Annotated in this window: 81 protein-coding genes (2 of these 81 running past the window's edge); 21 read left to right on the forward strand and 60 right to left on the reverse strand. The window is 49.6% G+C overall.

Translation table 11 applies throughout. The features are described 5' to 3' along the window. Together mqnE and HHL17_RS24925 are read left to right on the forward strand one after the other, a co-directional pair. A protein-coding gene (gene mqnE / locus HHL17_RS24920; RefSeq protein ID WP_169227562.1) for an aminofutalosine synthase MqnE crosses the window boundary here: on the forward strand, positions 1-535 show its 3' end. Its footprint begins 650 nt before the window's first position; 535 of the gene's 1185 nt are visible here — the last part of the coding sequence; its start codon lies beyond the left edge, outside the window; the stop codon is at positions 533-535. A 7-nt stretch (positions 536-542) separates the two neighbouring features. Next, positions 543-1085, forward strand: coding sequence for a DUF192 domain-containing protein (locus HHL17_RS24925; protein WP_169227563.1), 543 nt, complete (start codon positions 543-545; stop codon positions 1083-1085). Between the two features lie 84 nt (positions 1086-1169). Here the strand turns inward: HHL17_RS24925 and HHL17_RS24930 are convergent, their stop codons facing one another. From HHL17_RS24930 to HHL17_RS24940, 3 genes are all read right to left on the reverse strand, one after another. Further along, positions 1170-1535, reverse strand: coding sequence for a GreA/GreB family elongation factor (locus tag HHL17_RS24930; protein WP_169227564.1), 366 nt, complete (start codon positions 1533-1535; stop codon positions 1170-1172). A 20-nt stretch (positions 1536-1555) separates the two neighbouring features. Continuing rightward, the gene (locus tag HHL17_RS24935; RefSeq protein ID WP_169227565.1) at positions 1556-3118 is read right to left on the reverse strand and encodes an FMN-binding glutamate synthase family protein; all 1563 of its coding nucleotides are present in this window, start codon (positions 3116-3118) and stop codon (positions 1556-1558) included. Between the two features lie 269 nt (positions 3119-3387). Beyond that, a complete protein-coding gene (locus tag HHL17_RS24940) occupies positions 3388-5676 on the reverse strand; it encodes a DUF7133 domain-containing protein (RefSeq protein ID WP_240975962.1) in 2289 nt (762 codons plus the stop codon). Between the two features lie 310 nt (positions 5677-5986). Between HHL17_RS24940 and HHL17_RS24945 the strand changes: the two genes are divergently transcribed. Beyond that, positions 5987-7252, forward strand: a complete 1266-nt coding sequence (locus tag HHL17_RS24945) for a NupC/NupG family nucleoside CNT transporter (RefSeq protein WP_169227566.1) — start codon at positions 5987-5989, stop codon at positions 7250-7252. Positions 7253-7506: 254 nt separating this feature from the next. Here HHL17_RS24945 and HHL17_RS24950 read toward each other — a convergent pair whose 3' ends face one another. Together HHL17_RS24950 and smc are read right to left on the reverse strand one after the other, a co-directional pair. After that, positions 7507-7905: a DUF4259 domain-containing protein gene (locus HHL17_RS24950; RefSeq protein ID WP_169227567.1), complete on the reverse strand. Its 399-nt coding sequence runs from the start codon at positions 7903-7905 to the stop codon at positions 7507-7509. A gap of 85 nt (positions 7906-7990) precedes the next feature. Next, complete coding sequence (smc, locus tag HHL17_RS24955; RefSeq protein ID WP_169227568.1) at positions 7991-11521, reverse strand: chromosome segregation protein SMC; 3531 nt, start codon at positions 11519-11521, stop codon at positions 7991-7993. 365 nt (positions 11522-11886) lie between these two features. Here smc and HHL17_RS24960 point away from each other — a divergent pair, with 365 nt between their 5' ends. Beyond that, positions 11887-14286: an outer membrane beta-barrel family protein gene (locus tag HHL17_RS24960; RefSeq protein ID WP_169227569.1), complete on the forward strand. Its 2400-nt coding sequence runs from the start codon at positions 11887-11889 to the stop codon at positions 14284-14286. A gap of 63 nt (positions 14287-14349) precedes the next feature. After that, a complete protein-coding gene (locus tag HHL17_RS24965) occupies positions 14350-16572 on the forward strand; it encodes an FUSC family protein (RefSeq protein ID WP_169227570.1) in 2223 nt (740 codons plus the stop codon). Between the two features lie 109 nt (positions 16573-16681). On the opposite strand, the gene bshC is transcribed toward HHL17_RS24965, so the two are convergent. Further along, positions 16682-18262 (reverse strand): bacillithiol biosynthesis cysteine-adding enzyme BshC, encoded by a 1581-nt coding sequence (gene bshC, locus HHL17_RS24970; protein WP_169227571.1) that lies wholly within the window; start codon positions 18260-18262, stop codon positions 16682-16684. 181 nt (positions 18263-18443) lie between these two features. Here bshC and HHL17_RS24975 point away from each other — a divergent pair, with 181 nt between their 5' ends. Continuing rightward, positions 18444-19445 carry a glycosyltransferase family 4 protein gene (locus tag HHL17_RS24975; protein WP_169227572.1) on the forward strand — a complete coding sequence of 334 codons (1002 nt, stop codon included), beginning with the start codon at positions 18444-18446 and terminating at the stop codon, positions 19443-19445. Between the two features lie 5 nt (positions 19446-19450). Here the strand turns inward: HHL17_RS24975 and HHL17_RS24980 are convergent, their stop codons facing one another. Genes HHL17_RS24980 through HHL17_RS24990 form a run of 3 tightly spaced genes read right to left on the reverse strand, consistent with a single transcriptional unit; the run spans position 19451 to position 23676 of the window. After that, the gene (locus tag HHL17_RS24980; protein ID WP_169227573.1) at positions 19451-20920 is read right to left on the reverse strand and encodes a glycoside hydrolase family 130 protein; all 1470 of its coding nucleotides are present in this window, start codon (positions 20918-20920) and stop codon (positions 19451-19453) included. Between the two features lie 13 nt (positions 20921-20933). Continuing rightward, positions 20934-22205 (reverse strand): glucose-1-phosphate adenylyltransferase, encoded by a 1272-nt coding sequence (locus HHL17_RS24985; RefSeq protein ID WP_169227574.1) that lies wholly within the window; start codon positions 22203-22205, stop codon positions 20934-20936. A 52-nt stretch (positions 22206-22257) separates the two neighbouring features. Further along, positions 22258-23676 carry a glycogen synthase gene (locus HHL17_RS24990; protein ID WP_169227575.1) on the reverse strand — a complete coding sequence of 473 codons (1419 nt, stop codon included), beginning with the start codon at positions 23674-23676 and terminating at the stop codon, positions 22258-22260. 181 nt (positions 23677-23857) lie between these two features. Between HHL17_RS24990 and HHL17_RS24995 the strand changes: the two genes are divergently transcribed. Both HHL17_RS24995 and HHL17_RS25000 read left to right on the forward strand, forming a co-directional pair. Next, entirely contained in the window at positions 23858-24757 is a 900-nt protein-coding gene (locus tag HHL17_RS24995; protein WP_169227576.1) for a DUF72 domain-containing protein, read from the forward strand. Between the two features lie 84 nt (positions 24758-24841). After that, the gene (locus HHL17_RS25000) at positions 24842-27766 is read left to right on the forward strand and encodes an FAD-binding and (Fe-S)-binding domain-containing protein (protein ID WP_240975963.1); all 2925 of its coding nucleotides are present in this window, start codon (positions 24842-24844) and stop codon (positions 27764-27766) included. 336 nt (positions 27767-28102) lie between these two features. Here HHL17_RS25000 and HHL17_RS25005 read toward each other — a convergent pair whose 3' ends face one another. The 4 genes from HHL17_RS25005 to HHL17_RS25020 are packed head-to-tail and all read right to left on the reverse strand — an operon-like array spanning position 28103 to position 34531. Next, positions 28103-28861 (reverse strand): class I SAM-dependent methyltransferase, encoded by a 759-nt coding sequence (locus HHL17_RS25005; protein WP_169227577.1) that lies wholly within the window; start codon positions 28859-28861, stop codon positions 28103-28105. Between the two features lie 14 nt (positions 28862-28875). After that, positions 28876-32049 carry an efflux RND transporter permease subunit gene (locus HHL17_RS25010; RefSeq protein ID WP_169227578.1) on the reverse strand — a complete coding sequence of 1058 codons (3174 nt, stop codon included), beginning with the start codon at positions 32047-32049 and terminating at the stop codon, positions 28876-28878. A 22-nt stretch (positions 32050-32071) separates the two neighbouring features. Beyond that, positions 32072-33214: an efflux RND transporter periplasmic adaptor subunit gene (locus tag HHL17_RS25015; RefSeq protein WP_169227579.1), complete on the reverse strand. Its 1143-nt coding sequence runs from the start codon at positions 33212-33214 to the stop codon at positions 32072-32074. 39 nt (positions 33215-33253) lie between these two features. Next, complete coding sequence (locus HHL17_RS25020; RefSeq protein WP_169227580.1) at positions 33254-34531, reverse strand: TolC family protein; 1278 nt, start codon at positions 34529-34531, stop codon at positions 33254-33256. A gap of 303 nt (positions 34532-34834) precedes the next feature. Between HHL17_RS25020 and HHL17_RS25025 the strand changes: the two genes are divergently transcribed. Continuing rightward, entirely contained in the window at positions 34835-35545 is a 711-nt protein-coding gene (locus HHL17_RS25025; protein ID WP_169227581.1) for a TMEM175 family protein, read from the forward strand. Between the two features lie 2 nt (positions 35546-35547). Then, complete coding sequence (locus HHL17_RS25030; protein ID WP_169227582.1) at positions 35548-36591, forward strand: hypothetical protein; 1044 nt, start codon at positions 35548-35550, stop codon at positions 36589-36591. A 35-nt stretch (positions 36592-36626) separates the two neighbouring features. On the opposite strand, the gene HHL17_RS25035 is transcribed toward HHL17_RS25030, so the two are convergent. After that, positions 36627-37601: a terpene synthase family protein gene (locus HHL17_RS25035; RefSeq protein ID WP_169227583.1), complete on the reverse strand. Its 975-nt coding sequence runs from the start codon at positions 37599-37601 to the stop codon at positions 36627-36629. Between the two features lie 173 nt (positions 37602-37774). Continuing rightward, positions 37775-38314, reverse strand: coding sequence for an isopentenyl-diphosphate Delta-isomerase (gene idi, locus HHL17_RS25040; RefSeq protein ID WP_169227584.1), 540 nt, complete (start codon positions 38312-38314; stop codon positions 37775-37777). Between the two features lie 296 nt (positions 38315-38610). Between idi and HHL17_RS25045 the strand changes: the two genes are divergently transcribed. Both HHL17_RS25045 and HHL17_RS25050 read left to right on the forward strand, forming a co-directional pair. Beyond that, complete coding sequence (locus HHL17_RS25045) at positions 38611-39084, forward strand: GAF domain-containing protein (protein WP_169227585.1); 474 nt, start codon at positions 38611-38613, stop codon at positions 39082-39084. 64 nt (positions 39085-39148) lie between these two features. Further along, entirely contained in the window at positions 39149-39901 is a 753-nt protein-coding gene (locus HHL17_RS25050) for a tyrosine-protein phosphatase (RefSeq protein WP_169227586.1), read from the forward strand. A gap of 15 nt (positions 39902-39916) precedes the next feature. On the opposite strand, the gene HHL17_RS25055 is transcribed toward HHL17_RS25050, so the two are convergent. The 24 genes from HHL17_RS25055 to HHL17_RS25170 all read right to left on the reverse strand — a co-directional run bounded on the left by HHL17_RS25055 (position 39917) and on the right by HHL17_RS25170 (position 71306). Further along, entirely contained in the window at positions 39917-41494 is a 1578-nt protein-coding gene (locus HHL17_RS25055; protein ID WP_169227587.1) for a T9SS type B sorting domain-containing protein, read from the reverse strand. An 82-nt stretch (positions 41495-41576) separates the two neighbouring features. Then, entirely contained in the window at positions 41577-42734 is a 1158-nt protein-coding gene (locus HHL17_RS25060; RefSeq protein WP_169227588.1) for an aminotransferase class I/II-fold pyridoxal phosphate-dependent enzyme, read from the reverse strand. A 91-nt stretch (positions 42735-42825) separates the two neighbouring features. Continuing rightward, positions 42826-43446: a sugar transferase gene (locus HHL17_RS25065; RefSeq protein WP_169227589.1), complete on the reverse strand. Its 621-nt coding sequence runs from the start codon at positions 43444-43446 to the stop codon at positions 42826-42828. Further along, positions 43421-44698, reverse strand: coding sequence for a glycosyltransferase family 4 protein (locus tag HHL17_RS25070; RefSeq protein ID WP_169227590.1), 1278 nt, complete (start codon positions 44696-44698; stop codon positions 43421-43423). The genes HHL17_RS25065 and HHL17_RS25070 overlap by 26 nt, the downstream gene beginning before the upstream one ends. A gap of 2 nt (positions 44699-44700) precedes the next feature. Next, positions 44701-46596: a heparinase II/III domain-containing protein gene (locus tag HHL17_RS25075; RefSeq protein ID WP_169227591.1), complete on the reverse strand. Its 1896-nt coding sequence runs from the start codon at positions 46594-46596 to the stop codon at positions 44701-44703. After that, positions 46593-47711: a non-hydrolyzing UDP-N-acetylglucosamine 2-epimerase gene (gene wecB / locus HHL17_RS25080; protein WP_169227592.1), complete on the reverse strand. Its 1119-nt coding sequence runs from the start codon at positions 47709-47711 to the stop codon at positions 46593-46595. The genes HHL17_RS25075 and wecB overlap by 4 nt, the downstream gene beginning before the upstream one ends. Before the next feature lie 87 nt (positions 47712-47798). Further along, complete coding sequence (locus HHL17_RS25085; protein WP_169227593.1) at positions 47799-48770, reverse strand: glycosyltransferase family protein; 972 nt, start codon at positions 48768-48770, stop codon at positions 47799-47801. A 6-nt stretch (positions 48771-48776) separates the two neighbouring features. After that, complete coding sequence (locus HHL17_RS25090; RefSeq protein ID WP_169227594.1) at positions 48777-50813, reverse strand: glycoside hydrolase domain-containing protein; 2037 nt, start codon at positions 50811-50813, stop codon at positions 48777-48779. A gap of 15 nt (positions 50814-50828) precedes the next feature. Next, positions 50829-52199: a hypothetical protein gene (locus HHL17_RS25095; protein WP_169227595.1), complete on the reverse strand. Its 1371-nt coding sequence runs from the start codon at positions 52197-52199 to the stop codon at positions 50829-50831. Continuing rightward, entirely contained in the window at positions 52199-53347 is a 1149-nt protein-coding gene (locus tag HHL17_RS25100) for a glycosyltransferase family 4 protein (protein WP_169227596.1), read from the reverse strand. The genes HHL17_RS25095 and HHL17_RS25100 overlap by 1 nt, the downstream gene beginning before the upstream one ends. Further along, positions 53344-53895, reverse strand: coding sequence for a serine acetyltransferase (locus HHL17_RS25105; RefSeq protein ID WP_169227597.1), 552 nt, complete (start codon positions 53893-53895; stop codon positions 53344-53346). Before HHL17_RS25105 ends, HHL17_RS25100 begins: the two co-directional genes overlap by 4 nt. Further along, on the reverse strand, positions 53867-55000 hold the full coding sequence (locus HHL17_RS25110; RefSeq protein WP_169227598.1) for a polysaccharide pyruvyl transferase family protein: 1134 nt from the start codon (positions 54998-55000) through the stop codon (positions 53867-53869). The genes HHL17_RS25105 and HHL17_RS25110 overlap by 29 nt, the downstream gene beginning before the upstream one ends. Continuing rightward, complete coding sequence (locus HHL17_RS25115; RefSeq protein ID WP_169227599.1) at positions 54997-56520, reverse strand: oligosaccharide flippase family protein; 1524 nt, start codon at positions 56518-56520, stop codon at positions 54997-54999. The genes HHL17_RS25110 and HHL17_RS25115 overlap by 4 nt, the downstream gene beginning before the upstream one ends. A 47-nt stretch (positions 56521-56567) precedes the next feature. After that, on the reverse strand, positions 56568-57881 hold the full coding sequence (locus HHL17_RS25120; protein WP_169227600.1) for a nucleotide sugar dehydrogenase: 1314 nt from the start codon (positions 57879-57881) through the stop codon (positions 56568-56570). A 96-nt stretch (positions 57882-57977) separates the two neighbouring features. Beyond that, positions 57978-60317 carry a GumC family protein gene (locus tag HHL17_RS25125; protein WP_169227601.1) on the reverse strand — a complete coding sequence of 780 codons (2340 nt, stop codon included), beginning with the start codon at positions 60315-60317 and terminating at the stop codon, positions 57978-57980. Between the two features lie 77 nt (positions 60318-60394). Next, entirely contained in the window at positions 60395-61201 is an 807-nt protein-coding gene (locus HHL17_RS25130; protein WP_169227602.1) for a polysaccharide biosynthesis/export family protein, read from the reverse strand. 23 nt (positions 61202-61224) lie between these two features. Continuing rightward, a complete protein-coding gene (locus HHL17_RS25135) occupies positions 61225-63162 on the reverse strand; it encodes a polysaccharide biosynthesis protein (protein ID WP_169227603.1) in 1938 nt (645 codons plus the stop codon). 695 nt (positions 63163-63857) lie between these two features. After that, the gene (locus HHL17_RS25140) at positions 63858-64424 is read right to left on the reverse strand and encodes a LutC/YkgG family protein (RefSeq protein ID WP_169227604.1); all 567 of its coding nucleotides are present in this window, start codon (positions 64422-64424) and stop codon (positions 63858-63860) included. 23 nt (positions 64425-64447) lie between these two features. Then, entirely contained in the window at positions 64448-65830 is a 1383-nt protein-coding gene (locus HHL17_RS25145; protein ID WP_169227605.1) for a lactate utilization protein B, read from the reverse strand. After that, positions 65811-66590 carry a (Fe-S)-binding protein gene (locus HHL17_RS25150; RefSeq protein WP_206156168.1) on the reverse strand — a complete coding sequence of 260 codons (780 nt, stop codon included), beginning with the start codon at positions 66588-66590 and terminating at the stop codon, positions 65811-65813. The genes HHL17_RS25145 and HHL17_RS25150 overlap by 20 nt, the downstream gene beginning before the upstream one ends. Positions 66591-66732: 142 nt before the next feature. Then, entirely contained in the window at positions 66733-67314 is a 582-nt protein-coding gene (locus HHL17_RS25155; protein ID WP_169227606.1) for a hypothetical protein, read from the reverse strand. Between the two features lie 121 nt (positions 67315-67435). Then, positions 67436-68437 (reverse strand): LLM class flavin-dependent oxidoreductase, encoded by a 1002-nt coding sequence (locus HHL17_RS25160; protein WP_169227607.1) that lies wholly within the window; start codon positions 68435-68437, stop codon positions 67436-67438. A gap of 11 nt (positions 68438-68448) precedes the next feature. Continuing rightward, on the reverse strand, positions 68449-70683 hold the full coding sequence (locus HHL17_RS25165; RefSeq protein ID WP_169227608.1) for a helix-turn-helix domain-containing protein: 2235 nt from the start codon (positions 70681-70683) through the stop codon (positions 68449-68451). Between the two features lie 431 nt (positions 70684-71114). Further along, positions 71115-71306, reverse strand: a complete 192-nt coding sequence (locus HHL17_RS25170; protein ID WP_078668260.1) for a cold-shock protein — start codon at positions 71304-71306, stop codon at positions 71115-71117. Positions 71307-71541: 235 nt separating this feature from the next. Here HHL17_RS25170 and HHL17_RS25175 point away from each other — a divergent pair, with 235 nt between their 5' ends. After that, positions 71542-72840: an MFS transporter gene (locus tag HHL17_RS25175; RefSeq protein WP_169227609.1), complete on the forward strand. Its 1299-nt coding sequence runs from the start codon at positions 71542-71544 to the stop codon at positions 72838-72840. Here HHL17_RS25175 and rpiA read toward each other — a convergent pair. The 8 genes from rpiA to HHL17_RS25215 form a co-directional block, all read right to left on the reverse strand. Then, complete coding sequence (gene rpiA, locus HHL17_RS25180; RefSeq protein ID WP_169227610.1) at positions 72804-73484, reverse strand: ribose-5-phosphate isomerase RpiA; 681 nt, start codon at positions 73482-73484, stop codon at positions 72804-72806. The genes HHL17_RS25175 and rpiA overlap by 37 nt on opposite strands. A gap of 17 nt (positions 73485-73501) precedes the next feature. Continuing rightward, positions 73502-75805, reverse strand: a complete 2304-nt coding sequence (locus HHL17_RS25185; protein ID WP_169227611.1) for an aminotransferase class III-fold pyridoxal phosphate-dependent enzyme — start codon at positions 75803-75805, stop codon at positions 73502-73504. 10 nt (positions 75806-75815) lie between these two features. Continuing rightward, positions 75816-77762 carry an MGH1-like glycoside hydrolase domain-containing protein gene (locus HHL17_RS25190; protein ID WP_169227612.1) on the reverse strand — a complete coding sequence of 649 codons (1947 nt, stop codon included), beginning with the start codon at positions 77760-77762 and terminating at the stop codon, positions 75816-75818. Next, the gene (locus HHL17_RS25195) at positions 77755-80865 is read right to left on the reverse strand and encodes a glycoside hydrolase family 2 TIM barrel-domain containing protein (RefSeq protein ID WP_169227613.1); all 3111 of its coding nucleotides are present in this window, start codon (positions 80863-80865) and stop codon (positions 77755-77757) included. Before HHL17_RS25195 ends, HHL17_RS25190 begins: the two co-directional genes overlap by 8 nt. 75 nt (positions 80866-80940) lie before the next feature. Further along, a complete protein-coding gene (locus HHL17_RS25200; RefSeq protein WP_169227614.1) occupies positions 80941-82464 on the reverse strand; it encodes a RagB/SusD family nutrient uptake outer membrane protein in 1524 nt (507 codons plus the stop codon). A gap of 10 nt (positions 82465-82474) precedes the next feature. Beyond that, complete coding sequence (locus tag HHL17_RS25205; protein ID WP_169227615.1) at positions 82475-85771, reverse strand: SusC/RagA family TonB-linked outer membrane protein; 3297 nt, start codon at positions 85769-85771, stop codon at positions 82475-82477. Positions 85772-85890: 119 nt separating this feature from the next. Further along, the gene (locus HHL17_RS25210) at positions 85891-86901 is read right to left on the reverse strand and encodes a FecR family protein (protein WP_169227616.1); all 1011 of its coding nucleotides are present in this window, start codon (positions 86899-86901) and stop codon (positions 85891-85893) included. 53 nt (positions 86902-86954) lie between these two features. Next, positions 86955-87596 (reverse strand): RNA polymerase sigma factor, encoded by a 642-nt coding sequence (locus HHL17_RS25215; protein WP_169227617.1) that lies wholly within the window; start codon positions 87594-87596, stop codon positions 86955-86957. A 190-nt stretch (positions 87597-87786) separates the two neighbouring features. On the opposite strand from HHL17_RS25215, the gene HHL17_RS25220 reads away from it, so the two are divergent. Then, positions 87787-89406, forward strand: a complete 1620-nt coding sequence (locus tag HHL17_RS25220) for a M28 family metallopeptidase (protein WP_240975964.1) — start codon at positions 87787-87789, stop codon at positions 89404-89406. Between the two features lie 18 nt (positions 89407-89424). After that, positions 89425-90213: a M90 family metallopeptidase gene (locus HHL17_RS25225; protein WP_169227618.1), complete on the forward strand. Its 789-nt coding sequence runs from the start codon at positions 89425-89427 to the stop codon at positions 90211-90213. Here HHL17_RS25225 and HHL17_RS25230 read toward each other — a convergent pair whose 3' ends face one another. The 4 genes from HHL17_RS25230 to HHL17_RS25245 are packed head-to-tail and all read right to left on the reverse strand — an operon-like array spanning position 90214 to position 94027. Continuing rightward, positions 90214-90921 carry a hypothetical protein gene (locus HHL17_RS25230; RefSeq protein ID WP_169227619.1) on the reverse strand — a complete coding sequence of 236 codons (708 nt, stop codon included), beginning with the start codon at positions 90919-90921 and terminating at the stop codon, positions 90214-90216. It abuts the gene before it with no gap. A 45-nt stretch (positions 90922-90966) separates the two neighbouring features. Beyond that, entirely contained in the window at positions 90967-92529 is a 1563-nt protein-coding gene (locus HHL17_RS25235) for a hypothetical protein (protein ID WP_169227620.1), read from the reverse strand. After that, positions 92468-93466 (reverse strand): FecR domain-containing protein, encoded by a 999-nt coding sequence (locus tag HHL17_RS25240; protein WP_169227621.1) that lies wholly within the window; start codon positions 93464-93466, stop codon positions 92468-92470. The genes HHL17_RS25235 and HHL17_RS25240 overlap by 62 nt, the downstream gene beginning before the upstream one ends. Before the next feature lie 18 nt (positions 93467-93484). Next, entirely contained in the window at positions 93485-94027 is a 543-nt protein-coding gene (locus tag HHL17_RS25245) for an RNA polymerase sigma-70 factor (protein WP_169227622.1), read from the reverse strand. Positions 94028-94161: 134 nt separating this feature from the next. Here HHL17_RS25245 and HHL17_RS25250 point away from each other — a divergent pair, with 134 nt between their 5' ends. Continuing rightward, on the forward strand, positions 94162-95364 hold the full coding sequence (locus HHL17_RS25250; RefSeq protein WP_169227623.1) for a cytochrome-c peroxidase: 1203 nt from the start codon (positions 94162-94164) through the stop codon (positions 95362-95364). Between the two features lie 98 nt (positions 95365-95462). On the opposite strand, the gene HHL17_RS25255 is transcribed toward HHL17_RS25250, so the two are convergent. From HHL17_RS25255 to HHL17_RS25285, 7 genes are all read right to left on the reverse strand, one after another. Next, positions 95463-95939 (reverse strand): MEKHLA domain-containing protein, encoded by a 477-nt coding sequence (locus HHL17_RS25255; RefSeq protein WP_206156169.1) that lies wholly within the window; start codon positions 95937-95939, stop codon positions 95463-95465. A 7-nt stretch (positions 95940-95946) separates the two neighbouring features. After that, positions 95947-97686: a thiamine pyrophosphate-dependent enzyme gene (locus HHL17_RS25260; RefSeq protein ID WP_169227624.1), complete on the reverse strand. Its 1740-nt coding sequence runs from the start codon at positions 97684-97686 to the stop codon at positions 95947-95949. A 319-nt stretch (positions 97687-98005) separates the two neighbouring features. Continuing rightward, entirely contained in the window at positions 98006-98698 is a 693-nt protein-coding gene (locus HHL17_RS25265) for a hypothetical protein (RefSeq protein ID WP_169227625.1), read from the reverse strand. A gap of 176 nt (positions 98699-98874) precedes the next feature. Next, entirely contained in the window at positions 98875-102246 is a 3372-nt protein-coding gene (locus HHL17_RS25270; protein ID WP_169227626.1) for a family 16 glycoside hydrolase, read from the reverse strand. A gap of 64 nt (positions 102247-102310) precedes the next feature. After that, complete coding sequence (locus HHL17_RS25275) at positions 102311-103582, reverse strand: Gfo/Idh/MocA family oxidoreductase (protein ID WP_169227627.1); 1272 nt, start codon at positions 103580-103582, stop codon at positions 102311-102313. Positions 103583-104084: 502 nt separating this feature from the next. Beyond that, complete coding sequence (locus HHL17_RS25280; protein WP_169227628.1) at positions 104085-104951, reverse strand: ROK family protein; 867 nt, start codon at positions 104949-104951, stop codon at positions 104085-104087. Positions 104952-105386: 435 nt separating this feature from the next. After that, complete coding sequence (locus HHL17_RS25285) at positions 105387-107786, reverse strand: ABC transporter permease (RefSeq protein ID WP_169227629.1); 2400 nt, start codon at positions 107784-107786, stop codon at positions 105387-105389. Between the two features lie 702 nt (positions 107787-108488). Between HHL17_RS25285 and HHL17_RS25290 the strand changes: the two genes are divergently transcribed. Further along, positions 108489-110426 (forward strand): SPFH domain-containing protein, encoded by a 1938-nt coding sequence (locus tag HHL17_RS25290; RefSeq protein ID WP_169227630.1) that lies wholly within the window; start codon positions 108489-108491, stop codon positions 110424-110426. A 215-nt stretch (positions 110427-110641) separates the two neighbouring features. Here the strand turns inward: HHL17_RS25290 and HHL17_RS25295 are convergent, their stop codons facing one another. Next, a complete protein-coding gene (locus HHL17_RS25295) occupies positions 110642-111028 on the reverse strand; it encodes a DoxX family protein (protein WP_169227631.1) in 387 nt (128 codons plus the stop codon). A gap of 136 nt (positions 111029-111164) precedes the next feature. Here HHL17_RS25295 and HHL17_RS25300 point away from each other — a divergent pair, with 136 nt between their 5' ends. Next, entirely contained in the window at positions 111165-111548 is a 384-nt protein-coding gene (locus tag HHL17_RS25300; protein ID WP_169227632.1) for a winged helix-turn-helix transcriptional regulator, read from the forward strand. Here the strand turns inward: HHL17_RS25300 and HHL17_RS25305 are convergent. Next, entirely contained in the window at positions 111545-112432 is an 888-nt protein-coding gene (locus HHL17_RS25305) for an NAD(P)-dependent oxidoreductase (protein ID WP_169227633.1), read from the reverse strand. The two genes, HHL17_RS25300 and HHL17_RS25305, sit on opposite strands and share 4 nt — an antisense overlap. A gap of 75 nt (positions 112433-112507) precedes the next feature. On the opposite strand from HHL17_RS25305, the gene HHL17_RS25310 reads away from it, so the two are divergent. From HHL17_RS25310 to HHL17_RS25320, 3 genes are all read left to right on the forward strand, one after another. After that, positions 112508-112870 (forward strand): TonB-dependent receptor plug domain-containing protein, encoded by a 363-nt coding sequence (locus tag HHL17_RS25310; protein WP_169227634.1) that lies wholly within the window; start codon positions 112508-112510, stop codon positions 112868-112870. 225 nt (positions 112871-113095) lie between these two features. Continuing rightward, positions 113096-113557, forward strand: a complete 462-nt coding sequence (locus HHL17_RS25315; RefSeq protein ID WP_169227635.1) for an Mpo1 family 2-hydroxy fatty acid dioxygenase — start codon at positions 113096-113098, stop codon at positions 113555-113557. 52 nt (positions 113558-113609) lie between these two features. Next, positions 113610-115343, forward strand: partial view of a TonB-dependent receptor gene (locus HHL17_RS25320; RefSeq protein ID WP_169227636.1) — the 5' portion only. 1128 nt of this gene lie beyond the right edge of the window; only the first 1734 of its 2862 coding nucleotides appear in the window; its start codon is at positions 113610-113612; the stop codon falls past the right edge of the window.

Genomic DNA, 115343 nt, shown 5'->3' on the forward strand with positions numbered 1-115343 from the left:
CGCTATCCACCGCGCCGCGCACAACCGCGGCATGGTGACCAACGCCACCATGCTGTACGGCCATATCGAATCCTATGAGCACCGTATCGATCATATGGAACGCTTACGTCAGCTGCAGGATGAAACACATGGCTTCAATACCTTTATCCCGCTGAAGTTCAGAAATAAAGGCAACGATATGTCCGATATCCCGGAATCATCTATCGTGGAAGACCTGAAGCTGTATGCAGTGGCCCGTTTGTATATGGACAACTTCTCCCACATCAAGGCTTACTGGCCCATGCTGGGAAGAAATACCGCACAACTGACCCTCTCCTTCGGTGTAAATGACCTGGATGGCACGATCGATGATACCACCAAGATCTACAGCATGGCCGGCGCGGAAGAACAAAACCCTTCCATGAACACCGCCCAGCTGGCCCACCTGATCAAACAAGCCGGCAGAAGGCCCGTTGAACGCGATACCGTGTACAATGAAATCAAAGATTATACAGACGTTGTTTTCTCCGATGAGGAACTACTACTGACTAAATAATATCCTTATGCAGCTACCGTTCAAATACCTGTTGATAGCCGCCCTGTATGTATCCGGCTGTAACAACAATTCCGGCAAAAACAACAGTGCCGCCACCACAGATACCGGTACCGCCACCACCGCCGGCACGGAATCTCCCACACAGGTCACTTCCAACGGCAGCGAATTTAAAAAAGAAGCGTCCCTGGCATTCCTGTCTAAAAACAAGGCAGACACCATCCGCAAAATAGATATCCAGCTGGCACAAACCGATCAGCAACGGGAAGACGGGCTGATGTACCGTAAATCCATGACCGATGATCAGGGTATGCTGTTTATCTTCCCGGATATGGAAGAACGCTCTTTCTGGATGAAAAACACCTACATCTCCCTCGATATCATCTACCTGGATGATAAACTGGAGATCGTGTCTATCCAGAAATATGCCACCCCACTGTCAGAACAGAGCCTGCCTTCCTTCAAGAAAGCACAGTACGTGCTGGAAGTCAACGGTGGTTTCTGCGACAAATACCACGTCAATTATGGCGACCACGTTGTTTATCACAAATAAACATATAAAAGAGAAGCCCCGGCAGACGCCGGGGCTTTTTTTGCTTGATACATATTTGATCGCTAACATTATAGCCTTTAAAGACTATCCTTCATTTGCCACCCGCAGAATGTGCAGCTGGGTTTTACCAGCAGGCACCTCCCAGTCGATGGTGTCGCCGGTACTGTAGCCCAGCAGGGCTGTACCTATAGGCGAAAGGATAGAAAGTTTCCCCAGTTGAATATTGCTGGCAGCAGGCAATACCAGCTGTACTTCCCGTACAGCACCGCTGCGTTCATCTCTGAATTGCAGCGTGGAATTTACCTGTACCACATCACCGGGTACTTTTGTTTTCCGGATAACCGCCCTGTCCAGCTCCTCTTTCAGCTTAGCTGTACCGGGAGCGTGGTAACAAAGTGTTTTCAGAATGTCGTAATCATGTTGGGACACTATAATCTGTTTCTTTTTCATAAAAACAGGTTTTTAATCAATTAATTAACTGACTGCCCCGGAATAAGTGCCGCTCCGGCAGAACGGCCGTTGTCCGGCGCGTAAATTTCTTCATATGATCGTATATCCGTTCTCGTTACTCTTCTGTAAAGTGCAGCAGGGTTTACCTGTTCAGGCGTTGCGAAACCGCAGGCGCCCATCAGTTCAGCCAGTGCATATATGGTGTTGCGGTGGAAATTGGCCACACGCTCTTTTTTATCGGTCACATTTACGCCCCGGTACAGGGTTGGGTCTTGCGTAGCCACGCCTACCGGGCAGCTGCCGCTATCGCATTGAAGCGCCTGTATGCAACCCAGTGCCAGCATCATGCCTCTGGCGCTGTAGCATGCGTCTGCACCTAATGCCAACACTTTCATAATGTCGAAACCGGTGATGATCTTGCCACTGGCCATAATGCTGATATGCTGTTTCAGGTCGTACTTCTTCAGCATGTTCACCACAAAAGCCAGTGCATCGTACAAAGGCATACCGATACTGTCCGTGAATTCCAGCGGAGCCGCACCAGTACCCCCTTCTGCACCATCTACCGTAATAAAGTCGGGGTAGATACCAGTGTTGGTCATGGCTATACAGATACGCTCAAACTCATCCTTGCGGCCTACGCACAATTTGAAACCTACCGGCTTGCCACCGGAGAGGGTACGCAACTGTTGCACAAACGACAGCATCTCATACTCGTTGCCGAAGGCAGTATGCGCTGCCGGCGACAGCACGCTGACACCCGGTTTTACCTTACGGATAGCGGCAATTTCCGGCGTATTTTTCGCTGCCGGCAGTACCCCGCCCTTACCAGGTTTGGCGCCCTGGCTCAATTTCAGTTCCACCATCTTTACAGCTGGTTCTGCAACCGTTCCGGCATATACCTCCGGAGAGAAATAACCTTTCTCATCGCGGCAGCCGAAGTAACCGGTACCGATCTGCCAGATCAGGTCACCGCCATGTTGCAGGTGATACGGACTAACGCCACCTTCCCCGGTGTTATGGGCAAATCCGCCCACCTGTGCGCCACCATTGAGGGAAAGGATAGCTGTTTTACTCAGCGCACCGTAACTCATTGCGCTGATGTTCAGTAAGCTTGCATTGTAAGGCTGACTGCATTGTTTGTTGCCGATCGTTACTCTCAGCGCATCCGGTTTTACTTTCGTCGGAAACGCTGTATGTGCGGCCCATTCGTAACCCGGCTCGTACATGTCGGCCAGGGCGCCGAAAGCAACGGTCTGTTTTACGTCTTTCGCACGCTGGTACACTACCGCACGTTGGCGACGGCTGAATGGCCGCCCGTCTGTGTCAGACTCGAAGAAATACTGCCGCATTTCCGGCCTGATGTGTTCCAGCAGATAACGCAGTCTCCCCAACAGAGGATAGTTGCGCAGCAGGGCATGTTTGCCCTGGAAACGATCAATCAATGTCAGCAAAGTGACACCTACGGCCACCGGTAATAAAATCCATCCTGTTAAATAACCGCGATAAAGGCTTGCAGCCACGCTCACATCCAGCAACAGGCATAAAAGATAAACTGCCCATCGTGCTATCCGATGATTCATAAAACTTATTTTATAAGATTGTTTTGGAAATTGCTAAATGGATTATAGTACCAATACAAGCGTAGAGGTATCATCCCCCCGGGTACAACTGTTACGATGCTAGAAGTTGCCCGGGCTTAATTGTTGAAGTCTTTTGGACAGGATAAAAACGGCAACAGGAACCCGCCCGTACAAATACGGTGTTGGCTACAGCAGGTCAATATGTAAGTTGCCTTGTTCACTTATAATGAATGAACAGCAAAGATAGGCCTTTTATTGATATCCGCGCACTATTTGGTTAATTCCGCTGCGGTAAATGCTTTCTGGCGACCATTAAATTGTTTGCGGACACCCTTGATATCATCTGTGGACACCTTACCGGCATTGTTGTTCCACGCACTGCGTAAGAACGTAAGCAGTTCAGCGATATCACTGTCACTGAATTCATCACTGCCGCCAATACCCGGCATATCTCCATTGATTTCAGGTGCTTTATACAGTTTGCCATGTACTTCCACCGGACCAGTAAGGCCATACAACACGATAGCGGCAAACTTGCTTTTGTCGCCGTTCACCCAGTTGCTTTCATTCAGCGGTGGCGCCATAGACGCAATACCATTGCCGTTTTTACCGTGACAGGTCTGGCAAACGGTGTTAAATATTTTATATCCTCTGGGATACTTCACGGCCAATGCGTCCATTTTTTTGGCGTTGGCGGCATTGTCCATATTCTTTAGCACGGCGTGCAGCTGTTTATTCAACGCCAGTGTGGTATCCGGATTGAATGCCTCCAGTTGCTTCAGCAGCGCAGCTTCCCGGTTAACGGCATTATTGACAAGCGCCGCTGATGTATAACTGTCACGCGCATACGCTTTCATCAGTTTTCCTTCGAGACGGCTGGCCGCAGCTTTATCTGCCTTGCCCAGCGCGGGCAACAAATACGCTACATACGGCGCAAAGAAAGGTTTATCTGCCAGCGTGTCCAGCTTCGCCACCGCAGCTTTCGCGGTCTTACCATCCAGTACGGAAGGCAGTGCGGCCAATGCCTGTACTTTGTAATCATCGCTGCCCTGCTCCAGTATCACGGCCAGATCGGCATATGTTAACTGGTGCAGTCCTTCCAACGTCCAGAGCGCATGTACCTGCATCAGCGGCGTACCGTTACCGGACAACGCGGTACGCAGTTCCGGTACCAGCGCGGTTAAACGATGATCTATAATATACTGTTGCGCTTTATCACGCAGCGCACCATTGGGATGATTCAACAATTGCAACAGCTGGTCCTCCTGCACCAATATCTTCTTCGGATGCTGTCCTGCCGGAACAATGCGGTAAATACGGCCACAGCTGAGCGGCTGCGTCAGTTCCCGCATTTTGATTTCGTTCTTAAGATAAGTGGTGATATAAGTTTTGTGTTGCAGGATGCCCCGGTACATATCAGTGATATACAACGCGCCGTCGGGGCCGTTGTACAATCCGGTAGGTCTGAAACGCTCGTCAGTGCTGGCCAGGAACTCTTTGCCCTGGTATGCTTGTTTTCCGGTAACGGTATAACCGCTGTCTTTTAAAATATTCCGTTTGATGAGATTCGCTGATGGTTCCGCTACGAAAGCATTACCGGCATAGTCAGCGGGCAGGAGATTGCCCCGGTAGATAACCGGTCCGCAGGCAGCGGTAAACTCTACCAGCCGCAGACTGTCGTCCAGTATCCCTTTCATATAGCCTCTGTTTACTCCCGGAGTAGGGTGCGCCGGATAAACGTGGTTATCTTTTACTATTTTCTGATCATAACCGGCAGCATTCTGCTGATGCGGGTTTTTACCCCCCATTCCCGCAGGGAAATAATCCCCCAGCAGATTTTCGGAGTTATTATTATAATAGAGCCGTCCTTTGTCATCCTGCGTAATGCCCCACTGACCGCGGAAAGTAGTGGCTTCTTTCAGCCATTTGTCGCCCACTTTGCGGTAACGGCGGTCTGATTTGGCATTGTATATCCAGTTGTCCAGTCCCCGCAAAAGCCCGTTGGGCTGATGTTCCACATTACCGCCCGCAGCATACGTACTGTCCACCAGTATCTTTTTGCCGGGCTTATCATTGTTATTTTCGATGAACCATAATTGCGGCGGAGTGGCCACCAGTACGCCATTTTCCACGAGGCATACCCCCCTGGGCAATACCAGCGAATCCAGGAACACCGTCCGTTTGTCCATCACACCATCGCCGGTGGTATCTTCCAGTATCACAATTTTTCCGTCCGGTTTATCTTCGCCGGTACCGCTGGTATCCGGCATGAAGCCCATCATCTCCACTACCCACATCCTGCCACGGTCGTCGAATACGGTGCTCACCGGGGCAAAGACCATCGGTTCAGTCGCTACCAGCTGCACTTCCAGCCCTTTATCGACCGTCATGGCGCCAATGGCGGCTTTACCATCCAGCACGGGGGATTTGTCGAACTGCTTGCGCATGGCCAGCGAATCCCGTTCGTGTTTACTCATCCGGTCTTGCTGTTGTGTTTGTCCGCAGGCAAACCATGCCAGGGAAATCGTGGAAATGATCAGGTATTGAAGACGGCCCATGTATTTAATTCGATTGCAAGCGATAAAAATACATCTCTTGCGGTTTTTTGCAACTATTTTTTGATCAGGGGTAAAATCATTTAGAGATTTGGTTATTTCTGAATGCAGGCATTTAGCCGGCTAATTATAATGGTAGGTCATATGAGTGATAACTCCTTGTTTTTCCTGTCAATGTGAAAATATTGGCAGCAATGGAGAAACATCCATCATAAACAGCCCCGCTAAATATCTAAATGATAAAATTAACCAAATGTTAAAATGACTTATCTTCGTCGCCTTATTGCATACATTTTACGATTTATTTGCATTTATGGAACGCTTTCAGGGCTTAATAGGCATCGCTCTTATTTTGGGTATTGCCTTTTTGTTTTCCAACAACAGGAGTAAAATCAATTATCGACTGGTGCTGAGTGGTATTACGTTACAGGTAGTAATTGCGCTGCTGGTATTCAAAGTTCCTCCTATCACCTGGTTTTTCCAGCAAGTAGGCCACGCTATGGGTAAACTGGAAGCATTTGCACGTCAGGGTGCCGCTTTCGTATATGGTGGCATTGGCGTATCCCAGCCTCCCACGGGCACTATAGCCGACTATGCCAGCGGCGGATTTGTTTTCGCTTTTAATGTAACTGCCACCATTATCCTGGTGTGTGTACTGGTAGCGGTGTTATACCACTTCGGTATCATGCAGCGGATAGTAGCGGTGATTGCGCGTGCCATGAACGTGGTGATGCGGGTGAGTGGCGCAGAAGCGCTCAGCAACGTGGCCAGCGCCTTCGTTGGCCAGGTGGAAGCACAGGTAATGATCCGTCCCTATCTCAATTCCATGACCAAAAGTGAGATACTCGCTTCTATGAGCGGCAGCCTTGCCTGTATTGCCGGCGGTATCCTCGTAGTATATGCCAATATGGGCTTCCAGGCCGGTATGGACATTGCGCCGTTCTTGATCACCGCCAGCCTGATGGCCGCTCCCGGCGCACTGGTGATCTCCAAGATCGTATTTCCGGAAACGGAAGAAAGTGTGACCATGGGCCGCGTGAAAATGGAGGTAAAAAGTAACTATACCAACGTCATCGATGCCATCTCCCACGGCGCCGGCGACGGTTTTAAAATAGCCATGAACGTAATCGCCATGCTGATCGGCTTTATCGCACTGATAGCGCTGCTCGACTGGTGCCTGATCCATCTCGGCCACCTGGTGGGCCTGAGCTTCGACCTCAGCCTGGACTGGATCTTCGGTAAACTGTTTACCCCGATGGCATGGGCCATGGGCGTACCCAATCAGGATGTGAACAATGTGGCCACTTTGCTGGGGCAGAAGCTTACGATCAATGAGTTTGTGGCATTCAAAAGCATGACCAGTCACAGCATTAAAATAGAATCAGCCAAAGCCATCACCATCGTGACCATCGCCATTGCCGGGTTTGCCAACTTCAGCAGCGTGGGCATGCAGATCGGAGGTATTGGTGAACTGGCGCCGGGCCGTCGTACTGATTTGGCCAAACTGGGACTGAAAGCGCTGCTGTGCGGAACACTGGCCAGCTACCTGTCAGCCACCATTGCCGGTATCCTGCTGTAACCATTTACGGATTTTGATATTTAAAGGCTGCACAATATTTAAATAGTCAAATAATTAAATAAAAAGGGAAGGCCCGTATGAATTATCATACGGGCCTTCCCTTTTATATTTTCTACGTGTTTGATCAAACAGACTGCATGAATGGGCTGAATAAGACGCAGCGCTACCCCTGCTTAAAAAGTCAAATTTCCTTAAGCATTGTTTTCCTGCGATCAGATCAGTGTTCGTCACCGGGCAGTCCCGGTCATTACAGGTTAGAGTTCCAGTCTTTTCACCAGGGAAGCCTGAACGGCTGTCCACGCGTCGAGGTTACCGGATTCTTCCCAGTAATTTTTCATTTCTGATGCGCCCAATATTTTGTTTACAGCAGCAACAGCCTGAACTCTCAATCCCTTTGTAGCAATCAGGTTCAGGATATCCAGTTTATCCAGCGGATCTTCAGGGAAGTCTTCGCTGGGTTTGCCCATCAGTGCTGCCACCAGTTCAGCGGCGGCTAATCCTTCTTCGCAATCAGATACTTCCAGCGTTTCGGTGTTGTTGATGATACGTGCCAGTGTGTCAGTCACCAAACCACCATCTTTGCTGTCGATCACGTCAAAAACCCAGTCTTGTGATCCATCATTTTCAAAATTCCTGGTGCCCCATGCGCCCATAGTGTGTAATGTTTTTTATTTTTTTAAAATAAAGAAATAGAGAATAAAATTAATAGTCTCTCTTTACAACAACAAAAACCTTTCATCAGTTTAAACTCCTGAAGTCCACCGGTACCAGTTTGCTCACCCCGGGTTCCTGCATGGTAACCCCGTAAATCACGTCCACAGCGGCCATCGTTTGTTTATTATGCGTTACAATAATAAACTGTGAATTATCAGAGAATTTTCTGATCATGTTAGTGAATTTGCCCACATTGGCATCATCGAGCGGCGCGTCTACCTCATCCAGTATACAGAATGGCGCGGGTTTGATCAGGTAGATGGCAAACAGCAGGGCGGTGGCAGTGAGGGTTTTCTCTCCACCGGAAAGCTGGGTAATGGCTGCCGGACGTTTGCCTTTGGGTTTTGCAATGATTTCAATCCCGGTATCGGCCAGGTTCTCAGGATCACTCAGGATCATGTCGCACTGGTCTTCCTCGGTAAAGAGGGCTTTAAATACACGGATAAAATTCTCTTTAACGGTGTTGAAAGTATCGAGAAATTTCTGGTTGGCAGTCGTTTCCACTTCCTGTATGGTTGCCAGCAGGGAATCTTTTGCGTTAACCAGGTCTGTTTTCTGTTCCAGGATAAACTCGTACCGTTTTTTCATTTCCTGGTACGCCTCAATGGCGGTGGGGTTGATTTCCCCCATGTTTTCAAGGCGCTTTTTCAGGCGTTCTGCACTGCCTTGCAGTTCATCTACCGGCAGTTCAGAGGTACGTTGTTCATCAATGATCTCGTCCAGGTTTACCTTAAATTCCACGCTCAGGCGTTCTTTCATGGAGGCCAGCTGTAATTTCAGCTCGTTCACCTTGTCTTTGACGACATTGAGTTGCTGGTCCAGCTGTTCGCGGGCCCTTTGTTTGGCACGCAGCGTTGTTTCCAGTTCCTGGAGATGGTTACGGAAATTATGGTATTCCTGGTCTTTTTCGTTGAGTGCTTTTTCTTCTTCTTCACGCTGACGGAACAACTCTATCAGCCCGTCTTCTGCCACACTGCGTTTCTCATCTGCCGCCGCAATATTGGCCACCGCATCTTCCAACTGGGCTTTATTGCTGGTGATCTGTGCGTGCAGGTCTGTCAGTTGCTTGCGCTTAAATTCCAGTTCCTGTTTGAGCGCCTGCACTTTACTATGCTGACGGGTATGTTGCAGGTTCTGGTTGTTAAACTGTACGTTGGCCATGTTGAACTGCTGTTCCACTTCCTGGGCCATTCTGTCAGCCTCTGTAATGGAATCCTGCAGCTCTCCCACCCGGTCGTTCAGGTTTTCCAGTTCCTCGCGCACACCGGAGATGCTTTCCTGATTGGTCGTCAGTGATTGCTGCATTTCCTCCAGCCGCTTATCGCCGCTTTCTATCAGGTGGTGGAAGTTTTCGATCCTGTTTTGAAGGCCAAACAGCTGGTTGTTCAACTGATTGATCTTCTCCCGGGCCGCGTTGATATTATTGTCATTGAGCTGGCTGTTGTAGCCGAGCACCTGATTATGTTTGTCTTGTATCTGGACACGCAGGCTGCCTACTGTTGCTTCCAGTTCTTTGATCTCTGCCTCCAGTTTTTCCAGGTTCTTGGCCCGGCCCAGTTTCTTGCCTTCAAACAGGCCAACGGAGCCACCGGTGATGTTGAATTTACCCCGGTGCATACGGCCGGATTTCTCCACCAGACAAATCTCATCGTCAGACACCTGGCTGAATTCGAGACGGGTAATGTCTTCCCCGATGAATACCTTGCCCAGCAGGTGATAGCCGAGGCCTTTGTATTTCTCTTCAATTTCTACCACATCCAGGGCCGGAATAGTGCCGGCAGGCGCCAGCAGGCCATTGGCCGGTATGCGGAACTGATCAAGGATAAAGAAATTGGCTTTGCCTTTTTTATGGGTGTCCAGTAACTGGATAGCCTGTACGGCTTCCGCCACGTTATTGACAACGTAATAGTTCAGGTAAGGCTCGAGGAGATTTTCCACACAGGTGCGGTATTCCTCCTTACAGAAAAAGACGTCGCTCAGAATGGGCGCTTCATTGTTCCATTCCGGGTTCTTTTTCAGGAATTTGATGCTTTCGGGATACCCTTCCAGGCTGTCCACCAGGGACTTCAGCAGGTCAAATTCGTTCTTTTTGGAGTCCAGTTTACGGTTTTCATCCACCAGCTGGTCACGTAACCCCTCAATATCTGACTGGGTAGCGAGGATTTTACCTTTCGTTTCTTCCTGAAAGCGGACCATCTCATCCAGTTCTGTTTTGCTGGTGGTGATGGTCTGTTGCAGTGTTTCTTTTTCGGCTTCCAGTTGCGTGATCTGTTGCAGGCGGCTGTTCTTTTCTTCCTGCAATTGCTGGATACCGCGTTGCAGGTTCTGCACGGAGGTATCCGCTACCGCCACTTTCTTTTCCGCCTCAAACTGTTGACGTTGCCAGCGTTGCTGGTCATTACGCAGGGTTTCGAGGGCCAGTTTCTTTTGCTGGAAGCGTTCTTTCTTTTCCTCCACCATTTCGCGGAGGGTTTCCAGCTCGTCTTCCATTGATTCAAAAACTTCCGCTTCTTCCACTACCTGTTTCTCGGTAAACTCGATCGAGGTGGTGAGTCCCTGCAATTGTCCTTCCGCGTTGTTGAGGAAGTCATTGATATTTTTCTCACGTTCCCGCAGATAGGTCAGCTGTTGGGCGGCGAGGTTCTTGTCATTTTCTTTGGTACGGATGGTGGCCACCAGTTCGTTGAACGATTTCTGGAGGACCTGCAGTTCCCTTTCTTTGGCTACGAAGTGCAGTTTATCCTGCTCCACGGCGGCTTCCGCAGTGGTAATTTCTGTTTCCAGCTGCAGTTTGCGGTCGCTTTCTTCCTGTTGTTTGTCAGACAGTTCCCGGAAGGTGACATTAAATCCTTCCAGTGCGGCTTTGGCCAGTTCTATACTGATTTCGCGGTATTCCTTTTTCACCTCGTAGAAGCGTTCTGCTTTACGGGCCTGGCTTTCCAGCGTTTTCAGGTTGTTATTGATTTCAAACAGGAGGTCTTCGATGCGGTTGAGGTCACCCTCTGTAGCCTCCAGTTTGGATTTAGCTTCCTTTTTACGGGTTTTATAGATGGAGATGCCTGCCGCTTGTTCCAGCATACGGCGACGGCTGTTTTCCTTGTCTCTGATGATATCATCCACCATCCCCAGTTCGATGATAGCGTAGGAGTCTGTGCTGACGCCGGTATCCATGAAGAGGTTATGGATATCTTTCAGGCGGCAGGCCACATCGTTGAGGCGATACTCGCTGTCCCCGTTTTTATAGAACTTACGGGTAATGGTAACCGTTGTGAACTCGGTGGGAAGTACGTTTTTGGTATTTTCAAAGGTAAGGCTCACCTCCGCCATACCGCTGGCGGAACGCGTTTTGGAGCCGTTGAACACCAATCCAGACTGGTTTTCAGAACGCAGGTTGCTGATTTTGTGTTCCCCGATCACCCAGCGGATGGAGTCGATGATATTACTTTTGCCGCAACCGTTGGGCCCGATGACACCCGTTATCCCTTCGTCAAAGTTCAGAACGGTTTTATCGGCAAAACTTTTAAAGCCTTTAATTTCTAGTGTTTTTAAGCGCACGACTTACTCCGAGGTTTTTTTAAGGCGTCAAAGATATAATTTTACCCGAATGAAAAAGTAATTTAAGTGAGAAGCTGGTATCTCTCGTAATTATTTATACACACTCCAGGCGAAAATAACTGTCACACGACCACTCCATCTCCTTTAAAGGACTGATTATAAATATAGTAAAAAGCACAATTATAATTAAATTCCCTGTGAGAAATTATCTGCCGCTTATCCCAACCGCTCTGTATTAGCAGTAACATTTTATAGCTTGTGTAAGTAACCCGGAGGCCACCTATGTAGCTATGCCACTGTAACTTATGCCATTTACCACATAGGCGCGGCCCGGGACGATACCTCAAAATAATCCATCCTGTTCCATGACGCAAAAAGGCATATGGCTGTTGCTCCTGTTATGCATTACTGTGACCCTGCAGGCCCGCCAGCAAGGAGGCTCCATCACCGGCCAGGTGGCCGACAGCATTTCCCGTAAACCCGTGGAATACGCCACGGTAGTACTGATGCAGGCGGCCGACCGCAAAACGGTGGCCCATACGCTGACGGACAACAAGGGCGACTTCCGGTTTACCGGCGTAGCCTATGGCGTTTACCGGATCGGGATTACCATGCTGGGCTATGCCCCGCTCCTCCTGGACACCATCCGGGTAAATGCCGCCAATGCCGCCCACCGCCTCAGCCCCCGGTACCTCTCCACCACCACCCAGCAACTGGGCGGTGTCACTATCGCCGGCAAAAAGCCCCTGGTAGAGCTTCAGGATGAGAAACTTATTTACAACGTGGAAAACGATATCGACAAAGACAACAGTTCCGCATCCGACATCATGCGTAAAATCCCCATGCTGACGGTAGATGCTGACGGCACCATCAAACTGAAAGGCCAGACCAACTATAAGGTGCTGCTGAACGGCCGCGCCACCTCCATGATCACCAAAGACCCTAAGGAAGCCCTGAAAGCCTATCCGGCCAGCATCATCAAAAAAATAGAAATCATCACCGAACCATCCGCCAAATACGATGCGGAAGGCATCGGCGGCATCATCAATATTATCACCCAACGCGGGGTGGTCGGCTTCAATGGCAGCCTCTTTTCCAACTACAACACCATTGGCAGGTATAGCGGCGGCGGCTCCATCAGCGCCCGTAAGAAAAAAGTGGGCCTTACCGCCTATGCTGGCGGCAACATAGACCAAAGCCACAACAGCAATACCATCAGCAGGCAAAGCCTTATCCCCGGCGACAGTAGCCGGTTAGATCAGAGCACGGAATTCAAACGTAACAATAAAATGCTCTACGGCAGCCTGGAAATGACTTACGACATCGACACCGCCAACAGCCTCACTATTTTCGGCAACGGCAACCTCAGCAAAATGACCCAGCTGATGCCACAGATAAGCAATTGGTTCGATAGTACCGGCAAACCGATACAATCCGGCATCAACAACAGCGACTCCTACAGCCAGGGCCACGGCACCGGCGTAGGACTGGACTATCAGCATAAATTCCGGAAACCGGGACATGAGCTGTCAGCTGTATTTAACATGGTCAATAGCTACGGGGATGGCCACACCGACAACAACCAACGGTATGTGCCCGGCACTGACAGCTTTTACCGGAACTACACCGTTTTTACCAATCGCACCATCACCACACAAGCAGACTACACCCTTCCCCTGCCCCATGAACAATTCCTGGAGACGGGCTTTAAAGGCACTTTTCAATATAATACCAACACCGCCACCCAGGAGATACGTAACAAAGAAGGAAATATGATCCCCAATCCCAGCCGCGAAAACATCTTTAATACCCGTGTAGACATCCTGGCCTTTTATATCACCTATCGTTTTAAAATAGGCACCAAACTGAGTGTGAAACCCGGTTTCAGGCTGGAACAAACGTACCAGATTGGGGATTTTGTGTCGACAAAGACCAAGATCAATAGCGACTATCTGAGTCCCATCCCTACCGTCAACGTCACCTGGCAGCTGAAACCCATGACCAGCCTGTCATTCTCCTACAGCCGCCGTCTAGAACGACCCAATCTCTTTGCCATGAATCCTTATGTCAATGACAATGATCCTTATAACATTTTCTATGGCAATCCAAACCTGAAACCGGCTTACGCCAATAGTTTCGGCGCCTATTTCAATAAGATCATGGAGAAAATAACCTTTAACGCCGGACTGGACTATACCTTTATCAACAATTCCATCCAGAACATTGTGGAAGTAGACCGCGTAAAAGGAATCACTGCCACTACTTATGATAATATCGGTAAATCAAACAGCATAGGTGTCAGCACCAGCATGCGGTTTGCGTTGACAAAAAAGTGGAATGTCAGCATCAATGGACGCGGCAGCCACAGTAATTTCAGCAACGGCAGCACCATCCGCAGCAGCGGTTTTTCCGGCAGTGTATACTTTAATACAGACTACAATTTTGGTCACAATTTCCGGACAGATGGTTACTGTTATTATTATTCCGGCAGCCCCAGCGTACAGGGTACCAGCGGGTCCAACGTTGGTTATGGTTTCACCTTGCGCAAAGATTTTCTCGACCGGAAACTTTCCGCCAGTCTGGCTGCAGACCAGCCTTTCCGGAAACAACGACCGGCCATTTCAGAAACAAACGATCCTTCCTTCCGCCGGGTATATACCTCTTACTTCCCGGCCAATACCTATACCATATCTATCAGCTGGCGCTTCGGCAAACTAACGACCAGCGCTACACGAAATAAGAGTGTGATAGAAACCGGGATGTAATGATGAAGCTTTGCGCCTTTGCATGATTCCCTGTATCTTTGTGCTCCAAAAACCGATTAACGTTTGCGTATAGAACAGCGAATCAACGATATTAAGAGTTTCCTTTACAGTTATCATTTTAGCAACGGCATGCGTACCACCATCAGTGTGGTGGTCCCCTCCCTGATTTTTGCCGCCATTGGCCAGCTGGGGCTCGGCATTGCCATGTCGATGGGCGCCTTATGTACCGCCCTGAGTGATGTGCCCGGCACCATTGTTCACAAACGCAATGGCCTTATCATCAGCACCGGCCTCATTTTCCTGACGGCCTTAGGCACCGGGCTGCTGCTCCCCTATCCTGCGCTGATGGCCTGCTGGATAGTGGCATGTTGTTTTGTCTTCGCCATGATGCTTGTATATGGCAACCGCGGTGGCAATATCGGCACCGGCTGTCTGCTCATCATGGTGTCCATCCTGGGCGAAACCAACCTGACACCCGGCATGGCACTGGTATATGCTGCCATGGTGCTGCTGGGCAGTATCTGGTATGCGCTGCTGGCCCTGATACTATGGCAGATACGCCCCTATCTCAACGTACAACAGGCACTGGGCGACTGCATACAACAAACCGCCCGTTATCTCGAGCTCCGCTCCAACTTTTATACACCCGGCGTAGATGTGGCCGCCAACTATAAAGCCGTACTAGCCCAACAGGTCATCGTCAACGAAAAACAGGAAAACGTACGGGAACTGTTATTAAAAAGACGTTCCGCTCAACAGGGTACCACCAGTATCAACAAAAGCATGGTGCTCATCTTCCTGGACATGGTAGACCTGCAGGAACAGATCATGGCCTCCCAAACGGATTACAACGCCCTGCAGCGTGATTTTAAACAAGACGATATCCTGCAAAAATTCCATGCGCTGATCACCGAATTTGTGGAAGAACTGGAAAATATCGGTCTGGCTGTTGCAGCAGGACAACGTTCCCTGCCTAAGACCAATCTGAAATATGAGATGGAAAAGGTAAAAAAAGCGATTGCAGACATCACCCTGAAACTGCCTACCCTGGCAGAAAGGACCCGCACCATCCCACTGACCAATATCCTGCAAAACCTTCAGGATATGGCACAGCGTATTTACAACCTGCATCGCCTCACCCGGCTGGAGCGCCTGAAAGATGAGACCATCGATCCCAAACTGGAGCTGTCGAAATTTACCACCCGCCAGAAATATGACCTGGAAACGTTTCGTGACAACCTCACTTTCAAATCCCATATTTTCCGGCATGCCATCCGCGTAAGCCTCGCCACCGTAACAGGTTACCTGCTCGGACAGGCCCTACACCTCGACAGGGTATACTGGATACTGCTGACCATCGTAGTGATCCTCAAGCCGGGTTTCGGGCTCACACGGTCACGCAGCATACAACGCCTTATTGGTACGGTACTGGGCGCACTCTTCGCAGCAGGGCTGCTGTACATCACCCATAACGACACGGTGATCTTCGTCAGCATGCTGCTTTGTATCCTGGGCGCCTACAGCTTCATGAGCTTCCAGTATACGCTCAGCGTTTTCTTTGTAACGCCATTCATCATCTTCCTGCTGCACTTCCTGCATCCGTCAGATCTGTACAACGCCACACAAAGAGTGCTCGACACTTTCATCGGCGGAGGCATCGCCTTCTTCGCCAATATGCTGCTGTGGCCTTCCTGGGAGCATAACACCCTGCCGGGATATATGCAGAAAATGCTGCTCTCCAACCGGAGATACTTTGAACTGGTATTAAGAGTATATGCCAGCGAAACCAATACCGTGACAGATTTTAAACTGGCCCGCAAAGACACCTATGTAAGCACCGCCAATATGATGGCCGCTTTCCAACGCATGCTCTCTGAACCTAAAAGCAAACAGAAAAATGCGTCCCAGGTGTATCACTTTGTGGTACTGAACCATACGCTTACCTCCCACATCGCTGCTCTGGCGGCCTACAGCATGCATCACGGCGTGCAGTTCCCCAGGCCGGAGTATAAGGAAATCACTACGTACCTGCTGCAATACATTGACCAGCTGTACCTCATGATAGATCCTGACACCCGCAGCCAGGCGCAACTGGAACCGCCCATCCATGCTTTTGACACGCTGGATGAGCACCTGCATAATCTGGTACATCTGCGCCAGCTCGAAATCAATGAAGGCAAAGGCGCCACCCCTATCCGCGACGAAATGCTGGAGACCAAACAGGTACATGACCAGCTGCAGGCAATCCTGTCGCTGGCAAAGGACATGGGCAAAGCACTGGCTTAATTTTGGGATTTTGGAATTTAGAGATTTAGGAATTTAAAAGAGCGAAGACCTGAGCGATGTATTGCTCAGGTCTTCGCTCTTTTAAATTCCTAAATTCGTAAATCGTAAATTATCTAATGATCGTAAACTGGTCGGTGACCGGCGTCAATGCTGCCAGTACGCGGTCCAGAAATGCAGGTCCCTCCGCAGCATACCAGGGCATGAAGTTTTCCTTGCGCTCCTGCAGCGATCCGCCGGGGAACAGCTTATTTTTCACCTGTTTGATCTGGTCTGTCTGCCACGCAAATTTTTTCTTCTCCGCCCGGAGGAATTTATGTTCCAGTTTACCGATGGATTTCAATGCACGGCTTCTTTCCGCACCTGCGCTGGCCACCAATGTAACGTCGATGCTACGGGCCTTTTCTTCGAGGCTGTCATACAGCTTTTCAATAGCTGCATATTCATCTTTCAGTACCAGTGCCGCATTCGTATGCTTTTTCACATAGGCGTTCACGATATCATCGGTGGTCGCAAACAGTTCTGCGGTAGTGATGCCCAGTTTGTCGAGCCGCTGGGCAGACAGCTCATCTGTCAGCAGCAGGGAATTGCGCAACAGCAGTACCGGATAGGGTACGCCGTAATGGGCAAACAGCGCTTTCAGTTCCAGCCAGTAGGCGATTTCGCCGCCACCGCCAATGAAAGCGATGTTAGGCAGGACCGTTTCCTGGAACATGCCCCGCAAAATAACGTTGGGACTGAACCGCTCCGGATTGGATTCCAGCTCTTTTTCAAGGCCCGCAGCGTCAAATTTCAACGAGGTGTGTAATACTTTCCACTGGTCACCCTCCTGCACAATACGTTCACGCATGCCATCCTGCAGGTAAAACAGGTTGATCTCCCGCGGATTGGCCTGTACTTTATAATGCGCTCCCAGTTGTTCAAGGGTATTATTGACGATATGATGTGATGCCTGATGAAACAGCTCATCTTTCATCACCGGGATATAAAGACGTTTCAACGCAGGATTATCGGGCACCAGTACTACCAGCCCATAACGGCCAAACAAGGCATGCACCAGGTAAAGGGTCGCTTCCTGGATATTGCGGTGCTCCAGGTAAGCTTTCTGTAACAGTGTTATCAATTCTCCGGCGTGCGGTGCATACCCGAGCGTATCTTTTATCTGCCCGATCAGTTGCGCCAGCCCATCCGGATGCATACGGCCTACGGCGCCCTGCTGGCCGGCAGCCCAGGTCAGGGTTTTACCTTCCAGGTAGATGCTGCCCAGTTCATCGAGATCAGCATCTTCACTACCCATATAATATACCGGTACAAAATGATGCTGCGGATACTGCTGTTGCAGTTCCTGACAGAGTTTGACGGCTTGCAGTATCTTATAAACAAAATACAGGTAACCGGTAAATATATTGGGCTGGTGAGCGGTAGTCACCGTAAATGTCTGTGGATTGGCGAGCCGGGAGATGTTGTCCTGAACGGCCTGCATCGGTTCCAGGCTTTCGTATTGCTGTTGCAATGCAGCTACCAGCGCAGCTCTCGGGGTATTAAACTGTTGCCTGGCTTCTATAGCGGCTGTAAAATCCGGACGAACGGAGGAATAGGTATAGAAAGGTCTGATCTGTGGCGCGTCTGCTAAAAAATCTGTTACCAGCTGATTAAAATAGCCTGTCTTCCCATAAGGAATATACTCGAGCATATTACGTGTCGAATTACAAATGATCAATAAAAGTAACCGATATATATGAATACATCGAAACTTTTGAATGTACGAAGTTAGAGAAGAAAAAGTGATTTAAGGATTTTTACCAATGAAATTTGATGGGCGGATGATTATGGATTAGAATTTGCCGTAATGCCGGATTGGAAACCGGAACACTATGAAGATCGCAATCCTTTCGCCTGTAGCCTGGCGGACCCCGCCCCGGCACTACGGCCCATGGGAACAAATGGCCTCTAATCTTGCGGAAGGCCTGATAGCCCGCGGTGCAGACGTGACCCTCTTCGCCACCGGCGATTCCCTCACGCAGGGTAAGCTGGCATGGATCTGTGAGCAAGGTTATGAAGAAGACTGGAATGCAGATGCCAAAGTCAATGAATGTATGCATATCAGCTACCTGATGGAACAGGCACATCATTTTGACATCATTCACAATCACTTCGACTTTCTGCCACTAACCTATTCCCGCCTGATTGGCACCCCGATGGTCACTACCATTCACGGCTTTTCATCGGAAAAGATTATTCCGGTATACCAGCGCTACAACCAGGTGGCCCATTATGTGGCCATCAGCAACGCAGACCGGCATCCTTCCCTGCATTACAAAGCCACGATATACAACGGTGTCAGGCCCGACGATTTTACCTTTACCCCGGTGCCGGACGATTACCTGCTGTACTTTGGCCGCATCCATCCCGACAAAGGCACGTATGAGGCCATACAGATAGCCTTACAAACCAACCGGCAGTTGTTGATAGCCGGTATCATCCAGCAGAAGGATTATTTTGAAGAGAAGGTGAAACCTTATATAGACAATGAACAAATCCGGTACCTGGGTGCTGTAGGCGGACAAGCGCGCAACGAGCTGCTCGGTAAAGCTATCGCCCTGCTGCATCCGATACATTTTAACGAGCCTTTCGGGCTGAGCGTGGCGGAAGCCATGTTGTGCGGCACTCCCGTGATCGCGTTCAACAGAGGCTCCATGCCCGAGCTGATACAAGACGGACGCACCGGTTTTTTAGTTAATACGGTAGATGGCGCCATAGCCGCGGTGCAAGCATTGGGGAAGATAAACCGGCATACCTGTCACTTGCATGCGCACCAGCATTTCACTACCGACAGGATGACGGAAGATTATCTGAAAGTATACCATTCGCTTTGATGAAGTTATACACCGTCTGCTTTGATCTGGGTAAGCAGTTTTTCAAGATTAACAGTGGCGAAGCCGGAAGCATAATCGGATAGGCCGTACGGGATAATCAGTTCCTCATTATGTATAATGGAACCGCAGGAATAGAGCACATTGGGCACATACCCTTCCCTTTCGTCCTTGTTGGGCATGAGCAGCGGTTCCCGCAGACGGCCGATTTCTGTACCAGGATCGTCAAGGTCCAGCAGACTGGCGCCTACGCAATAGGTACGCATGGGACCTACGCCATGGGTGATCACCAGCCATCCTTCCGGTGTTTCTATCGGAGAGCCGCAGTTGCCCACCTGTACGAACTCCCAGGGGTATTTGGGGGTATGGAGTATTTGCGGGTTTTCCCAGATATTGATTTTATCGGAATACATAATATACCCGTTGATACCATCAATACGGGATATCATCACATATTTCCCTTTGATCTTGCGGGGAAAGAGGGCCAGGTTTTTATTCTGGGCCCCCTCTCCATACAAGGGCATGATTTTGAAGTTATAGAAATCTACCGTAGACAATAATTTGGGCTGAATGGCCACCCCGTCAAACGCGGTGTAGGTCGCATAATAGACGACACTGCCATCTTCCTCCTTGTATTTCACGAAGCGCGCATCTTCAATCCCCCGGCTTTCCGCGTCGGAGTATGGGAAGATCACCCGGTCAGAAATATCAGTATCGAGCGAGAAATTCAGTTCATAGTATGAATCTGCCAGCCAGAGGAGCCTTTCCAGCGCTTTTTTTACGAGATGATCGATGTGATAGCGTTGCTGCATTTCGCGGATGACCTTTTTCAGGGCCATGTACTCAAATTCACTCTGCAGGCTGTTCATCACTTCCTGCATCACCGGGTCCGGCAGTTTGATGGAGACCGCATTCTGGAAGAAGGTCTCCTTTTTATACATGGCATTGCGGATCACTTCCGCTTCATCCACGTAGTTGCCGGCAGTTTGCAGTGCAATCTGGTTGTTACGGTCAATGACACCGCTGCGGAAAGCGATGGACGAGATATGCCCTTCTCCCACAGCCCGAAAGCTGAGGATAACTCTTTTCTCGCCCTCTTCCAATCCGCTCTGGTCCACGTCTTCAATCATCGACGGATTAAAAAAAGCAGCAGATTCAATAGAATATTCATTGGTAAAATACGAGCCTGTCAACAGTTTTCTTTTCAGCGACAGCCCATCATAGTTGACCTGCGCAGCCGCAAAGAGATGCCGGATCCTGTCTGCATGTTTCTCAAAAATGCGGGTGATGTTACGGTGACGCCGGGAGAACTCTCTCAGTATAGGCGTTATCGTTACTTCCACCTGATCATCGGTCATGGTAGCAACATGCTGGATAATGGATTTTGCCCTGGCTTCTCCATTGAAAAAAAACCTGGCTACCACCCTTTTTACATCAGGATAGATCTTAGTAGGTTTTCGTTCAATTGACAGTCGCATGTGTATTGTTTTGTTAGATGTTGAATCCGTCTGGCAGGACTACTCCTTTTTTAACAACAACAATGCCGTCTTTCACCGTATATTTTTCAAAGTCGCCATCCGGGAGATGGTCTCCGCCTTTGATATGTACGTTGTTTCCGATACTGCAGTTCTTATCAATGATAGCCCTGTCGATCACACAGTTTTCGCCTATCCCCATTGGTGGGCGGCCTTCAGCACTGGCCCTGTCCAGTTCGTCGAGGGTCTGGTAATAGTCGCTTCCCATGATATAGGTGTTGGAGACGACTGAGCCTTTACCGATGCGGGTACGGATACCCACCACGCAGCGCTCCAACCGGCTTGCCATAATAATACAACCATCGGCGATGATTGTTTTCTCCATGGTACCGGATATTTTGGCGGGGGGCAGCATCCGCGCCCGGGAATAGATGGTCTGTGATTCGTTGAACAGATTAAACTGTGGAATATCATCTGTGAGCCCGATATTGGCCTCCCAGAATGAGGAGATATTACCGATATCGGTCCAGTAGCCTTCATATTGGTAACTGAATACACGGGCTTTGGCTTCGATGGCTTCCGGGATCACCTGTTTGCCGAAGTCGGCCGCTTCCGGTTGTTTGCCCAGCATGTTAAAGAGCACGTCCCGGCTGAAGATATAGATGCCCATACTGGCGAGGTATACACGTCCCGCGTTTTTCATCTCTTCACTTACCTCAGACGCCCATGGCGGCAGCACTTCCTGGGAGGGCTTTTCCGTAAAGGAAACGATAGCGCCGGAATCATCCGTTTTCAGGATACCGAAATCCGATGCTTCTTTGGCCGCTACGGGAATGGTGGCAATGGAAATTTCCGCACCGGTTTCTATATGATGCTGGATCATATCCCGGAAATCCATCTGGTATAACTGATCTCCGGAGAGGATCAGCACATATTTGAAATCCAAATTCTCCACATGGTGCAGACACTGCCTTACCGCATCTGCAGTACCCTGGTACCAGGTGGGGTTATCGGGCGTTTGCTCTGCAGCCAGGATATCTACAAACCCTTTGTCAAAATGACTGAAATGGTAAGAGTTTTTGATGTGTTTGTTAAGCGAGGCGGAGTTGAACTGGGTTAAAACGAAAATACGGTTTAGTTCCGCGTTCAGGCAGTTGGAGATAGGAATATCCACCAGTCTGTATTTACCGGCAAGGGGCACTGCCGGTTTGGACCTACGACGGGTAAGGGGATATAAGCGGGTACCAGCACCGCCTCCGAGAATAATGGATATAACATCTTTAGTCATAGTGTGGACGTTGGTTTAGATTAGGAATTCGCAGTGCGTTATAAATAATGATTTAGCCTTTCATACTCTTGTAGACATCGAGGTACTGCTGGGCCGAGCGTCCCCACGAGTGATTGAGCCGCATACCACGCAGCCGGATTTCCGACAGGTGGGCGGTATCATTGAACAGTTCCACGGCACGTTTTACGGAGTAACAGGCATCCCATACCCCTGCCTGATTAAAACGTATGCCAAAACCGCCGGGATCTCCAAAATCGGTCACGGTATCTTTTAATCCTCCGGTACTACGGACCATAGGCACTGTCCCATAACGCAGCGCATAGAGCTGGTTCAGTCCGCAGGGCTCTACTCTCGACGGCATCAGCAGGAAATCGCTGCCGGCATAAATCAGGTGTGACAGTGCTTCGTTATAACCAATATGCAGATTAAACCCATAGCTCACATCATGCCGGGTTTGTTGTAGTGACCATTCCACATGTGGATCTCCACTACCCAGTACGAGGAAGTTTACCTCACCGGGCAGCTCATGTAACGTGCGGGCTATTATTTCAGGTAACAGGTCGGCGCCCTTGTCCCCTACCAGCCGGCCAATAAAGGATACCAGCGGAAGCGAAACATCAAAACCGAACCGTTCACAGAGGGCCTGCTTATTTTCTTTTTTACCCTGTGCCACCGTCTCCAGATCGTAGTTGGCCTGCACCATATGATCGGTTTCAGGGTCCCACACGGCAGTGTCTATACCATTGATGATACCCACCGTTTTGGCCTTTTCATGACTGATCAGCCATTCGAGCCCGTTGGCATTTTGATACAGTTCTTCAAGATAACCCGGCGACACGGTAGTCACGCGCCAGGCGCATTTGATGGCAGCAGCCAGCGGGTTGATGGCCCCGCCCCAGTCCAGCAGACCGGATTTCCACAGGTCGAAAGACGGGATGAGGTACAGCCTGTCCCACCCAAACTGCCCCTGATACTGGGCATTGTGGATGGTAAGCACGGAAGGGACCTCCTTCATGCGCTCATATTTGTAACCATAACTCATCAGAAAGGGGATCAAACCGGTGTGATGATCGTGACAGTGAATAACATCCGGCAGATGGTTCCATTCATTGATCCAGTCCAGCACAGCGATCTGGAATGCGAGGAAACGTTCGGTATCATTAGGGTAACCGTATACCCCCGGGGTATCCAGCAGACCGGGGATATCTACCAGGTATAAATCGAAGCCCAACTCATTGTTACGCTCCTTTAATACATTGAAATGGTACCAGTCGTGCCCCAGCCACATGCCGGCCTGGTGCACCACGTCAAATTCATGCGTATCATAGTATTTGTTCCTGTAGGCCGGCACCACCACTTTGGCGATGGCCCCCAGCTCGTATTGGTATTTGGGCAATGCCCCTACCACGTCACCGAGCCCACCTACTTTGGCTACCGGGTAACATTCCGCGCTAACGTGTAAAATCTCCATGCTAAATAATTGATAATCTAACTTAAGTTAACTGCTAAAAACAAGAAAACAAAAGGTTTCGACCATTTTATTTTAGCAGTGTGTTTTGCCGCCGTAGCCCCTGGCTTTTAGTATATTTGTAGTACCTACACTTATCCCTTTTACCGGTGATCGTCATGTGCATCTGTTAAAACCTCCTGTTATGGATTTTGGCCGTGTTACACCTGCGGAGCTGGAAGAACTGGACTTCAAACTGCCCGCTGAACCGCTTTTCAACAAGAAAGTGCTGAAAGGCAAGCCTGTTAAGAAACCGCAGGCCTGGCTGGGCTGCGCCAAATGGGGACGCAAGGAATGGATCGGGAAAATATATCCCAAAGGCACCAAAGAAGCCCTTTTCCTTCCTGAATATGTACGCCATTTCAACAGCATTGAGCTCAATGCCACCCACTACCAGATTTACGGGCCGGCCACCATCTCCAAATGGGATGCTTCCGCCAAAGGCATGGAATTTAAATTCTGTCCCAAAGTACCGCAGGCCATCAGTCATTTCAGCAATCTCAGTCCCGCTACCGCAGGCCCCAAGACCACCTCTTTCCTGGAAGGGGTACTGGCCTTTGGCAAACATCTCGGGCCTATCTTCCTGCAGTTGAGCGACAAATACGGTCCTGCCAAACGGAAAGCACTATACGATTACCTGGCCTCGCTGCCTACTGACCTGCAGTTCTTCCTGGAAGTAAGACATAAAGAATGGTATGAAGATGAAGCTGTCCGGCTGGAACTGTTCGACAAGCTACGGGAACTGAAAGTAGGCGCCATTATCACCGATACCGCCGGCAGAAGGGACTGCGCCCATATGCACCTTACCGTCCCTAAAATATTCATCCGTTTTGTGGGCAACAGCCTGCATCCGACCGACTATACCCGTATCGACGACTGGGCCAACCGTATCAAATACTGGCTGGACAATGGCTTGCAGGAAATTTATTTCTTCATGCACATGCACGATGAAGCCCTGTCGCCCGACCTGGCGGCCTACCTGGCCGACAGGATAGAAGCGGTTTGCGGGCTACAGGTAAAAAAGCCGCAATTTGTAAAGGAATAGTGTTTTTTTTGACGAATACATTACAAGAGATAAAAAAGCCGGACTGAAATATTAATTTCGCCCTCTCAAAACCCGGTACATACCATGATGCGCGAAAAGCTGGAACAATTGGCCCAGGAACTGGAAGGAACGCTTTATACAGACAATACCATGCGGACACTCTATGCCACCGATGCGTCGGCATACCGTGAGATGCCGCTGGCTGTGGTCATCCCTGAATCAACAGACGACCTGAAGAGACTTATCTCGTTTGCGCGTACCAACAAGACATCGCTGATACCCCGCACTGCGGGCACCTCGCTGGCAGGCCAGGTGGTAGGCAACGGTATCATTACCGACGTGTCCCGCAACTTCACGAAAATACTGGAACTGAATACCGCCGAAAACTGGGTACGGGTGCAGCCCGGCGTCATCCGCGACGAGCTGAACATGTACCTGAAGCCACACGGCTTCTACTTCGGCCCCGAAACATCCACCGCCAACCGCGCCATGATTGGCGGGATGGTGGGCAACAACTCCTGCGGCTCCAACAGCGTAGTGTACGGCAGTACCCGCGAACATCTGCTGGAAGTAAAAGCCCTGCTGAGCAACGGCGAAGAGGTGACCTTCGGCACCCTCGGCCCGGATGCTTTCCATGCCAAATGTGAAGGCCCCGACACCCTCGAAACCCGTATCTATCAACAGATACGCAGCACCCTCAGCGACTACCGCAACCAGGAGGAAATACGCCGCGAATTCCCTAAGAAGAGCATCCCCCGCCGCAATACCGGCTACGCCGTAGATATGCTGCTGGAAACTGCTCCCTTTACCGCCGGCACCGAAGATTTTAACTTCTGCAAACTCATCGCAGGCTCCGAAGGGACCCTCGCGTTTATCACAGAAATAAAGCTGCACATCGATCCACTTCCTCCTAAAGAAGTAGGCCTGTTATGCATCCACTTCAACAGCATCGATGAATCCCTGCGGGCCAATATCCAGGTGATGGACTTCAAGCCCAGCGCCAGCGAACTGATAGACCATTTCATCCTGGAATGCACCAAAGACAATATCGAACAACGTAAAAACCGCTTCTTCGTACAGGGAGACCCCGGCGCCATCCTCGTGGTGGAATTCTGCCGCAATACCCGCGAAGAAGTGAAGGAAATAGCCGGCAAACTGGAAGCCCAACTGCGTGCCGCAGGACTGGGTTATCACTTCCCGCTCCTCTTTGGTGAAGACACCAAAAAAATCTGGACCCTCCGCAAAGCCGGGCTGGGACTGCTCAGTAACCTCCCCGGCGACGAAAAAGCCGTTCCGGTGATTGAAGATACCGCCGTGGCCGTGGAAGACCTTCCCGATTTTATCCGCGACTTCAACCTCATCCTGCAACAGTACGACCTGCATGCCGTGCACTACGCGCACGCCGGCAGCGGTGAGATTCACCTTCGCCCTATCATCAACCTGAAAACGGAAGAAGGCAATCAACTCTTCAGGACCATCGCGGAAGAAATAGCGACCCTCGTAAAAAAATACAACGGCTCACTCAGCGGCGAACATGGCGACGGCCGCCTGCGCGGAGAATTCATCCGCCAGATGGTAGGCGAAAAAAACTATGAACTGCTGCGTCAGATCAAATACACCTGGGACCCGGAAAACATCTTCAATCCCAACAAAATCGTGGACACACCATCCATGAACAGCATGTTGCGCTACGAACCCGGACAGAAAACACCGGATTTCCATACTATCTTCCATTTCCCGGAACAAACCGTCCTGCAGCATGCAGAGCAGTGCAACGGTTCCGGCGACTGCCGCAAGACACCACTGAGCGGTGGCACTATGTGCCCCAGCTACATGGCCACCCGCAACGAAAAAGATACCACCCGCGCCAGGGCCAACATCTTGCGTGAGTTCCTCACACATTCCACCAAGGAAAACCGCTTCGATCATAAAGAGATATATGACGTACTGGACCTCTGCCTCGCCTGTAAGGGCTGTAAGTCAGAATGCCCGTCCAACGTGGATATGGCGAAGCTGAAGATGGAGTTCCTGCAACATTACTACGATGCCAACGGCGTACCGCTGCGGGCCAAAATGATCGGCAATTTCTCCAAGCTGTCTGGTCTCGCTGCCATTGCGCCAGGCATCTACAATGGCCTGATCAACAACAGCTTTACCGGCGGCCTTATCCGGAAGTTCAGCGGTTTTGCGCCCAAACGCTCCCTGCCCGGCCTGCACCGCACCACCCTGCGGAAATGGTTCAATCAAACCTGGCCTAAAGAAAAGCAAGGTACCGGCAACCGCACCGTTTACCTTTTCTGTGATGAATTCACCAACTACAACGATACGCCCGTTGGCATCAAAGCAGTACAGCTGCTGCACCGCCTCGGCTATGAAGTGAAAATGATCGACCACCCGGAAAGCGCCCGTGCGTATATGTCCAAAGGACTGCTACGCCAGGCGCGTGAACTGGCGGAAGAGAATGTTCGTATATTCAGTACCGTTATCAACGACAATACGCCGCTGCTGGGTGTAGAACCTTCTGCCATCCTCAGCTTCCGCGACGAATACCCTGACCTTGTCCGGGAAAATCTTCGTTCACAGGCCCAAACACTCGCTAAAAACTGTTTCCTGATCGACGAATTCATTGCCAGCGAAGCAGAGAAAGGACATATCACCGCCGCACAGTTCACCGATCATCCGCAGCAGATCAAGCTACACGGGCACTGTCAGCAGAAAGCCTTGTCCTCTGCACTGCACAGCAAGCAGATGCTCTCTATCCCGCAACATTACACCGTGGAAGTGATCCCTTCCGGTTGTTGCGGTATGGCCGGCTCCTTCGGTTACGAAAAAGAGCATTACGACCTCAGTATGCAGATCGGGGAAATGGTGCTGTTCCCGGCAGTGCGCAACGCCGCCACCGGTACGCTGATAGCCGCTCCCGGCACCAGCTGCCGCCACCAGGTGAAAGATGGTACCGGCGTAAAAGCGCAACACCCCGTGGAAATATTATTTGATGCGCTGGTGTAATCTGCATTCCCGGTTCCCGGTTCCCAGGGCTGAAGCCCTGGGCTAAGATCTTGTTCAGTTTCTTTTTAATTAAGAATTCTTTCGGTTATGTGTGAAGATCTTAGCCCTGAAAGTTGGACAATGTGACAAACCTGAAGCAACGAATTGGAATAATCATATTGAATGACAATGCAATGACTATAAAAAATCCCGGAGCAATCGCCCCGGGATTTTTTATAGTCATTGATAATATACTTCCGGATACCGCACAGCCCTGATATATACCTGAACAACATCTTAGCCCAGGGCTTCAGCCCTGGGAATGGGGAATATGGGTTATGGGTATGATACGATATTTTATTCGCTCAATCTCCCCGTATACAGCCGCGTTTCATATTTAAACACCACCATGCCATTCTCCTGGTATTTATTGAAGATGTCTTCCAGGTCCTTGATCATGGGCTGATAGTTTTCATGTGAACGGGAAGGCATATACGAAGAAGATGACAGCAGTCCTTTCAGGGCTTTGAAATCGAAGCGTTGTGCATTCTGGAAGGTTTTCTCCCGGAATGTGCCAGGCAGAAAAAACGAGGCAAGCTGTACGGCGCTTACATTACGCTGCTGCATGTGTTTATAATCCGTACCGTGTTGTTGCAACAGCTGTTCGTAGTCATGTTCAAATGGTGAGTTGACCGGCCGTATGTTCCACATTAATGCAGCGAAACTATCCTGCCTGGAGATGCGATGAAACTCCTTACGGGTAAGTACCTGATCAAACCAGTGGAAGGCCTGGCCGGCTACAATGAGGTCTATTGAGTTGTTGGGCAGCGTAGTATGTTCTGCCGTGGCGGCGATACTTTTAAAACCGGGAAAGCGTTTCAGCTGCTGTTCTGCCGACGCGCGCATGGCATCGTTTGGCTCTATGGCGTATACCGTGTTGCCATTATCCAGAAACGGTTGTGCCGAAAGGCCGGTACCGGAACCGATATCCGCAATAACGCTGTCATGCGTAAGTCCTGCCGTGGCAGACAGGTACGGAATAATGGCCACTGGGTAATGTGGCCTGTATTTCTCGTAATCCGTTACCCTGTTACTGAATCGCTCCGTATTTTTCATGACCAAAAATAAAGCTATTCACCCAGCCCTTTCGGTTTTTTCTGTTCGTCGCCGTGTGCTTCCAGCTCAGCCAGTTTCTTTTTACCATAGGCCAGTTTAGTGATCAGCACATATAATACCGGAACGGTGAACACCCCAAGAATGGTAGCTGCCAGCATCCCGCCGATAACGGTGAAGCCTATATTAACACGGGAAGCAGCGCCCGCGCCTTTCGCCAGACACAGCGGCACCACGCCGAGGATAAATGCAAAAGATGTCATCAGGATAGGCCTGAAACGCAGCTTAACCGCTTCCAGTGTGGCATCCAGCAGCGGCATCCCCCTGTCCACACGCTCTTTACAGAACTCTACGATCAGGATGGCGTTTTTAGCGGCCAGACCAATCAGCGTGATCAAACCAATCTGGGAGTACACACTGTTGGCCTGTTTGGTCAGCGCCAGCGCCACAATAGAACCAAACAATGCCACCGGAACGGCCAGCAGTACCGAGAATGGCACTGACCAGCTTTCGTATAGGGCGGTGAGCAACAGGAACACAAACAGGATAGACAACATGAAGATCAGCACGCTGCTATTGCCCGCCTTGATTTCCTGCAATGATACGTTGGCCCAATCGTAGCCAAAGTTTTCCGGCAGCACCTGGGCCGCCACTTCCTGCAATGCCTTGATGGCATCACCACTACTGTATCCTACTTTGGCGTCACCATCTATTTCCACGGAGCGGTACAGGTTAAAGTGATTGATTACCGGGGCACCTACTCCTCTTTTGGAGGTGATGAGCGCGCTAAGCGGCACCATCTGGCCCAGGTTATTGCGTACATAATAGGTAGCAAGATTATCGATACTGGTGCGATAGAGCGAGTCCGCCTGCATCACCACGCGGAAGCTGCGGCTGAAGCGTGTGAAGTCATTGACATAAAGTCCGCCAAGGAAAGTTTGCAAGGCGTTGAACACATCGCTGACCGCTACGCCCAGTTGTTTACATTTGTCCCTGTCCACCTCCACATTGAACTGCGGTGTATTGGCACTGAAGAATGCGTAAGCCCGCGCAATTTCCGGCCGCTGGTTGGCGGCCATCAGGAACTGGCCCATTACCTGTGTGAATTGTTTGATATCCGGATTACTTTTTTGTTCGAGCACAAACGAGAAACCACCCGACGTACCCATACCACGTAATGTGGGCGCAGGGATGGCGATGATAGTGGCCCCGATGATGCGGGAGGCAGCCCCCTGGATGCGGCCTAACACTTTATTGATATCGTCCCCATGTGCGTAGCGCTCATCCCATGGTTTGAGGCTCACGAAGAAAGTACCGGAGTTCGGTTTCACTGCATTGGCCACGAAGTTCATCCCGGTAATACCGAAGAAGTGGTTGACGGCGCTGTCGGCTCCGAGAATATGCCCGATTTCATCTACGACTTCTTTTGTTCGTTCAGTAGACGCGGCCTCCGGCAGTTCCAATGCTATAAAGAGAGCCCCCATGTCTTCCTGGGGAACAAAAGTGGTGGGTGTCTTCTTAAAGAGATAAAAGGCAGCAGCGAACAGCACACCTAATAAAATGAGCACCACCGGCGTAAAGCGGATGGAACGCATGACCATGTTACCATAACGGTTGGTAACACGGGTAAACCATTCGTTGAACTTATAAAAGAGCTTATTCAGCCCATGGGATTTTTTGGTAAGGTGCGCAGGCCGAAGCAGAATGGCCGTTAGTGCCGGCGTGAGCGTTAATGCCAGGAAGGCGGAGAGCAATACTGAAAACGCGATGGTGAGTGCAAACTGTTGGTACAACCGTCCGCTTACGCCCGGAATAAACGCCACCGGCACAAACACCGCTGCCAGGATCAGCGCGATGGCGATTACCGGCGCCTGCACTTCGGACATGGCCTTAAACGTGGCTTCCCGTGGCGACATCAGGTCCGCATCTATATGGTGCTGGACCGCTTCCACCACCACAATGGCATCATCCACCACGATACCGATGGCCAGCACGAAACCAAACAGGGTGAGGGTATTAATGGAGAATCCCAGCAGCTGGAAGAAAATAAAAGTACCGATCAGGGAGATAGGTATCACCAATATCGGAATGATGGTGGCACGCCAGTTTTGCAGGAACACAAACACCACAATCACCACCAGTGTGAGCGCTTCCAGGAAAGTATGAAACACCTCATTAATAGATATTTTTACGAACGAAGTCGTTTCAAAAGGGATCAGCCAGTTCACGTCTTCCGGGAAAGACTTGCCCATTTCTTCCATTTTGGCGATCACCCGGTCATTTACATCCAGTGCGTTGGCGCCTGGCGCCAGATAGATGGCCAGACCACTACCGGTTTTACCGTCCGCTTTTGCATCGATGGCATAGCTGAAGGAACCCAGGTTGATACGGGCCACATCGCGGAGACGAACGAGACCACCATTGGGGTTTTTCGATACCACCACATTGCCAAATTCTTCAGAAGTGGCCAGACGGCCTTTTACACTTACCGTATATTCAAAAGCCTGTGTACGGGACATGGGCGGTGCCCCGATACTACCAGCAGGTACTTGCTGGTTCTGTTCGGTAATAGCCCTGGCAACATCAGCAGCAGTCAGGTTGAGCGCCGCCATCTTGTCGGGGTTAAGCCATATACGCATACTATAGTCCTGTGAGAATACGTTCACATCGCCCACCCCGGCAATACGGGCCAGCTCCGGTTTGAGATAGATGTTGATATAGTTGTCGAGGAATTCACGGCTATGTTTGCCTTTCGGTGAGTTGAGCCCAATTACCATCAACATATCATTGGACCGTTTTTTAACGGTCACCCCTACACGCCTTACTTCGTCCGGCGTACTGGGGAGTGCGAGGCTTACCCTGTTCTGCACATCGAGCGTAGCGATATCCGGATCGGTGCCGAGGTTGAACGTCACCGTAATACTCATGGAACCGTCATTGGCGCTTACGGACTGTATGTACATGGCGCCGGGCGTACCGTTCACCTGGTTTTCGATGGGCGTGGTCACTGTTTCTTCCACAGTGGTAGAGTTGGCACCTACATAGTTGGCCCTTACATCCGTTACGGGCGGCGCAATATCAGGCAACTGGGCAATGGGCAGGTTAAACATACAGATCAACCCTACAATCACCAGGATGATGGCTATAACTATCGTAGTATTCTTGCGCTCTATAAAAGTTTTTGAGATCATACTGTGATGGCGATTTTAGGAATTAATGTTTACCTGCCGGAGGAGCAGCCGGAGTACCGGGGCCGGCCACGTTCACGGTATCTCCGGGCCTTGCTTTCTGAAGGCCTTCCACGATGATCCTGTCGCCGGCTTTGAGGCCGCTTTCTACGATCAGCATGGTATCCGCAACAGGGCCGGGCGTAATGTGCACCGGCTGTACGACATTGTCTTTCGTGAGGGTCATCACGGTAGTTTCGGAGAGGGTCTCTACAATTGCTTTAGAAGGGATGGCCACCTGCGTAGCCGGCGTGGAGTACTGCATCACCACTACGCAGCTCATACCGGATTTCAGCTGATTGTCTTTATTATCAAATACCAGCCGCACCCGGATAGTACCGGTCTGTGGGTCCACGATATTGTTGATGGCCTGTATTCTTCCTTGTTCACCATAAGTTTCACCGCTGGTGAATTTCAGGAAGAACTTTTCATCGCCTTGTCCTTTCTGGATGCGCAGGAATTGCGGGATGCTGGCCTGCGGCACGTCAAAATCGGCGAAGATGGGATGTTCATTCACGAGGGTGTTGATCAGTGTCTGGCCGGCGTTGACGATATCGCCGACTTTGATCTGTACGATACCGATGCTGCCGCTGACCGGGGCACGGATCACCGCATGGTTCACATCGGTGCCGGCGCGGGCTACGGCAGCCTTAGCGGCCGCCAGGTTAGCTTTGGACGTCATCACGGCGGTGTATGCCTGGTCTACTGTCTGTTTGGAGATAGCATCATGCTCCAGCAGGGTTTTATATCGCTCGTAATCTTTTTCTTTCTGGGCGAGGTCAGCTTCCGCCTGTTGCTGGCTGGCAGCCACCTGACCATAAGCGGCCACATAGCGGCTTTTATCGATCTCGTACAGCGGCTGTCCTTTTTTCACCACACTCCCGTCTTTTACTTTGATACCGGAGAGATAACCGGTCACGTCGGAGCGGATAGCCACTTCATCGTGCGCCATCAGCGTAGCCGGGAATTGTGAATGCACGGTATAGGAAGCCGCCACCACTTCCTGCGCTACAACGGTCGCCTTCATCATGCCCATCATGGCCGCCTGTTGCTGTTGTTTTTTTCCACCACCGCAGGCAGTGCCCAGCAGCGCGACCAGGATTATGATCCAATTTGATTTCAGGTACATATGGAGAAAAAATTAATAATTGTTGTATTAGCTGTTATATTATTTGATTCTGCCCATGGCCTTGTCCAGATCTGTTTTGCTGATCAGGGTGGCGAGCATGGCATTGACGTAGTCTGTCCGGGCCTGTGTAAGCTGACTTTCCGCTGAAATCACATCCAGACTGGTAGCCACCCCCTGTTCAAATTTGAGTACGATACGGTCGTATATGCCCTGCGTTAGTGTCATATTCGTCTTCTGTGTAACGAACGTGGCTTTATTGCTTTCGTAGGATGTATTAGCGCTCTTTACTTCCAGCTTTATCTGTTGAGACAGGAAGTCGAGATCATTCTGTGATTTTTTCAGGGTGATGCGTTGTTCCTGGATCTGATGAAGCCTTTCGGTGCCCGTGAAAACAGACCATGATAAATTGAGGCCCAGCGCGGAGGCGGCGAATCCCGTTTTATACAGGTCGCCGAACCTGGTAGAAAACCAGTTGTACCCATAATTCACGAAAAAGTTCAGTTGAGGCAGATAAGCCATCTTCTTGCTTTTCAGGCTCAGTTCATTCAGGGCTATCTGGGTATTCTGGATACTGTATTCGATGCGGTCTTCCACTTTATAGTTGAGCGTGTCAGTGGAAAACGACTCCACATTAAGGTCCTGTACGGTTTCCCGGAGCTCGAGGTTACTTTCCTGCGGCATGCCCATCTGGAACTTCAATAACTGCATCGTATATACGAGTTCCCGGATCTGGTTTTCGATCTGGGTAACACCATTATTATAAGACACCTGTATCCGGTCTACGTCTACCCTTTCAGACACGCCGGCATCATAGCGGGCTTTGGTGTCGGTGAGGGTTTTGCGCAGCTGATCGAGATTGGATTTTGACAGGCGGATATTTTCCTGGTTGGTGAGCACTGCGTAGTAGGCTTTGATGATGGCCACTTTGGTATCTATTTCCGTACGCGTCAGGTTTTTTGTGGATAGTCCGCGGTATACGCGGGATGCTTTCAGTCCGAGGAAATAATCGCTCTGAAAGATGGTCTGGTTCACCTGTCCGGTGGCGCTGGAACTGAAGCGGGTACCAAACTGCACAGGAATTTTCTTGTCATAGTTGCCGTTGGCGATGTCGGGAATCAGTGAGGTGGCCAGTTTCAGGTTGTCCGTGAAATTAGCATTGATGTCTGCATGGGGAAACAGCTTTGCAGTGGCTTCCTTTACCTGTTCCTTTGAAAAATCCACGTCCAGGTTGGCATTGACCATATCATGATGATGCGCGATCCCGTATTGTATGCAGTCGGCCAGGTTAAAGGCGTAGTTTCCCCTGGTTGTATCCATCTGCCCGTAAGTGGTATTTATTCCTGACAATAAAAGCGTAGAAATCAATATAAGGGTACAACGCATACTTATAACATTGAAAGTATATGATGATTGATAAATACCTAACAAATGAAAAAAGAAAAGGTTGTAATGCAGCTATCGACGGTTGACAAGGCCGCAACGCATATATGAATTCTGACCGGAGGCGGTCGCACAGGAAATGCTGCTCCCCGAATATACGAAACTGTTGGATTAAAAGAACGGTGACAGGACGCTTTATTTAGCTTTTCGTATATTGCCGAAAAGCCATACGTTTTTATTATGTCTATGTCAGTTATCAAGGAAGCAAAACCTGCACACCGTGAGTTTGAGCTGGACCGGGCAGTGTTGTTCAGCGATGCTGTGTTTGCCATTGCCATTACCCTGTTAATCATCGAGATCAAGTTACCGACCATGCCGGCCCATCTGCCTGCGGGCGGCTACCGGGAGGTACTGAACCCTTTCCTGATGGAGTTTTTCACTTTCGCGATGAGTTTTCTGTTCATCGGTACTTTCTGGAAATGGCACCTGCATCTGTGCCGTTTTTTACAGCACTATGACGATGGGTTGATCCACCGCAATCTCTTTTTCCTGTTTTTCATTGTCACTTTTCCTTTTTCCACCGGCGCTATGATGCATATGAGCAACCATTTCATGCTGCCGTTGTATATTTACCTGTTTAACCTGGCCGGGTGCCTGGCCGGGCTGTTCTGGATAAGTTATTATATTTTCCAGCGCAAGCCGGGGCTGGCGATAGCAGGCCTTCATACCGAAAAGGAATTGCTGTACCAGCGGCTGAAATACAGCTTTCTGACGATGGCCTTCGGGTTTACTGCGATTGCACTTGCTTATTTTATTTACCCGGACAATACGACCATACAAAACCTTAGTTTTTGCCTGATTCCGTTGTTGATTTTTTTCAATCATTTCCGGTTGAAGATCAAAAAACGTAATACCCTGCGCCTGGTACATGTAGGCGATAAACCCAGTTAACCATGATCGAAGTAGATAAAAGAGACGGACAGTTTTTGCACCGGGTCATCCGGCAGTGGCAGCAGGACGGGCTGGTCACCGATACGCAGGCAGAAGACCTGCAGAAAAGCTATACTGTCCGCACCAACGACTGGCAGACGATCACCCTGTATATTTTTATTGCCGCCATCTCCTGCGCCTTGATGGCGTTTGGATCGCTGGTACTGGATGAGAAGTGGATAGAGGTGCTGCGGAAGAAATTCTCGCTGACCGACGGGGTGATTGCTTTTTTATTTGCCGGGGTGACTGCTTTCCTTTGTTACCAGGGCTGGCGCCGTAACAAGCACCAGCCGGAGTTTTCCTTTAACCGTGAACTATTCTGGCTGTTACCGATACTGAGTACAGGCGTTACCGTAGTATACCTTGGCAAAAGCATGGACTACCTGGGTGGCAATTATGGCATTTTCTGGCTGCTGGCCACGCTGGTGTATGCGACGGTGGCGCTGACACTGCATTCGCGGCTGTTGTGGATTGCCACGCTGATCTGCCTGATACCTGCTTATGTGAAGCTGACCTATTATGTTACCGGTGATGCGCCTTATTTTCTGGGCATGAACCTTCCCTGCCGCATGGCGCTGCTGGGCGCAGTGATGATAGGTGCCGGCTGGCTGATGAAACGTACCGCTATTTTCCTGGCTGCAAAAGAAATCACCTGGGGTGGCGGCTGGCTGCTGTTCCTGCTCTCCGGCTGGCTCATCTCCATTTTTGGCAATTGCGGCACGTGGGAGGAATGGCAGGCACTGCGACAGGTACATCTGTTATTGTGGGTGGTGGTGTTCAGCGCACAGTGTATCCTTACCCTCTTGCTGGGCATCCGTACCAAAGATGATCTGTTGCGCGACCTTGGCGTTATCTTCCTGTTGCTCGACCTCTACACCCGTTATTTTGAATATCTCTGGGACCGAACCAACAAGGGCCTGTTCTTTTCCATCCTGGCTGTTTCCTTCTGGTGGCTGGGCAAGCGGATAGAGAAATACGTGAACAAACGCAAAGGAACCCCGGGCTGAAGCCCGGGGCTACATTCAGGTTTAATATTTTTGCCTCAACTGTTGACATATTCTTTCATCATAGCGCTATAGCGTCCGGTATCGTGCAGGCTCCAGTCGAAGTTGCCGGTAATCCAGGAACGCAGCACCGCTACATAACGCAGCAGTTCGTAATCTTTCTCGCTGCCGCTGAGTGGCAACAGTTTTTCCAGCACCACAAAAATGGCCACTTCCTCGTTGTGCATACGGGCCGCTTCATCTATTGCCTCCTGAAGTGAGCATTGGCGTTCGTGTTGCAGCACCAGTACCAGGTTATGTACGTCGCCGGCTTTATGTTCTTTCGGAAAAGAAAAGAGGTCGTTGGCCCAGCATACGATGTTATTGCAGGCTTGCACCATGCGTTTGAGCAGAGCATTTTGCAATGTGTTGGCAGGCAAATATATTTTCTCTATAATATCTATCGCCTCCACATCTGCGAGGAGGGCACCGGTGTAGGGCCGCATCCGTACATAGTCGGCTACGGTAGGGACTATACGATTTTCGCGGTTCTGCGCTTCCCAGAGGCAGGAGTTAAAATAGTCTTCCATACTACAGATAAAGCGCTGTTGCCATTCCGGTGAGCTGATGGCTTTCATCCGCTCCCAGATACTGATGAGCGCAGCCGGCAGCGGAGCGTTATTCACCGGTGTACGGGGATCAGGGTTGCGGAAGATATCCATAAAACCAGTCATGACACTGCGCAGGAAGCCTGATTTTTTGCCAGCTTCTGCCTCATCACACTGATCATCGAGGATGAACAACCAGGTGTTGAAGTCGGCGATGATACAGAGCTCATGCAGCCTTGCGTCCGGGAAGGCGCGGGCAGCCAGCCAGGCAAAACGGGCTTTGGCAAAGCGGGCCCTCGCTTTGTCGGTAGACAATAAACCATGATGATGCACCCAGTCTTCAACGTGTTGCTGGGCAGCTGCCACATGGGAATTCAAACGGGAAGGAAACGGATACTGGATCCGGGGAAACTGGATCGTTGTCATGTGTCTGAGGATTTAGCAGTTAACTATTAAGGGTTATGAAATGGCATAGGTGAAAAATCAGGGAAAACGGCGGCGGGCAGGCATATAAATAGCCTACCATACCAGTTGGCACAGTAAAAGTTGGCTAATTTCGGTTAACAGCAAATGAGATGTAACAATAAAGTACAGGGTGATTACATGCCGGCCGAGGTGACGGACATATTCAGATGTTTTAACACCCTGGGCAATGCGAGGTGGAACCAGCTGGTGAAGCGGTCTGGCTCCTGCTCCATCAATTCCAGAATTTGACTGGCAGACATATACCTGTAATCATTTACTTCCGTGCTGTCGGGGTGAATCGCACCATTGTAAGTACCTATGAGCACATGATCGAATTCATGCTCGACAAGACCGTTGTCAAAAGCTGTTCTGTAAGTAAAGGCAAAAATTTCCTCCAGCGGGCAGTCGAAACCCATTTCTTCCATCAGTCGGCGGTGTGCGGCATCAGCGGTCGTTTCGCCGGGAAACTGGTGACTACAGCAGGCGTTGGTCCACAGGCCCGGAGAATGATATTTACCCATTGCCCGTTGTTGTAACAAAATATCTCCGGCTTCATTTAAAATAAATACGGAAAATGCGCGGTGCAACAGGCCCCTGCGGTGCGCCTCCATTTTTTCCATGGTACCAATAGCTTCATCGAATTCAGTCACTAGTATTACTTCAGGTTGATTCATAGTGTAGCAAAGATAAATTAATAAGCTGTTAGCTGTCTGAAATGATCGCGAATTACTAAAAATGAGCCCTGTTCTCTATAATGGTTACTTCAAATAAATATACAATAATAACGGGAAAAGTGAAAAAAAAATTACGCCCATACAGACACAAAGCAGTGATGCGGCAGAAGTGCGCCCAACATCCCACAGGCATAAAAGTGACAAAGACAACAGCCCCCGAAACAGGGCCCAACAGGCGTTCCGGCACCCGGCGTCTTTAAGTGCCGGATTACCGTATCTTTGCAGCAAAAAAAGAAATGGCAGAAGACTTACAGATTATTCAGGGAGATAAAGCCGCACAATACCAGTCACTCATTCCACAGATAAAAGGACTGCTGGAGGGAGAGCCCGACCTGGTAGCCAACCTCGCCAATGTGGCCGCGGCATTGAAAGAACAGTTCGGCTGGTTTTGGGTAGGTTTTTATCTGGTAAAACAGGACGAACTGGTACTGGGACCATTTCAGGGGCCTGTAGCGTGTACCCGTATCCGTAAGAACAGAGGGGTATGCGGCACCAGCTGGGCACAGGCCACCACACTGATTGTACCTGACGTCGAAGCATTCCCGGGACATATCGCCTGCAGCAGCCTTTCCAAATCCGAGATCGTGGTGCCGCTGATGAAAGATGGCGTAGTGGCCGGGGTGCTGGACGTGGACAGTGAACTCCCTGATCATTTCGATACAACAGATCAGCAATATCTGGAAGAGATTGTCCAATTGATTACTTTGTAATCAACGGTTAACTGGCAAAGATTTTGCGAGCCATAGTCCTGAAAAATCAAAGGAAAATTTAACCATGTTCTTCTTCAGGAAAAAGCGGGATGATAGCAAATTGTTGGAACCGTTCCTGTCAGGTATTGAAACTGACATACATTCGCACCTGATCCCGGGGGTCGATGACGGCGTTCCGGATGTGGCCACCAGCGTAGCATTTGTAAATCAATTGCATGAACTGGGCATCCGGAAAATTATTACCACTCCTCACATTATGATGGACCGGTATCCTAATTCACAGGAAACCCTTCATGGTCCATACCTCGAGGTAGAGGCCGCACTGGCTGCACAGCAGATCAACGTGCCTTTCAATTATGCGGCGGAATATTATATGGACGAGCAGTTTGAACTACTTCTCAAATCACCGCTGCTGACGCTCAACGGCCAGCTGGTGCTGGTGGAGATTTCGTTTATATCGGCGCCCCCGCAGATGCACCATTGGCTGTTTCAACTCAGCACACTGGGATATATGCCCCTGCTGGCCCATCCGGAGCGGTACAACTATTGCCACAAAAATTTCCATCAATACAGGGAGTTTAAATCATGGGGATGCCAGTTTCAAGTAAACCTGCTGTCGTTCACCGGTTACTATGGCAAATATGTACAACAGGTAGCCATGCAGCTGCTGGATGCCAACATGGTCGATTACATCGGCACTGACCTCCACCATGAAAAACATATGGAGGCCATACAGGAAATTGCACGGAACAAAAAATTGTTGAAACGACTGGAACAATATCCTTTTAAAAACAACAAACTGACGGCCAGCCGGTAAATGAGCCAACCGGCACTACCGGATCAGCATCACCGTACCAGTTTGTTTCCGTGCCTGTTGCTTACTGTCGACATAAGTGAGTATCCATACATAAGTGCCCCCCGGCTGCGGGCTGCCCCGGAAATCCCCGTTCCACGATCCTTCCGGGTCACCGGTACGGAAAACAATCTGCCCCCAGCGGCTATACACTTCCAGGTTGAATTCCCTGACATCATCGTGCACTTTGGCCCGGAACCAATCGTTCTGCCCATCATTATTTGGCGTAAAAGCAGTTGGCACAAATACCGCACACTCCCGTATATTGCGATTGATCATGGCACTGCCTTCTGTCTCGCATTCATGTGTATCCTTCACACGAAAGTGAAAAGAACCGGCATCCAGTCCGCGCCAACTATTGCTGGCCTGCCAGGCATTATTATCGAGGCTAAACGCATAAGGAGGGGTTCCGCCTGCTATCTCCAGACTGATTTTTCCGTCCATCGTAGAAGTACAGCTCACATCCTTTGTACGCATTCCTGCAATTTCCAACGGCGCGGGTTCTGCTACCGTTATATTATCGATATGCTCCGTACAACCTTCTTCGTCTTTTACCAGCACACGATAGTTGCCAGGTGTCAGTTTACTGAAAGAGGGTGTATACACCGCATTTTTGCTTCCATTGAAATAATAGCGATAGGGGGCAGTTCCTCCATCGGTAGTCATTTCAATCGTATTGTTGTTTTGGCCGTAACAGGCAGAAGGGATGACCGTTACTTTGCTTTTCACTTCCCAGCCGGCCACCGTCACCTGTTTGGTGGCGCTGGCACCACTGGGCAATTTAACGGTGACCTCGTAATTGCCGGGAGCCAGGCCGGTAATATGTTCCGTCGTTTGTCCTCCGGGGTTCCATTTGACCGTATAGGGCTGGGTAACGCCCTTCACCGTTACGGTGGCCTCCCCCCTGTTTTCACCTTTACAGGTACTCCTCACTGTTACCGCCAATTGTGGCGTTTCCAGCAAAGCATCAGAGAGATGATCAATCAGCAGCGCTGAGCCATAGATGCTCTTATCGCAGGGCTTCCACGGCGCAGCCATGAACGTAATGAACTTGTAATCGCGGCCAGGGGTGAATACAAAAGAATAACGGACCCAATTAGTATGATAGAACTCACCGGTACTCCATAACCTCTCGGCAGTATCGCTGGGTGTATTACCGGCATAGATCGTCATATTTGCATAACAGGCCAGAAAAGCATAAGTAGGAGCATACGCCAGGTCCATGGAAACAGTATAGGTTTTACCTGCTTTCAGCGGTACCTCCTGGCTGATAGACTCGATCCAGGAAAGTCCGCTGTGCAGGCCAACATAGGTGGCACCGTCTGAGGGAGGCTGTGTTATATTCAGCGCGCCGGGCTGTATATCCGGCGTGCCTCTGCCCCTCCAGCCGGGTGGAACAGCCCCTTGTCCGGGAGTTCCTTCCAGGGATGGGTTTTTCAATAGAATATCCTGTGCGGTAAGGGGATGCAAGGCGCTTAATAAGTATAATAGTACTACCGTAACGCACTTCCATGCACCAGTCCATTGTTGCAGGCATTTACACAGCAGTGGTTTCATGACAACGGCTTTATTTTTCGAGGGACGATTAATTGGTTGAGGGTCCACACCGGAAAAGCGGGGGACCATCAACCAATGTAGATTAATGGCTCTCCGCCAGCACAGGGCTTTCAGCGAAACAGCGGTTAATAATAGTTACTACACGCGCCAGATCGTCAGCTTCCAAATTAGATCCACTGGGCAGACATAGGCCGTTATTGAACAGTTCTTCAGACACTCCATTTACATAGGCAGGCGCACCGGCAAAAACCGGCTGCAGGTGCATCGGCTTCCACAGGGGCCTTGACTCAATATTTTCTTTGTCCAGCGCCAGCCTGATCGTTTCCCTTGTTATCCCATTGGTGATGTTAGGATCAATCAGCAGGGTGGTAAGCCAGCGATTACTATGGCAATTGCCCGGCTCAGGCTGAAAGGATATCCCTGGCAGGAGTGACAGGTGTTTGCGGTAAAAATCAAAGTTTGCTCTCCGTTTCTCTACACGGTCATCCAGCACCTGCATCTGACCACAACCAATAGCTGCGCAGATATTGCTCAGACGGTAGTTGTAGCCGATATGGCTATGCTGGTAATGCGGCGCCGCGTCCCTCGCCTGGGTTGCAAGGAAGCGGGCCTGTTGTATCTGCTTACCATCATTGCCCAACAAGGCTCCTCCACCGCTGGTGGTGATGATCTTGTTTCCATTGAAGCTCAGCACTCCCATTAGCCCTATATTACCACATGCTTTTTTGTTGTACAGCGATCCCAGCGCCTCCGCTGCATCTTCAATAACAGGGATGTCGAATTTCTCCGCCACCGCCATGATCTCACTCATCTTCGCAGGCATACCGTACAGGTGCACCGGAATGATAGCCCCGGGTTTCTTCCCTGCCGCTATCCTTTCCCTGATCGCCGTTTCCAGCAATACAGGGTCCATATTCCAGGTATCACGTTCACTATCTACAAAAACAGGCGTTGCACCCAGGTACGCGATTGGATTGGCTGATGCAGAAAAAGTCATGCTCTGGCAGATCACTTCATCGCCTGGCTTCACTCCCACCAGGATCAGTGCCAGATGCAGTGCAGCAGTACCGGAAGATAATGCTACCGCATATCCGCTGCCGGTATAACCCGCCAATGCTTCCTCGAAAGCATCTACATGTGCTCCCAGTGGAGCAATCCAGTTACTGTCAAACGCAGCTTTGATGAGATCGAATTCTGCGTTGCCCATATGCGGGGATGACAACCACATTTTGTTATTCATTGTAATCAGTTTAATTGTTGAGATACTATTTCCCGGTATACGACTACCTCAGTATGTCAGCCTGTACCGGTCAGATACAAAATTTATGTTCTTATCCATTCTGCCCGTTACCCATAAAACGCTCCATGGTAACAGATCCTGCTGAACTGATGCCTTCTGATCTGACTACTTTCTGCATTGTCTTCCATATAATCTTTATATCGAGCAAGAGACTGGCATTATCTACATACCAGACATCATAAGCGAATTTCTGCGGCCAGCTGATGGCATTCCTGCCGTTTACCTGCGCCCAGCCTGTAATACCAGGGCGCATCTCATGACGCCTGCGTTGTTCCTCATTATACAGTGGCAGGTAATCGACCAGCAACGGGCGGGGCCCTATCAGGCTCATATCACCTTTCAGGACGTTGAGCAGCTGAGGAATTTCATCGAGCGATGTTTTGCGAACGAACTTCCCTACCGGTGTGAGCCTCACTTCATCCGGCAGCAGTTCGCCGGCAGCATCCCTGCGATCGTTCATGGTTTTGAATTTGACGACGCGAAAAATGCGGCCATCCTTTCCGGGCCTTGGTTGCAGGAAGAATGGTTTACCATTGTTAGCAACCGCCAGCAACAGTGTTAACAGCAGCATCACCGGCGATAAAAGCAATAGTGCTACCAGCGCTACCGTTACATCCATCAATGGTTTAAATATGTTCCTGTACCAATGCATTTTTTACTGGTATTTCTTTCATAATTTTTTTACCGATAAAATTCAGATAACGGAGTGCCAGTACCTGCCGGTCGAAATTCTGTTTAGCATAGCGGAAACCATTCTCCCCTTCCTGTTGCAGCCGTGCAGGATTGCGGAGATATTCCCGGATCACGGTATTATACGCCTCCGTATTTTCCGGTTCCACAAAAGAGCCCGCTTCAGCTGTTTCCACCAATTCTCTCGACACACCGTCGATCGCCATCAGAATAGGCTTCTTGCAAGCCATATAATCGAAAGTTTTATTGGAGTAAACAGTTTTGAACGTATCTACTTTCTTAAGCACAGAAGCCCCCATATCAGAAGCCAGTATATACCGGAATACTTCCTGCTTGGGCACCGCATCCAGGAAACGTACGTTCTTCACCTGCCTGTCAACCGCCAGTTGTTGCAGACGGGCCTTCTCCATTCCTTGTCCTATCAACAGGAACAACACAGGCGTATCCTCCAGTGTCTTGCCCGCATCCAGCAGTTGTTCGAGGTGATTGGCCACGCCATGCGCGCCTACATAGGTGATAACAAAGCGGCCATCGAGCTGATGTTGTTTGCGGAAGGTCTCGCAATCGAACGATTGCAGCAGGTGGTCCGATAAGGAGAAGTCCGCTGCATTAGGAATGAAAATGAGCTTATCTGTCGGCACGTTTTTCTTGTCTCTCAGCGTATTATAAAAAGCAGGCGTCAGCACATTGATGAGCGCCGCTTTGCGATAGATGAAATTTTCCACCCAATAGGCCAACTTAATTACGAGTTTATTTTTCAACACACCCGTATCAATAGCTGATTCGGGCCACAGGTCCCGCACTTCAAACACCAATGGCATACGTTTGAAGCGCGACAACAGGTAACCCGAAAAGCCCACAAATAAAGGTGGTGATGTAACAATCACGACATCGAAGCTGCCTTTCACCTTAAACAAACCGGCCCACAGCGATGAGAACATAAAAGAGAAATACCCCCAGAGCCTGCCGAGAAAACTCTTGTTATATGATTCCGACACATGACAACGCCATACCGTGACATCACCCTGTCGTTTTTTTACAAAATATTTCCCTTTATACTCAGGTCTTTTCTCGGAACCATTGGCGTGCATCATTCCCCCAAGCACAGTCACTTCTGCACCCTGGCTTGTCCAGGTTTTTGTGATCTCGTTCCATCTTGACCCTCCCGGATCATCATCTTCCAGGAAGTACTGGTGAATCAGTAGAATTTTCATAGCTAATCAATTATAATCTCTGTAATGATAGTATCCGCGTCTGATCCAAATACTACAGTTGCATTCTCTTCCTTCACACCATACAGGGAAGAATACATCCCCGACTGAAAATGCGGTTGTAATATTGCGCCGTTGCTGTCTTCTGCTTTCAATGTCAGTTTACCGGCCGCCGGCATGTGCCATAGCTGGCGCATATCCAGGTAGGATGGTTTGTGCAGTATATGGTCTTTCACCACCCAAACCGGTTGCTGCTTGCTTTTGCGCACCTGCCTTACATGTACAATATCAGCCCCTACATGCTGAAATACATGAACTGCTCCTTCCCATATGTACTCGTCGACCGTTTCGTATAGCCTTGCACGGGAGCACTGCGACCAGTTGTACCAGATAAAGCGCGGGCCTTTCAGCATCTGGTCGTAGTTGCCAAGCATCACTGTATTATGTGAAGCTGTGCCCATAAAGTAGCGCAGTGTTTCTTCGTCGGTATTGTATTTATAGCTTCCTGCGTCCATTAGCAGGTTGTCGTTATGATGCCAGATATCGAGGTGCAGGTTGTCTGCCTGGGAGGGCCTGTCTTTATGGCTTCCGCAGCGAAGCATCGTTAGGGTGTCTTTCTCTCTGCAGATAAAATACCCCCCTTCCGGAAAAGCGTACAGGGCTTTGTTATCCTCCGGTATTTTCGATTTAAATCCGGAGGGGGAAATGCCATACCACCAGGTATCTTCATAGATATCCGGAAACGATGCGTCCACCTGCAACAGCATGGCCAGGGCCTGCAACTGCGGCCGGTAGTCACGGTAGTGATGGTTATTCAGCCCGAAAAAGAGGGCACCGTCGTTAGCGCCATAGTTGGGCAACCATCCGTTGCCGTCGTTCATGCACACCCGGAGGAAACCGAGCGATTTAAGGGCCTTCTCCTTTACTACCGGAGCAAATGCTTCTCCATTGAGCGCCGACAACTGCAGCGCCCAGGTAAACAGTTGTATCACTACCCGGTGATAGTTCATCGAGAACTGGAGGAACGTGCCGTCATTATAGATCTGATAAGCAATTTCCTGTTCAAACCATTTCCTGCCGCGCGCTTTCCATTCTGCCGCGTCCGGCAGGGAAGGAAAGAGCAGCCCCCCCAGATATAGTGCGAGCGTTTCCGTTATAGCATGATTATTCCTTACGGCTATCCTCGAAAAATTGATGTTATGGTACACATGATGCAGCTGCCAATACACTGCATATTGTATCTGATCGAACAATTCGCTGGTCAGCGCCGGCGAATTGCGATAAAAATATAAAGCAAAGGTCCAGTTCAACACCCGCAAACTTATCTCCTGACTGCATTTATAATGAGGGCCACAGTTGACGGGATTGGCTTCTATCCAGGAAAGAATAGCCTCAAACACCAGCCTCGCATTGTCTTCACCGAAATGATGATCGTACCGGACCACGTCATACACCCAGGCAAAACGGGCCCGTTCCCAGACGAACTTGATATCGCCGGCCGTTGCGGAATAGTCGTTTATTTCCGTCCAGTGCGCTGTTCCGCTGTAAACATAACCGGTATCAGGATTCCTGAGCCACGAAAAATCCGGTCCCAGCGGCAGGGTCACGCCGTTGAAAAAAGTGAGCTCATTTTTCCTGATCCGTTCAAAACGTTGTGCAATTTCCGGCGCCGGCTGCCTGGGAACTTTAACATCCTCCCGGCTTTTGAAAAAGAAGGCAACTGACTGCTGTTTCCATTCTTCGAGCGACAGGTAACGTTGAAACGCAGGTGCTTTCGGGAAACGCCTTTTCAGCCGCCCGGTCCTGCGGTTCAGTTCATGTGCGGAACGGAATGCGACGTACCGCAATCCCATGTTCCGCACTACTTTCAAACCATTAAATACTGTATTCAGGCTACTCATATAACTACCACGGGTTGTTGCTTTACAGCAAACAATTCAATTAAATGCGCTACGATTCGTTCTGCTGTTTTGCCGTCCCACAGTGCGGGGATAGCTCCCTCTTTCCATTTGCCATCAAACAACCGTTGCATGGCAGGCGCCAGTGCTTTGGGGTCGGTGCCCAACAGTTCGTTGGTACCGGTGATGCAGGTTTCCGGTCTTTCGGTAGAATCGCGGAGTGTCATACAGGGCACACCCATCACCGTTGTTTCTTCTGTAATACCACCGGAGTCAGTGATGACCGCTTTGGCATTTTCCACGAGGTAGTTGAACTCCAGATAACCCAGTGGTTCCACCAGATGAAGACGGGGATGATTCACCGCGATCTTTTCCAGGTTCTTCGCCGTACGCGGATGTACCGGGAATATTACCGGCAATTCCCTGCTATTGCCCATGATCTCGTTGATAAGCAGACCGAGGTTGTTTTCTTCATCCACGTTGGCTGGCCGGTGCAGGGTCATCACAAAATACTGACGGGGCTGCAGTCCGGCTTGCTGCCAGATCGCCGGTGGTGTAAAACGGCTACGTTGTTTCAACAGCGTATCTATCATGGTGTTTCCGACAAAGAAGATCTGCGTATTGGTTTTCCCTTCTTTTTGGAGATTAGTATTGGCAACCACAGAGGTGGTGAAAAAATAATCGGTGATGGAATCCGTCACGAGGCGGTTGATTTCCTCCGGCATAGTAATATCACCGGAACGGATACCCGCTTCCACATGCGCCACCCTGATCTTCATCTTTTTAGCTACAATGGCGCAGGCCAGCGTAGAAGTGACATCTCCTACCACCAGCAGCAGATCGCAGGGGTTAGTCAGCAGTTCCTTTTCAAAGCGTACCATGATGTTGGCGGTCTGTTCCGCCTGGGTGCCTCCTCCGGCCTCCAGATTAGCATCTGGTTCAGGAATGCCCAGCTGTTCAAAAAATGAATGACTCATGTTTTTGTCGTAATGCTGCCCGGTATGCACCAGGCGGAAGCTGATATCATAACCTTCCTGCTGCTTTTCCTGGATAGCGGCGATGACAGGCGCTATTTTCATAAAGTTCGGGCGTGCGCCCGCAATAATGGTTACCTTCATATCGATATGGTTTTAATATGGTTCTGACCTGCCTCAACAGCAGGAGGTTTCTCAACAAGGTTTCTCAATAAGGTCTTTCTATGTCTGTTATGCTACGGTTTGCCTGTATAATGCAAGCAGTTCCTCACCACCATTCATCAAACGGTGAGGTTTATACATTGTTTTATTTTGTTGCATTTTGCGGATAGCATCCTCAATTTCCCATTCATTCAATCCCACCAGCTGTGTGCCTGGAGGCCTGTTCACCACATCTGTTGCCAGTACCTGCTTTTCGAGGAACAGGGCTTCCTTTACCGATAGCGAATCGCCATCTGTAGTGGTGATCCTCAGGAAAACATCTGTAACCTTCAATATTTCAAAGAAAGGATGCGGTTCACTGATCAGCAGTATATTCGGTGTAATAGAATACCCCTGCTGCAACAGATACTGCCGGTATTTACCTGAAGCATCTGAGATAAGCAGGCCTGCCTGCGGCATTTTGTTAAAGATCTTCACCAGCAACGATACCTGGTAGGTTTCATTCCCTGCTTTATCCAACGACACGGTGGAGGCATTCGTTGCAAATACAATGGGATACTTATTCCTGAAAGTGTTCGCGGCATTCCGGATAGTCTGTTGCAGATGTTCTTCCTGCTGAGGCGGAATGAAGGCACCAATCAACTGCGTTCGGCGGTTCCATTTACGTGCCCGATCAAAGCTCCGCTGGTTAAGCACAATAGGCATGTAAGCTATCCGGAAAGCATATTTATCCAGGAGATTGTAAAACCAGCCATGCCGGCCAACATTCCCGTGCAAGGTGAAAAGCATCTTCTTTCCCAACATGGTGCCAAACAGCACAAAAACCAAACGGACCACCGGATGGTAAATATGAAAATGGATATACCGGTACTGCCGGATTTGTTTCCATACAGTGCTTTTACTGCTCCTTCTGAAATCCGTAAATGAGTAGTCGTATCCGTTATTGTCAAGATATTTGAGCAATCGCTGGACATGTACCGTCACACCTCCTATAGGAGGAGGCATGGTAGCCAATATCAATAATTTCGAAGCCTGCTTCATGGTCTGCTATTTTCCTAATTCCTTAACTATTTGTATTCTAACCTGATCTGCCTTCCCGGGTTCGTCTGCCTTGGATAATACATTATTGCACAGCTGCAACGCAGCATTTCTTCCGTAACGTTTAGCATAAGCCTGTAACAGCATATAGTCTTCCACTCCCATTCTGAATCCTTCCCAGCGGCGGCTGGAGATCACACGGCTGCCTTCGTCGTACACCACAGCGTAGTCAGCAGACCTGCCATCAAAGTCGCTCCACACAGATTCCGCTCCCTGCTCGTGCCCCACATCTGCATACTGCCAGAATCCAATACCTGTTATATTTTCAGCGAATGCATGCCATGCCATAAGGCGATAATAACCGTTAGGCGACAAAGACTTGGTAGGTTTTCCGGTACTGTACATCCATACCCGTGAAGGACCATTGCCTAACCTACGCCAGGCGCTCAGTATACGATCGTCGTTATAAAGCTGCATCACGTCCGTCTGTTCGGCTATTACGTTCAATGAGGCTACATTGGAGACTGTGGCAAATAGTTTTGCGTTTTTCCTGACAGAACGGATCCAGCCGGCAAACTGCTTGTATACGGGCAATTGGGCGGGTTTGATTTCATCGAACGGGTATAAATAGACATTGTCTGCGGTAATACCCTGTTGCTGCAATGCGGGGATGATGGCATCGTACCAGTTGAGGAATGCCTGTTTCCAGCTGTCCGACATCAGATCGTTCCCCTTTTTTGAGAAATCAAGGAACAACAAGGCCTGCCGGAAGCCTTTAGCATAGGCAAGGTTATCCTGCAGGCGCTGGTTGGAAGCAAAGGCTTTTTCAGGCGCCAGTATACCGGGGTGTACGAGGAAGGTGTTCACGTAATGTCCCTGCAGGTCCTGCCTGGCGCTCGCTTCACGTCCCTTCAGCAGCGGATCATTAAAATAAGGCCATACATTCACATCGGGCCGGAGGGATTTGTATGCAGAGAGATCTCCGTTGCCGGCAGTAATATTTGCCTGAGCTGTAAGAGTGCCGGCTTTGAGCGTAAACCGGAATGTTCCGCTGTTTCCTGCTACGGCTTTCACCAACAGCAGTTTTGATTCACCTTTGGCCACACTGACGTCTGCCCCGTTATTTATTTCCTCCAAAGCGTCCGGCACAATCTTAAAATCGCGGCTCTTCACAGGTTTGGCCCAGTAAAGCTGATAGCTGATGTCAGAAGTGGAAGCAGGAAAAGCAATGGGAACGCTTTTATCCTCCTTCGTATTATTGGACAAAACAAAAGCGGCGTACTCTGTTAAGCCTTTCATCGTATAAATATTCACCGGACCTGTTGCCACACTATTGATGTCGGCCATACCGGAATTCAGCGGTGCGAGCGTTAACGTAGCCGCAACAGCTGCGCTTTTTGCCACCGGAGCACTGTAATCAGCGAAACGCTGATTGATAGCGCCTTCACGATGCTGATTCACGAAAGCGTCAATACCACTGGCGGCCATCATTACAGGCTTTTTAGCAGGCGGGGTGTTGCCGGCGAACACCTGAATTTCGTCTGTAAAGAAATAACTGCCGTTGAGCACCACTACCAGTTTGATATATTTTGCGGACTGGCCAATCTGGTCCAGCGACAGGCCCACTGTTTTGTAATATTCATCCTTTACAGGATGCTGTTTCATCATATCGCCCGCGAACGACCAGTTCTGCTGGTCTTCACTTATAAATACCAGCACGCTCAGCGGCAACAATACCTGCGCCTTCTGACCCGTTACGCTATGAACATTCACACCTCCCACCGTCAGTTTCCGGGGCAGGGTTATATTGATGACCACTTTCTCTATATTCTGCCAGCCCAGTGTTCCGGGATCTTTCCATATAGAGGAAATGTCCGACGAAAATGTGCCATCCGTCAGCGAGCTTACCTTGCTGTCGTTTTTAGTGAGACTATAATTAGGCGCAGGTGTTACCGTACATTGCAAACCGGTAACGGATTGTTGCGACACTGCGCAGAACTGTAATCCCATAAAAACAGCTAACAAAAAAACAACTGGCTTCATCATAGCAAAACATTTTTGTTATTTGATCAACGCATACACAAATACCAACCCGAAATAAAACAACAAGGCAGCTGATATCAGCTGTTTGCGTTTTTTGATAGACAACGACAGAAATCCACCGGCAAACAACACATATACCACCGGGTATACCGACATTATCCTTCTTGTGTCTGCATTAGAGCTGGCCCCAAGAATAAGCAGCGCCGCAATCAGGAACAGGAAACGAAGTTCACGGATCTGAAACAACGGGTTACGTGGCTTTATCAGCATCGTATACAGCAACACAACCCATACCACAAACCAGAATAATGCTGCAATTGCCCAGGGGAAGAAAAAAGGATTTTCTTCCAGCACCGCATAAAAAGGGAATGGCAGTGTTTGCGAGAACAATCCTACCGTGACGTGCCTCACCCCGAAAGGCAGTTTCAGCAGCATACTTCCGAAAGACCCCATGCCGGCGCCCGACATGGAAGAATCCAGATAGTTTTCACTTGTACTTTGTATAGTGTCAAACCCTTCCTTCAGCAACACGATCTGTGTCAGTGCAGGAACGGCCAGCAATATCAATATGGGAATCTTAAATTTATTCAGCGTCGCGTTATTTCTATCTGTTACCAGCAGGTAGATGTATGCCATCAAAAAGGACGCACTGAAATAACCGTGCTCCGGCCTGAATAGGAAGATGAGCACTGTAAGCACAATAGCATAGAAGATCCCGGCAACTCCCTGCCGGTTGATAAGCAACAGGAAATAAAGCCCAAACAACAGTCCTATATGCACATCGCGGAGATACACCGCGGAGAAGAAAAAATTATATGACAGTAATGCATATACGATGGTGAAGTGGAGACTGGTGTCTTTATTGATATATGTCGATAACATACTGAACAGGACCACCAGCAGAAAAGCTGAACAAAATACAACCGGCAATTTCTGCAACACAAGGGAGTTGGTATCAATATTTTTCGCCAGAAAGCCCAATACGCTCGCCATCCAGGCAAAGCCTTTCCAGTCGGACGCGAAAAAATCCGTGCGATAGTATTCGGTGATTTCACCGATACTGCGCATGGAAGCTACTTTGTCGATGTAGGTATAAAAAGTGACAGAATCCTTCGCGTAGAAAATGTCCCGGAACGGGTCCTGGATGTACAGTGTATTGGTGACCATCATATAGATGCCATACACCAGGAAAAACGACAGGAACAGGACCACTCCGGTTTGCCGGCGGGGCCCATCTTTGAACATGGCATTGATGCTCAGCAGGCCAATGCCCAGCAACAGCATATTCAGTAAAAAGGTAGCCACACTTACGGACACAATACCGGCCACACATGCGAATATAAAATTCAGCAGGAGCAGCAGATTGGTATTGGCGTTACTATTCTTCATCAGATCTCAATAATTTTATCGGCCATGGCCACATTTGTAAACCGGGTAATGGCTCTCTCATACGCCGTATGTTGCAGGCGTTCGCGCAGCACGGGATCATTGAGCACAGCCACCACTTTATGGCTGATCTCTTCTACCGATACCGGGTTCACGAGATACCCCGTCACATCATCTACCACCGCTTCGTTGGTACCTCCCCTGTTGCCGGCAATGGCTGTTTTTCCACAGGCTGCCGCTTCCAGGTATACCAGGCCAAATGATTCATAAAACTGGCTGGGCAGGATGAACAGATCGCAGATAGCGAAATAGTCCGACAATATATCACGGGATACGCCACCGGTAAATAATACATGATGGTCCAGCCCGAGATCTTTTACCTTTTGTTGTAATGTAGGGAGATAATTACCGCTGCCCGCGATGATACATAGCAGATCAGGTACTTCCCTGATGATATACCGCAGGCTATCGATGATCAGTTCCTGGCCTTTCTCCTTTACCAGGCGGGAAGCGCTGAAGAGAACGGGCCTGTCGGGACCGATCGCATATTGTTTTTTGATGGCAGCCACCTGTTCCGGTGTGCGGCGGTGAAAGATATCTGTATCGATGCCGTGCCGGATCAGTTGCAGTTTTTCTTTCAGGTTGGTTTGCTGCCACAGCTCATACTCTGCCTGACTCACCACCACGATTTTTTTCTGATGGCGCAGGAAATTGAGCATACGGCGCTGCATACCAAAAGCTCTCAACAGCAACGAAGGCTTTTCAAAGAAGCTGGCTTTTTCGTTGCCATGCAGCACCGCCAGGGAACGGTCTCCCAGCTGTTTCAACACAGGCTGGAATAACGCCCCCATTTTCTTTGCTCTTGCATCACTGAAGATGATAACGTCGAAGTGTTCCTGTTTTACTGTTTTCTTTAGCTCAAGGAAAAAGAGATAGAAATGTATATATTTTTTCTCCGGTACCGTGTGGCAGCGGACAAGGTACTTCTGTTCGAACGATGCCAGGAAATCTGCATTGCGCGCAGTTTTGTACGTCAGCAGGCTTACCTGGTGCCCGTTCTTTACCAGGCCAATCGCCAGATCGTGAGCATATACGCCCGCACCTCCGATGATAGGCGGAAATTCATAAGATATGATTAAAACTTTTTTCATACTCCCCATTCATTAAGAATATATCCTTCTACATTCTTTCCTTCATAAACGACGCCTGGGTTACCCATCACCAGTGAATTGGCCGGTACATCCCTGTTTACATAAGCGCCGGGTGCTATCAATACATCATCCCCAATGGTAATCTTTCCTACAATCACCGCATTGGACCCGATCCATACACGATTCCCTACAACGGGCACACCTTTCAGTTTTCCCCGGCTGGCCTGTCCGATCACCACACCGGGTGAGAGATTCACGTTATTGCCGAGCGTCGCATTTCCATTAACGACAATAGTGCCAAAGTGCCCGATATACAGCCCGTAGCCGATAGAAGCAGTGGGCGGTATCTGAAATCCGTACTTATACGAGTAGCGCCGGAGGATCAACCTTAACAATAACCGGAAGGGCTGAACGGCGCTTTTATATAACCGGAAAAAGAACATGTATCTAAATCCCTCTATCAGCAAAAGAGCCTTCAGGAACTGCAGTGTGCCGGTTTTCCCGTGATAACGGAACAGATCAGATCTGATGAGTTGTCTTGTGTTCATATGCAACACTGTTTTCATGGTCCTGGTGAAGTATACACCGGTTGAATGTTTCCCTGATCTTTATACTGTATTCCCGGCACTGGTTTCCCGACAGGATATACTCTTCGTGGAACGACTTCAGTTTTTGTGAAATCAGATAGGCGTCCACGTTACACCGGTATTTCATAGCCAATATCAATGCGTGCATCCTACCGGAGTATACGTCTGAGGCCGACTGGTACAGCTCCTGCAGGTCGCTTACCGTATGCAGCTTTGCAACGGGCACTTCCAGCTGATGGTGTTGCCGGAGATAATCGCGGAAAGCGATGGATTCTGCAGCATCTGTGATGGTGGTGTAAAAAAGCACCACGGGCAGTCCCTGCTGCGTATACTTTCTCACCACGCTATACCACTCGTGATAGTAATCCAGCCGGGTTTTTCCGGGCTCATTATATTTAGCAAATACTTCGTTGTAGCTGGTAATGCCTACCAGCGCCCTGCGGTTGCCGTTGTTGGTTTCCACGCGGTTGTTACCATGATAGAATGCAACGTCAGGCGTCAATACAGCAACGCGTTCGAACTTAACGCGGGCCGTAGTTTGGGAAAAGGTATCTCTTACCCAGATCACGTCTGCTAAAGCCAGGGCTTTGGAGAAAAATGAGGTTTCTTTCGGGTTAAAGGTAGTCCCTATGCCCACTCCTATCAGGCAGATCTTTGCTTTTGTCAGTTTTTTTGCCAGCTTTGTCCACCAGTACATAGCAATCGCAAACCTGCTGGGATAATCTTTCCCGGAGGATTCTATCAGCTGACCGCCGCCAATCACCACCAGATCATAATCCTGTCTCTTTAAAATATTACTGATATGACGATAGTGCTGTGCAATCCAGTATATGCCTGACAGTTTCAGTTTTACCCGGCGGGCAAACGACAGGGATGCCGGTGCCATGGCCCCGATGCCCGCTTCCAGATACCCGTAGGCTGGCAGCTGTTGCATCCCCGGATTGGTGAAATAGGCAAAATCGGTGCTAAAGCCACTATCCTGCAGCAGTTGCGTCATGCTCTCTCGGATAGCCTGGTCCCCCAGGTTATTAGAGAAGCCTTCATTAATGATCAATGCCTTTCTCATATTCTTCGTCTGATTAATTTTCCGATCAGTAAGCGCTGATCTTTGTTCAGGCTTACAAACCATGCAAAGGGAATACTACATAAACCAATCACTGCGGCTGATAATATCAGGCCTGTCCATGATCCGGGCAGCAGTAAATGCCGGCCCAACCATGACAACAGGAGTACCCATATAAAGAGGCCGCATCCTCTCAGTATGCTCGGGTAATAAAACCAGGGGCTTTGTTCCAGGATCTTTGCCGCATATGTGGGCGAAAAGATCAGGTTCTTGACTGTCAGCAGTACCGCTGAAACTACGGCCACGCTATAGATGCCCCAGTTGAATGTCTTTATTACCAGTATGCCCAGTACCAGGTTCAATATCCCGCAAAAGAAGGAAGTGAGCCCTGGTACTTTTACCTTATTGTACACCGAATTGATGGACAGTATGGGTAATACCGACAGGTTAAAGATCAGGTGCCCTGTGAGCAGGACCATTAGCGGATAAAAATGTGTAAACCGCTCTCCCACCCATAATTTCAGGATCACATCTGAATACGCCACGATGATACCTATGGGAATGGCCAGTACCAAACCCATTGCCACCACCGTATATTTTGAAAATTTCAGCAGGTTGCTGAAATCCTTATCCGCGTAATACTTGTATACCACTGGTGTAAAAATGGCTACAAACACGCCGGCAAAAGAGCGCAATAAGGTATGCCATTGGGCCACAGTGCTGAACTCACCGGTAGCGGTAGCTCCATAGTAATGATTCAGCAGAATGATGTCGATATTGATAAAGAGCAATGTTCCAATCTGGTTGATCACCAGCCAGAAGCTCATCGATCCAATATAACGGACGATGGACTGATCGAAATAATGCATCCTCAGCTTCAGGAAAGGAAACTTGCGCCCTATCCAGATCAGCGCGGCGACAAACGACACCAGCGATGAAATAAAGAAGGCGATCCCTATCAGGCTCAGTTTGGCGGAGGCATTGAGCAATAAAAAGATCAGCGCTGTCCTCACCACTATTTCCAGGATGGCGATAAAGCGTTGAATATAGATCTTGTTGGATGCAAATGCCGGCACCAGGAAAAGCCCGCGGATAAACGTCAGGATGAAAGAGGTGATAATCGCTACAAACACCCATCTCATCTCCCCCGCGGGATAACTCCTATAGCTGATGATATCTTTTATATCATATAAAAACCACGCGATAAACGGCAGCAGCGCCAGTATCAGCAGTATGGCCGCGATGATGGATGATGAATAGATAGCGTTGGAAGCCATATGATCATCTTTTCTCATCGCCAGTGTGAAATTCCTGCCTACGGCCGCATCGATGGCGATAGTGACGATAGACAGGTAGGCGCTGAAGGAAGTGGCCAGCGCTACGATACCATAGCCGTCCACTCCGATCTTTGAAATATAGAAGGGAACTACCACCAGGCCCAGTAAAATATTCAATACCAGCGCCAGGAAATTCGTCCCAAGGTTTAACGACATCTCATACCTCACCCCTTTCGTTGACATCATCTATCAATTTCGTAATTAATTGTATATGTATTTCTCTTATTCTTAGCTTAAAGCCTTCCGTCAACCAGGCTCCTGTCTACACAAGCTTTGGTATCAAAAATGACCCCGTTGTTCCGTCTGTATTTCAGGTAATCAAAGGTTAAAAATTCTTTATGGGCAACAGCTATGACGATAGCATCGTATACAGCTGCTTTATCGATAGCGCCGAGGATTTTCACGCCGTATTCTTCTTCTACTTCTTTAGCATCGGCCCATGGATCGTAGACATCCACCACAAGGCCGAACTGTTTCAGTTCGTGGTAGATATCGACCACGCGGGTGTTTCGCACATCCGGGCAATTCTCCTTGAAAGTGATGCCCATGATCAGTGCCCGGGAGCCTTTGATCTTATGATCTTTGTCGATCATCAGCTTCACTACCTTGTTGGCAACGAAGTGTCCGATATGATCGTTTACACGGCGACCGGAGAGTATCACCTGTGGGTGATAACCTAAGGATTCCGCTTTATGTGCCAGGTAATAGGGGTCAACACCGATGCAGTGACCACCCACCAATCCTGGTTTGTATTTAAGGAAGTTCCATTTGGTGCCTGCAGCCTCGATCACATCGTTGGTATCGATACCGATCCTGTCGAAGATGAGCGACAGTTCATTGACGAAGGAGATGTTTACGTCGCGTTGCGCATTTTCGATTGCTTTGGAAGCTTCAGCCACTTTCAGGCTGGGGGCTTTATGGGTACCGGCTTCGATGATAGAGCTATAGAGCGCATCCACCTTATCTGCTATTTCAGGCGTAGAGCCGCTGGTTACTTTTTTGATTTTAGTGAGTGTATTCACTTTATCGCCCGGGTTAATCCTTTCAGGCGAATAGCCAACGAAGAAGTCGGTGTTGAATGTCAGGCCGGAAGTCTTTGCCAGTACCGGTACACAGTCTTCTTCCGTACATCCCGGATAAACGGTTGATTCGTAGATGACGATATCACCTTTTTTCAGGACGCCACCGAGCATTTCAGAGGCCTTGATGAGCGGGCGCAGATCGGGCGCTTTAAAGGTATCGATTGGCGTGGGTACGGTCACAATGAAAACATTGGCTTTCTTCAGGTCTTCCACGTTGGATGAAAAAGAAAGTCCGATCGTAGATTTAGGGTCTTTTTTCAGGGTGATCACGGCGTTGAGGTCTTCGAGGTTGGCTTCCCGGGTACGGTCCGTACCTTCGGACAGTTCTTTTACTCTCTCCCTGTTAATATCAAATCCGAGTACTTCGTACTTCTTTCCAAATTCGATTGCCAAAGGTAAACCAACATAGCCAAGTCCTATAATGGCCAGGTGGATCTTCTCAACGCTGTTGCTATTCTTAACCATAAAATTTATAATCTGTCTATTTTTTTAATATCTTCTGCCACAAAGGCTTTTAGCGGGCTGAAGGGAGATAACACACGAATATACAAAATCACTCCGCTACTTTCCATTAGGGACGGCCCATTTTGTCAGTTTCCGTAGTAATCCCCTTTTCTCATCGGCTTCCATGCCGTATCCATAGCCATATCCGTAACCGTAGCCATAGCCATGACCGCTTTGGGTGGTCACATCATTGATGATGATATTGAGCCGGGGCAGTTTACGCTGCATGTACAGGTCTTTCGAGATCTGAAGCTGCTGTTTCATTGTCACGCCATGGCGTACAACGTAGAGGGAAGCATCCGCATGCCGGGCCAGCACCTGGGCGTCCGTTACCAGGCCAATGGGGGCCGAATCGATGATGATATAATCGAAACGCTCGTTCAATTCCCGGAACAGCTCCTGCGTTCTTGCCTGCAATAGCAGTTCAGTAGGGTTAGGCGGTATCGGGCCTGAAGAGATAAACCAACAGTTCTCATGAATACCGGAAGGATTGATCAGATTGCGGATGTCCGTTTTTCCGATCGCATAGGTACTGAAACCTTCATGATTATCCAGTCCCAGTCTTTCAGCGATCTTTGGCTTACGCAGGTCCATTTCCATCAACACCACCTTCTTGCCCGACATGGCCAGGATAGCAGCCAGGTTGGTAGACACAAAGGTTTTTCCTTCTCCCCCCATACTGGACGTAATAATGACCGATTTTTGGGTGATGTCCGCCAGTACAAACTGGAGGTTGGTCCTCAGGGCCCTGAACTGTTCAGCCACCGGAGAGCGGGAGTTGGACCTAGTAACCAGATAACCGCTCGGGTTATGCCCGATCTCAGCCAACACAGGCACAGGCGTGTTGTTGGTAACATCCCCCTTATTTCTTATCCTTCTGCTGAGCAGTTCCTTCATATACTGGTAGCCGGCGGGGAAGGCAATGCCCAACACGAGGCCCAGCAACAGGATGAGGAAACGCTTTGGTTTAAATGGCAGCGCATCACTTTTTGCATCGTCAATGATACGGGCAATGGCCATGTTCGAAGTCTTGGAAATAGCAGATTCCTCTCTTTTCTTCAGCAGGAACAGGTATAACTCCTGTTTGATAGCCTGTTGCCGGGAGATGTCGAGGAATATCCGCTCTTTTGCCGGTACCTGCCGGATCTTCTGGCTTAAGGCGCTGGCGTTCCGCTCCTGTTCTGAAATGCCCACTTCAATGCCTTTCTTCAGGGAAGAGAGATTGCTCAGCAGATCGCCACGGATGCCCGCCAGCTGCTGGTCCATGTTTACCACCAGCGGGTTGCTGGCGGTGTTGGACATCAGCAAGCGTTCCCTTTCGAGCTGCAGGTTATTGTATCGTTGTACAAGTCCTACGAAAGTAGGGTCCTGCACGATGAGCGAAGAGGGTACTACGCGTTTATCATTTTCCGCCGCGCGGATATATTGTTCGAGCGACTGTACCACATTCAGTTGCACCTGTTGTTCCAGCAGCTGCTTATGGGCATCACCGGTACCTTCCACGAGCAATTTCGACTGTGCCTGTATATCTGCCAGTTCATTTGCCTGTTTAAACTGCTGGATGTTTTTTTCCACACCGGAAAGCTCCTGCGTTACAATGATCAAACGGTTATCAATAAACGCTATGGTACTATCGGCAATGCGGTTTTTGTCTTCCACGCTTGCCTGCAGGTAACTATTGAGCAGGTTGTTGAGTATCTTCTCTCCTTTTTCCGGTATTTTGGTATCCAGACCGAGATCGATGGTGCTTACCTGTTTATTGGGTATGCGTACATCCAGTAATTGCTGGTAGTTGCCGGTGGTTTCATCAATGGACGAAACTTTGATGATGTAGGAAGCATGAGCGAAGGGGAAAGCCGTGCGATCAATTTTCACCACGCCTTCCGGCAAATGCAGGGTATCCTTCCAGGAAGCGGTACGGCTTCCTCTTGGACCTGACAGCTGGAACTTATCGACACCAACCGGAGCAATCGTGTAAGACACTTTATTGATCGTATCGTTGAGAGCAAGCCATTGCAGGGCAAAAGGCAGATTGCCGTATTGCTCGCTTTCCTTGATCCTGCCTTCTGCGAAGTAAGAGGTATTCAGCTGCAGGTTCTGAACAACCTTTTGCATCAACGTCCGTGACTTGAGTATTTCCACTTCATTATCGACACTGCTTTTATTTGAAAAGACTTCCAGTTGCTGCAAGATTTCCTGGCCGGGAATATTGCCGCCTTTCTGGTCGTCTTTCACCAGTATTTTCGCCCTTACCTTATAACCCGGGGTAGCATACCGCAGGTATAACCAGGCCACCAGCACACCGGCCATCATGAAAAGAAGGAAGAAGTACCAGTGGCGCATAAAACTATCCAGGATATAACGGGGAGTAATACCGCTGTCGGTTTTCTGTACCATTGGTTCGTGTCCATTTCCATTCAAATGGGCAGCGCTTTTTACAAAAATTTGCTCCGGCATTTTTTCTTATTAAATAGTTAAAAATTAACCCGCGACACCGCAACGATCAACAACGATAAGACAGATGCCATAATGGATATTCGTTTCACCTGTGTAAAATCAGTGCTGGCCACCTTTGCTTTATTAGGTTCCACATATACGACATCTCCCTGATGGAGGTAGAAGTAAGGTGAGGCAAAGAGGTTGCTCTGGTTCAGGTTGAATCTTACAAATTCTTTCTTTCCTTCTTTATTCCTGATCAATAATACGTTCTCTCTTTTTCCGTAGATAGTAAGATCTCCTGCGGCGCCCAGCGCATCCAGCAGGGTGACTTTCTCGTTCGGCATCACATAGGTGGAAGGTTTATTCACCTCCCCCAGTACGGTGACCTTAAAATTTGCAAACCGCACGTTCACCACCGGATCTTTATAATAGGCAGCTGCTTTATTTTTTATATCCTCTCTCGCACTGTCGGTCGTTTTTCCCTGTACCATCACTTTACCAATCAGCGGCAATACCACATAGCCGTCTTTGTCGACGAGATATCCGCTTACTGGTGACATCGCCGGTGCAGCAGTCTGGTTATTGCCGGCCGGTGCAGCGCCACCGGTGGCCTGGTTCAGCAAAGCGGTGGCAGCCGGGTCCAGTGTCTGGATAGTTACCTGCAGGATATCGTCGGACTGGATCAGCGGCGTTGAATAAGCTGCCTGCTGTATTTCGGTTTGCCGGACACTGTCCGGAATGTCTTTGAAATAGGTGATGTTCTTTGGTGCCGAGCAGGAGGTAATTCCTGCAGCTATCAATACCAACAGACCTTTCAGATTACTGATAAATCGCTCCCACATATTAATTATACTGTTTCTGTTTTTTAGATGATCATTTTGTCTTTGTCCAGTTCCTCATAAGCAGAATTCTTGCTGATGAATTCCGGCACGAGTTGCTTCATCCGGGCTACAGTGGGTGTCAGGTAATGTTTCTGGGCCGATTCTATCAGCAGGTTCACCTGTTCATTCACTTCACTGAAATTATAAGCACGTACCTTTGCGATCATGATTTTTTCATGATAGGTAGGCATGGTATTTTCCGCGTTATTCAGCAGTTCTTCGTACAATTTTTCACCCGGACGCAGGCCGCTATAAACGATCTGTATGTCTTTACCAGGTTCCTTTCCGGCCATGCGGATCATTTTGCGGGCCAGATCAGCGATCTTCATGGGCTTGCCCATATCGAAAACAAATATCTCACCGCCCTGTCCCATGGCGCCTGCTTCCAGCACCAGCTGACAGGCTTCGGGTATTGTCATAAAATACCGGGTGATCTCCGGATGGGTAACCGTGATCGGGCCTCCGTTTTCCAGTTGTTTTTTAAAGCGTGGTATCACCGAACCATTAGACCCCAGTACATTCCCAAAGCGGGTAGTAATAAAACGGGTGGGCGGTAAACCAAACACCGGACCTGTTTTCTTGAAATGATTGTTGATCTTGTTATTAAAGGACTGTGTAAAGATCTCTGCGATACGTTTGGAAGCTCCCATCACATTGGTAGGGTTCACGGCCTTATCAGTAGATACCATCACAAATTTCTCCACCCCGAACTCCACTGCCAGTTCCGCCATGATCTTGGTCCCCAGCACATTGTTCATGACCGCTATGGAAGGATTTTTTTCCATCATGGGCACATGTTTGTAGGCCGCAGCATGATATACAATGGCAGGTGCATATACCTCAAACAGCTGCTGCATGCGTGTTCTGTCACATACGTTACCGATAAACGGAATAATTGGAATTTTTGAACCCATTTCCGCCATCTCCAGTTCCAGCTCATGTAGTGGAGATTCCGCCTTGTCACAGAGGATAATAACAGCCGGCTGATGACGGATCACCTGTCGCACAATTTCACTCCCGATAGAGCCAGCAGCACCGGTTACGAGGATGCTCTTGTCCTTGATTTCCTCTTCCAGTTTTTCATTTTTTATATCGATGACAGATCTTTCCAGGAGATCTTCAATATTGATGTCTTTCAACTGTATACCATTATTTTGTGTACCATCAATCCATTGGTTGACCGAGATGATCTTTTGCACTTTTATATTCAGCATAATACATTCATCCACCAGTTCATTCAGCCGCTGTCTATCCAGATGATCATCCGGTATGAGCAACAGAGATATCTTTGCCTGTTTCGCCATCCCGAAAAGCTGCCCTCTCCGGGCTGCATACACAGGCAGTCCTTCGATGGATTTACCGGCATGTCCGTTGGTTTCCGCGAGAAAAGCCACAATACGGATATCCGCTTCCGGATTATCATTGATGGCCTTTCGTATCATAATACTGGTCAGTCCGGTATGGTAGATAGCAGCCCTAACTTTATTGACAGCACGAAAATTTTTATAGTATTTAAATATCCATTTCACCAGAAGGCGGTAAGACAACAACAGGAAAGAGGCAATAAAGAAACTAATCAGGACTACTGACAATGGGAAGAAATTAACTTCAGCATCCAGCAGATGACTGTAGCCGATGGTCAGTAAGATACAGCTGCCGGCAAAGTTCATGCAGGCGATATTGGCGATATCCGCCAGGCTGGTATGCCGGACAATGCCCCGGTAGGTGCGCAGTAACAGGGACAATACCAATGTTACCCCTAACATGATAAAGGAGATTTCTTCAAGCGGATACGGAGTGAGGGCCTCCATATCAAAATTGAGCCTGAGCAGAAAGGCAAGATTGATGGCGATGACGGAGCACCCAAGGTCAAGCATCAGAATGAGCCATGACGGGGTAATCCATGATGATCTGTTCACCATAGGTTTCAATAATAGATACGGTTAAGAAATATTTGCTCGTCCAATCAGACAAAGTAGCGCGGGGTGGTTTTCATAGAGGCGCTTTACTCTCTGGTCAGACAGCTTGACGTTTGATTCGCATTATTTGGTTTTTCAAGTTATGCAAAGTAAAGATTAAATTTTGACATCTACCATTATGAAAAAGTAAACTATCAAAAAAAATTTCACCCCGCAACTATAGCTTCCATCAATCAAATACTGACAAGACAATAAAGGCAAGTACAAAACCCGCCAACTGCAAGTGGTTCGTCTCCTGTTCACATACAGGTTATTTGGACGACTAACTTAACAGGTTAATGCTAAAAAGGCTACTTCAACAGCAACTGTTGATATCGGGACAGGACAGGTGCAATACCTTCACACATGATTGATTGTACAATTGACAGTCATTCTCGTTTCTAATATCCTCATGCGTTGGCACACAAAATAATTGATACATGGTTTTTCTTTTTTCCGGTTAACTAAGTTCACAATATGGTTAAAGTGTATTCGCTATATGGTTAAAATAAAAGCAATTCTAAAGTTGTTCTTTTGATGGCCAGTGGAAACAAACACCATACCAACTTTCACTAAAACGATGATTTTCCGTTAACAAACCATCTTTTCGTTCATAAAAGTAAGTGATTTTTTGAATAAACCTACAGTTAAAAATGAATTTAACCTAAAACAAATACAGCCAGGCTCTTTGCGCCATGGGCGCCCAATACAAGGGATTGCTCTATGTCAGCGGTTTTGGAAGGGCCTGCAATAAACACACCGAAACCGGTTTGAGGTGCACCGATTTTTTCATAGGCATCATGCATCGTTGCCAATATGCGTTCCCGTGGTATTATAATAGCGAGATGCTGGCAGATAAAAGGTAAAACCCTTACGGCTATATCATTTTCAGTTAACCAGATGGCACCATTTTCAGCAACGCCCCATTGTCCGGTTACCACCGCCATATCTACATTTTCCAATTGATGCGGATCTTCGTGTGCCCATTCCTGTTTATCATCAGCAAACACGACCCTTTCAAGATGCGGATAATGTTGTGCCAACAACGCGGGCACCTGTGCTTTATCAGTAATCTCAAACAGGCTGCCACCAAGACTTTCCAGCACTTTACGATAAGCCTCCAGTGTGGCTGGCATCTCTCCTGCCAGGCCTTTCAATGATGGCAACCCAGTTGCTTCCGGTTGATTTTTTTTCACGGCGGCCAGTATCTGTTCCCTGCTACTCATATCAATATATTATTTAGGGCTGTTTATTTTTTTGTTGATTGCTGTTGTGCGTACCATTCAGAGAATGACTGCGCGGGCGGCGCCGGCATCTCCCGTTGTTTATACCATGGGTTAAAACGATTATTGACCATCCCCGGGAAAGCACGTAACACCCAACGGCCCATCTTACCCGCTTTTTTAAAATTACCAGGTTTGGAGAGCACCGCGTTCATCACTTTCATGCCGGCAGTTTTTGCTGCGCTGGTATGACCTTCCTGCACCAATACCTGTCTCCATTTATATAATTGCTGATGGATGTCGATCTTCACCGGGCATACGTTGGAACAGGAGCCGCACAGCGTGGAGGCAAATGGCAGATCGGCATAATCCTTCATATCGAGATTAGGTGCCAGTATGCTACCGATAGGACCGGCAACGGCTGTATGATAACTATGGCCGCCACTGCGACGATATACCGGGCAGGTATTCATGCAGGCACCACAACGGATACATTTCAGGGAGTTACGGAAATCTTCACGCCCCAGTTGCCGCGAACGCCCGTTGTCCACGATCACGATATGTAGTTCCTTGCCGGGGGCCGGTTTCCTGAAATGACTGGAATAGGTGGTAATAGGTTGCCCTGTAGCGCTGCGTGCCAGCAGCCGCAGGAACACACCTAAATGTTTCCGCTCCGGAATAATCTTTTCAATGCCCATGCAGGCAATATGTACATCCGCGAGATGAGCGCCCATATCAGCATTACCTTCATTGGTGCATACCACCATCTCGCCGGTTTCCGCCACCGCGAAATTCACGCCGGTGATAGCCGCTTTGGACTGCAGGAACTCCTTACGCAGGTGCAGGCGTGCCGCAGCCGTCAGGAACTGCGGATCAGCATTACCAGCCGGCGTGCCCAGGTGCTCATGGAACAGCTCTCCTATCTCTTCTTTCTTTTTATGGATACAAGGCAATACGATATGGCTGGGCGGTTCTTTCGCCAGCTGTACAATACGTTCACCGAGGTCAGTGTCTATCACATCGATACCATTGGCTTCCAGATGCGGATTCAGATGGCACTCTTCCGTTAACATGGACTTGCTTTTCACCATCCGTTTTACGCCGTGTCTTTGCAGGATGTCTGTAACAATGCGATTATGCTCCGCAGCATCAGCAGCCCAGTGGACTACGGCGCCGTTCTGTAACGCCTGCTGTTCAAACTGTGTCAGATAGTCGTGCAGGTTACCCAGCACATTTAGTTTTATCTGTGAAGCGGTTTCCCGCAGTAGTTCCCATTCGGGGATGCTCCATGCCTGGCGGTCACGTTTGGCCCGTACCCACCACAGGGTTTCATCGTGCCAGTTCACCCTGGGCTCATTTTCGTTGAACTTGTCCGCCAGTGTGGCGTGATCAGTGGTTGGCCTGTTCATGGATCTGTTGATTAAGGATTTCAGCAATATGCATCACTTTTACCGGCTGATGCTGCCGGCGGAGAATACCTTCCAGGTGCATCAGGCAACTAACATCTGTACCGGTGATGATTTCAACGCCGTGTTTAACGTGATCGGCTACACGGTCTTTTCCCATTTTCACGGAAACAGCCTCCTCTGTTACGCAGAAGGTGCCGCCAAATCCGCAGCACTCATCTTTACGGTCGAGGTCTATCAGCTCCAGGCCTGCCACCATCCGGAGCAGCTGTTCCGGTTTGGAGAAAGGCGCCGCCACCAGCTCGCTCATCTGTGCCAGCCCAAGGCCGCGTTGACCGTGGCAGCTCTGGTGCAGCCCTACTTTATGCGGAAAACGTGCAGGCAATGCCGTTACCTTTAATACATCTGTGAGAAATGCTGTCAGTTCATATATACGTTCCCGTATGCCGGCGGCTGCCGGTTCATTGGCGGGGTCATGCAGGTGCTCTTTGATATGCAGCACACAGCTGCCGGAGGGGCCCACAATATAATCGTAAGCCGCAAAATTATGGACAAAGAGGCTGTTGCACTGATGCGTCAGATGCTCATAGCCCGAATTGGCCATCGGCTGGCCGCAACAGGTTTGTCCCTGCGGGTATTCCACCTCACATCCCAGTTTCTGCAACAGCTGCAGGGTGGCGATGCCTACCTGCGGGTAGAACTGGTCGATATAACACGGTATAAATAATCCTACTTTCACAGTGGTAGCGATTTTAATGGTCATTCCTAACGTGCAAATTTAGCGGCAGCCACCGTAGTAATCCTACCTCTTTTTTACCGGTTACTGGCTTATTTTTCACTGATACAAAATAATAAGGCCGGGCTGCATTAGCAACCCGGCCTGTTATGTATGGTATGTTTCTGTTTTACGGTTGTACTTTGATGGTGACTTTTAACCGCTGCCCTTCCGCGCGGGATACCTTGATCACCCCGATTTTGCCGGCGGCATTTTTGAACAGCACGACACCATCGTAGGTGGTAGAGAAAAAACTGTCGTCCTCCTTTACTGGCAGGTTATTCAGCGCCGAGCCGTGCGACAGCGTATCGAATTTCAAAGGATCAAAGACCTGTATTGACGGTGAATTCATGATCTCCGTAATGGTGGCATTATCAAACGTGAGGCTATGGGACGCCGTAGCGGTAGCGCTGCTGAAGAACAATCTACCCGGGTCTACGCCCGCAAACACCAGGTCTATGTTTTTACCATCTTTAGGGAGATTGCCCCGGTAGTACATTTTACCGTCTTTTGTAGAGAAGGCGATGCCCACGGTCTGACTGGTGCCACTGATATCAAATTCCAGGTCCTTGTATATCGTCAGCGAATCCTTGGGCGTTCCCCCAGGTTGTTCCGGTTTCGGTACATTGTCATCGTTATTATTCTTGTCTTTTTTGGAACAGGCGGTCAGCATGGCGGTAAAAATAACCGCGCCTAAAATGAGTTTTTTCATAGGGATAATGGTTTTAAGCTGGCGTTTTCAGGTTTTCACAGTATGTGATCGGTCATAAAAAAACGGCTATATGCATAGCCGTTACAAATATAAAAATATTTAAATGATAAATATCGATAATTTATCTGCTTAACTGGAAGACATCCGCCAGCAGTTCATATGACCGGAGCCTGTCGGCATGGTCCTGGGTAATGGTGGCAATCACCAGTTCATCCACCTCATAATCCGCCGCCAATTGTTCGAGGCGGGCCTTTACCTGTGCCGGGGTACCGGAAATACGCCGGCCGCTGTTGGCCCGTATCCGCGCCAGCTCTTCCGCGGTATACTCGATATCTTTAATTTCTTCATAGGTAGGAAATACATCGTACTTCCCTTTTTCAAAGCTGAGCAGGCGATAGTCCATCACCGCTTCCAGCTCAGCTGCTTTTTCTTCCGTATCGGCGCAGAAGACAAAAATGCCTACGCTGGCCTGTGGGGCGGCGAGGTGCTCCGAAGGACGGAACTGTTGACGGTATTTGGCCACTGCCTGCGGGCCACCTACCGGGTAGATAAAATGGGCAAAAGAGAGGGCTATCCCGAAATGAGCCGCCAGCAGGCCGCTTTCGCCGCTGGAAGTAAGCATCCACAGGTCGGGCGAGGAAGGTATGACCGGGATGGCCTTTACTTTTTCCTGCATGCTGCCGGGGGTGGCTTTATCGGTAAGCCATGCCTGCAGGTCTACCACCTGCTGCACAAACTCTTTAGGATCAAAGGTATTGGAGGGATTGAGGATATGCGCCGTGATACGGTCGCCACCAGGCGCCCTGCCGATGCCCAGGTCTATACGCCCTGGATACAGTGCTTCGAGCAACCGGAAATTTTCTGCAACTTTAAGGGTACTGTGATTCGGCAACATCACGCCACCGGAACCGATGCGGATACGCTCCGTTTCAGCGGCCAGCCGGGCTATCAGTATCTCCGGAGAGGCGCCGGCCAGGCTGTTAGTGTTATGATGTTCTGATAACCAATAACGGGTATAACCCAGTTTATCTGTCAGCCGTGCCAGCTGAACGCTTTCCTGCAAGGCTTCCATGGCATTGCTGCCGTTTCTGATCGGAGATTGGTCTAATACGCTTAGTTTCATCGTCTGTCGGTTTAATCTTTCATAATCTCTTCTTCCTGCTGTTTTTTAAGATACCATTGTACTACCCGTATTTCTGCGAAGGACACGGCGGGGCCTACACGCTCTTTGATAGGTCCGGCTGCCGTAGCGCCCAGTTCGCGGATATGGGATATAATCAGTTTCACCGTTGATTCGGACACAAAGCGGTACAGGTCCAGCTCTCCGGCCTCTACACACTGGGCCAGATGGCTTTCTACCGTACTTACCGCCAGTTGCCGCGCCACGGCGATGTCGGGGATGTTCTTACCGCCCAGGTACAATTCCAGCGTACCCCTGCGGCTGCTTCCCTTTTCTACTTTGCCTTTAGCTTCCGGCTTGCCGCCTTTTTTTCCAGCTACGCCATCCGCTTCAGCATTTCTCATTTTCGTATAGTCTTTCAGCCCTTTGGTAAAATCCAGATCGGCATAAGACACTTCCCATACCTGTTGCAACTTCTGCCAGCAATCTGCTTCCAGCGACATGAGCTGTAACAAGTATTTTTTGGATTTCTGTTTTTTAACAGCCGTGATATGTTCCTGCAACGGCTGTATCAAATCTTCGTATATGCTTTTGGTGAAGTAACCGATAGCCTTGGTCACACGCTCTTCCAGCTGATCGGTTTCACCGGTTTGCACGGTCGTGTCGAGCAACTGATGCAGCTGTACCACAAAACGGTTGGCCACTTCCTGTTGCTGCTCCGTTTTAGCTGTCAGCTGGCGGCTTACCTGTAAGGCCGCATCGATGTCGGGCACTTTTTTGTCCTGTATCCATACCGCATGGCTGCGGATATTGGCCTGCATACGGTACCAATCGAACAGTTGCAGCAGCGAGGTAGCCTGGAATTTCTTCCGTTCCATTTCCAGCAACACCACCAGCTCGTTGGCTTCCACTTCTTTCTCAGCAAACTCAATTACCTGACGGTCTGTTTTGATACTGCCGTAAGTAATACGTGAATGCAGTACCAGTCCTTCCAGCGATGTACAACGGCTCAGCGCCACATACACCTGTCCGGGTGCGAAAGCATAACCGGCATCGATAATAGCTCTTTCAAAAGTAAGGCCCTGGCTTTTGTGGATGGTGATAGCCCATGCCAGCCGGATGGGAAACTGTGTGAAGCTGCCTATTTCTTCTTCATCGATACTGTTCTCTTCCTGGTTGAAGGAATAACGGATATTACGCCAGGTTTCTTTACCGAGTTTCAGCTCCTCGTGGGAGCCGGACAGCAACAGCGTAATTTCCTCGTCATCAATATCTGTTACCGTGGCCAGCTTACCGTTATAATAACGACGGGGTTGTGCCAGATCATTTTTCAGGAACATTACCTGCGCACCGATTTTCAGTTGCAGCACCAGTTCCGTAGGCAGGGCTTTGTCGCTGAAATCCCCTTCTATCTTGCCTTCAAAACGAAAGAGCTTCCCTGGCATTTCGGCCAGCCGGCGGGCGTTGATATCATCCGCCTTACGGTTGTGGGTAGAGAGCACGATGTATTCCCCGTCTTCTCCTTTAAAATAAGGGTCATAACGGTCGTTGAGCAACATAAGGTCATCTTCTTCCACTTCACTGTTGCGGATACGGTTGAGCACATCGATGAACAGCTGTTCGTTCTGCCGGTATATCTTTTTTAATTCGATATACAACGGAGGCGCCTGGTCAATTACCCGCGCATCGAAGAAAAAGGAGCTGTTGTAATACTCTGAAAGCAGCTGCCATTCAGAGTCCGGCACTACCGGTGGCAGCTGGTACAGATCACCGATGAAGAGCACCTGTACACCCCCGAAAGGCAATAGCGGTTTATTCCGGAAGTGCCGCAGGATGGTGTCAATGGCATCGAGCATATCACAGCGTACCATACTCACCTCATCGATGATGAGCAGTTCCAGTTCCTGTAACAACACTTTTTTATCGTTGGTAAAACGGATGTTACGGAACAGGCTGTGTTTATCTGTGCTGCTGATTCCATCCATGCCAAACCCGCGCTTGCTGCCCGGAACAAAAGGTCCGAAGGGCAACTGAAAAAAGGAGTGCATGGTAACCCCGCCGGCATTGATCGCTGCCACGCCGGTAGGTGCCACCACCACGGTATTTTTCTTCGTATGTTCTTTGATATATTTCAGGAACGTAGTCTTCCCCGTACCGGCTTTACCGGTCAGGAACACATGGCGGTTTGTTTGGTTAATGAAATCTGCCGCCAGGTGGAAGATGATATTTGTACTATCAGGTTGGGGCATGATATTTAAAATTGAAACCGCAAATATAATTTATTTTTTCTCGATCCAGGATACGCGGATTCCAACGTTTCCATGAATCCAACGAATCCCAACGAATCCCAATGTCCCCAGGGCTAAAGCCCTGGGCTACGATGTTATTCAAGTCCGTAATGTTGGATGGGATGTATATGGATTAATTAATTACTAATTATAAATAGGCTCAGAGTATGGTGTTATTAATGGTTTGTGAATTATGAATTTAACTCCATAGGGACTAAGGTATAATAGGGTCATAAATTAAATAACGGACCTACACACTAAACGGATTTGAACAACATCGTAGCCCAGGGCTTCAGCCCTGGGATTATGGGGGATTATTGGATCACGGGCACAAAAAAACCGCCCCGGAGCATTGCCCGGGGCGGTCCTCAACAAAACTATTATTCAATAAGTTATGCCAATCTTACGTTAACAGCATTCGGGCCTTTTCTGCCTTCTTCCACGTCGAATACTACGCGGTCATTTTCGCCGATGCTTTCTTTGATACCAGAAACGTGAACAAAAATTTCTTGTCCTGTTCCTTCGATTTTAATGAATCCAAAACCTTTAGCTTCATTAAAAAATTTAACTACACCTGTTTGCATTTTTTATTAATATTTAATTGTGAACGTGTTCTCGCCATTTTTTTAACAGGCGGCTACCTGGGGGCAACTAGAAGAAAAAATGTAAGAAAAAAGCTGAATGTACCCGGAGATCACCAACAAAATGAAATACAATATTCTTAAGAAGCGGGACGAAGATAACTGTTTAGCCTTTACCATCCAAACTTTTTTGTAACAACACCGAAAGCAGTTTTATTTATATATTTTTGATACCTATATGAAAAACACGGACGCATGGCGTATTAAGGCCATTTTAACCGGCTCTGCCGGCAACCTCGTGGAATGGTACGATTGGTACATTTACACTACTTTTTCACTTTATTTTGCCCCTGTATTCTTCCCAAAAGGCAGTTACACAGCGCAATTGCTGAATACCGCCGCCATCTTTGCGGTAGGTTTCCTGATGCGCCCCATCGGTGGCTGGATGTTTGGCCGTATTGCCGACCAGAAAGGGCGAAAAGCAGCTATGACGCTGTCTGTCCTCCTGATGTCATTAGGCTCTGTACTGATTGCCTGTACCCCTTCCTATAACAGCATCGGGGTGGCCGCGCCGGCCCTTCTGCTGATAGCCCGGCTGCTACAGGGACTGAGCGTAGGTGGTGAGTACGGCACCTCTGCCACTTATCTCAGCGAAGTGGCCACTGCCAGCCGGCGTGGCTTTTTCTCCAGCTTCCAGTATGTAACGCTGATTGGCGGGCAACTGACCGCCCTGGGGGTGCAGATGCTGCTGCAACGGGTGTTCCTTACATCGGAACAGCTGCATAGCTGGGGATGGCGTATCCCCTTTGTGATCGGTGCCCTGCTGGCTTTTGTAGCGCTGTACCTGCGTACCCATATGCAGGAGTCCGGCTCATTTGAGCAACATAAGTCTTCCAAAAACAAAGGCTCTGTAAAAGCCCTCTTCCAGCAATATCCCCGGGCGGCTTTCACCGTGGTAGGCCTCACCATGGGCGGTACCCTGGCTTTTTACACCTATACCACCTACATGCAGAAGTTCCTCGTCAATACGGTCCACCTGACCATTGAAAGAGCTACTACCATTACGTTTTTTGTGATGCTGATATATGCATTTCTACAACCCTTATTCGGCTGGCTGTCAGACATCTATGGCCGAAAGCCGCTGCTGATCGGGTTTGGCGTGCTGGGCACGGCACTCACGGTGCCTATCCTCACGGCGATTAGTCAGACTACCTCCGAATGGGCCGCTTTCGGGCTGATCCTGGGGGCACTGGTGATAGTGAGTGGTTATACCTCTATTAATGCGGTAGTAAAAGCGGAGATGTTCCCGGCGGAAGTGCGGGCGCTGGGCGTGGGCTTCCCTTATGCCATTACAGTGGCGCTCTTCGGCGGAACGGCGGAACCGATCGCCCTGTATTTCAAAAAAATCGGCCACGAACCATGGTTTTACTGGTACGTGACCGTTTGTATCTTTATTTCCCTGCTGGTGTATATCACGGCACGTGATACTAAACAGACTTCCTACCTGGACAAGGATTTCACGGAACCATCGGCATAACCGATGATAACGCGACTGGCGTAGTGGAGGAACAGTCCGTTCTCCACTACGCCGGGAATATCATTCAATTGTTGATGTAATGTCACCGGGTCCTTGATTCGCTCGTAATGACAATCGAGTATATAATTGCCATTGTCGGTCACGACCGTGCGGCCATTGCTGGTGCGCAACACCGGCGCGGCATCCAGCGCGAGGAGCCTTCTGAAGGTAAGCTCCCATGCAAACGGGATAATTTCCACAGGTAACGGAAAGCGGCCCAGGTATTTTACCACTTTAGACTCGTCTGTCACCACAATCATTTCAGCAGAAGCAGCTGCCACGATCTTCTCACGCAACAGGGCTGCTCCTCCTCCTTTGATCAGCCGCAGGTGTTCATCCACCTCATCGGCGCCGTCAATGTCCAGGTCTATTTTATCCACCTCGCTGAAAGGAATGATGGTAATACCCTGTTTCCGGGCCAGCAGCTCGGATTGCTCAGAGGTAGCGACCGCCTTCAGCGGCATACCGCCTCTCACCATCTCGCCTATACGCATAATTGCATAATAAGCGGTGCTGCCGGTACCCAACCCTATGGTCATATCCGGTTTGATGTATTCGGTGGCTTTTTCGCCGGCGGCTTTTTTAGCCAGGTCCTGTTGTTGCATACAACAAATATAAGGAATCAGAGGGAAGACAACACCTCGTCCAGATGAGCCAGCAAGGCGTCGGTATTGGCCTTGTTGAATACCATGGGAGGTTTAATCTTCAGCACATTGTGCAGCGGACCATCGGTGCTAAGCAGGAAGCCCCGTTGTTTCATGGCTTCCACAACTACATCTATCTCGGGAACAGCGGGTTCCAGCGTATTGCGGTCACGCACCAGTTCAGCCCCGATGAAGAAACCATGTCCACGCACATCTCCGATAATGGCATGTTTATCTTTCAGCTTACGCAGTCCTTCCATGAAATAGTTACCGGTTACGCGCGCATGTTCCTGGAGACCTTCTTCCTTGATCACATTCAGCACAGCCAGCCCTGTAGCCATAGACACCGGGTTGCCGCCGAAGGTATTGAAGTACTCCATACCATTGTTAAACGCATCTGCGATAGCGCGGGTAGTTACCACCGCTGCCAGCGGATGCCCGTTGCCAATAGGTTTGCCCAGTACTACGATATCCGGCGTCACCTCCTGTAATTCAAAGCCCCAGAAGGCGTCACCCACACGACCGAAGCCTACCTGTACTTCATCGGCGATACATACGCCGCCGGCAGCTTTCACGGCGGCATATACCGCTTTCAGATAACCCGGCGGTAAAGGTATTTGTCCGCCTACGCCCAGCAGCGTTTCGCAGATATAAGCGGCTATGCCCCTGCCCTGCTCTTTCAGACCGGCAATGATGCCGGAAACGTCCGCAGCATATTTTTCTCCTGCCTGTGGGTCGTCTGCGCGGTAAGGCCCGCGGTACATATCGGGATTGAGTGCTTTATGCGTATGTTCCGGCTTACCGAATCCTCCTTTGCCATCAAATTTATACGGGCTCAGTTCCATGGCCACTGTGGAAGTACCGTGGTAGGCATGATCGAGCACGATCACATCTTTCTGCTTCGTATAATGACGGCTCATACGGATAGCCAGGTCATTGGCTTCGGAACCGGAATTGGTAAAGTAACAAACTTCCAGTGATGGCGGCAATGTAGCGATCAGCTGATTGGCATAATCCACCAGGTGGTCATGCAAATAACGGGTATTGGTATTAAGCCGCGCTGCCTGCTGCTGCAGGGCTTTCACCACCACGGGATGGCAGTGCCCTACGTGACAGGGATTGTTCACACAGTCAATATAAGTACGGCCTTTGTCATCGTAGAGATATTGTAATGCGCCACGGATGATTTTCAGCGGCTCTTTATAGCTGATGCTCAGGTTACGGCCGATATGTGCTTTGCGTTCGGCCAGCAGCGGTGCGTAGTCAGCTGTATCATTGATCACGGGAGCAAAGCCGCAGGCAGTACGGAAAGCCTGCTGCATAGCGAGCGGATTGATGGTGATCAGGTGGAAGAGCAGTTTCCAGGCGCCATTTTCGGTGATGAAGTGGAACTCGTTGTCGCTGCCTGCCGCGGCTTTTTCTGCGGAGGTAGTCACGCTGATGCATAAACGTGCAGCGATCAGGTAATACAGCAGGTCTGTTTCTTCCGGCGTAAGCGGGTAGGCTTCATGGTATCCTTTCACCACGGCCACGGCAGCTTCCAGCGGGTCGGTAGCTTCCAGCATGGCGTACGTACAAGCTATGGCCACATTGTGGATCAGCTGTGTATACACCATATCGCCGAAATCGATCAGGCCACTGACGAGATCGTTCTGTACGAGGATATTATAGTCGTTGGCATCGTTGTGGATATAGGCTTTACGCAGGCGATGCCTCAGTGGCAGCACTTCTGTTTCCACCTGTAACAGGAAATAAGCTGCCAGCCGTTTCTTTTCGGGATCTTTGATGCAATGCAGCTGATCGCGGGCATCGAGCGCATGCGCGAGGTCCCAACGGATATCGCGGTGCATGGCCGGATGGGAAAAATCTTCCAGTGCTTTGTCCATTTTTCCCAGGAGGCTTCCCCAGGAAGTATACAGATCGCGTGTACCCTTTACCGTTACTACCGGCTGCCCTTCCAGCCAGGTATATAAACGGATGTAATACAGCTCTTCCGGCGTAGCGATGCGGGTAACCGGTTCATCTTTCATATTGCGCACTACCTGCTGAAAACGGCCTTTGGTATCACGTTTGGCCAGATGCTCCAGTATGCGCACCTGCGCATCGAGGAAAGCGGGATGCTGGGATTCGCCGGCAATCTTGCATATCCAGGAGTTGCCCTGTTCATCTTTCACATGAAAATTGGCTTCATCGTAGCCTTCCAATTCTTTCGCGGTAACGGTAAGACCGTAGTGCTCCTTCAGCAGGTTAACCACCCCGGTGGTAGAAAATGTATAAAACATAGCGTCTGTATTAAAATTTGTCGGCCAGCAGCATCAGTACATGGGCTGCTGTCCAGCTGAAATTCTCCGCGTTGAGGCCTTTGCCGGTACGCGGGTGATAGTTCTCGTGCAATGGCTGGTCATCTTTCATGCCGCCGGCATGTTGCCACAGTTTATTGACCAGCGTTTGGGCTGCGGCCTGCTGCTGATATCGCTGCAAACCTTTTACGCCAAAGTAAAACTGATCTATCCATACCGGTCCGCGCCAATAACCGCGTTGCGGGTCAAAAGCTTTTTCGCTGGCGTCCAGCACCGGCAGGGGCACTAAAGTATTAAAAACAGTCGTATCCAGCATGTATTGCGTCATCTTTTTTACGCGGGATGCCGGAGCAATGCCCGCCCACAGCGTTACCCAGGCTTCCGGCCCTTTCACGCGCACCAGCGCTCCACTCAGGTGACGGTCATAATAATACCCACTGGCAGTATCGAAGAAAAGTTTGTTGATCTGTTGATTTAGTATGGTGGCCTCCCGGCGGAAGGTAGCAGCGGCCGCTGGTTTGCCCAACACAGCTGCCATCTGTGCGAGTACTGTTTTTTCTTTAGACAGATAGACGTTGAGGTCGACCGACTCCTGATCTAACGACCAGGCGCCCGGGCCATTTTGCAGCATCTTTGCTTTATCGAAGCGAACAGCGTTGTCCATGCCACTTTCCCAGGCTGCCGCGATGCGGGTGCCATCTGTAGAGCCAAATTCACAGAGGCCATTACGGTCATGGTCACGCTCGGCGTACCACCAGTGGTGATAACGTTCCAGCGCGGGGTACATCTCCCGGAGGAAAGCAGTGTCGCGGGTGGCAGCAAACACTTCCCACACGGCCCAGGCAGCCAGTGGTGGCTTGGTGTCGCGGAAGTTATTTTCAGTGCTGTCTGCATACACGCAGTCAGGCACCATGCCATTGGCAGTTTGATAATCGAACAGGGAGCGGATATTATCTTTCGCCAGGGAAGGCGCAAAGTACGCCAGTCCCACAGCCTGTTTCCAGCTGTCCCATGACCAGAAGCCGTAGAAGCCCTGATACGAGGCGGACGGGAATACGCCATCATGCCGTAAATGTCCGGAGGCGCTGCGCCAGTTGGTCAGCAGCGTGATCATACTTTTCACGGCCAGCCTGCTACGGAAACGGTCTTTCTCATTGAAGGGCATACGACGGAACAGCTGTTGCACATAACCATTCCAGCGTTGTTCATTTTGTTGGAGCGCTTTGGCAAACACCGGCTCGGCGGTGGCAGCCACATCTCCTTCCGGCCAGAAGCCCTGTGTTTGCAGGTCTTCCAATTGACCGCCAGCCGGGATGGACACGTTTCTTGCCGCCGTATAACCATCAGCGGTAGTTTGTATGTCCCATGGGCCTTCCGCACACCAATGCAGGCGGAACACATGATTTGTACCGGCTATGGCTATACGTACCGCTTTTTCTTCGCTGACAAACTGTGCTCTTTTCAGCAGCGCGGCACCCTGCCATTGCAGACGCAGGTTCAGCGGTTGCGTGCCGTTATTACGAATAACTGTTTGTATGGCGGTTTCGCGGTTGCTGCTAAAGAGCAGCTGCATTTGTACCTGTACCTGGCCTGAGCGGAAGCCAAGCTGTAACAGGCCGGGATAATAATGCGTTGCCGCTGTGTCCTGCTGCAGGGGAAGCTCCTGGCCATCCACGTACAGGTGTAGTTGCGCGATGGCTTTAGACAGCCACTCCCCTTTCATGTCCATCAGCAAGGGACCGGTGAAACCGGTGGCCATACCGGGCGCCGGCAATGCATAAGCATGCCACGCGCCGTTATCTGAAAAGAAAGAAGCAGCGATGCGGTCCGTATCTTTTACTGTATAATGGATGTCCAGTACATCCGCAAAATGGTTCCGTTGCGCGCTGGCGGTTTGTTGCATCAGCAGCAATGCCAGCAGCCATTTGATTTTATTCATATCTCTCTTTCGCCTTTTCTGTTGGTGCTTCGCCAGCTCCTAAAGGTCTTAATGTAAATTGATATTGATAAGGTTTGTACACCAGTGTATAAGGCGCATGGGGTTTGGCTCCCCAGCTGTTATCACCGCCAAGGCCGGCCTGTTGGTAATCGATGTTCCACCAGATCAACGGATCGTTGTTCATGGAGCCACCGTGTACATTGTGTTTACGATTGAAGTTGAGCCGGTCCATATCAAAATGCAGCACGCCCATATTCAGCAGGGAATCGGTGCGGGCCATCCATCCGTTGCCGGAAGCGGAACGCAGCGCCATCCATTGTATATCGGAGCGGTAGCCGCTTTCCTGTGCGCGGGGATAAGGATGGAACAGTGAGTCTGCCGGCAGTGTATATACGTCCACGTCAGCAGCGTACTTACGGTCCTGGTAGTTATCGAACGGACCGCGGCCCAGCCAGGTCACTTTGTCCAACGCCGGATTGAGCACCATGCGCATGCCCATGCGGGGCAGTTCAGGCATGGTGGTATCGCCTGGCTGGAAGTTCACTTTCACTTTCACATCTCCATTGGCAAAAATCGTATAATCTACATCGTAAGTGGCGGCTACCAGCGGCAAAGCATGTTTCGCATGTACCTGTACCTGCTGCTTGTCCTGCTGCACAATGCTGGCGGACAACAGGCGGGTGCTGTCGCCGGCATGCTGCCATACCGCACAGCGCATCTGCTGACTGTTACCAATGTCATTATCGGTGGCAGCACGCCAGAAATGAGGCTTCAATGCTTTTTGCATATAGGCGGCACCGTTAGCAGAAAACTGTTCCAGCCAGCCGTTTTTGATGGTAGCCGTAAATGCAGGGTTGCCTATCTCCCAGCCCCCATCAACTTGTTTTACCTGCAAGGCTGCTCCTGTAACTGCCTGCGCTTTTACCGGCGTGTACAAGGGCAGTTCAAACTGATCAGTTGCCAGTGTGAAGCCGGCCGGCAGCATGCCATCCGCTTTTTTCAGCGTGGCTTTCAGGTGCAGGAAATAATGTACCCCGGGTTGTGGCTTCACCACCGGCAGGGCTATACGCAGGGTATCCTGTTGATGAGGCAGCAGGAGCCGGTGCGGCAATTCGGCCGAAGCGATCACTTTCCCATCTCCCTTCAGTACCCAGGTAAGGTGGATATTTTCGAGCTGGTTAAAGTCATACCGGTTGGTGATCTGCAAGAGATCAGCAGACAAACCAACGGTGGCAAATTGCACCGGCTGATAAACTTTCTTTACTTCAAATGCCTGCGGATGCGGCGTACGGTCGGCAGCCAGCATACCATCAGCGCAGAAACTGGTATCACTGGTAGCACCCACAGTGCCCATATCAGCACCATAGGCCCAGATAGCCCTTCCCAGCGAATCACGCTGCAGGAAAGTCTGGTCAGAGAAATCCCAGATAAAACCACCCTGTAGCTGGTCGTATTTGTTGATCAGGTCCCAGTCATCGCGGAGGTTACCGCCGCTGTTGCCCATCATGTGCGCGTATTCGCATTGGACCAGGGGCCGGTCACGGTACTCTTTCACATACTCCTGCATCCAGGCGACGGATTTGTACATGGGCGCCACGATATCGGTCCATGGTGTATTGCGGGCCGGCTCGTATTGTACCGGACGGGTGTTATCGCGTTGTTTGGTCCATTTGTAGGTATTGATGAAGTTATCGCCGAATTCACTTTCATTGCCCAGTGACCAGGTGATGATGCTGCAATGGTTCTTGTCACGCTCCACCATACGACGTGTACGGTCGAGATAGGCCGCCTGCCATTCCGGTTTATCGGAGAGGGTTTTCAGCGGGTGCATGCTCATACCGTCGCATTCGATGTTCGCTTCGTCCACTACATAAAGACCGTACTGATCGCAGAGCGCATACCATTCTTCCCGGTTGGGATAGTGACTGGCCCGCACTGCGTTGATGTTGTACTGCTTCATGGTGCGGATGTCTTTCAGCATTCCTTCGCGGTCCACTACTTTGGCGGTATGCATATCATGCTCATGGCGGTTCACCCCTTTGATGGTGATGGGCTGGCCGTTGACCATCAGGAGGCCTCTTTTTATTTCCACGGTGCGGAAACCGATAGCGTGCGTAAAGCTTTCCACCGGGCGGCCTTGCTTATCTTCCAGCGTAATGACCAGCTGGTACAGGTTAGGCTGTTCCGCTGTCCATGATTTAATGCCTGGCAGCAGCTGTTGCAGATGCAACATGCTGTCGCGGCCCACCGGCAATACTTTGGTAAAAATGGGCGCACCAGCGTCCTGCAACGTTACGCGGATACGTTTATCCTTGTCCGTTATTGCAGGTATTTTATTGAGTGCCAGGTCCAGTTGCAGGGAACCATCCTTGTAATTATTGACCAGCAATGGTTTGGCAAAAAAATCATATATAGATAAAGGAGCACGGGCTACCAGGTATACGCTGCGCTCAATACCACTCAACTTCCACATGTCCTGTCCTTCGAGGTAAGAGCCGTCACTGAAGCGGAACACCTGCAGGGACACGGAGTTATTGCCGGATTGCAACAGTGGTGTCACATCAAATTCGGCGGGGGTTTTACTGTCTTTGCTGAAGCCGGCATATTTACCATTCACCCATACGTACACAAATGCGTTGGCAGCACCGATGTGCAGAATAGTTTGTTTGCCTTTCCAGGTGGCGGGCAGCTGGAAATTGCGGCGGTAGGAACCGACAGGATTTTCTTCTTTAGGGACAAACGGCGGATTGGGCGTGAAAGGGTATTCCACGTCAGTAAAAATATAAGGGGCATAACCTTCCGTTTGCCAATTGGCCGGCACGCGGATAGTTTTCCAGTTCGTTACATCATAAGCGGGTTGTTCAAATCCCTGCGGGCGAACAGCAGGATTGGCGGCGAGGTGGAACTTCCAGGTACCGTCCAGCGAGAGGGTGAAGGGAGAACTGTCTCCTTTCATAGCGGAAGTGGCGTCCGGGAAGGGAATAAAATGTGCGTGCGGGAACAAAGTGTGCTCAGAGGGCTTCTGTGGATTTTCCCAGTCGTTGGACTGGGCCAGCAAAGTAGCCGGTAAACACATCAAAGCAAGTAATACAGTTTTCATCATGGTACCGTTGTATAAAACCACCGGCGGCTGCGAGGCCGCCAGTGGGATCATTTAACCGTTATGTATCTAAAATTATTATTGTGCCAGTGGGTTGTTCAGCGTTTCCTTCAGTGGCAACGGATAATAGCTTTTATCCAGGGTGAAGGTCCTGCCGGCTTCCTGCATCTGCTGTGGCAGCATGCCCCAGCGGCGAAGGTCGTAGAAACGGCTGCTTTCCAGGGTGAACTCCATCACACGTTCATGCACCAGCTGTTTAAACACGTCGGCAGCGTTAGTCAGGTTCAATGGCGGCATAGCAGAGCGGGCACGCACATCGTTGATCTCTGCCATCGCTGTAGCCGGGATACCGATAGCGTTCTGTGCTTCGGCATACAATAACTTCACATCTGCATAGCGGATAATCGGGATATTGATAGCGTTGGCGTTTCCCAGTTTATCGAGGCTGGCAGGTATCCATTTACGGAAGGCGATGGTATTGTTTTCAAACACTTTACCATACGTATAGCCGTAAACGCGGGGATTGGCAGCATCGTTAAAATAGTCATCGTTAAAGAATACGGTATTGTATACACGATGATCATACAGTCCGTCTGTAGCCACTTTTCCTTCCTTCAGCATTTCTGTCAGCAGCCTGGGGGCGCCGTAGATTTCACCGTAACCGCCCAGTTCAGAAGCGGCCATCCAGTCGCTGAGATAGGATTTGTAGGCAGCACCGTTAGACTCGTCCATGGTCTGTTGCAGTTCAAATACAGACTCAGTGGTGTTGGTGGTCGTACCGTTGAACATAGACAGGTAATTGGATACGAGGCTATATTGTTTGGAGTCGATCACTTTTTTCAGCCACGCAGATGCTTCAGTGAAATAAGCATTAGCCTTGCCTTTATCTTCCCCGGCGCGATAGATGAGGGCTTTACCCAGGTAGGCCTGGGCGGAGCCTTTGGTGGCGCGGCCCAGTTCCGTGGAGGGTCTGTCGCTGCGCAGCGGCAGATCAGGTTCTGCGGCTTTCAGATCTGCGATGATCATGTCCCATACTTCGGGACGGGTAGCGGGTGCTTTCGGCAGATCTGCTTCACCATTAGGCACTTTATCGCGGATGATCACTTTTTCGAAGTTGGTGATCAGCTTAAAATAATAGTAAGCGCGCAGGAAGTGGGCTTCCGCCAGGATCATTTTTTTACTGGCAGCATCGATCTGTTTGTCGGTCATCACGTTCACATTCTCCAATACCTGGTTGGAGAAGTTGATGCCGCGGTAGTTATCTCTCCAGAGCAGGTCTATGGCGTAGTTACCGGAGTTATAGCTATAGTTATAGATCTCCATCCACCAGCTGTAGTTGTAGGCATCAGCACCTGGCTCTACATAATCTTCGCGGTAGTATTCGCGGCAGGAACGGGCCTCCACGAAGTTATCCCAGCCGGCGAAGCTCTCTATCCTGGAATAGGCCGCAGCCAGGCCGGTGAGGGCACGGTCGCGGGAAGTCCAGAAGTTATCCGATGTGAGCTTGTCGGGCGAAGCCTGTTCAAGCAACTCTTTTTTACAGCCGGTATTAAATACCATGGCTGCGGATAATAAGGATATATATAACAAAGATTTTTTCATAACCATTTTTTTAGAATTCCAGCTGTGCCCCAGCCATCAATACTTTGTTTTGCGGATACATCAGGCGGTCCAGGCCACTATTGAGGATGTCTGTGCGGCCAATTTCAGGATCTGGTCCGGAGTATTTGGTGAACGTGAGAATATTCTGTGCACTTACGTACAGGCGTAACCGTGTAACTTTTATCTGTTGCAGGAGCTGCGGAGAGAAGGCATAACCGAGGGTTACGTTTTTCAGTCGCAGGTAGCTGCCGCTTTCGAGGAAGCGGGTGGATTCGCGGTTATTGTAGTTGGGATCGCCCAATACAGCACGGGGCACGTCGGTGTTGGTATTTTGTGGCGTCCAGGCATTGAGGGTACTCACGTCGAAGTTGCGGCCGGCGTCCATACCCTGCAGTTCGTATTTGTTGCCGTTGTAGATTTTGTTACCACCTACACCCTGCCAGAAAAGTTGCAGGTCGAAACCTTTCCATGCCACGCTCATATTCACGCCGTATTCAATTTTCGGGAAAGAGCTGCCTTTGTAGGTTTTATCAGCATCGTTGATCACACCGTCGCCGTTGCTGTCTTTAAAGCGTACGTCACCTGGTTTGGCATCAGGCTGCAGCAGTTCACCTTTGCTGTTTTTGTAGGCAGCCACTTCATCGGCTGACTGGAAGAGACCATCTGCTTCATACAGGTAGAAGGCGCCCACTTCGCTACCCACTTGTGTGGTGTTAGGAACAGGGCCGGTGCCGTATTTGAGGCCGGTGCCATACAGTTTCTGTCCGTCGTTGGCGAGTGCCAGCACTTTGTTTTTCACCTGGCTAACGGTACCGGTTACACTGTAGCTCCAGTCGCCTTTTTTATCAGCCCAGGTCATTTCCAGTTCCCAACCGCTGTTTTTGAAACGGCCTACGTTGAGGATCGGGTTGTTCAAACCATTGCTGGGGCCCAGTTCTCTTCTGATCAACACATCGGAAGTGATGTTATTGAAATAGTTGAATGCACCGGTCAGTTTGTTGATGATAGCGAAGTCGAAACCGGCGTTGCGGCTGGTGTTGGTTTCCCAGCGCAGGTCTTTGTTACGCAGCTCCCAGGCAGCGCCACCAGGCCATGCTGTGCCACCGGCGCCCTGTACGGAACCACCGCCCCAACGGTTGTTAATTAAAATCAGCTGCTGGTGGTCATAAGCATTCAACACTTCTTCGTTACCCAGTTGACCGTAGCTGGCGCGCAGCTTCAGCATATTGAGCCAGGTGAGGCTTTGCATAAATGATTCGCTCTGGATGTTCCAGCCTACAGACACGGACGGGAAAGTACCATAACGGCGGTTAACGCCGAATTTGGAAGATCCGTCGCGGCGTACAGCCAGTTGCAGCAGGTATTTACCATCATAGGCATAGTTGACACGGCCCAGCCAGGAGAGGCGGTCCGTCTGCCAACGGGTACCGGTGGTGCTGAAGGTACCACCAGCGGCGCCATCCATCGTATTAAACAGCGGATCGAGGAAACCACCTGGTACGATATCAGAAGAGATCTGACCATCTTTCACGGAGTAGACCGTGGTTTTACCGTCAGCAGTAGCGAATACGTTGTTGTATGTTTTTTCCAGTGCGGTGTAACCGGCCAACAGGTTCAGGCTGTGTTTACCGAAGCTGCGATCGTAGTACAACAGGTTTTCCATCAGGCGTTGACGTTCGTTGCCACGGTTGTCCTGCAGCTGTGCAAACGGGATCAGCGGATCGTTGGCGTTAGCACGGTACGGCGGATGATAAGCATAGGTGAAATAGTTGCTGTTCGCCAGGCTCAGGTTGGTCACGAACTTCATGCCTCTCAGCAGTTCGAGCGACAGGCGTGCGTTACCATTGAAATATTGTATCCTGTTGCTGTTATCGTTGTAGAAGTTCACCCCTACAGCATTCTCGAACTTAGGCAGCTGGTTGATCTGCAGCGCGTAACCATATTTTTCCTTCTCATCGTATACTGGTAACAGTGGTGACTGGAAGTAGGCGTCTTTCACGCTATAGGGCACATCGCGACGTTCTGTTTCCGCGTATACGAGGTTAGCTTCCACGGTGAGGCGGCCTTTTTTGTACTCGTTACGGGAGCGGATGGATTTCTTTTTAAAGTTAGAACCCAGGAAAGTACCTTTCTCATTGGTGATGTTACCGCTGAGGCCATAGGTAAAGTACTCGCTGCCGCCGGTGAGGTTCAGGCTGTAGTTCTCGCTGTTGCCCTGTTGCAGGATTTCATCCTGCCAGTTGGTGTTGGCAGTGATGCCGTTTTTCAGGTAAGCCGGTCTTTTTGTGCTGGCCGGAGCAGCATCGTACATCATGGTATGTACTTTCAGGTAACCGTCGGCATCGAGCAGGTGTTGTTTGCCGGTGGGGTTCACGATGCTGTACCAGGTATTGAATTCAATTTTTGGCGCACCCTTTTTGCCTTTTTTGGTGGTGATGAGGATCACCCCGTTAGCAGCCACGGAACCGTAGATAGAGGCAGCGGCGCCGTCTTTCAGTACTTCTATAGAAGCAATATCGTTGTTGTTGAGGTAATAGGGGTCTGCGGGGCTGCCATCCACGATGAACAGCGGCTGGTGTGAGCCAAAGGTGCTGATACCACGCAGGCGGATATCGGCCATAGCGCCGGGAGCGCCGCCGGTGTTGGTAACAGTGAGGCCTGCCACTTTACCTTGCAGGGCATTGACAGGGTTGTTGCTGGCAACATTGGAAATTTCGCTTCCTTTTACGGAAGTGATGGCACTGCTCACATTTCGTTTGCTTTGTGTGCCGTAGCCTACTACTACCACCTGGTCCAGTAGTTTGGTGGAAGCAGCAAGGGTAACGGTCAGCGGTCCATTTCCGTTGACTGTTACCTCTTGTGTTTCATAACCGATGAAGGATACTTCCAGTACCGCACCTGGTTGCAGGTCGGTGAACCGGAAGCTGCCTTTCACGTCTGTGAGCATACCACGGGGAGTACCTTTTACGCGAACGCTAACGCCAGGCAGGGACTCACCGGTATTGGACTTCACCACGCCTTCCACCACTTTTTCCTGTGCCGGCTGAGCGGCAGTCAGCGCAGAAGTGGCCGGTGCTGCTTTCACCAGGATGATGTCTTCCGTCATCCTGAACTGTAGCGCCGTTGCGTGGCTGATTTCCTGGAGTAAACTTTCTACTGTCCTCTCTTTTTTATCGATGGTTACAGGTTTCAATTTTTCCAGATCATCAAGATTGTACGAGAATTTCAGGCGGGTATTTTTCTCGAGGTACTGAATGACACTGAGTACCTTTGTCTGCCTGAATCCCACGTCAATCTTATCTTTCAATCCCTCTGCTATTTGCGCCCAACTTAGCAAAAGGGATGATAGGAGCATGGCACAGCATGCCCTTAGAAGGGATGTCTTCTTCATAACGCATTTTGGTTGTTTAGATGTACCTGTGTGGACTATTTACTGATTGGTTGCACAAATAAAGTGTCGTTTTTTGTCACAGACTGCAGCCCATTGACAAAGCAAACTGCTGCCAGCACTTCATTCAGTGGTTTGTTGTTGAATACGCCGTTAAAGCGGATAGGTTTATTTTTACGTGTAATTACTTTTACATTGATACCATACCAATACCCCAGTGTGGCCGCTATCTCATCGGGAGATGCGTTGTGGAAGACGAGGCGTCCGCTGCGCCATGCTTTTTCCCTTTCCGGATCAAATTTGTTTTTAACGAAGCGGGCATGTGCTTTACCTGTAGTCAATTGTTCACCGGGTATTAATTCTGCGACAGTTGTTTCCTGTGCCACACGCACCTTTCCTTCCACAAGTGTTACGGCGGTATGTTCATCATACCGGTAAGCGCGCAATTTAAAGGCTGTTCCCAGGGCCTGTACCTGCAGGTTGCCTGTGCTCACCATAAATGGTTTGCCTTCTGCTTTGGCTACTTCAAACAGCGCCTCCCCTTCCAATATAAGGTTACGTTGCTGTTCGTTATAGCTGGCCGGCACTTTCAGTGTGCTGTGTGCATTCAGGATCACCAGACTTCCGTCTGCCAGCATTACCTGGCGACGCAGGCTGTCACCCGCTTTAAAAAGCGTATAGGACTCATGCCCTGCAGCTGGTGTAGCAGTACGGTGTGCAGTCAGCCACCATGCAGCGGCAGCCAGTGGTAGTACAGCTGCGGCGGCGATACGGGCTATCCGTTTCCAGGAAATCCTTTTTACGGGTGTGTCAGCAACTTCCATAGCGGCTTTCAGCTTACCGAATTCGGCTTCCTTTTCTTCCGGCGTAATCCGCAAGCCTAAGCGGAACAGCCACTCCCGGGCTTTTGCCGCTTCTTCCTGCTTGTGGGGGTACCGTTCCAGCCAGTCTTCCCAAAACTGCACGTCCTTTTCGTTGCTGCGCAGGCAGTAACGAACGAATGAATCGTTCAAAATAAAGTCTTCCGCCTTATACTGCTGTAAGTCCATGCCAGGCATTTAACTATAAAGAGGGGGGTATGTTTATTTTTTTACCAAAGAAATCAGGAAAAATTTTCCAGATCGATCAAAAGCAGCAGCAGTGCAATAAAAGTGGCATCGGTATATACTTCCCGGATGCGTACGAGGGCGTTGTGGATGGTATTATAAATGGTACGGGGGGTGGCCGCCGTTTTAACGGCTATTTCTTCTATGCTCAGGTCTTCGTAAAAACGCATCCTGATGAATTCTTTCTGACGGCTGGTGAGCAGCGCCAGCATTTTTTCCAGTTTTTCCTTTACCAGGCTGTCGGTTTCCTGGCGGATGAGCACCGTTTCATAAGGTTGCTCTTCCGGCTCGGGGAACAGCTGACTATCGGCCAGCACCGTGCCTTTCTGGTTTTTGGTTAACAGTTTATATAGTTTTCTTTTAAAGCAGATAAAGAGATACGCCTGAATATTTTCAGGCATACCGAGCTGATGACGCTTACGCCAGATGTCTACAAAAATATCGTTGATGGCTTCTTTCACCATGCCTTTGTCCAGCACTACTGAAATACCGTAGTGGTAGAAATTATCATAGAGGTCGTGGTAGATTTTATACAGTCCCTGTTCATTGTCCTGCTGCATTTCGTACCAGAAGCCGGCATAGTCCTTTTCACCGTACCTGCCTGCGCTGGATTCGGTTGAGCGTTGTGCATTAAGCATACAGCTGAGCGTTTTGGTTGGCCCGTAGGGAGCAATTGTTGTTCTGATTCTGGCGGCAAATTAATGGTTTAGATTGAAACAACAACTTCTTTTCTTGCCGGGGACTGGTAAAACCACATCCTGCTTTTCGTATTTTTAATTTTGTTATTTTTATCAAGAATGGTTTTTGTTTATTATCAATCATCTTAATTTGAAAGCACCCATCATCTTTAGCATGGCCGCCTCCCTGCTGTGGCAGGGCATAAGGGCCCAGGATTCGTCCGCCATCCGGGCGATCAATGCCAACAGCTTCGCGAGACATATACAGGTATTGGCGTCCGATGCCTTTGAAGGCCGTAAGCCCTTCACCCGCGGGGAAGACAGCGCCATCCATTACCTGGCGGCGCAGTTCAAAGCGCTGGGGCTGAAGCCTGGCAACGGCAACAGCTATTTCCAGGAAGTGCCGATGGTAGCTATCGGCTCCAAACCCGCCGGCAATATGGTGATCAAAGGCGCCCATGGCGAGGTGTCCTTACAATATCTCGACGACTATGTGGCCGCCACCCGCCGTGTGCAGGAGCAGGTAAGCATCCGCAATTCCGAACTGGTATTTGCCGGTTATGGTATTGTAGCGCCGGAGTATAGGCATAACGACTACGCCGGCCTTGATGTAAAAGGCAAGACCGTCATCGTTATGATCAATGATCCCGGCTTTGCGGACAAAAGTCTTTTTAAAGGCCGCACCATGACCTACTACGGGCGGTGGACCTATAAATTCGAAGAAGCGTCGCGGCAGGGCGCTGCCGGGGTGATCATCATCCACGAAACAGCCGCTGCCAGCTATCCCTGGAAAGTGGTGCGCAGCGGATGGTCCAACTCCAAACTGCATTTACAGACAGCTGACAATAACATGTCAAGGACCACTGTAGAAGGCTGGATCACCCAGGACGCCGCCAGAAAAATCTTCCAGCTGGCCGGCATCTCCCCGGATATCATGGAAAAAGCAAAACAAAAGGATTTTAAACCGGTAGATCTCCACCTGCAAACATCGCTGGTCATCAACAATACTATTAAAAAATCCACCTCCCATAACGTGTTGGCCATTCTGCAGGGCGCTAAAAAACCTGACGAATGTGTGGTATTTTCAGCGCACTGGGACCATTTCGGCATCGGTGAACCGGTAAAAGGCGATTCCATCTACAATGGCGCCGTAGACAATGCCACCGGCACCGCAGGTTTGCTGGAACTGGCCACCGCCTTCACCCAACTGAAACAAAAACCGGCGCGCTCCGTGCTCTTCCTCTCTGTTACCGGGGAAGAACAGGGCCTGCTCGGCTCCGAATACTATGCCGCCCATCCGGTGTTCAAGGCTGAAAAAACAGTGGCCGACATCAACCTCGACGTACTCAATACTTTCGGCCGCACCAAAGACGTGACCGTCATCGGTATGGGGCAGTCGGAACTGGATGAATATGCGCAGCGGGCCGCTGCCAAACAGGGCCGCATCACCGTACCGGAAGCTAATCCCGAAGGAGGCTGGTTTTTCCGCTCAGATCACTTTAACTTTGCTAAAAAGGGTGTCCCCGGTTTATACCTGGGCCCAGGCAACGACATTTTGGGCAAAGCTCCCGGCTCCGGAAAAGAAAAAACGGCAGAGTATAACCGTTTACGTTACCACTCCCCCGCTGATGAGTTTAATCCTGATACCTGGGTGATGGACGGCATGGTAGAAGATGTACGCCTCATGTTCGACGTTGGTTATACCCTCAGCAACGAAAGCACTTTCCCGCAATGGAAAAAAGGCTCCGAGTTCAAGGCGTACCGGAAATAAACAATAACACCCGGTAAAATGATCATGGTACTATTCGGATTAATTATGATAGGGCTGATCCTGTTCTTGTATTTCAAGAACCTGGTCAAACGTCACCAACTTAAGAAAACAGCAGTTCCCGATACCTACCGGGAACTGCTGCAAACACATGTACGCTATTACCAGCAACTCAACGAAGCAGATAAAAGTCGCTTTGAGCAACAGGTACAACGCTTCCTGAAAAGAACACATATCGAAGGCGTAGGTACAGCAGTAGAACCGCTCGACCGCGTATTGGTAGCTGCCAGCGCTATCATCCCCATCTTCGGTTTTAAAAACTGGGAGTATTTTAATCTCACCAATGTTATCCTCTACCCGGACACCTTCGATGAATCATACCAATATGAAGGCAACCGCCGGAATATCCTGGGCATGGTAGGCAGCGGCGCGCTCAACGGACAGATGATCCTCTCCCGCTCTGCGCTGCGGGAAGGTTTCTCCAATACCACCGACAAAAGCAATACCGCCATCCATGAGTTTGTGCACCTGCTGGACAAAGCAGATGGCACGGTGGACGGACTGCCCACTAAATTGCTGGAACACAGTTATAGTATTCCCTGGCTCAGACTGGTGCACCAGACCATCCAGGAAATGGCAGAAGGCCGTACAGATATTAACCCGTACGGCGCCACCAATCAAGCAGAATTTTTTGCGGTAATTTCAGAGTACTTCTTTGAGCGGCCTGACCTGCTTTCGGAGAAACATCCCGAACTGTATAAAATGCTGACGCATATTTTCCAGCAGGACCCGGCTAAAAGTACGCTCTGATCAGGGTTTGACAGCTTTGTCTGAAAGTGCTTTCACAGCAGCTTTCAGTGCTTCTATTTCTTTTTGTTGTTGGAGGATATACAGCGTAAGCTCCTCAATTTTCTGCATTTGTTTGCGCTGCATGTCACCAAGGTCCAGTCCTTCCTGTTCTATGGTAGCTGCGGAAGGGATGTCCGGCAGATGTTTGTGTGTAGTAATGTGCTGCTGTACTTCCGCGAGCGATGGCAGTTTGTAACCGGGTTCGAAGACGTAGTCGGCCCAGTCGCCTAAGGTCACTTTCACTCTTTTTGCCGTCACGGTCCCTGCCACCGCCAACTCAGATTGTGGCCTGGCAGTGCCAATACCAACACGGCCATCATCCGTAATAATCAGCCGGGCAGCGCACATCCCACCACCTGTGCATCCGGCGTTGTCATAAGCCCAAAACTGCAGGCTATTACCATAACCATCGCCGGCCATGTTGTAGATAGTCCAAACTTTTGCCTGACCTGGTTGGATTTTGACCGGATTTTCAATGGAGACGCGCCCTCCGAGGCTAGCGTCGCTGATTGAGCTGATCAGTGCGCCTCTCGATACTATATTTCCAGCCACATCCAGCTTCTGAGCAGGTGTAGTTATACCAATACCAATGCTTCCATTGAAGTCCGTGATTTGAGCAGACAGGAACACAGGAAATAACATTCCTAAAAAGGTAAGGGAATACTTCATAGTTTAATACGGGTTAAATTTTGAACAAACTATCTGCAAGATCAATTATTTTCTCCGGAAATCCAATCTATAGAACACCCCCAATTGTATGCCTATCCACATCTTTCGGTTTTGGGGCTCACTTGTACTAAAATTATCACTGATGGTATATAGTGGCTTAAAATAACGTACATCTTTCAGTGCTTCTTCTTCCCGCCGGCCCAATGGCGTAGGTTCGTTAAAGGTGTAATATTCCGAATTCAGTATGTTCAGGGATATACCTCCCTGTACACCGAAATGATCGTTCAGCCGTCTTTCCCCGATGAGCGCCAGCTTATGCCACTGCATACGGATCTGTTTTTGAACAAATATGGAAGAATCATAGTCAAACTGCATTCTACCCGTAGTACCCTGGAAGTGTATGCGCCAATCCTCTCCCAGCCGCACAGAAGTGCCGGCGCCATAACGTAGTCCGGATGCACCGCCCCCTGTTCCCCAGGAGGCTATTCCATACAGGAAAGGCATGCCCGCCTGCAGATGCCCGTTGATGATAAACGATTCTTCCAGTGTAACGCCCGCGCTTACAAAAGGGATCAGTCCAGGCCTGGGACCGTCGCTGCTGTTGCGGATGCCGGTAAAGGAACTATTGGACCGGCGGAACCAGTTGGTGAGAAAAAAGGAATGTTCGCGTTTATTGCCTATGCCTTTATTACGTGTATTATTAGCCGTTATACCAGCGTGTTGCGTGGCCGTGGCTTCGGAGGCGGTGGTTGTTTTTTGTTGTGGATTGGTGGCTGCCGGTTGTTTCCGTATAGCCTCAGCAGTTAGTGGCGGAGCAGCTTCTTTTTTCGTACTGGTATCCAGCGGTGGAAAGATGCCCTCACCCTTGCCGGGAAACCCGATGTTTCCTATCCCCCATCTGTTTTTCTCTTTTTGCCCTTCGGGCGATTTTCTTAGTGATAAGTTGAGGAGACCGCTATCCTGCCTTTGAAGTAGCGAATCTTTTCTTTTCGCAGCGATAGCCGTTTTCAGGGTATCAGGCCTGATGATGACAGAATCGGGGGATGGCTGATGAGCAACAACGGAATCTACTTTTAGCACGGGTACTTGTGGCAGGGCAGCTGTAGCAGGGTTATTACCCGTCTGGTCCGCAGCTTGTTTGTTATTTCGGGAAGTGGCGGCTGTTTTTCGGGAAGTGGCCTGTTGTTTTACAGCGGCTGCCGGTTTTGAAGGAGCCACTACGGGCACCGCCTGTCTTACCGGTGGCGCATCTACGAAAATAACATGTCCGCCCAATAACCGGTAACTGATGCCGGTCTGCTGTTGGATATCCTCCAGTAAAACGCCCAGTGGCTGTATTTTTTTATGGATATGAATTAAGCGGGAAGGAGGGAATTTGCGGGTATTCAGGGAGAAACGGGCCCCGGTCTGTTGCCCTACCGCATTTAGCAATTTATCCAGTGGCATCTCCCCTGCAGGGATGGTAATATTTTTCCGGAGATCAACAGCAGATGACTGACTATAACCTTGTACAGCACCTGTAAACAAAAAGATGGTCAGCAGCCATCTACCCACCACAGCCGGCGCCGCTGATAAAAACTTTGTCTTTTTCAATTCTGCATGTGACATTCAGCGTAACAGATATAACCTCAAAAACGTATTCTATAGGTTTATTTTCAAATGTGCTGCTCATGGTACAACCTTCCAGTGCTTTATTTTCAAATACCACCCGGACGCCGTACGCTTTTTCCAGTTGCGCGGCAATCTCTTTCAGTGTAATATTCTCAAAATTAAATACCCGGGTGGCATACCCCAGCTGATTGGTTTTAAATGCTCCGGCAGTGAGCCCCAGCTCCTTCCGGGCGATGTGATAAATACCTTCCTGTCCTGCTTTCACCTGTATGCTGCTGTCACCGCGTGACATTCGCACCGCGCCTGTTTTTACCATCACAGCAATAGTGGAGTCGGACTGTCGTACGTTGAAGGAGGTGCCCAGTACCTGCACCCTGATATCCCCCACTGAAACAATAAACGGTTTATCCGGGCGCGAAGTTACATCAAACCATGCTTCTCCCAATAATTTAACCAAACGAGCTGTATCTTGAAAACCTGACGCGTACTGTAAAGAAGAATGACTATTGAGCACCACCGTTGACTGGTCCGGCAGCGTATCCCTGCGTATCGCCTCACCCGTGTGTTTCATTACCAGCGCCAGCGCCTTACGTGTACCATAAGGACGAAACGCAAAAAACAGGGCGGCAGCAATGCCTACCAGCAAAGCCACATCTGCAGCGATACGGCCAACCCGTACCATGCTCCGGACAGGCGGACGGGCTGCCAGCCTCGCCTCCAGTTCCTGCAAGGCCGCAGTTCTGTCGGGCAACTGATAGCGTTGTTGCAACGCTGCATCATCCCATATCGCAGCTACCTGGTCATATACCTCCCGGTGATCACGGTGTTCCCTGATCCAGTCATCCACAGCCATCGCCTCTTCCGGGGTAGCTTCCCCGGAAAAATATCTTCCTAACAACTCATATGGCAGGTTTTGGTAGTCAGCAGTGCTCATGTTCTGTAAAATTGTAACTTATAAAAACAAACAGGCAAACAATATCATTACCATCACGTCAAACAGTTTAGCTCTCAGTATCTTCAAAGCCTTTCCCATCTGTACTTCCACGGTTTTAACCGACAAGCCCAGATCAGCCGCAATCTCCGCATACTTCCGGCCTTCAAACCGGCTTTTGCTGAAAATCAGCCGGCATTGCGGAGAAAGATTGTCGATATGTTCCATGATCCGCTGGTGGGTTTCCTTGCTCACCAGCTCGTTGCGGTGCTCAAAGTCCGGCGGACGTTGTGCCAGATAATTGTCTTTTACTTTCTCATGCCGTTTGACATTAAGACAGTAATGATATACCGCCGTATAGAGGTATGACTTGATGGACTGTTGTCCATCGATATCCGCCCGCTTTTCCCATAACTTCAGGAAAACGGCCTGTACGGCGTCCTTTGCTTCGTCATTGTCTTTCAGTATCGTGAAGGCATAACGGTGCAACCCCTCAAAGTAGGTATGAAAACATTCTTCTACCAGTTTATCCTGGTCATTTGCCTTGCCAAAATGTATATCCACCTTAATTGTTTCAATAGCTACCGCTAATACACCTTCACTTTAAAATACCCCTATCCGGCGGCAAAAATAAATTATTTTCTTTCTGGTAAGGGGAAATTCAGGGCAACGTGTATTATGGGAAACCCAAGCACACCATGCGTTATTTAACATTATCATCGCTGTTTTTGCTGTTCCTGTTATTTGCCTGTAAAAAAAATGACCCGGTACAAGTGCCCGGTCATGACGGAAACGGTCAGGGGCAGGAACCACCTGCCAACACACCCGGCGTCCCTCACCTACCGGCTGCACTGTACGACTATATCGGAACCCGGGATAACATGCCCCCTTACATGAAAGCGTTCCTTGCCAGCCGGACCGACCTCGACAACACGCCCAGTGGTAATCCCATCACCAACGCCGGCGCCACACTGGGCCGGGTACTGTTTTATGACAAAAACATGTCGGTTAACAATACCCGCTCCTGCGGTTCCTGCCATCACCAGGACAAAGCCTTTACAGACGGTGTGGCCCACTCCTCCGGGTTTAACAACCAGGTCACCCGCCGCAACGCCATGTCTGTCGTAAACCAGCGTTTCTTCGGCGCCAAAACCATGTTCTGGGACATGCGGGCCGCCGATCTCGAAACACAAACGCTGATGCCTATACTGGACCACATTGAAATGGGCATGCCCTCACTCACAGCACTGGAGACCAAACTCCATGGCATCACCTACTATCGTCCGCTGTTTAAAGCAGCCTTCGGCGATGAAACGGTGACCGCACCCCGTATTGCCAATGCGCTGTCACAGTTTATCCGAAGCATCGTATCCTTCCAGTCCAAATACGATCAGGGCCTTGCCAGTAATCTCAGTAACCTTAACGCCGATGAAAAGAATGGGCTACGCCTGCTACAGGTTAATTTCTGCGCCGAATGCCACAGCGACTTTTCTACCGCCCAATATGGAAAACTCCCGTCTTTTCTCATTTCAGACAATACCGGCATGAATACCGGCTTCGGTTCCAACAACGGACTGGAAGCAGATTATACGGATAAAGGCATCGGCGAAATCACTCACAAGCCTGCCGATCAGGGTACCTTCAAAATACCCAGCCTGCGTAATGTGGCCCTCACAGCGCCGTATATGCATGACGGCCGTTTCGCCACACTGGAAGACGTATTGGAACACTATAACCATGGCATCAAAGGAAATCCCAATCTGGGCATACAACTCGGTGCTGTGGCAGGGTCGGGCGTGCCTTTAACCACCAAGGACAAAAGCGATATCATCGCGTTCCTGAAAACATTAACGGACGAGCAACTAATTAAAGACCCGAAATATGCAGATCCGTTTAAATAAATAAGTTTTTTTTAGGGTTAGTCCACTTTATGTGGGACTTTTTGAAGAAAGGGCCAACCTTTCCAGGTTGGCCCTACTGACAACAATACCTTTCATTTCTATTTGACACCGGTATACCACACAGGCCTTTCTACCTCCTTCATCCAAAATAGCGCCGCCTGTCCAAACGGTGTTCCGTCCTGGTGCGTTAACCGCCATACCACGCCATCATAAATAGTGAAAGTATGACCGTATTTATCCACGCGCGGACCGGTATAATGATAAGCAATACCGTTGCGTGTCACATCATGCAACAAACGTTCCCTTTCACCTCTGTCCTGTGGCGCTGCACTTAACCGGGAAGGAAGCTGCAACAATTCTTCCGGACTGTACTTAAAACAGGACAACGCAAATTGATTGGCGTAAATAAAATGTGGATCAGCACCGGTGCCATGTGCCAGGATACTATAAGGCGCATCTTCGTGCAACCACTGCGCACGCGCTGAAACATCCGGTGGCGCCGGAAGCGCTTTGCCATTCCTGTCGAGGAAATTATGGTCTATCTGCGTGATCAGAGACAAAAACGATGACATCATGTAATAGTTATAAATTTTTGAGACGGGGATTCTGGCCCAGCTCCTGCTGGTGATCTACGGGCACTTCAATGAGCAGGGAACGTTGTCCGGCTGTTTCCATGCGATGCAACAGTTCCTCCAGATTACTCAGGTCTGGCTGCAATCGTGCTGCCTCCCAGCCACAAGCCCTGGCGATCAGACAATAATCAATAGCAGCTACACGCGCATGATAGTGTGGTGTTGCAATATCAGGCAATACTTTTTCCAGTCCCTGCTCCACGATAGATAAGGATTCATTGTTCAACAGAAAAACGACGATGCCCAGTTGACTCACCTCTCCCAAAGAGCCGGAAAACAGGCGGAAACATCCATCTCCCGTAAACAGAAAAACCGGACGGTCCACATCCGCTAACTTCGCTCCTACCGCTACGCCGAAAGCACCGCCCATAGCAGAACCACGATAGAGGGAATAGAAATCGATATTGTCGTTGGGGCGTTGCGTCACATATTGGCGGTCTTTATAAGCCAGGCAAACATCATCTATTCCCAGCGAATGGGCGGGCCACCATTTGTTGAGCCGCTGGTACAAAGTCGCCATATTTACATAGCCTTCCCTTGGCGTAGCAAATGGCCGGTCGTTCAAATCTGCCGGCGCCTTTGCAACCGGTCTGTTCGTAAAGGGATAGCGCTGCCCGGCACTGATTAAAGCGCTTAATAAAACATCCAACGCTCCGTTAACATGATCGTAACCGCCGGTAGCCACATGGCGCAAACTATTTTCAACCAGTCCGTACGCCTCGAAAATGTTCCCCAGGAAAAAAGTATGGGCTGCCTTAAAGCCGCCGAAGTTAATAGTGTATTCATCCGGACAGGCGCCCAATACCACCAGCACATCCTGCTCACCGAGCGAATTGAACAGCGCCATGGCCTTGTCATTTCCACCAAAGGAAATATAGCCGTAACCGTAAGGGTTGTCCTGGCTCACGGCGTTAGCGCCGTTGATACTCCAGATGGCCGCCGCCTGCAATTGTTCGCACAACTGCGTGGTGAGCTGCTTAGCATTAGGATAACGTGCCATTTCTTCTCCCACTAAAATCACCACCCGCTTATCAGCGATTGTTTTGCGGAAAGTCGTTGTAAATGCATCCAGGTAATCATCTTCTACAGCTGCTTCTTCTTCCGGCAAAGGCATGGAATATTCCATCAGGGGGCTTCCCACGGCCTCATTGTCCAATACCAGTACTACCGGCTTAGATCGGTCCAGGGTAGCTTTTGCAGCAGCCAGCCGGGCGGTCAACGAAAGCGGATCATTCAATACAAAAACAGCATCCCCTAACTCTGCGCGCAGTTGCGCTACGATATTACTTCCATAGATGGAAGTATCCTGTAATGGGGAGAAACCTTCGGTATTACTACCGGAAACAGGTACAATAAAAACCGCAGGAATGTCGTGCAGCTTAGCATCACTTAATCCACAAGTGATCAATTTGGTAGCAGCACCGGTAGTGGCCACGGCAGCGGCTATCTTACCACTGGCCAGGTAATAGCCCAGCGGCACAAAACCGGCACTGTATTCACCCAACGTTAAAAATGCAGGGTCATGGGTGGGTAGGTCTTCAAGAGGTTTCAGGTGCTTTAGCAAGTGAATAACACCGCCGCCCGTAACGCCGGTGTATAAGTTGATTCCCCAGTCGGTAAGGGTATCAATAATGAGCTGATAATTATCAGCCACGCATGGAGGGTTTCCATAAAGGTTACTGAAGGTCATAGAATACGGATTAAAATTGATGTATCGCGGTTTTCCTAAAAGGTTTGTATGAGGATCTTGAAAGAGGGATTTTTAAGAAGAATGATAGATACGGTTTTCAAAATAGAGATACGGTACATTGCTCACGCTCACTGACAATACAAGATAAATAGTATTTCTTACAAAGCAAATTTTTCACAATAAGCTTCGCGATAATAAACGCGGATACGCCTGTTTTTCCGCACTGGCAGAGATTATTATTTTTTTGTTACGCGGGGTTGAGTAGTTATCCTCACATTTTTATGTTGACATTTTTCTTCTACATCGCGTAGTACAACTACTACATTTTTTTCGCATTGTCGGGCTGAGCGTATCGCTTATCTTCTTCCGACACAGGGCCTGTATACCTGAACTTCCTGTGATCATCATTTATGTTGACGACACAGCTATCGCCTACTAAAAAGGGGATATTACTGAATACCGGTTTACCCAGACCATCGCCGGGTTCGATAAGTACTTTATTTGCATGATCCGGCAACGTATACTCCGAAAACTCGGTATCGTACATGGTATGAATCAGCCACAGGTGCCGGGAATCGGGCTGGTTAACCAGGGTTTCAAAACCTTCTGCCACTTTTGTTATTTCAGGATGCTCCGTTATCACAGGACGTGATGCAAAACTAAAATAGATATATGGTGCATGTTGATAGCCGAACTTAAATACCAGCAATATCTTACCGGCAGGTATTTTTTTATCTGATGAAGAGGTAACAATGTACTTTCCCTTTACTTTATCGGTGGAGAGGTAAATCGTGTCATGTTGCTGTGACCATGCTCCTTTCACAAAAATATCAAGCGCGCCATAGCTCATGGCATATGCAAAACGGTTGTTTTCAAAAATACAAAGCTCTTCGGCCACCTCCATCCGGCTGGCATTGTAATAGCCGGGTATCACATGGGTCTGCTTTTGCCCGTGCGCATTATTTTCCATGATCAGCAAAAATAAAATCAGTAAAGCGGTTAGAGACTTCATGTTGATAGTGTCTGACATGGGGTTTACAGCTATTGACAGACAATCAAAGGTACGAAAGATGGGTGACGCTGAATGGTACAGCTTCTTAATTACCTGTTGGACATTGGGTTGAGTTACCGGCAAAAAAGCGCCGGCTGAAATTCAGCCGGCGCTTTATCATTTGCGTAGTACAACTACTACAATTCTTTTACCCTGATATTACGGAAACGTACAATAGATCCATGTCCCAGGAAACCGATATGACCAGTTTCATTTTTCAGGCCGGGATGGTTTTTATGATCCAGTGTACCTTTTTCACGGGCTTCAGCGATATCGCCATCAAGGATAACGGTACCGTTGAGGATGACTTTGATATGTGTACCGTCTACGATAGCTTCTTCATAGTTCCACTCTCCCACTGGTTTGAGGAAACCTCTTTTAGCAGGGATGACACCATATACAGAGCCATGGTACTGGTAGATATTCAGGTCTTTGTAGATATCTGCTTCGTTGTCCAGGATTTGTAATTCCATACCCTGGTAAGCAGCGTCGCCGCTCAGCGGAGCACGTACACCCAGGCCGTTGTTAGCGCCGGGCGTCAGCTGGAATTCAAAACGGAAAGAGAAGTTTTTGTATTCCTTCTTCGTGTAGAGGTTACCGTGACCACCATTGGTAGGATAGATCACCAGGTTACCTTCATCGATCACATAGTCTTTGGTATTGCCGGTCCATTCGTGCATGTTGGTACCATCGAACAACACTTTATAACCTGTTTTCTTTTCATCGTCGCTCAGCACGAAAGGTTTCACGCGGGGCAGTTCTTTGATATACAAGTTACGGTAAGCTACGTAAGTACCATGCGCCTGCAGTTCGATCTGCTCTTCCGCGAAGATGGGCAGATTGCGGTCCCAGTAATTTTCGAGGATGGTATTGTCTGTTACCAGTTGACCATTGAGGTAAACGGTTACACGGTCACCTTTCATGATGATGCGGAAGTGATTCCACTCGCCTATAGCATTATCAGCCAGTTTCAGCGGTTTACTTTCATTCTGCTGGTTGTTGTACAGGCCACCGGAACCTACCTGGGCGCCCACGTCGGTGCGGGAGGTGTCCCAGATCTGCACCTGTGGTGCACCACGGAGGTAGATGCCTGCATCGCCGTTCGGTGTGATTTTCCAATCCACCAGCATTTCAAAGTCGCCGTATTTTTTGTCAGTACAGAGGTTGTCACCCTGACCGTTGAAAACAAGCAGACCGTCTTTTACGGACCAGCCTTTGCGCATAGCGTCGTTGGCTTTCTCCTGAGCTTTGCTCAGTGTTTTAGCGTCCATTTTAGCGCGGGCGATAGGATTTTCCACCAGCCCTTTCCAACCGCTGAGGTCTTTGCCGTTGAACATAGACACGAAGCCATCGCCGGCAGGCATTTCCGCGAGGTACTTGCGGATAGACTGGCGCTGGTAATCAGCATCGCCACCTTTCAGTGCCGCAGCAGCTTTGTCCAGCAGCTGGCGTACCGCATTGCCGTTATAGGTCTTATTGGCCAAGGCGATGTTCATCACCGCCATAGCAGCTTCCTGCTGAACAGCAGCGTTATCGAGGTATTCACCGGCCAACAGTAAGGCAGGGAATGTTTTGCATTGCTCCAGCACTGTCAGCGCCTGTTTTTGTATGGCGTCAGATGGGTTCAGCTCCAGCACATTGCGCAGCATCAGTACTTTCTGATCGGCGGTATATCCAGATTTTTTAGTCAGGTCGATATAGCCGCTCAGTGCTTTTCCGCGGTAGGCGCTGTTAGCAGCGTCACGGGCAATTTTCAGCAGTGCAGGTGCAGCGGAAGCATCTTTCCAGTCGGACAGTGCAGCCACGGCGGCCACTTTCGTAGCATCGTCGCCGTTAGCAAAAGCAGTCATTACCGGCTCCAGGGCAGCAGGTTGACCGATACCAGCCAATACGCCAAGGTAGCGTGACTGGTTAGCGGCGGAAGCCTGTTTCATCTGTGCCATGACATCGCTGCTGGTAGCGCCGGCATTGATGAGGGCAGTCTGGATATGGCTGATCTCCAGCGGAGCGCTGGCGTTGTTGAGCAGGGAGAAGAGCGCAGGCAGATTGTTCTTACCGGCTACGTCTTTCAGTGCAGCGAAAGCAGCAGCTTTCACGTCTGCATTGCTGCTGGCGGCCAGCGGCAACACGTCATTCACGCGGTTGTCCGCTTTGCGGGCAGCGAGTACCTCCAGCAGGGCTGTTTGTGCAGGAGCAGGCATGGTAGCCAGTGCGGCGCCGGCCTGTTGTGTTACTTCTTCACCGGGCATCAGGCGCATCGCTTTTTTCACCGCGTTGATATCAGCAAGTGAACCGGTTTTCATGATCCCCAGTAATGCCGGCAGCGTAGCCGTACCGCCAATGCGGGCAGCAGCCGCGATGGCAGCCAGTCTTACCGCATCGTTGCCATTTTTGGTAAGGGCGGTAATGGCAGGCAGTGCGGAAGTCACTTTATTTTCGCCCAGCATATTGATGATGGCCGCTTTGGTGCCATCAGTAGCTTTCTTCAGTTGCGCCTGCCAGGTGAGTGAAGCAGTATTGGCAAATGGAGCCGCGAATTTCAGGGCAGCATCGCGGTATTCATCGTTTTTATCTGCGACAGCCTGATTGATCCAGGGCTGGCTTTTTTCACCGAGGATATCGACCAGCAGTTTGAGACCGGCGGTGCGGGTGTGTACCTGTCCATCGGCGGTGCATTGTTTTACCAGGGCTTCTGCGATTTTCTGCGCAGCGGCTTTGTTGCCATTCGCTGCCAGTTGACCGGCATAATAGAGATAAGATGAAGTAGCGTCCGTAACATCGTAGGAATAACCGGCTTTAGCGGCAGCGTTGCCAAGCGCGGTGGCAGATGCAGGATCGGCGATCTGGGCGAGGGCGTATTGAGACACCTTCACCAGTTTTTTGTCGCTGCTGTTCAGTTCAGCATTGATAGCGGGTACCGCTGCGGTATAACGGGCATCGCCCAACGCTTCCGTAAGGGTGATGCGGTTAGCAGCGTTTGCCGTGGCGAGGGCGCCGAGCAATGTTTTCTGGGCAGCCGGTGTGTTGATCTTCACCAGCACGCGCGCTGCAGGGTCGCAGAAGCGGTCTGTCGCCAGCAAGGGCTGCAGTGTGCTGACCGCATCGTTGTCACCGGTGGTTTGCAGCTGCGTGAGCAGGAACACTTTGTTTTCCGGATCAGTAGCTTTGGCGATGGCTTTACAGAAAGCGGCCGCCGCTTCTTTCCGTTTGGCTTCCTTACCAGGTTGTGTTACGTAATAGGCGTAACCAGCGAGGGCGTATTGCAGCTGGGTATTATCGCCTTTCCCTTCAGGCATCAGCATACCGGCGATGGTCACCACCCCTTCTTCGCCGAGGGCGCTGATGGCTTCCATATTGGTATTGAACTGTCCTTTATTGGGAGCAGGCATAAGGGCCAGCACATCGGCGATTTTGGTATTGAACGCGCGCTGGTCTGACGGGCCCTGTGCGATGGCCAGGCTGTTCCAGCCAACCAGCAGTGCAGTAAGTATGTATACGATCTTTTTCATGTATTCATTTTCTTGTTGGAGACAATTACCATTTAATCATTTCAATATTTAAATATTAAAATGGCTAGATGGTCCAGGGCCCGCGCATGGGCTGGAATATCAGGGCATTGGCGCCGGCGTCATCGATAAACTCCTGTTTCACCGGGTCAAATTTGAGGGAGCGGTTCAGGCGAAGCGCTATTTTGCCCATGTTCACCAGGGTGCAGGAGCGGTGACCGTTCTCTTCGTTGAGCGCAAATTTTTTCCGGTTTTTCACCGCGTCTACGAAGTCGGTCTGTTGTGGTAACGGATCGGGGAATGCGGCCAGTTTTTTCTCCAGGTCTGGTATATCGGATTTGAAGCCAGGATACAGTTTGCCTTTGGGGCCTTCGATGTAAGCGGCTTTTTCGTCTTTGCCTTCTCCGTCGAGGATGATCTGGCACCCATCGGCGTAGGTATAGGTGATCCTTCTCCAGGTGCCTACTGCATCGGGGTGTTGTTGTGGCGCGTCTATTTCCACGCTAACGGGACTGGTATCATCTTTACCGAGGAAGTATTGTACGGGGTCGAGGTAGTGCTGGCCCATATCACCGAGGCCACCGCCATCATAGTCCCAGTAACCGCGGAAGGTCTGGTGTACACGATGGGGGTTGTAAGGACGGAATGGTGCAGGTCCGAGCCACATATCATAGTCCAGTTCCTTAGGGACTGCTACTGTTTCCAGGTTGGTTTTACCTACCCAGAAGAATTTCCAGTCGAAGCCGGTATGTTTGCTGACGGTGACTTTCAGCGGCCAGCCGAGCAGTCCGCTTTCCACCAGTTTTTTGATTGGTTTAACCGTTGTTCCCATGCCATAGAAGCGGTCTTCAAAGCGGAACCAGGTATTGAGACGGAAGATACGGCCATGTTGCTGTACCGCTTCCACGAGGCGTTTGCCTTCGCCGATGGTGGCCGTCATAGGTTTTTCGCACCAGATATCTTTGCCTGCACGGGCGGCATCGGCAGCGATAATTCCGTGCCAGTGCGGCGGGGTGGCAACGTGAACGATGTCCACTTCAGGGAGGGTGATGACTTCACGGTAGTCGGAGAAAGTTTTGATGCCTTTGTCGCCGAGCTGGTCCATGGCCAGTTTGAGGTGATTACGGTCCACATCGCAGATCGCTACCACACGGGTGCCGGCATAACCGAAGTGGCCGCGGCCCATGCCGCCGGTACCGATCACTGCTTTGGTAAGCTGATCACTGGGCGCCAGATAACCGCGTCCCAGCACATGCCTTGGAACAATCGTGAATGCAGCAAGCGCTCCCAGGGAATTTTTAAGGAACGCCCGCCTTGAATCGCTGTTTTGTTTTGCCATATATATGTTTGATTGAATACGTGTACGTGTATTGATCTCCGTTAGTTCACTGGATATTATTCACTGTAAAAACAAGTTTCTGGTTGACGCTGTGGTAAGATAAAAAGTCGGTAGGGCAATTGCAAGCGGAGCGGCTGAAAATAGTGATAAGCGGCAAAAGGGGGACATTAGCCATGGAGGATGGCCTGTGCAACAGTGTATAAAGCAAAATGAAGCCCGGCGCGGACATCGGCTGTTTGCGCGCCAGCTTTTTTTATCAGATTCAGGGAGATGAAAAAGCCCGCATTATTTTTATAATCCTTTAGGGGAAATTTATGCAGATGCCCTGTCACAAAGCGTATTAGATACGCTTATTACTCCCGGAAAGGGCTTTTTCATCTACCCGCCATAACAGCATCGGGCATCATCGCCGGTATCATGTTATGTTTATTATTTAGATCGTTTGCACCAGATCAGCGCCGGATGTTTTTCGCAAGCGGCTGTATGGTACACTATGAAAATATTATTCGTACCAGATGCTGGCAGCGCCGAGGATAGCAGCTTGTTCGCCGAGTGAGGCGACCAGCAGGGGCATATGGTAATGGTGTTGTGCCAGTTCACGTATAACGGCCGGGAAAAACAGGTTCGCGGCCTGCGCGATATTGCCGCCGATAACGATGGCTTCCGGTGATTCATCACGGATGAAGCCGGTGAGGAAGGTCGCCAGGTTGTATGCGAATTCGTCGAATATCTGTTGAACAGTAGCGTCAGTGTTGATATAGGTTGTCAGCTCTTTTACATCTTTTACTGTTTTGCCGGTCAGTTCCTGGTATCTTTTCACGAACCAGCGGGTTGACAGGTAGTCCTCTGCCATACCATCGCGGTAGGGAGTGCACCAGCGGTCAGCATCCTGTGCCAGGCCGCCGTGGAAGGTAGCGGAGCCCAGTCCGGTACCGAGGGTAAGGCCAATCACATGCTGATAATTGCGCCCTGCGCCGCTAAACACCTCTCCTTGCAGGAAACAGCCTGCGTCGTTGATAAAACGTATCCTGGAAGGGTCCAGCTCCAGTTTGGCAGCCAGCATATTCTTTACGTTGAGATCGTAAAGCGCGTCATATTTATGCTGGTCTTTCATCCGGCTGATACCCAGCTCATAGTCAAAAGGACCGGGCATACCGATACCAATGTACCGGTTGTCGGCAGGTGTATTATTAAAAGCCTCATTGATCACTACCGCCCATGCGTCAATTATTTCCGCTGCGCTGCCTTGTGAGTTGACGCGCGTACGGTGCCAGGAATGCGTATCAATTGTTCTTTTTTCCAGGTTCACCAATGCTGCTGTGATATGAGACCCGCCGATATCAATTCCTAATGCCATGGAACTTTTCATAAACAGTTTTAAATATACAAATAGGCTAAATCGTTTTAGCTTCGACAAATATAAGGTTGTTTGGTTGACAATGTCAAATAAATCGTTTTAGCAAAAAGAAAATATGAGTCTCAATATAGTCTCTTTTTTGATAACGCAAAAAGAAAATATCAACCCTGCAGCTTGCCTGTGGGTATGCCCCCGCCAATCATCCTGTCGAAACCCGCTCATGCTGCAAACGATTGCTGAAATGCGGAATGGAAGATAACCGAACAACTGCCACAATAATGCATCAAAGGAAAGACATTGAGCGGTATGGAAAAGCATCCGACTCCCCAATTGGCACATTGAACAAATGGCTACACCGAACTTCAAAGGCAAGGCATTGAGCGGCACGAAAAAGTGCCTCACTCCCACTCCGACGTACCCTGGCAAATACCAGGCGCTGCATCCATATCACTCCATCTTCAAACTCTTCACCGGATTGGCCACTGCTGCTTTTACGGCCTGGTAACCGACAGTAAGCCATGCAATCACTTCGGCACTCAAAATAGTTAACAGGAATATTCCAACACTGATGTTCATTCTATAGGCAAAATGCTGCAACCACTGATGCATGAAATAATAAGCCAGCGGAGCTGCTATTAAAAACGCAACGCCAATCAGCAACGTAAATTCCCTGGAGAATAAATAAACGATATGGATAACAGACGCACCTAATACTTTTCTGATGCCTACTTCTTTGGTACGCTGCACCGCCATAAATGATACAAAACCATACAACCCAAGACAGGAAATAAAAATAGCAATGCCTGCAAATATCTTGTACAACTGTGAAAGCTGGTTTTCCTGCTTGTAAAAGGTGGCAATCTCATCATCGAGAAACTGATATTCATACATAAAATCGGGATAAGTCCTGCTCCAGATTCCTTCTATTGCGGCCAACGTTTGTTTTGCGCCTTGCGGCTGTATTTTTATGTTGAACAACCGGTATATCATTTTATGCGGTCCCAGCACAATCGGCTTCATTTCCTGCTTCAGCGGGTTGCTATTGAAATTTCTCACTACACCGGTAATAGGTGCTACGATTTCTCCATCCCAAAAATTGATTTTTTTACCAATGATATCTTCCGGGTTTTTAAACCCTAATTTTTTAACCATCATTTCATTCACCACAAACCCGCTGACAGTATCAGCCGGACGGTACGGCGTCCCTGCGATGAACTGGATATTATACGTTTTAAAATAATCAACGTCCGCCCATTTAAGCGTTGCCTGGAAGCCGGATTTTTTTGCAGCGTTATCAAATTTAAAATCGCTGTCCCAACCCGCTTTATCCATTGGGCTAAACGCACTGAGACTCACATTTTTCACCCCGGCCAGTTGCTGGAATTCGGCCTTCAATGCATCCATTTTAGTCTGCCGTGCAGTATCGTTCGCGACAGGCACGGTAACGATAGCTTCTTTATCAAATCCGAGGTCCGCATTTTGAAAAAAATTCATTTGCCCCATAACGATGAATGTTCCTATAATCAACGTCTGTGCAACGGTAAACTGGAAAACAACCAGCGCCCTTCTCATGGAAAGTCCGCCTGTACTCCTGCCGGCAAACCTGCTTTTCAGCACCGCAATAGGATTAAACCCGGATAAAACGATAGCCGGATAGAAGCCTGATAAAAATGTAACCACGATAATGGTGCTACATAAAAAGGTTATCAAAGAAAATCCGAACTGCATTTCCAGAGGTGTTTGCAGGAGATTATTCAACAACGGCAATACTATAAATGCCATCACGATGGCTATCATTACTGAAATAAGCGTAATGAGAAAAGTTTCACTGAGGAACTGAATAACCAATTGTCTTCTGCTACTGCCTAACACCTTTCTGATACCTACTTCCTTTGAGCGGTTTACCGCCTGTGCTGTAGAAAGATTGATAAAGTTGATGCAGGCAATCGCCAAAAGAAATAAACCTATCAGGCTTAAAGCAGTAATCAACTCTTTACTGAATGTACGCCCGCTATAAGTGCCAAACCGGCTCTCATAATGGACATCGCTTAACGGCTGTAACAGATAACCCTGATTCGCATATTCAGCAGGCGTGTGCCTTTTTACAAAGTCTTTCAGGTCGTTGTTAAATTGCTGCGCCGGCATATTTTGGGGAAGCACTACGAAGGTGTTTAAAGATCCGTCCTGGCTCACCCAGCTTGTTCCAAGGTCCTCGTTCCGGGAGTTTTTAAAAGACAGCACCACGTGCACCGGAAAGTCAGTATTAGCAGGAATATTTTTCAGGATGCCTGTTACTTTGCAAACCTGGTCATTGTCGTACTTAATGAATTTACCCATGGCGGTATGCCAGTCCCCAAAATACTTCTCTGCTCTCTCCTGCGTCAGCACAACCGTATTGGGCTCTGATAAAGCAGTTTTTGCATCGCCTTCCAGGAAGGGAAAATTGAAGATGTTGAAGAATTCAACGTCCGCAAAGAATATGTTCTCTTTAAACTTTTTTTGTGAACCCTTGGCAGGCTCATTTAGTAAAGTGATCTGCTTATCCCGCCGCCCATATATCCGGGCAGCATGCTCCAGTTGCGGATAATCCAGCCGCAAGCCTTCTGCTACCGGAAAGGCGCTGCCTTTGGAATAGTTTATTCCCTCCGGCGTTTTGGTGGCTGCCACCACCCTGTAAATACGTTCCTTGTTTGTATGGAAATCATCAAAGCTTGTCTCATATTGAATTAACAGGAAGATAAGCAGACAGGCAGCAATGCCTACTGCCAACCCGATCGTGTTAATGGCGACATAGGATTTATGGCAGCGCAAATTTTGCCAGGCGGTTTTCAGATAATTTTTAAACATAACAGGAACAATATTAAAAGTTGACCAAGAGACTGCGCCAACCGCCCCAAAAAAATGCCACTTAGTTATTAATTTAAAGATCAATAATATATAAATACAAAAAAGTATTAAATGTGCGTTTTTGATACACTAATTGTTCGTTTACAGGAATAGTTACCTACTCAATACACGGCTTAAAGCCAGCCTTTTCATACACTCTCCCGGCTTCCCGGCCTCATAGTGCAATCGCCTCACTCCTTATATATGCAGAAGCGTCATCCGCTGTAACCCGCAGTAAATAAGGGAAAAATATATTTCTCCCCTCTTTTTTGAAAATTTCATCAATAAAATCATTCTTTTTTGCAACGGCTGAAAAAACAAGGCCACCGCATCCATCATTTCATCAATCTTTTCAATCGCGGGCCAGTAGCGCATTTTGACGGATGAAAAATTATATCCATTTTTACATCCTCAATCTACATCACGATGGCACTCCGTCACTCACTGTTCAGCATAAACCTGACAGATTATATTGCGACCAACTTCAACACTTCTCCTCCAACCTGCTAATTTATTTTTCGGGCAACCGACCGGCTGTTAACGGCATATTATACTGCCGAACGACTACTGCTGCGCCACTGTATCACCTGTGCTGCTACTGCATCGCCGTGCCTTGCCTGTAAACTTCATACGCACATACCTAAACATCTAATACCAACAACAATGGAAAACACCCCTGTATTAAAATGGGCATTGCTCATTGGCCTGCCTATTCTATGCCTGATTATGTACAAAGTCATTCTTCGTATATTCTTTGGCGTTGTCATTGTACCGGAAGACCGTATTGGTCTGGTAACGAAAAAATTTGTGCTGTTTGGTAAACAGGAATTGCCCGAAGGCCGCATCCTGGCCACTCACGGCGAAGCCGGCTTCCAGGCGCAAACACTGGCCCCTGGCGTATATTTCTGGAAATGGATGTGGCAATACGCTATCACCTTTCAGCCTTTTACCATCATCCCCACCGGTAAAATAGGACTGGTGCTCGCGAAAGATGGCGCTGAACTTCCTACCGGCTCTATCCTCGCCCGTAAAGTCGCCTGTGACACGTTCCAGGACACCGTGGCCTTCCTGGAAAGCGGTGGCTGCAAAGGCCGGCAGACAGGCATTATCACGCCCGGTTCTTACCGTATCAACACGTTCATCTTTGAAGTGGAAATCACCGATATGGTGTCCATCCCGGAGAATGCTGTCGGTATTGTGACCACACTGGAAGGACAAGCCCTTGAAACAGGCGCTATCGCAGGTAAAACCATCCAGGCACACAACAACTTCCAGGACGTGGATGCCTTCCTCGAAAAAGGTGGCTACAAAGGATTGCAGGAACAAGTGATCCTCGCAGGCTCCTACTTCATCAACCCCTGGTTCGCTAAAATGGAAATCGTTCGCATGACGGAAATAGCCATCGGCCACGTGGGCGTAGTGATCTCTTTCGTGGGCAGTGACGGCGTTGACATCAGCGGCGTTGAATTCAAACACGGCAATATCGTGGCGAAAGGGACCAAAGGCGTATGGGCAGAACCGTTAGGTCCGGGTAAATACCCAATCAATCCCTACATCATGAAAGTGGAACTGGTACCTACCACCAACCTGGTGCTCAACTGGGCTTCCGCCAGAAGTGAAGCGCACCAGCTGGATAAAAACCTCTCTACCATTACCGTACGGAGCAAGGACGGCTTTACCTTCAACCTTGATGTATCACAGATCATCCATATCCCCACTACTGAAGCACCGAAAGTGATTGCCCGCTTTGGTAACATGAGCAACCTCGTCACACAGGTACTGGAACCTACCATCGGCAACTACTTCCGTAACTCCGCGCAAGGCTCTGATGTGATCAGCTTCCTGACCAGCCGTAAGGAAAGACAAAATGCAGCGAAAGAACATATCGGCCAGGTGCTGGACCAGTACAACGTTTTCGGTGTAGACACCCTTATCGGTGACATCGTGCCACCGGAAAGCCTGATGAAAACACTGACGGACCGTAAAATCGCGGAAGAACAGAAAGTGACCTACGAAACACAACGCCAGGCGCAGGAAACACGGCAGTCGCTCGAAAAAGAAACAGCCGTGGCAGAGATGCAGAAAGAAATCGTGAAGGCTGACCAGGGTGTGCTCATCGCGGAAAGAATCGCAGACGCTTCTGTGAAAAAAGCCACCGGTGACGCCAACAGCGTACGCCTGCAGGCCAACGCGGAAAGTGACAGAATGAAACTGCTGGCCAGCGGTGAAGCGGAAAAAGTAAGGCTCCTCGCCAGAGCGGAAGCTGACCGCACCGAATGGTCAGCCAAGGCTGAAGCAGAAAAAATATCCCTTACCGGTAAAGCGGAAGCGGAAAAAATCCTTGCCATCGGCCAATCCAGCGCAGAATCCTATAAACTGGCGGTGGAAGCCATGGGTGGCGAAAACTTCACCAAATTAAAAGTGATGGAAGCTATCGGCAGCCAACATATCCGCATCATGCCGGATGTACTGATCGGTGGCGGTGAAGGTGCCAACGGCCCTATCAGCGGTTTACTGGGACTGAAATTACTGGAAGAGATATCCAACAAACAAACGACGATACCGAATGCTTCTCCTTCCGCCGATTCAGCAAGCAAATAAACTTATCGTCCCTATACCCACTTTCACCATTCATGTTACCCTGATTTTCAAAAAAAGGCTGTCTCGCAGGAGACAGCCTTTCATTTTGAAATTTGGTTATTTTTTTATTTAGATATTTAAAATGCAGCGAAGATTTTATCCGAACATCAGAAGATCTTCGCCGCATTTTAAATATCTAAATAAAAAAATAACCAAATAACCAAATAACCAAATCATTAAGACTTGTTGTCTATACTAAGTGGTCCCGCACCGAAATAGGCGATCAACAATGCGGCACCTATAAGCGCCACATTTTTCATAAACATGGCCATCTGCATCTGTGCAGCCATCGGATCAGGGATACCCCAGAACTTATGCATGGCAAATGTGACCGGGACGAGGAATATCACCACCAGCCAGGCCCCGATTTTGGCCTTATAGCCCAGCAATACGCTCAGGCCACCTACCAAAGCGAGCAATCCCGCCAACCGGACCATAATATTGGCTGCCGGTACACCGGAAGCTGCTGCATAATCGGCGCCGGCACCGCCTACGTGATTGATACCCGACATTACAAAGATGAGCGCAAACAGGATACGCCCTAACAGTGGAACAATTTTCATAGTGAACAGTTTTATGATATACAAACGTATAGATATTCAATAATGTTTTATGTGGAGTTACCGGAAGGAAAGCGCTATCCTATGGGATAGCGTTCGGCGAAGTTGTATATTTATGTTCAGAAACAAACAAGTATCTATGCGGAAAGAAAACTCAACCAATGCGATCAATGAGCGGATACTCAACGGCTTATGCCAGACAGCCCATACCCTCTCCGTGATCGGCGGACGGTGGAAACCCACTATCCTCTGGCGGCTGCTGGAAGGCAAAATGCGCTATCATGAACTGAAAAAATCTATATCCGGTATATCCGAAAGAGTGCTGGTTTTACAATTAAGAGAGCTGGAAAACGATCAACTGATAAAACGGATCGTATATCCGGAGGTGCCGCCCCGGGTGGAATACGAATTAACCCCACTGGGACGGTCACTCGAAAGTTTATTGGAGCATATGTGCAGCTGGGGCGAAATGCACCGGGAAGCAACCCGTCAGGCCGGGGAACTGGCTGTCAGCAAAAACTAACCCTTCAGGCCGGCATCTTCCAAGGCACCCATGGCCAGTGCGGTCCAGTCAGCATCTTTTATGTCCCGCGCTACCACGGTCATGAGCCGGGACTGTACCAGCTGGGCCAGTGGCATCGGGGTGTGAGAACGGGTGGCGGTCTGCAACACCAGGTTCATGTCTTTCAATCCCAGGGGCGCACTGAACGCCGGATTGCCGACATAGGTACGGTCCACCACCATAGCGCCGTAACCACGGAAAATGGGCGCCGCAAACAAGGTAGTGGTCAGCATTTCATAAGCTACTTTAGGGTCTACTCCGTTTTTCTCCGCTAACGCGAAAGCTTCGGCCATCATTTCAATAGCCCCGGCAATCATAAAGTTACCCATCAGCTTCAGCACATTGGCACTTCCCACATCTTCCCCCAAATCAAAAATATTTTTGGCAAAACCTGCTTCCAGTAAAGGCCGTATCCTTTCTTTTGCCGCAGCAGGCCCGGATATCACCGCATTGCCCACCTTTGCTGCCGCCGCTTCCGGACGGGCAAACACCGGCGCCGCCACATAGGTAACGCCCTGCAGCTGATGATGTGCCGCCAATGCACGGGAAGTGTCCGGTGAAATAGTGCTCATCGACGCATGAATACCGCCATGGCCCAAGGCTTGCATTAATTCATCCCCTGCCACGCTCTCTACGGCTTTATCATCGGCCACCAGGCTCATCACAATACCTCCCGGCACCGCAGCTTCGGCAGGGCTGCTCACCAGCTCCGCCCCCAACGCTTCCAGTGGCAACGCTTTCTCACGGGTACGGTTATATACTTTTACTTTATAACCTGCCTTCAACAGGTTGGTCACAATCGGTGTCCCCAAGTTACCGGCGCCGATAAATCCAATGGTTTCCATACTTTAAAAAGATTTTTAAGGAAAGTTATCGATAATTGTTAACTTAAATGATGACCCACTAAAATACCCTTTGCCTTGAAACGTATATTGCTATTACTGTTATGCTGCTTTAGCGTGATCACTCACGGATTTTGTCAACTGACCAGCAGCCCTCAACATAGTCCACTGCCTAGCACCGGGCATCAGCGTAACCTGAGTGACACCGTTGCCGGCAGGGCCATAATAAGATGCCTTGGTAGTAAGGCGGTCACAACGCCGCTCGTTATCATAGATGGCAAAGTATATGAAGGCACGCTCGATTCCATAGACCCAGCCACCATTGGACAAATCATTGTTCTAAAAGACACCACCGCTATGGCACTTTACGGAACCAGGGCTGCCAACGGTGTCATCATTATCCATTCATCACTCAAAAAACCACATTCCCGCCGGCAATAATCTATGGCAGCGTTTCCGGTATGATGCAAGATGACAGTCACGGTGATGTACAAACGAAAAATATTTACCATCTCCCTGATGCCACGTTACAGTGGCACTTACCATCTTAACCCGGCTAAAGCGTCGATGATGTATTTCCCGACATTTTTCGGGCGCACAGGGATGAAGCAGGTAATAATCACAGGCAAATAAATTATATTAGTAAAGCGTAAAACAGCTTCCACCATGAAAACGATCCAACAATGGCTGGATGACTATGGCACCAGTCATCGCAACGAGACCAACAAACTCATTCACTGGATATGTGTACCGGCTATATTCTTCAGTATCGTGGGCTTTTTATACGCTATCCGCATTCCGGTGCCCGGCACCAACATAGTGCTGACCGTGGCGCAGATAGCACTGGTGCTGCTCATTATTTATTATGCGCGGCTGTCGGTATCGCTGGCGGTAGGCATGACCATCATCGGTATCATCTGCCTGTGGTTATGGCGGCTCATCGCGGCGGGTGGCTCACCCACCTGGCTGGTAGCGCTCATTATCTTTGTAGTGGCATGGATTGGACAGTTCATCGGCCATAAAATAGAAGGCGCCAAACCCAGTTTTTTCAAGGACCTGCAGTTTCTGCTGATTGGTCCGGCATGGTTGCTGAGTTTTATCTACCGGAAGGCAGGCATCAAACTATAATAAAAAACGGCCATATGGGATTTTTTCCTTAAATTAAGGAAAAGCCCCCCATATGCACCTCAAAATCCTGTTTTTGCTAACCGGCATCCTGTTATGCAGCTATGCATCCGGCCAAAATCAACACGTTACCGGTAAGGTAACAGACGCTTCCACCGGCAGCCCGCTGGAAGGCATCACCGTCAGAATCAAGTCTGTTGCCAAAGGCACACAAACCAACAAAGACGGTATTTATCAACTGGACGTTCCCGCAGGCGCGAGCCTGGAATTCAGTGCCATTGGATTTAATACCGTAGAGACTAACGTCAACGGTCGTACGGAGATTAACATTCAGCTGGTTTCCACCGCTACCGAGCTTACACAGATTGTATTAGTCGGCACCCGCGGCGGTGGCCGCGCCAAAACGGAAACACCGGTGCCGGTAGATGTGATCAGCGTCAACCAGGCAGGGCTGCCCAGTGCTAAAATGGAACTGACATCCCTGCTCAACGCAGCTGCTCCCTCTTTCAACTACAACAAACAAAGCGGCAGCGATGGCGCCGACCAGATAGACCTGGCCACCTTACGCGGGCTGGGCCCCGACCAGACGTTGGTGCTCATCAACGGAAAACGGCGGCATCAAACGGCCTTTGTTTCCGTATTCGGTACCCGCGGCCGTGGTAACTCCGGTACCGACCTTAACGCCATCCCCGAATCAGCCATCGACCGGGTGGAAATACTCCGTGATGGCGCCTCCGCACAGTATGGCTCCGATGCCATCGCCGGCGTCATCAATATCATCCTGAAAAAAGATGTCAACCGCCTGACTTTCAATGCTGGTTATGCCGGTTACTACGATCATAAATACAACACTTACTTCAAACGGGATTTACAACAATATCCATATAGTAATGCCATAGATGGCAACACCGTTACCCTCGGCGTCAACTACGGTGTCCCCATTGGTAAACACAACGGATTTATTAACTTCTCCGGTAACTTTCTGAGGCAGGGTAAAACCTTCCGCCAGGTGCTGGATACCAATCTCAACAACACCAACGGCTTGCCGATCAATACCGGTCGCCGCGCCCATGGCGACGGCTCCGTTACTTCCGGAGGCGGTATGATCAATATGGAAGTGCCGGTAGGTAGCAGCAACACCACCGTCTATGCCTTTGGTGGCTACAACTATAAATCATCTGACGCTTACGCCTATACGAGAACATTTCACGGCTTTAATCCTCTTTCCAGCGGACATACGGACAGGTTTCCCACCGGCCCCGGCGGCAACCTGATATTTTACCCGGGCATTATGGAAAGCATCCCTACCCCGGGAGGCTTACCCGACACGGTTTTTAATCCACACATACAAACCCATATACAGGACCTGTCGCTGGCAGCTGGCGTAAAAGGCAGCACCGGCAACGACTGGAAATGGGACCTCAGCAATACTTTCGGTAGAAATGATTTCCGTTTCTTCGGTGATAAAACCTTTAACGCCTCACTGGGCGCCAGCACGCCCACCCATTTTAAAGATGGTGGTTTCTCCTTCACCCAGAACACAGCCAATCTCACCTTCTCTAAAGATATCCCGCACATCGGCGCAGGGTTTAACCTGGCCCTCGGTGCAGAATACCGCTATGAACAGTACCGTATATACGCCGGTGAAGAAGCCTCCTACACCAACTATGACCCCACCTTCAACAAAGCCACCGGGGCACAGGGTTTTCCAGGCTATCGTCCCACTGATGTGGTAAAGGCAAACCGCTCCAATTTCGCGGGATTTGTAGACGCCGAATGGGACATCACC

Source organism: Chitinophaga fulva (assembly GCF_012927205.1).
Taxonomy (GTDB): Bacteria; Bacteroidota; Bacteroidia; order Chitinophagales; family Chitinophagaceae; genus Chitinophaga; species Chitinophaga fulva.

Excerpts from the sequence above, each read along its gene's own strand:
- bshC (WP_169227571.1), bottom strand. The coding sequence starts at position 18,262 with ATGCTCGAGTATATTCCTTATGGGAAGACAGGCTATTTTAATCAGCTG.
- HHL17_RS25290 (WP_169227630.1), top strand. The coding sequence starts at position 108,489 with ATGGAAAACACCCCTGTATTAAAATGGGCATTGCTCATTGGCCTGCCT.
- HHL17_RS25185 (WP_169227611.1), bottom strand. The coding sequence starts at position 75,805 with ATGTTTTATACATTTTCTACCACCGGGGTGGTTAACCTGCTGAAGGAG.
- HHL17_RS25230 (WP_169227619.1), bottom strand. The coding sequence starts at position 90,921 with ATGAAGTATTCCCTTACCTTTTTAGGAATGTTATTTCCTGTGTTCCTG.
- HHL17_RS24925 (WP_169227563.1), top strand. The coding sequence starts at position 543 with ATGCAGCTACCGTTCAAATACCTGTTGATAGCCGCCCTGTATGTATCC.
- HHL17_RS24940 (WP_240975962.1), bottom strand. The coding sequence starts at position 5,676 with ATGGGCCGTCTTCAATACCTGATCATTTCCACGATTTCCCTGGCATGG.
- HHL17_RS25110 (WP_169227598.1), bottom strand. The coding sequence starts at position 55,000 with ATGAGAAAGGCATTGATCATTAATGAAGGCTTCTCTAATAACCTGGGG.
- HHL17_RS25095 (WP_169227595.1), bottom strand. The coding sequence starts at position 52,199 with ATGAAGAATAGTAACGCCAATACCAATCTGCTGCTCCTGCTGAATTTT.
- HHL17_RS25305 (WP_169227633.1), bottom strand. The coding sequence starts at position 112,432 with ATGGAAACCATTGGATTTATCGGCGCCGGTAACTTGGGGACACCGATT.
- HHL17_RS25165 (WP_169227608.1), bottom strand. The coding sequence starts at position 70,683 with ATGCCCCAACCTGATAGTACAAATATCATCTTCCACCTGGCGGCAGAT.
- HHL17_RS25005 (WP_169227577.1), bottom strand. The coding sequence starts at position 28,861 with ATGAAAAATACGGAGCGATTCAGTAACAGGGTAACGGATTACGAGAAA.
- HHL17_RS25045 (WP_169227585.1), top strand. The coding sequence starts at position 38,611 with ATGGCAGAAGACTTACAGATTATTCAGGGAGATAAAGCCGCACAATAC.
- HHL17_RS25025 (WP_169227581.1), top strand. The coding sequence starts at position 34,835 with ATGTCTATGTCAGTTATCAAGGAAGCAAAACCTGCACACCGTGAGTTT.
- HHL17_RS24975 (WP_169227572.1), top strand. The coding sequence starts at position 18,444 with ATGAAGATCGCAATCCTTTCGCCTGTAGCCTGGCGGACCCCGCCCCGG.
- HHL17_RS24980 (WP_169227573.1), bottom strand. The coding sequence starts at position 20,920 with ATGCGACTGTCAATTGAACGAAAACCTACTAAGATCTATCCTGATGTA.
- HHL17_RS25160 (WP_169227607.1), bottom strand. The coding sequence starts at position 68,437 with ATGAAACTAAGCGTATTAGACCAATCTCCGATCAGAAACGGCAGCAAT.
- HHL17_RS25150 (WP_206156168.1), bottom strand. The coding sequence starts at position 66,590 with ATGACCATTAAAATCGCTACCACTGTGAAAGTAGGATTATTTATACCG.
- HHL17_RS25250 (WP_169227623.1), top strand. The coding sequence starts at position 94,162 with ATGCGTTATTTAACATTATCATCGCTGTTTTTGCTGTTCCTGTTATTT.
- HHL17_RS25125 (WP_169227601.1), bottom strand. The coding sequence starts at position 60,317 with ATGGTACAGAAAACCGACAGCGGTATTACTCCCCGTTATATCCTGGAT.
- HHL17_RS25195 (WP_169227613.1), bottom strand. The coding sequence starts at position 80,865 with ATGATGAAAACTGTATTACTTGCTTTGATGTGTTTACCGGCTACTTTG.
- HHL17_RS25055 (WP_169227587.1), bottom strand. The coding sequence starts at position 41,494 with ATGAAACCACTGCTGTGTAAATGCCTGCAACAATGGACTGGTGCATGG.
- HHL17_RS25020 (WP_169227580.1), bottom strand. The coding sequence starts at position 34,531 with ATGGATACAACCAGGGGAAACTACGCCTTTAACCTGGCCGACTGCATA.
- HHL17_RS25170 (WP_078668260.1), bottom strand. The coding sequence starts at position 71,306 with ATGCAAACAGGTGTAGTTAAATTTTTTAATGAAGCTAAAGGTTTTGGA.
- HHL17_RS25065 (WP_169227589.1), bottom strand. The coding sequence starts at position 43,446 with ATGCATTGGTACAGGAACATATTTAAACCATTGATGGATGTAACGGTA.
- HHL17_RS25075 (WP_169227591.1), bottom strand. The coding sequence starts at position 46,596 with ATGAGTAGCCTGAATACAGTATTTAATGGTTTGAAAGTAGTGCGGAAC.
- HHL17_RS25255 (WP_206156169.1), bottom strand. The coding sequence starts at position 95,939 with ATGATGTCATCGTTTTTGTCTCTGATCACGCAGATAGACCATAATTTC.
- HHL17_RS25100 (WP_169227596.1), bottom strand. The coding sequence starts at position 53,347 with ATGAAAAAAGTTTTAATCATATCTTATGAATTTCCGCCTATCATCGGA.
- HHL17_RS24985 (WP_169227574.1), bottom strand. The coding sequence starts at position 22,205 with ATGACTAAAGATGTTATATCCATTATTCTCGGAGGCGGTGCTGGTACC.
- HHL17_RS25270 (WP_169227626.1), bottom strand. The coding sequence starts at position 102,246 with ATGAAAAAGATCGTATACATACTTACTGCACTGCTGGTTGGCTGGAAC.
- HHL17_RS25120 (WP_169227600.1), bottom strand. The coding sequence starts at position 57,881 with ATGGTTAAGAATAGCAACAGCGTTGAGAAGATCCACCTGGCCATTATA.
- HHL17_RS24945 (WP_169227566.1), top strand. The coding sequence starts at position 5,987 with ATGGAACGCTTTCAGGGCTTAATAGGCATCGCTCTTATTTTGGGTATT.
- HHL17_RS25155 (WP_169227606.1), bottom strand. The coding sequence starts at position 67,314 with ATGAAAAAACTCATTTTAGGCGCGGTTATTTTTACCGCCATGCTGACC.
- HHL17_RS25175 (WP_169227609.1), top strand. The coding sequence starts at position 71,542 with ATGAAAAACACGGACGCATGGCGTATTAAGGCCATTTTAACCGGCTCT.
- HHL17_RS24990 (WP_169227575.1), bottom strand. The coding sequence starts at position 23,676 with ATGGAGATTTTACACGTTAGCGCGGAATGTTACCCGGTAGCCAAAGTA.
- HHL17_RS25280 (WP_169227628.1), bottom strand. The coding sequence starts at position 104,951 with ATGAAAAGTTCCATGGCATTAGGAATTGATATCGGCGGGTCTCATATC.
- HHL17_RS24960 (WP_169227569.1), top strand. The coding sequence starts at position 11,887 with ATGACGCAAAAAGGCATATGGCTGTTGCTCCTGTTATGCATTACTGTG.
- HHL17_RS25315 (WP_169227635.1), top strand. The coding sequence starts at position 113,096 with ATGAAAACGATCCAACAATGGCTGGATGACTATGGCACCAGTCATCGC.
- HHL17_RS25030 (WP_169227582.1), top strand. The coding sequence starts at position 35,548 with ATGATCGAAGTAGATAAAAGAGACGGACAGTTTTTGCACCGGGTCATC.
- HHL17_RS25145 (WP_169227605.1), bottom strand. The coding sequence starts at position 65,830 with ATGAACAGGCCAACCACTGATCACGCCACACTGGCGGACAAGTTCAAC.
- HHL17_RS25035 (WP_169227583.1), bottom strand. The coding sequence starts at position 37,601 with ATGACAACGATCCAGTTTCCCCGGATCCAGTATCCGTTTCCTTCCCGT.
- HHL17_RS25285 (WP_169227629.1), bottom strand. The coding sequence starts at position 107,786 with ATGTTTAAAAATTATCTGAAAACCGCCTGGCAAAATTTGCGCTGCCAT.
- HHL17_RS25225 (WP_169227618.1), top strand. The coding sequence starts at position 89,425 with ATGATCATGGTACTATTCGGATTAATTATGATAGGGCTGATCCTGTTC.
- HHL17_RS25140 (WP_169227604.1), bottom strand. The coding sequence starts at position 64,424 with ATGAGTAGCAGGGAACAGATACTGGCCGCCGTGAAAAAAAATCAACCG.
- HHL17_RS24935 (WP_169227565.1), bottom strand. The coding sequence starts at position 3,118 with ATGAATCATCGGATAGCACGATGGGCAGTTTATCTTTTATGCCTGTTG.
- HHL17_RS25190 (WP_169227612.1), bottom strand. The coding sequence starts at position 77,762 with ATGAATAAAATCAAATGGCTGCTGGCATTGCTGCTGATGCAACAAACC.
- rpiA (WP_169227610.1), bottom strand. The coding sequence starts at position 73,484 with ATGCAACAACAGGACCTGGCTAAAAAAGCCGCCGGCGAAAAAGCCACC.
- HHL17_RS25235 (WP_169227620.1), bottom strand. The coding sequence starts at position 92,529 with ATGTCACATGCAGAATTGAAAAAGACAAAGTTTTTATCAGCGGCGCCG.
- HHL17_RS24930 (WP_169227564.1), bottom strand. The coding sequence starts at position 1,535 with ATGAAAAAGAAACAGATTATAGTGTCCCAACATGATTACGACATTCTG.
- HHL17_RS25200 (WP_169227614.1), bottom strand. The coding sequence starts at position 82,464 with ATGAAAAAATCTTTGTTATATATATCCTTATTATCCGCAGCCATGGTA.
- HHL17_RS25010 (WP_169227578.1), bottom strand. The coding sequence starts at position 32,049 with ATGATCTCAAAAACTTTTATAGAGCGCAAGAATACTACGATAGTTATA.
- HHL17_RS25265 (WP_169227625.1), bottom strand. The coding sequence starts at position 98,698 with ATGAAGTCTCTAACCGCTTTACTGATTTTATTTTTGCTGATCATGGAA.
- HHL17_RS25240 (WP_169227621.1), bottom strand. The coding sequence starts at position 93,466 with ATGAGCACTGCTGACTACCAAAACCTGCCATATGAGTTGTTAGGAAGA.
- HHL17_RS24950 (WP_169227567.1), bottom strand. The coding sequence starts at position 7,905 with ATGGGCGCATGGGGCACCAGGAATTTTGAAAATGATGGATCACAAGAC.
- HHL17_RS25215 (WP_169227617.1), bottom strand. The coding sequence starts at position 87,596 with ATGCTTAATGCACAACGCTCAACCGAATCCAGCGCAGGCAGGTACGGT.
- HHL17_RS25105 (WP_169227597.1), bottom strand. The coding sequence starts at position 53,895 with ATGAACACAAGACAACTCATCAGATCTGATCTGTTCCGTTATCACGGG.
- HHL17_RS25135 (WP_169227603.1), bottom strand. The coding sequence starts at position 63,162 with ATGGTGAACAGATCATCATGGATTACCCCGTCATGGCTCATTCTGATG.
- HHL17_RS25090 (WP_169227594.1), bottom strand. The coding sequence starts at position 50,813 with ATGATGAAGCCAGTTGTTTTTTTGTTAGCTGTTTTTATGGGATTACAG.
- idi (WP_169227584.1), bottom strand. The coding sequence starts at position 38,314 with ATGAATCAACCTGAAGTAATACTAGTGACTGAATTCGATGAAGCTATT.
- HHL17_RS25275 (WP_169227627.1), bottom strand. The coding sequence starts at position 103,582 with ATGGCAAAACAAAACAGCGATTCAAGGCGGGCGTTCCTTAAAAATTCC.
- HHL17_RS25050 (WP_169227586.1), top strand. The coding sequence starts at position 39,149 with ATGTTCTTCTTCAGGAAAAAGCGGGATGATAGCAAATTGTTGGAACCG.
- wecB (WP_169227592.1), bottom strand. The coding sequence starts at position 47,711 with ATGAAGGTAACCATTATTGCGGGCGCACGCCCGAACTTTATGAAAATA.
- HHL17_RS25060 (WP_169227588.1), bottom strand. The coding sequence starts at position 42,734 with ATGAATAACAAAATGTGGTTGTCATCCCCGCATATGGGCAACGCAGAA.
- HHL17_RS25000 (WP_240975963.1), top strand. The coding sequence starts at position 24,842 with ATGATGCGCGAAAAGCTGGAACAATTGGCCCAGGAACTGGAAGGAACG.
- HHL17_RS25115 (WP_169227599.1), bottom strand. The coding sequence starts at position 56,520 with ATGATGTCAACGAAAGGGGTGAGGTATGAGATGTCGTTAAACCTTGGG.
- HHL17_RS25300 (WP_169227632.1), top strand. The coding sequence starts at position 111,165 with ATGCGGAAAGAAAACTCAACCAATGCGATCAATGAGCGGATACTCAAC.
- HHL17_RS25130 (WP_169227602.1), bottom strand. The coding sequence starts at position 61,201 with ATGTGGGAGCGATTTATCAGTAATCTGAAAGGTCTGTTGGTATTGATA.
- HHL17_RS25015 (WP_169227579.1), bottom strand. The coding sequence starts at position 33,214 with ATGTACCTGAAATCAAATTGGATCATAATCCTGGTCGCGCTGCTGGGC.
- HHL17_RS25260 (WP_169227624.1), bottom strand. The coding sequence starts at position 97,686 with ATGACCTTCAGTAACCTTTATGGAAACCCTCCATGCGTGGCTGATAAT.
- HHL17_RS25295 (WP_169227631.1), bottom strand. The coding sequence starts at position 111,028 with ATGAAAATTGTTCCACTGTTAGGGCGTATCCTGTTTGCGCTCATCTTT.
- HHL17_RS25085 (WP_169227593.1), bottom strand. The coding sequence starts at position 48,770 with ATGAAGCAGGCTTCGAAATTATTGATATTGGCTACCATGCCTCCTCCT.
- HHL17_RS25210 (WP_169227616.1), bottom strand. The coding sequence starts at position 86,901 with ATGGACTTACAGCAGTATAAGGCGGAAGACTTTATTTTGAACGATTCA.
- HHL17_RS24995 (WP_169227576.1), top strand. The coding sequence starts at position 23,858 with ATGGATTTTGGCCGTGTTACACCTGCGGAGCTGGAAGAACTGGACTTC.
- HHL17_RS25070 (WP_169227590.1), bottom strand. The coding sequence starts at position 44,698 with ATGAAAATTCTACTGATTCACCAGTACTTCCTGGAAGATGATGATCCG.